Source organism: Dysosmobacter segnis (assembly GCF_014297285.1).
Taxonomy (GTDB): Bacteria; Bacillota; Clostridia; order Oscillospirales; family Oscillospiraceae; genus Oscillibacter; species Oscillibacter segnis.
Genome location: NZ_JACOQI010000014.1, coordinates 1 through 88,691, shown reverse-complemented (window position 1 = coordinate 88,691; position 88,691 = coordinate 1). Strand labels below are relative to the sequence as shown.

Genomic DNA, 88,691 nt, shown 5'->3' with positions numbered 1-88,691 from the left:
TGGCATCTCTGGTTGACTTCCGCTTGCGCTTTTTGAAGTCCTTCTCCGCAATCAACCCCTTGTGGAGTTTTTCGTGACAGCTCTCGCAAAGGGTAACTTGGTTGTCCGGGGCGTCGCCGCCTACCTTCCTGCTCTCCAGATGATGGACATGGAGCCGGACCTCTTTTTTCTTGGTTGCGTGTGCTCCGCAACACTGACAGGTGTACCCGTCTCTCCAAAGCACGTATTGCCGTACATTGTAGTGACCGTACATCTCACCCTGCTGGTAGTCCTCGCCCTGCGGGACAGGTTTGCCTTCCTCGATGGCTTTCAGCAGCTGCAGGTCGAACTCGGCGGTCTCTATGACCACTTTGCTCACGGGCAGGATGCGGCAAACCCTCTTGATTGAGGTGATGTGCTCTTGGATTTTGACCTCCACAGAAGGCGCCAACCATCCCTTGTGCTTGCTGCGGACTCGGTTATCGAAGCGCGGCTTGCGATACCGGGTCTTGCGGTTTCTCTGGGCTCTGCGGAACTCTCGACGGGTGGATAGTAAATCCACCACGTCATTTCGAGGTTTTACTTCTGCGGAGAGCAGCTCCTCTTTTGTAGTGGATGCCGACATCCCGATGGTCTTACTTCCAGCGTCTACGCCCAGAATGACTTCTTGGGTGTAGCCACTGCTTCCGTAGACCAGCTGGATGGTAAAGGGCGTCCTCTTCTTCACTTTGGCTTTCCCTTCATCCAGCAGATGACGGGCTTTTGCCGGGGAGCAGGGCATCAGCGGACGTCCGTGCTTGTTGATGACATACACTTTGTTTGGCATGATGCCTTCCTCCTTCTTCTTTGGTTGTGGCTAACGAAAAAGCCACGCAGCCTTTCGGTCGTCAGGTATCCGTACCCAATGTTATCTCAAGGTTTTCGTGTGCAACACCGCTCCTTACCCTCAGAGCTTTTAATCACACACCGCAGTGCGGCAGGTTCGGATTCACGCCCGCCGGTGCCTATTCTTACATTCTTGAGTAACGTAGTGCTCGAAACACTTAGGGTAGTCAATCAGGGCTTACGATTTCTCGCAAGCCCCCTCCAAATCGTTAGATTTGGTGGGGGTTATTGACGATCTGAGAGATGTTCATAAAGAAAGCCTCCTTAAAATTACAGGTTGAAGCGGCGGCGGGCCTCCTCCCGGAGAGAGGGCACCCGCCGGACGATCCGCAGGGGGATGATGAGTCCCACGCAGACCGCCAGCACGATCAGGGACCACCCTGGCTGCCACACACCACGGAAATACCGGTCGATGCAGAATTCAATGCCCATCGCCAGAAGCCCAGCCGCCCCGATGATCAGGGCAATGGCGGAGAGTGTGGAGCGCCGCCCGCCCCGGAGCAGAAAGCTCAAAAGAAAGACCAGCACCCCAGCCCAGCCGTTCATGGGCAGGGCCAGCCCCCGGAACCAGCGGCTGCCGCCCAGGTCGATGGAGATGAGCCAGACATAGATGCCAATGGCCGCCACATCGGCGGTGAGCCGGAAAAAGACCGGCAGCCGCCGCAGCACCATAGGCAGGGTGAACCAGACCCACAGCATCACCGCCGCCCCGATGACGTACAGGGACCAGGGACGGTCCGTGGGCAGAAACAGGTTCAAAAGCCCGCAGCACAGGGACACGGACACCAGCATAGCCGTCAGCAGAATGGCGGCCTCTCGCCTGGAGGCGGGCTGTACGGCGGCGGAGTTGGCGGGAAAGTAGGGCGGCGCATCCAGTTCCGGATGCCAGGCAGGCGTCCCGCACAGGGGACAGGTTTTGGCGCTGGGGTCCAGCTCCACGCCGCAGTTGACACAGTAAGACATAAAATACTCCTCTTATCGGTTGCTCTCGATCCGCACCGGGATGCCCTCCCGGACCAGAAAGCGGAAAAAGTCCCGCTCCGTGTCCGTTTCGGCCTGGGTGCCGGCAAAGGTGATTTCCATGATGTCTCCATAGCTGATGGAGGCACAGTGGCACCGGGGCACGGTGGCCTGGCCCAGCACCACCTCCATGCCCTGAATATGGGGAGCCATCTCCGGCGGCACGGTAAAGGCACCGGGATTGGTATAGGTGCAGGAGTAAGGCCGCACGCCGAAAAGGTAATAATTCAGGGCCATTACCGGATTTTTCAGAAACACCGGTACCGCCCGGAGAAAGAAATTTTTCGTAAAGCGGACATTGCCGGTAAAGGCGGCCTGTAATTCCTGGCGGTGGATATGGAGCTTCATATAATGCCGCACCTGGGAGACAATTTCCGGAAAAGTGTAATCCCCCAGGGCAGGGTCGATGCTGGGGCGGACGGTGGTAATGAAGTTCCGCACCGTTTCCGAGGGGAACCAGCTTCGCAGATTGATGGGCACCGCCAGGGCCACCGGGCGTTCCTTGTGGGGATGCTCCCGGCGCTGCTTTTCCAGCAGCACGTGGATCAGCACGGCGGAAAGGTACTCTGTGATGGAGGCGTCATAACTCCGTGCGGCCTCCCGGAGCTTCTCCAGGGGCACGAAGCCCATGGTGACATGGAAGGTGTAAAAAGGCTCCGGGGTGCCGGTGTTGGCATAGGCCTTAGGCATCCGCCGCAGACCCAGGGCGTGCCGCCCGGCATAGCGGGCGTAAGCGTCCTCCAGCTCATCCTTCCGGGGCGGTTCCTCCAGGTCCAGCACGCCGTTTCCGGCCGGAACGCTTATGCCGGTCTGCCGCAGATACTCCGCCAGCAGCGTCCGGAAAAAGATCAGGGCCCCGGCCCCGTCGGACAGGGCGTGGAACACCTCCAGGGAGATGCGGTTCCGGTAGTAGTAAAACCGCACCAGCCAGCCGTTATCCTCCCGGAAGCGCACCGGCTGGCAGGGATTGGCCACGTCGGCCTTCAAAAAGGGGCCCGGGGCGGTGTTTGGCTCCAGATAGTACCAGAATAAACCCCGGCGGATGCGGACGGCAAAGCTGGGGAACCGGGGCAGCACCCGGTCAATGGCGTTTTGCAGGGCGGCGGGCCGCACCGGCTCTGTCATCAGGGCGGAGAAGCGGTAGATGGCGGAATATTCCTCCCTTTGCAGGGCGGAATAGAGAATGCCGGCATTGTCCAGCCGGTACCACTGACTGTCCGGTTTTGCCATCCGCGTCACCTCCCTGAAAATAGTTACAGGTCATTGTAGCACATGGGGAATGGCGTAGCAAGAGTTGGCCCATTTTCCACTTCCCATTTTCCGCGATTTATGATATTCTGCAATTAACACGAAAGAGCGGAGGACCTATGGAAAAGCTGCAATTAGGCAGAAAACGGAAAACGGATGCCGAAAAACCCCGGATGGACCCGCTGATGCGGGCGTTGAAAGCCCTGCACAGCGCCGGTTCCCCGGAGGCCATGACCCCGGAGGAGCTGGAGCATCAGCGCCGGAACCAGGAAATTCTGGGCCGCCTTACCGCCCCTATGGCGGGGATGGAGTATGAAGAGCTTTCCATCGGGACCATGCCTGCTGCCTGGACCCGGCTGAAAGCGCCCCATGGGGACCGCCGGGTGATCCTCTACTGCCACGGCGGCGGCTATACCAGCGGCAACCTGGGTTATTCCCGGGTGCTGTCCTCCAAACTGGCCCACGTCACCGGCTACGATGTGCTGAGCTTTGAGTACCGGCTGGCGCCGGAGCATCCCTACCCGGCGGCAGTGGAGGATGCCATGCGGGCCTGGGACTATCTGATGTATCGGGGATACGGTGCGGAAAACGTAACGGTGACGGGAGATTCCGCCGGAGGCAACCTGGCCCTGGTGCTGTGCCGCCGCTTGAAGGCCGCTGGGCGCTGGATGCCCCGGGCCCTGCTGCTGATGTCCCCCTGGACGGATATGACCATGTCCGGGGCATCCTACCGGGAGCGGGTGGAGAGCGACCCCATGCTGACGCCGGAGTACATCGAGGCCGTCCGGAGGGCATACGCCGGGGACAGGGATCTCCATGACCCGGATTTGTCGCCCCTGCTGGGGGACCTGGGGAGCTTTCCGCCTACCCTGATCCAGGTGGGAGACCATGAGATCCTCTATTCCGATTCCGCGTCCCTGGCTGCGGCGCTGCGGGCGGCCCATGTGCCCTGCCGGCTGGAGGTCAGCGAGGGAATGTGGCACGTATTTCAGATGTTCCCCATCAAAAAAGCGGCGGCAGCCATGGAAAGTGCCGCCCGGTTTCTGCTGGAGCTATAAAAACGAAAAGGCCTGCTCGAAAGAGCGGGCCTTTTGCTTTTGTAGTCAGGTGCGTTCCAGGCGGCGGATGGGCCGGATGTATTTGAAAGCAGCGGTTCTTTGGCAGACCGGCACGGGCGGCTGAAGGCTGTGAAGCTCAATAGCGGCCGATGGGAGGCGTCACATAGTCCGGCAGTGGGCAGTGGTAGCTGCCGCCGCCGTTCTTCTGCTTCAGCTCCTCCCGGGCTTTGGCAATGACCGCCGGCTGGTCCATGGTGCGGATAGCGGCCAGGGTCATGATCTCCGCCGCCCGCAGCATGCCCTTCATACCGATGTCGGAGCAGGCGAAGGCGGTATTCTGCCAGGAGTGGCCCACGTTGCCAAGGCAGGCGGTGGCCACATGGAACATAACGGTGGGGGTGGCGTAGCCCACATCGCCCACGTCGGTAGAACCGGAGCTGTAGGCGGTCTCCTTGGGGTTAAAGGGATGGATAACTCGGTCCAGAGGCTTTTCCAGAGCGGCGTCCAGCTCCTCCGGCTCAAAGTAGTAGCCCAGCTTTTCCCGGATGCCCACCATGGTGGTGCGGGGATAGGTACGGAGGAACTCCGCCGCCAGCCGGCAGTCCGGCTCAGTCCACTCCGGAGCACCCAGCTCCCGCATGCACTGATCCACCACGGCCCCCAGAGTGCGGTTGGGAACATAATCGGAGAAGGCCATGGTGATCTCATACTTCATCTTGGTACCGGTCATCAACGCTGCACCCCTGGCCACGTCCACCACCCGGGTGAACAGCTCCTGGACCTGGCTGACCTTGGGGGCCCGGACCTCGTACTTGATGACGGCGTGGCTCTGGACCACGTTGGGGGCGGTGCCGCCGGGATCGGAATAGGCATAGTGGATGCGGGCGGCGTCGATCATGTGCTCCCGCAGGTAGTTGCAGCCCACGTTCATCAGCTCCACGGCGTCCAGGGCGCTGCGGCCCAAATGGGGCTCTCCGCCGGCGTGGGCGGCGATGCCGTCAAAGGTGAAGTTGGCACCCATGATAGCCACGCTGCCCCGGGAGCCCACCTCATTGACAGTCTCCGGGTGCCAGGTGTAGGCAAAATCCACATTGTCAAAGTACCCGGCCCGGGCAATGAACTGCTTGGAACCGGCGCCCTCCTCGGCAGGACAGCCGAAGAAGATCACGGTACCATCCTTCTTCTCCTTGATCAGGTAGTCCTTCAGGGCCACGGCGGCGGCATAGCACCCCGCACCCAGCAGATTGTGGCCGCAGCCGTGACCGGCACCGCCCTCCTGGACGGGCTCCTGTACCGGGCAGCCCGCCTTCTGGCTCAGGCCGGACAGGGCGTCATACTCCGCCAGAAAGCCCACCACCGGCTTGCCGCTGCCGCATTGATAGGTGGCGGTAAAGGCGGTGGGAATATCCGCGATGCCCTCCTCAATGGTGAAGCCCTCCTGCTTCAGGGCGGCGATGAGGGCGGCGGCGGACTTGGTTTCCTCGTAGGAAAGCTCGGCGTAGCCCCAGATCTCCTTGGCCAGGGCCACGGTGGTATCCGCCTTGGCGGAAACCAGATCTTTGATGGTCTGGATCATGATATCAATCTCCTTTACCGAATGAGTCATGGGGAGTGTCAAAGTACCATGCTCAGGAATTTAATGGTGCTGGGCTCGTGGGGGCAGGTGAAGATCTGCTCCGGGGTTCCCTCCTCCTTGATAACGCCGTCACAGATGAAGAGCACCCGGTCGGATATCTCCCGGGCGAAGCCCATCTCGTGGGTGACGATGAGAATGGTCATGCCGCTGCGGGTCAGCTCCCGGATGACGTTCAGGACCTCCTTGACCATTTCCGGGTCCAGAGCGGAGGTTGGCTCGTCAAAAAGCATGACCTCCGGCTTCATGGCCATGGCCCGGACGATGGCCAGCCGCTGCTTCTGGCCGCCGGAGAGCTTCCGGGGATACTCATCGGCCTTGTCCCCCAGACCCACCCGGCGCAGCAGGGCCATGGCCTCCTCTTTCGCCTGATCCTTGGGGACCTTCTTTTCCAGAACCGGGGCCAGTGTCACATTTTCCAGCACCGTCAGGTTGGGGAACACATTGAAATGCTGGAACACCATGCCGATGCTCTGGCGGTATTGTGAGATGTTCAGCTTTTTGTCGGTGATGTCCTGTCCCTTGAAGAGGACCTGGCCGCCGTCCGGCGTTTCCAGCAGGTTCAGACAGCGGAGAAACGTGGACTTGCCGCCGCCGGAGGGGCCGATGATGGACACCACCTCGCCCCGGCGGATTCCCGTGGAGATGCCCTTCAGCACCTCCAGCTTGCCAAAGCTCTTTTTCAGGTTCCGGGTTTCCAGAATCACGTCAGTCACTGACGGTCAGCCTCCTTTCAATGACCCGCAGGAGCCGGGAGAGGATAAAGTTCAACAGGAAATAAATGATGCCCACGATGGTCAGGGACTGGAGCGCCAGAAAGGTGGCGCTCTGGACGGTCTTGAAGCTGGTCATCAGCTCCCCCACGAAGAACACGGAGGCCAGGGAGGTGCCCTTCACGGTGGAGATGAACTCGTTGCACAGGGCCGGGAGAATGTTCTTCACCGCCTGCGGCAGGATGATGCGGGTCATCACATGGGTCTCGGAAAGGCCGATGCTCCGGGCGGCCTCCCACTGCCCCTTGTCCACCGCGCCGATGCCGGCCCGGATGATCTCGGAGATGAAGGCGGAGGCGTTTACCACCAGAGCCGCCACGATGCACTGGGTATCCGTCAGTTCAAAGGGCACCAGCTTGGGCAGGCCAATCCAGAAGAAATACAGCTGGAGAAGGATGGGGGTGCCCCGGAGGATCTCCACATATACATTGAAGACGGTCCGGAGGATCTTCAGGCGGCTCATCCGCATGAGGGCCACCACCATGCCCAGCAGGGCCCCCAGAAACACGGTGACTGCCGAGATCCAGAGGGTGCCCCACAGGCCTGAGAGGTACACCGGATAATATTTCAACCAAACCTTGATGACCTTTTCCATAGGATTCCGCTCCTAAAACCGATTTTGCCGCTTATTCGATGCCAAGAGCCGCGGCCTGCTCTTCATATTCACTGTACCAGATGTCCGTCTGGCCGTTTTCCTTCAGCTCGGCGATGCACTGGTTCACCAGCTCCGCCAGAGATTCCGTCCCCTCCATGGGCATGGCCACGCAGGTGCCGTTCATATTGGGGTCCACCTTAAAGCGGTAGTCGGGGATGGACATGCCGCCGTTGGCATCGGCATACAGCTGGGCGGAGGCAGTGGAGCAGATGCACACATCGGCCTTGCCTTCGGCCACGGCCAGATAGCCGTCAGTCATGTTGGCCACCAGCTTGAATTCCTTGCAGGCGCCGTTGATATACTGGTTATACAGCGCTTCCTGAACGGAGCCGCTCTGGGTGATGACCACGGCATCCTTCAAGGAATCCAGGTCGTTATATTTGTCAACGTCCTCCGTCCGGACGATGAAGCCATAGCCGGTATTGGAGGAGTAGTACACATCGCTGAGCCGCATGGCCTCCGCCCGGGAAGGGGCATAGGCGATGGCGGAGATGGCGAAATCATATTTGCCGTCCGCCACACCGGCCAGCACGGCGGTGAAATCCAGAGCGGTGATCTTCAGGTCCACGCCGATCTTGTCGGCGATGTACCTGGCCACCTCAATGTCCATGCCCTGATACTGGTCCTCCCCGCTCTTGTTGGGGTCTACATATTCATAGGGGGCGAAATAGGGCTCGGTACACAGCTCGATGTAGCCCTTTTCCTTGATCTGCGCCAGACGGTCCTTGGTCTCCCCGTTCTTGCTGCCGCCGCAGGCGGTGCAGGCCAGTGCCAGAACAGCCGCCAACAAAATTGCCATTGCCTTTTTCATATCCTTGCCCTCGTTTCTGTTGGTTTCGGGACGTTGGTGCCGCCCTTATGATGGCATTTATCATATCAGGGACGATTTCATTTGTCAACGCTTTAGCGTGGTAATTCGTTACCAAATTACTAAGCAAAAATTTCAACGTTTTTGTAGCCTTCATGCAAGGGGCCTTCGGATGCGGAAAACAGGGTCGGTCAAATCCGCCGAGGGCTGCAGATTAACCCACCCGTCAGGAATTGCAGCGCAGGCAGGTGACGATTGGACATAAGGCAGATGGTCATGCAGAACGGACCTTCGGTTGACACTCCCCACGGCTAAAGCCGGGGGATTCTCGGTTCAGCCACCACCGCCTGCACCAGCGAGGTCTTACACGGTGTCCCCGAGCGTATAGGTTTGGGCGTGTCCCGCCCTACCGTATGTTTCTGCTACGCCAACAGGCGCAAGCCCTCATTCAAAATGTTCTTTGCGGCGTTTACATCCCGGTCATGGATAGTGCCGCACTTGGGGCAAGCCCACTCCCGGACGGACAGGTCTTTCGTTCCTGGCCATTGAGCACCGCAAGTGGAGCAAAGCTGACTGGACGGAAAGAAGCGGTCGACCGTGACCACCTGTTTTCCGTACCACGCCGCTTTGTACTCCAGCTGCCGCCGAAACTCGCCCCAGCTTGCGTCAGAAATAGACCGGGCAAGTTTGTGGTTCTTGACCATATTGGACGGAGCTAAATCCTCAATCGCAATCAGGTCATAGGTTCTCACAAGGCTGGTGGACAGCTTATGGAGCATATCCTGCCGCTGGTTGGAAACGTGTTCGTGGAGACGGGCTACTTGTATCCTCGCCTTTTCCCGGCGGTTACTGCCCCTTGATTTTCGGGACAACTGCCGCTGGAGTTTGGCAAGTTTCTTCTGGTTCCGTGTCAGGTATTTATGGTTCGGATACTCTACGCCATCGGAGGTGATTGCAAATGCTTTCAGGCCCATGTCGATACCGGCTACCGCCCCGGTAGAGGTCAGCGGCACTATTTCTACATCGGTGCAACAGAGGGCAACGAAGTATTCTCCGCTTGGATTCTGGCTGACAGTAGCGGACAGGATACGCCCCTTGACATCTTTGGAGATACGGCACTTTACAAAGCCGAGTTTTGGGAGCTGCACCGCCTTGTCCAGCACCTTGATATTCGTCCCCACGCACTTGCTCTTATAGCTTTTCTTGCTATGGTGCTTGCTCTTGAATTTTGGATAGCCGGGTTTCTGGCCCTGTTTCACACGCCGGAAGAAGTTTTGATATGCCGTGTCTAAATCACGCAGAGAAGATTGCAGAGCGGTTGCATCTACTTCTCTCAGCCAGGGAAGGGTTTTCTTGAGCTGTGTCATATCCCCAGAGCAGGTACTATAGTTCATTGTCTTTCCATCTTGCTCATAGAAGTCTTTCCGCAACGCGAGATAGTGATTCCAGACGAACCGACAACAGCCAAACGTTCTTTGTATCTGCCGCGCTTGCGCCGCGGTGGGGTAGACGCGGAATTTATAGCTGTATTCCATCTCGATACCTCACACATTCTTCTGGTTCTCTATGTACTGCTTGATGACCGACAAAGGCGCTTCGCCAACGGTAGAAACAAAATATGAATTTGTCCACAAAGACGGAATCCTTGAGCGGAGCCATCCATACTCTTGCCTCAAAACACGGGACGTTCGCCCTTTTATTAGTTTTACCGCTTTATGTATGCCAAATTGCGGGTCTACCTCCATGAGCAAATGGATGTGGTCGGGCATGATTTCCATCTCTATGATGTCGATGTGGTATTCGCCGCAGATTTCCTCTATGAGTTTCTTCAAGCGTATATCGACACCGTTGACCAAGACCTTGCGGCGGTATTTTGGACACCAGACTACATGATACTTGCAGGAGTACACCACATTGTGATTGCTTTTATATTCCATGGATTTATTATACCACTCAACGGCATCTAACACAATCCTCGGAAGTCTTGTTACGAGGGAACAATGTGTGGCTTATATCCCCATGCCTAAAGGCAGGGGTATTACGCCACGCGTGATAAAAAAACGCTGCCGCAAAATTGCGGCAGTGCTCTTTGTAGAATTAGATATGCATTTGCTCAAATCAGCCAGGCTGGGACATACCAATTCTTCTGGTCGACCGGAATCAGATCTGGCGGCATGCAGATAACCGCGCCGATCCCAATTTTTGTTTTCAGATGCGCGGCTCCAGCTGAAATACTGTCCGCATCGGGCTCTTTTTCGATGGGATTCAGCACGCTGAAGTTCTTCGTGGCATCCTTTGGCGCGGAATTCTTTTTGATCTCTATCGGCGAAACAACGCCGTCCTGATAGATAATAAGGTCGATCTCTTTTTTGTTGCTGTCACGGTAGAAGTATAGCGGAGGCTGAGATTTCCCCTGATTGAGGTAACTCTTATAAATCTCGGATACAACCCATGTCTCAAAGAACGCGCCGTCCATGGCACCCCGCTCCAATGTCTCCGCGCTGGTCCATCTGGTGAGATGTGCGCAAAGTCCCGTGTCCAGAAAATACATTCTCGGGGCCTTGATCACCCGCTTCAAGGCATTGTTGGAATAGGGCTGGATCAATGCCACGATACCTGAGGATACCAAAATCGAAAGCCACTGCTTTGCGGTTGGCGCAGATACGCCGACCTCGGACGCAAGCGCTTCGTAGTTCACATTGGTGGCCGTCCGTGCCGCTACAACCGCCATGAAATTCAAAAATGTCGTTTCGTCTCCGACCTGTGAAAGATCCTTGATATCTCTGCTAATGTATGTCTCCAGATAGGACTCGTAGTATTGCGCTCGGTCCACCTGCTCATTTTCATAGAGGCGGGGCATGGAGCCCTTATAGATGCGGGTGAATATCTCAGAGATCGACATTTGCGGAGCGGCAGTCATCCGATCCATCAATGCAGGGATATCTACTGTGAACGCAGGAAAGTGGTTGCCGTTGATCTCACTGTTGGACAGCCCCTCCATCCGTACAATGCCGGCACGGCCGGCGAGAGATTCCGTTACCCGCTTCATCATGCGGAAGGTCTGTGAACCGGTCAGCCAGAAATCCCCACACTGTTTCTCGCGATCCACATAGACCTTGATGTAATCGAACAGTTCCGGCGCATACTGCACCTCATCAATCAGGACCGGCGGTGCATATCGTTGTAGGAACAATTCCGGATCACTCTTCGCAAACGCACGGATTGTGGGATTATCCAGAGATACGATTTTTCGTTCCCTTCCCGCCAGATGAGTCAGCAATGTGGTTTTGCCAACCTGTCGAGGGCCCGTGACGATCAGCACCGGAAAAGTCTCGTTGATTTTTTGAATAACCGGCGCAATTGATCTCTCGTAATACATGAAGCTCCCTCCTTCGCCGCAACTATTTATGCAAATCCAAAGTGACACTTTAGTTTATACCACATCCTGCCGTTTAATACAAGTGCAAAACCCAATTCTGAAAGACACATTATGGGCAAATGCGGCGTATGTATGCCTGTCCCGTGCGGCAGCGGCACATCGACCGGGAACTGCAAAAAAATCTTGCCATCCTTTTTTCAGTGTGTTAAAGTTGCCCTGTTCTTTTTCAGAACGCCTGTGCATATGCACGTCTTGACCATCCCTCCGACAAGGGATCGAGGCTACACGGACGGCCGGGTCAAATGCCGAAAACCCGTCGAAGATCCGGGGACCGCACCGCGGGTGCGGGTTGGCAACTTTGTTGCCTTATTGATCGAGCGGAAAAGCTCAAGTTTTTAAGTTGCTTATTACGTTCTGGCGCACACAACTTGTAAACGAGTGAACCTCACCACCCAAGCGTGAACGCTATGGATGGAGCTTCCGGGGGTTTAGGCCCCAGACTCATTTCCACCGTGGGGCCAAGACTCAGAAACTGAAACTGATTGACAGTTCAGCACCGCGTAGAGGCTAAAGAGGGTGGATAATGTGCAATTTGTTCTTCGCTCTAATTCTGGAACTTTTGCCACAATTAGAGACCATTCCGTTTCCGGGATGGGTTTTAAGTATTCTCGGATAAAGTAGCGTGCGCCGATGTTATAACTCGCATTCAGGTCGCAGTTATACTGCTTCCCGTTTCGGAACCGACACAGCGCCATGTTGGTACTATTCCGGGCTACTTCGCCAGAACCATCGAAAGCCAACCTGCTGGTGTTTCGTGCGTTGACGAAACGCACACGAATTCCATTGCGGTGGGCCTGATGCATGACGCTTTTCTGAATGTCGCGATTTCTCCACATGTGGAGCCGATGCTTTTTGTGCTTGGGTTTTTGCCCGATGAAGTCAAGATGTTCCATAACAATGATGTCGGCTCCGACAGAAACAGCATACCGAACGATTGCCGGAGCGATTTTCTTGGACAAGTCCTCGTTGATGCGAACAGCCTTCTTCATGTGGCGGTTGCCGCCTCGATGACCATTCTCTCGCTGACCTCTGCGTGCGCGGCCCAATTGCGTATTCAGCCGGTCTTTTTCACTCGGGAAGTCGATGAACTTCCGTGCGAGGACAGTTCCGTCTGGACGCATAACGCTGCACACAGCGTCGGTGTTAATGCCAAGGTCAACAGCAAGAATGGTCTGGTCTGTGAGTGGTTTCGTGCCGTAAGCAACCGTTTCTTCAAAGGCAAAGCATAAGGCATAACGGCGGTCCCGTTTCACGAGTTTAGGCGCGGAAGCATCGGCCTTATCCCAATGTTCCCGGATATAGTCAATGTCCTGCTTGCGAAGCCGGACCTTTACCCACACCCAGTCGTTCTTGTGATAAAGTTTCAGACGGGCAGTCCCATCACCGTTGTCTTCGTACATGTTGTCTTTGTAGAAAGTCGGCATAGCTGAACGAGAGGCCTGGAGTTTAGGTTCTTTCCCTTTTCTGCCTGCACTCTCCCAATGAGAAACAGCAGCACGGTACGAAGATACGGCGCCAAGCGCCTCGGAAATCGTTGACCGCCGCAGGTAACTGGGGTACTTATAGAACTGTTTGTCGAATTCAGGATACTTGGCAACACTCGTACGGCTTGCATGAACAAGCAATTCAACTGTCCTCTGTGCTTTGAGCGTGGACTTCGCATAGAGCTCTCCAAGACCGGTATCCCATTCAGACTCTACGATGCGGATAAGAAGAGAAAGCGCATCGCGATAAACCCGAATGGTATCTTTGAAGATTCTGTTTTCGCCAATGACCTTCGTGCAATAGCTTGAAACTATCTTTGCCATACGCTTTCACCCCCTGTTGCTAAATGCCTTTGGCTATGGTATTATTCTACCATAATAAGAATTGGTTGTAAAGTGACATGCGGAGGGCGTAAACATGAGCTATCGAACGAATAGACACAGTTGTTATGACTTGGAATATCATTTGGTTGTAGTAACAAAATACAGGCATCCGGTCATAGACGGAGCCTTTAAGGACCGGCTCACAGAACTGACGTATCGTATCTTTGAGGAGAACTTCCAGTGCTACGTGAATGAGATAAACACCGATAAGGACCACATCCATATCCTCTTCGAGGCACCGCCTCAAATGACTTTGTCCTCCTTGGTCTGTTCCTACAAGACGGTAACGGCAAGACTACTCAGAAAAGAATTCGCCGAATACCTTGCTCCGTTCTATTGGAAACCCTATCTCTGGAGTCGTTCGTATTTTGTTTGCACTGTGAGTGAACGCAGCCACGAACTTATTACCGAGTATATACGAAACCAGAGGAATAAGGAAAAAGGCTAACCTCTCCCAAACTGCTTTGGAAGAGGTGTGCGCCTTTTGTTAATCAATAAGAGTGATAAAATGGACTGCATGCACGGTGCTCCCCGGTCTATGCGGAAAAGGGTAATTCTCTCTGTTTGGATGTTTCAAGCCACGGGCGCAGGTGCGTCTGTGGCTTTTTTCGTTCTTCCGCCGGTCTATGACTGCAAAGGAGAGTAAAAACATGAAAAAGAGAATCGTGAATGCACTGCTGGCAGGATTCCTGCTGGTATCCGCGACTGCCTGCGGCAAGCAGCCCGCCGCGGACGCCGCACAGCCCCAGGCTGACCCCACACAAGCCTACCTCGACACGGTAGACGTGGATTACGCCTATGATCTGGCGCTGAAGCTGGAGGACATCCGCAGCAACGAAACGCTTGGCTACCGGACAGCAGGCTCCGACGCAGAGCTTGCCACCGGCGATATGCTCAAGGCGGAAATGGAGCGCATCGGACTGCAAAACGTCACGAAGGATGCGTTCACACTGGATACGCAGGATTCGCTGTTTGGCTTGAGCCGACGGTGTATCCCTTCTTGGGTTTCCCGCGCACACCCTTCCTTTCCGTTGCGGAGAATCTACCTCTTTATCGACAGCCTCCCCTCTTATCGTGTTGAAAAAGTCTTTTTGGCCCGCCGTGCCGCATAAAAAACGGCCAGCAGCGCTTTGGCTGCTGGCCGTTTTTTATATTCTTTCGCCGTCTTTTGGCGGGGAGCGGGTCCATTCGGAAAGGGTCCCTCCCCCCCTGCTGTTTGCCCTGTGTTACGCGTTGCCGGCCAGATAATCCACGGCAAACTGCGCCATCAGCGCAGTCCCCTTGGGAAGCAGAGACTCGTTGACCGTAAACTTTTCGTGGTGGTTGTTGTAGATCATGCCGTTGGCCTCGTCCCGGCAGCCGATGAAGCCGAACACGGCGGGAATTTCCGCAGCGTAGTTGGCGAAGTCCTCGCTGCCCATCATGGCGGGCATATGGCAGAGCGTCTCCTCGCCGAAGAGCTTGACCACGGCCTTCTGGGCGATCTCTGTGAGGTCATCGTCATCGTTGATCACGGGATGCACCACATGGGCATACTTGAGCACAGCCTTCATGCCCAGACCCTCCGCCGTGTTCTCCACGATCTGCCGCATGGCCTCCTCGTGCTTATCCAGGAAGTAGGCACGAGTGACGCCCTCCATGGTAACATGATTGGCGATCGCGTTGTAGCGATTGCCGCCGGAGATGGTTCCGATGGTGAGCACCACGGGGTCCAGGGGGTTGCTCATGCGGGAGACATACTGCTGGAGGTTATTGATGATCGCCGCTGCGCCGGTGATGGCGTCCCCGCCCAGATGGGGCGTGGCCGCATGGGATGAGGTACCAATCACATCCACCGTGAAGCGGCCGGAGTAGGCCATGCGGGGACCGGCGGTAACGTCGATGTAGGGAATATCCAGCGTGCCCCAGACGTGCTGGCCGAAGATGGCGTCCACCCCGTCCAGCGCGCCCTCTGCGATCATAGCCTTAGAGCCGATGACGTGCTCCTCCGCAGGCTGGAAAATGAGCCGCACATCGCCCCGCAGCTCCTCCCGGTGCTCCTGAAGGAGCTTGGCGGCGCCCAGCAGCATGGCAATGTGGGTATCGTGGCCGCAGGCGTGCATTTTCCCCGGTTCGCAGGAGGCGAAGGGCAGTCCCGTCTCCTCCTGGAAGGACAGCGCGTCTGTGTCTGCCCGCAGGCCCACGGTCTTGCCGGGCTTGCCGCCGTGGATGGTGGCGACCAGACCATAGCAATTGACCATATCCCGGATATCGGTGATGCCCAGTGCCTCCAGATCCCGATGGATGGAGTCCCGGGTGTTCTTCTCCTCCCCGGTCAGCTCCGGATGCTGATGGTAGTAGTGCCGACGCTCCACCACATAAGGGGCAGCGTCCTGTGCCAATGCTTTGATGTCCATGGTCCGCTCCTTCCTCAGCTGAATTACTGCTGTGCGGTCTCAGCGAGGTAGTCAGCGGCGAACTGCGCGGCCACCGCGGCACCGCGATGGAGGATTGTCTCGTCCACGTCGTACTTCTCGTGATGGTTGCCGTACATATAATCCCAGTCCTTATTGTGGCTGGCCACAAAGCCGTAGATATAGGGGATGCCGTCCTTGCCGAACCAGGAGAAGTCCTCGCTGCCCATCAGAGGAGCGGGGGTAATGAGGGATTCCTTGCCGTAAAGCTTGGTAACGGCGGTCTGGGCAATGCGGTTGAGCTGCTCGTCGCTGTTGATGACAGGCTCCGTCATGTACTGATAGCTCAGGGTCGCCTTGGCGCCGAAGGCTGCAGCGGTACACTCGGCCACCTTACGCAGCGCATCCTCCACCTGCGTGCCGGTGAGGAAGGTACGCACGGTGCCCTCCAGCGTGGCGTGGCCGGCCAGCACATTCCAGCGATTGCCGGCGGTGACCTTGCCCACGGTGATGACCAGCGGGTTGAGAGGATCGTTCATCCGGGAGACCAGCTGCTGGATGGACTGGAGAATGGAGCTTGCCACCATCACGGCGTCCACACCCTCGTGAGGGGCGGAAGCGTGGGCGGACTTGCCCTCCACCTCAATGGTGAAGCCGTGGCAGCAGGCCATGAGGTTGCCGGCGGGGAAAGCGATACCCGGAGCGTCATAGGTGCCCCAGACATGCACACCGTAAATGGCGTCCACACCGTCCAGCGCATGCTCCTTCATCATCTGCAGAGCGCCCACGGCGGTTTCCTCCGCAGGCTGGAACACCAGACGCACGTCGCCGGAAAGCTCGTCCTTCACCTCGTTGAGGATCTTGGCGGCACCCAGCAGCATGGCCATGTGATTGTCATGGCCGCAGGCGTGCATCTTGCCCTCGTTGTGGGAGGCGAAGGGCAGGCCGGTCTCCTCCTTGACGGGCAGAGCATCAATATCGGCGCGCAGCGCCACGGTCTTGCCGGGTTTGCCGCCGTGAATGGTGGCGGTCAGGCCGTAGCAGGTCTCCAGCTCGTGAATATCGGTGATGCCCAGTGCCTCCAGGTCTTCCTTCAGATGGGCACGGGTGTTCTTCTCCTCGCCGGAGAGTTCCGGGCAGGTGTGATAATACCGGCGGCGATCAATGATGTAATCATTGTACTGTTCCGCAAGAGTTTTGATATCCATAATACACAAGATCCTTTCTTCATATAATCTGTGGTAGCTTTATTGTATCGGTTTTTCCGGGATGTGCAAGAGTGATTTTGTGAACAAAGCTGTCCGGCGGAAAGAGCCGGACAGCTTTGCGGATGACTGGATCAGAACATTTCGGCAAAGATGCCGGCGATTACCACGGAGGTGATGGTCACAGTGGTGAAGCCACCCACGATCATGGGCGGGAACATCTTGCTCATCAGGAATTCCTTCTCCTCCGGGGTCTGCGCCAGAGCGGTGCAGGTGGCCTCGGTGATGATGGCATTGGGCGGGAAGCCGTAAAGCGCGGTCAAGGCCGTGGCGGTAGCCATCAGGAAGGAGACCTTCAGGATCTTGGACGCGATGAAGCACAGAATGACCATGCCGATAACGCCCACCACGATCAGGAGGATCATGGGGCCGATGATGCTGCTGAGCATCTCGGGGGTGCAGTCCTTCAGACCGTCGAACACATACATCATCAGAGCGAACATGATGATGCCATAGGAGTTGGCCTTATTGATGGCGTTTTCATCCAGGAAGCCGATGCTGGTGAAGATGACGCCCAGAATCAGAGCGTACACGGCGCCGCTGATCTTCATGTTGATGACGGGGATCACGATAGAGCCCAGCTGGGTTGCGAGCCAAGCCACGATACCCAGCTTCAGCAGGATGACCACAGGGCCGTTCCAGTTGGCGGGCAGAGGAGGAATCAGCTTCTTGTGCTCCTCAACAGTGCCGTTGTTGAGCTTGCCGTTGACGGCGTCCACATCGCTGACGGCGCCCTCCAGCTTGTACTCACCGGCGCGATAGCCCTTGAGCAGCTTCTTGCCCTCCAGCTGGAGGCAGACAGCGGTGAGGGGATAACCGGCAAAGCCCTGCACGCAGTACATAGCGATGGCGAAGATGGCGGCTTCAGCAAGGCCATTAGCCTCCGCAGCCTTCATCATGGTGGTGGCAGCAATGATGCCGCCAGTCAGCGGGGGCAGACCGGCAACCACCAGGTCACGGCCGATAATGCCGGGCAGAATGACCAGGCACAGCGCGCACATACCGGCAAGGCCGGCCAGGCACACAACGATGGTCTTCCACTGGGATACCAGCTGCTTGATGGAGATGACCGTGCCCATGTGGGTGATGAGCAGGTAAATGCCGATGGTGCTGCCAAAGGGGATCAGCATGGAGTCGCTTACAACGGTGGTGGGAATAACAGTCCAGAAGCCTACCAGAAGTACGGCGGCGGTGACGAAAACCGATGGGATCCAGGCCTTCGTCAGGTTTGAGACTGCTTCGCCGATGAAATACACGACGCCGCAGATCACAAACGCGAGTGCAAAATTGTACATAATGTCTCTCCTCTCGTCTCTCCTTACATGACGTGCGCTTTTTTGGATTAAAGAGTTAAATCCAAAAAAGTTGTTTTTATGGTACTCTGATCATGGTTAGATGTCAAGATAAATTTTGACAAAATTTAACACCGCCCATGCTTCGGATTTTTTTCCAAAGCACGGGCGGCGCTTTTGTGGAAAGCCTTACGATGCAAGGTCTTCCGCTTCTTTATGAAGCAAGGCGCATTGGGAACGCCAAAGCTGCGAGGATGATCCATTCATCAGCTTCGCAACGAACACACTTTTCTGATTTGTGTATACGCTAATAGCTTGTAAACGGTAAGTAACCTGTACCTTGTATAACCTTATACATTAGCTTTAGCGGTCACAAAGCAGCAGGAGCAGAGAACACTGCGGGGGCGCTCCTGACAGGAGCGCCCTCGCGGCACTTATGTCATATCCATTCAAGTCTCGGGAACGCAGCTCCCGGCGGCAAAATTGTAGATATCGAAATGGGCCTGCTTGTCCAGGCCGATATAGCCGCCGGTCTTGCCGTCGCCGATGTGGTTCATCTCCACCAGCTCCGGAATGTCCGCCGGATCGGCGCCGATCTCGGCAAAGGTCAGGGGCATCCCGATGGATCGCAGGAATGCCCGGAAGGCCTCGATACCCTCCAGCGCCGTGCGTTTGGGTTCGTCGAAGTCCATCTGACACCCAAAGACCCGGACAGCCATCTGGGCCAGGCGCTTTTCGCCGCCGTGCTCCGCGCAGTAGTGCATCCACGCCGGCATGATGACCGCCAGACCCGCGCCGTGGGCGCAGTCATACTTGGCGGAGAGCACGTGCTCCAAATGGTGGCTGTTCCAGTCCTGCTGACGGCCCACGCCCATAATGTCATTGTGGCACACCATACCGGCCCACATGATGTTTGCCCGCGCCTCGTAGTTGTGAGGATCATCCATGACCCGGCGGCCCTCGTGGAGCATGGCCAGCAGCACGCCCTCCAGCATCCGGTCTGTCACCTCCACGTCCGGCGTATTGGTGAAATAGCGCTCAAAGGTGTGGGCCATGATGTCCGTGATGCCGCAGGCGGTCTGGTAGGCGGGCAGGCTTTCCGTAAGGGCGGGGTCCAGCACGGAGAAGCAGGGCCGCAGGCAGTCGGCTTCCGCGCCGTTCTTCTCTAGGGTTTTCTCGTTGGTGATGATGGAATCCGGAGAGCCTTCGCTGCCGGAGGCGGCGATGGTCAGGACGGTGCCCACGGGCAGAGCCTGCTCCGGCACCTTCCCGGAGAAAAAGTCCCAGAAATCACCGTCATAAGGTACGCCGATGGCGATGGCCTTGGCGGTGTCGATGACGCTGCCGCCACCCACGGCCAGAATGAAGTCGATCTTCTCCCGGCGGCAGAGGTCAATGCCCTCGTACACAAGGCCGCTGCGGGGATTTGGCTTTACGCCCCCCAGCTCCACGGCGTACAGGTTTTCTTCCTTCAGGCAGGCCATGATCCGGTCCAGCAGGCCGGAGCGTTTGGCAGACTGCCCGCCGTAGACCACCAGCACCCGGCTGCCGCCGAAGCGCTTGACATACCTGCCGGTCTCCGCCTCCCGGTCCTTTCCGAACACGAAGTAGGTGGGGCTGTAAAAATCAAAGTTCCGCATCGTAACGCTCCCCTCAATATCCGGTCTTTTTCGCACCGGGCTGACCGTAGGACTGGAATTTCACCATGACCTCAGCCATCTGCTCCTCCGTCAAAACATTGGGCTTGCCAATGCTCATGGCGCGGCACTGGATCTCCGCGATGTATTCCAGATTGCAGGCGAGGCCGTAAGCACCCTTGATATCCTTGCCGCAGCATACGAGGCCGTGGTTGCCCAGTAGAACACCATCACTCTTGCCGCAGACCTCCATAGCCGCTTCCGCCAGCGCCTCTGTGCCAAACAGCTGATAGGGGGCACAGGGAACTTCCGCCGCGCCTGCGTCACCGATCACATAGTGTACCGCCCGGATGGGCTCACCCAGTACGGCCAGCGTCGTGCAGTAGACGGAGTGGGTGTGGACAACGGCTCTTGCATGGGGCTTATGCTTATAGAACGTTGTGTGCAGAGCCCACTCGCTGGAGGGCTTCCGCTTACCGTCCACCACCTTGCCGTCCAGATCCAGGATCACAACATCCTCCGGGGTGGTGGAAAAATAATCCATGCCGGAGGGGCTCAAAGCCACCAGGCCTTTTTCAGCGTTGTAAATACTGATATTGCCGCTGGTTCCGGTGCTCAGCCGGGCGGCGCTCATCTTTTTGCCATATTCAACAACCAGTTCTCTCTCTTCCTGCATCAGCATGGCGCGTCTCTCCTTCCGGTCTCAATAGAACTTTTTTACATCAGAATCAAAATAGTGATCCAGCAGATAGGGCACATAGACACCTTTATCCGTGACCACGCCGGAAATGAGGTGAGGCGGCACCACGTCGAAGGAGGGATAGATGGCCTTGACCTCCGGCACGGTGTTGGGGATGCCCCGATAGCTGAGGACCTGCTGGGGGTCCCGCATCTCGATAACGATGTCATCCTTACTGTGCTTGTCCTGATCGGGGATGCCGGTGACGTAATACGGAATGCCAAAATACTTGGCCAGAATCGCCATCTGGAAGGTGCCGATCTTGTTGGCGATGTGACCGTCCCGGGCGATGGTGTCCGCCGCGGAGGTGAACAGGTCGATGCCCTCCCGCTCCATGGCGTAGGCCACCATGTTGTCGGTGATGACCGTGGTATCAAAGTCCATCTGGGCGAAGCAGCCGGAGGTGAGCCGCGCCCCTTGCAGATAGGGCCGGGTCTCGGCGCAGAACACCTTGAAGTCCTTGTTCTGGCGGCGGGCGGCCCGGATCACGGTGCCGATGATGGTCTCCCCGAAGCACTGGGTCAGAATCGTGCCCCCCTGCGGGATCAGCTCTGCCAGATGGTCGCCCACGATCTGCATGGTGGAATACCGGCGGTTCAGGGACTCCACCGTATTCTCCACGATGGCCTGAACGGGGTCCTTCCCTGCCGCCAGTGCCTCCTTGGCTACCTCGGCGCAGCGGTAGGTGATCTGGCCGTAGCGGTTGGCGGTGGTGGGGCGGGCGTGGGCCAGATCATAGGCCGCCTGCTGCAAGAAGGCGTCCTGCTCCGCAGCGCCCTTGTCCCGAACCTGCCACGCAGCCAAGGCCATGCCCATGCCAACGGCGGTGTAGGGGCCGGCGCTCTGGGTCACCATGTCCGCGATGGCCTGCACCACCTCCTGATAGGTAGCGCACTCCACGAACCGGACCTCCGTGGGGTAGATCCGCCGGTCTAAAATGCGGACCTTGCCGTTTTCGTACCACGCAACATTTTCATATTGCAGCAGAAACGGCATATTTTCATCCATTCTGACCATGTGTTCCCCTCCCCTCTGCCAAGATCTTACGGAATTCCTCCGTCACAGCCGCCCCGTTGAGGCCGCCGGCACGATTTTTGATGAGATAGATGCCCAAATCAATGAGGGCGCGCTCCATGGGGAGCCGCTGGGCCGGGTCCGTGACGGAGGTGACCTCCATCACCTTGGAATCGCCCACCACCCGGCGGATGATCTCCGTACCGGCGTAGCCGTAGGAGTCCGCCATCACGCCGTCCAGATAGGCCTTGCGGAAGGCGGGGGCGCGGTACAGCGGGAAGGTCACTAGCTTGTCATATGCCGCCGCCAGCTTTTCCGCCGTTTTGTCACAGGTCTCCCGGATGGTTTGCTCCAGAGCGGTCTGCGTTTCGGCGCTGCCGCCGGTATAGGCCTTGTTGGCCCACGCGAAAAACAGGTTGCCGATGACGTTGCCGATGTCGTAGCCCATGGGGCCGTAGAAGGCGAACTCCGGGTCGATGACCTTGATGCCCTGCTCGTTGGCAAAAATAGAGCCGGAATGGAGGTCGCCGTGGATCAGGGCCTGGGCGTTGTTCATAAAGCCGTTGCGCAGGGCGGCGACTTCCCCGTGGAGGGCCTCGTCCTCATAGAGATGCTCCCGCACGAAGTCCTCGTTGCCGGGGGTGACGATATTCTTGTTCCGGGGGTTCATGGGCTGGGCCAGATACGGCTCCGTGAGCACCAGGTCCTCCGTGATGTCGCACAGTTCCGGATTGGTGAAGAATTTGACCTGCTTCTTCTTTTCCTGCCGGTCCATCACCAGATCCGTGGTGGGCAGCAGGGACTGGGCCAGAAAATCGGAGAGATTTTCGCTGAGATGGCCGTAGACCCGGCCCGCCGCCAGCTCCTTGCGGAGATTTTTGTAGGTGGAAATGTCCTCCATGGAGAGGGCGGCCATGGTCTCATCGTAATGATAGACCTCCGGGATGAATTGGGGGGCCAGCCGGGCCTCCAGCATCAGGGTCTCCGCCTCGATCTTGTTGCGGTAGAGATCCAGCGGACGACCGGAGGACCGCAGCAGCTTGTCCGCCTGCTTCACGATGACGGAGCGGCCGTCCTTCCGGGAGCGCACCTGAAACACATAGTTGATGTTGCCGTCGCCGATCTCAACGCAATCGGTTTCCTCATCCGGCTGGAAAAAATGGAGCACGTCCACGGCGTACCGCTTCACATCCTCCGGCTTCATTAAGAAAAAGGCGCTGTAATCTGACATAAGGTCCTCTCCTTCTGCAATAGGCGGTCAGTCCGCCATGATGGCCCGGACGGCGGTTTGCGTGTCGGTTTTGGGGAACAGCTCGTAGCCAATGAGGCCCCGGTAGCCCGCCTGCTCCAAGGCGGCGAACACCGCCGGGTAATAAATTTCCCCGGTGCCCGGCTCGTGGCGGCCCGGCGCGTCCGCCACATGGATGTGGCCGAACTGGTCGGCGTAGGCGCGGATATGGTCGCACAGGCTGCCCTCGTTGAGCTGCATGTGGTACACATCGTACAGCACCTTCAAGTTTGGGGAACCGATGAGCCGGGTCAGCTCCGCGGCCGTGCGGGTATGACGGAGGAAATTGCCGGGATGGTCCGTGGTGACGTTCAGCGGCTCCAGATTGATCTGGACGCCGCAGTTTTCCGCCCATTCCGCCGCGATTTTCAGCGTGTCGAACATGGTGCAGAGCTTCACGGCGTCGCTGAGGTCGTCATAGGGACAAAGGACCCTTCCTCCCTCCCCCAGACCGTTTGAGTGGACCGTGACGGACCTTGCCCCTATTCTCCTAGCGGCGTCCAGAGAACGCCGCAGAAAGGCCTTGTAGGCCGTTTTCTGGGCAGGGTCGATGAGGGACAGCTCCGCGTCCCCGTTGAAACCGGAAATGCCGACGCCCGCGGCGTCCGCGGCGGCCTTTACGGCGGCGAGATCCTTGTCGGTCCAGCTCCAGAATTCTACAAAATCGAAGCCGTCGGCTTTGGCGGCGCGAAACCGCTCTAAAAAGGGCAGCTCCGTGTACAGTGTCTCAATGCAGGCGGATTTCTGAAAAATCATAGGCCCCTCCCGGTGTTGTTCTCAGGGTCATGATAACAGGTCTCCGGATGGCCGTCAAGGGGGCCGCCAGAGGCCTGTGCAACACTTTTTCAAGTCGATTTTTTAAAACCTTTGCCGAAGAAAAAGTACTCCTGACGAAAGTTCGCAATGCCAGTTTTTGATCGATGTTGTATGTATAACGTAATTTTGTTATGCAACAATAACATTCAATTCTGGGAGGTAATTTTATGGCAAGTCAACAGACACCCAACTACAAGCTCTCCCGCTGGGCGGGGACGGACCGCATCATGATGGAGGACTTCAATCGCGACAACGCCGCCATCGACGCGGCGCTGAAAGGCAATGCCGAGGCCGTGGCGGCGGAGACAGCCGCGCGGGAGGCGGCGGACACGGCGCTGGGCAAAAAAGCGGGTTTGCAGCTGATCCAGACGCTGACGCTGGCCACGGGCAGCGATTACGCCAGCGCGGAGATCAATATCGACTGGTCGCAGTGGGCGGAGGTCTATGTGGTTTTTCAACTGGAATACAAAGGTTCCATGAAAAGCTACAATCTGTATTTCTTGCCCAATGACGATTATCTGGTGCGAACGGCCTACAGCACACATGTAGGGGCCGTATTCCATCCGCTGTTCAACGAAAATCTCTATATTGAGGGCACGACCTTCTCCGGCTCCGCCATTACCGCCGGGACGCTTTATAAAGACATCACAGGGATCGGCCTATCCCTGACTGCTTCCAGCGGAAAAACGGCGGTTATCTCCAGCGGCACCACTGTGAAATTCTATGGGCGCAAATAAATACAAGACCCCCCGCGCCTTACGGCGCGGGGGGTCTTGTTATCTCAACTCAGATGAGTTTTGATTTTGGCTACTAATCTAATCAGGGAGTAGTAGTCTTGACGGTGAACTTCACGGTAGCGGAGCCGTTAGCCACGAAGGTAACATACTGCTCAGCAGCGCTGACCAGAGTGTAGCCATCGGGAGCGGTACCGTGAACGGTGACGTAATCTTCGCCCTTGTCCGCAGTCATCTTGGCGGGCTTTTCGCTCTTGACCACAGTGCCCGCATTGTCATCCAGAACATACTGGACAGAGATAGTCATGGTAGCGTCAGCAACCTTTTCGGTTTCAACCTCGAGCTTATACAGACCCTTGATCTTGGAGATGGTGTACTGGCCATTCTTGTCCAGCTCAACCTCTTCACCATCAATCTTAACGGTCTTGATGGTGTAGTCCTTGTCGGCAGTCACGGTGATGACAACATCCTCATCGTTCTTGTCATACTCGGCAGTCTTGCCAGCAGCATACTTGCTGCCGTCCACCTTCACGGTGGCGTTGCCGGTGGAGACAACCTTCACGCCGTAGACATCATCCTCGCTCTCAACTTCCTGAATGATCAGGGTCTTGACCAGGTAATCCTGAACGATAGCATAAACGTTATCGTTGTCATCCTTGGCGATGGACTTGTAGCTGGACTCGGTGATGTTGCCGTCCTTGTCCACATAGTAGACTTTCATGGCATCATCACAGGAGATAGTCTCGTTCGTGTAGGTAGAAGCAGAGGTACCGTCCTCCAGCTTGCCGCCGGTGGTGTTCAGGATGACTGTGTACTCCTTGGAGACCTTGTCGATACCAACACCAGCCAGATACTCCTTGGCATCGCCGGGCTGGGTCTTGGGATTGGCCTTCAGGCCAGCGCCGTAAGCGTTGTACTCCTTAACGCCAGACACAACACCGTACTTATCAGTGGTAAAGGACTTGAACAGGCCGTTAGCTCCGCTGGCGGTCAGGCCAGTGGCGTTCTCGTCAACCTTCACGGTCTTGATTTCACCATTGACAATGGCATTGTACTCGAAGTAGTTGCTGTCCTTATCGTGCTCCAAATCAGAGCCGGACTCCTTGGCGAAGAAGATCATCTTGTTGTTGTCATCCTCGATAGTAACCTTGGACTGAGGCAGGACAAACATGACAGTGACCATCTTGCCGTTTTTGCAGTAGAAGAATACGTCGGTCTTGTAACCGTCGGTCTTACCAGCTGCAATGGTGGGAGCGTTCTTGATGCCGGTGTAAGCGGTAAAGTCCTCGTTGCTGCCGGCATCGGCAACCACGAACTGTGTAGCGCTGTTGGCAGTGACATAGGTGGTATCCTTAACATCGTTGACGGTGCACTTGTCAACAGAGATGCTGGCCTTGTCGTTCTTCAGGTTCAGAGCGGTAGAAGCAACCTTGTAGGAGGACTTAGCGGTATCAACAGCCTTCAGAGTGTAGACGCCATCGTTGTCAACCTTATAGGTAACAATGACGGGCTCCTTCTGACCATCAGCAACACCAGCAGTGGTGCTCCAAGCAGTGTTATCGGCCTCGGTGAACTTGCCATCCTTATTGACGTCATATTTCAGGTTATCGGCCTTGGAATAATCTTTTTCGGTGGTGACAACCTTGCTGGTGCCGTCGGTAAAGACCAGCTCAGCCTTCTTGCCGACAAAGGTGCCCTTGTCAGCCACGTTGATCAGCAGAGCGTAATTGCCGATCTCCTCAATCTCCTCAACGTAGATGACATAGCCATACTGGTCGAGGTAAGCGGTGTAGTCGTTCTTCACGGACACTTCGCCAAGAGGCTCACCGGTAGTGGCGGCGGACATCTTGTAAGCGGTATCAGCAATGGTAATGCCCTTGTTCTCGTCCTCATCCTTGGTGCTGTTGGTGGTCTTGGAAACATAGCCCTCAACCTTCTCGGCAGCGGCCACAGACTTCACCTCATCAGCAGTCTGAGAATAGGTGTACAGGACATAATCGTCATCCTCGAACTTGTCATCGGTCTCAAACTCCAGAGACTTGCTGACAGTCTTGCCGGTCAGGTCAGAGGGAACAGCCATCACGTTCTGCGTAGAGGACAGAGTGTCGATCACAACATAGGCATCCTTCTTGGAGGTAGCAGCCACAGACTTGTTGATCTGGCCAACATAGGTCACGACCTGGGTGATGATAACAGAATCATCGTCCTTGTCATAGAAGACCTCGGTCAGAACGCCGTTCTTGGCAGTGCTGTACTTCTTGCCGTTCTTCTCCAGATAATCCTTACCGATCTTGGCGTCATTGCTCTTCTTCAGAACCACAGCGGCATCCTCGGCCTCTTCGCCGTTGATGTAGACGGTGACGTCCTTCTTATCAATGGTGGAGCCCAAAGCCAGATCCTTGTAGATATCGCTGGCCTTGACAGCCTTGGTGTAGGTCAGGTCGGGCGTGTCGGTGTACTTGCCGACTTCCTCAGCCTTGATCTTCCACTGAGTGGCGGGACGAGAGAAGTCGTCAGTAGCGCCGAACTTCTTCAGATCCTCAAAGTACTTCTCAGCGAACTGCATCTTGCCGTCCTTGTCGATGTTGCCATCGGTCTTGCCGGTGTTGGCCATGTCCTTAGCGTCGGACTGCTCCTTGATGGTGATGTTGCCGACGGTGACGGTGGAGTTCTTGTCATACTCGACCATGGTAGCCTTCAGGGTGTTGAAGGCATACAGGCAAGCCTCTTCACGAGTGACAGCCTTGACACCGTTGAAGTCGCCCACCAGATCATCAGCCAGGCCGATGTTCAGAGCGCGCTTGGCAACCTGGATGGACCAGTTAGCGCCGGTGTAGCCTTCCTGCTCAGCCTTGTAGCCCAGAGCGCCCAGCAGCATCTTCATGAAGGCATAGCCGGTCAGGGAGTTGGCAGGCTTGAAGCTGCCGTCAGCATAACCGGAGATGATGCCGGTCTTCTGGCAGTAGGCAATGTAGCCAGCGAAGGTGTGGTTGGTAGGAACGTCCTTGTAAGGAGCAGCATCAGCCACCAGGGCGGATGCAGTGGTGGGGCCAAGGATCAGGTTGCAGATGATCTTGGCAGCAGCGCCACGGGTCAGAGTGGTGCTGGGACGGAAGTCACCTTCGGCATAGCCGTCGATGACCTTCACGGCGGACATCACGTCGACAGCTTCAGCGTACTGAATCTTGGTGCTGTCGGTGAAGTCCTTGGCACCAGCGCTGACAGTGACCAGAGACATGGTCATCACCAGAGCCAGTACCAGAGAAAGGAACTTCTTCATGGGGTTTCCTCCTTTTAGATTCTCCCGTTCGGGAGTTTGTTTTACAAAACAAAGTTTTCTTAACCGCCCCGATTTACATATCGTGGCTAGCCTACCCAATATCTGAACCGGGGGTAAGTTTCGATCACATTGTTTTGTAATGCTAAGATAACATTCGACTTTTTGAAATGCAAGTGGTTACACCGATTTGTTACACGGTTGTAACATTAAGGAGGTCTGTGTAACTGAGGCCGGGGCATTCTTTTTTATATAGTGGTTTGCGGGGGAGGACAAAAAACGGACAGAACTTACCAAGTTCTGTCCGAATATAACGGTTTTCGCGGGGGATCAGGGGATGTAGCGCCACGGGTCCTCCGGTTCCGGCGCGGTTTCCGGCTTTTGGGGCGGCGCGTCCTTTTCCAGAACGTCCGCCATGGTGAACAGGCCGTTTTTCCGCCAGCTTTCCAGAATTCCGTGACAATATTTCCAGTTCAGGCGGCCGCAGTTCAGCACGGTGCGGTCGAAGGCCAGCTCGATGAGCGCCGGGGAGAAGCCCCAGTCCAGCCACGCGGCGATGTAGGCGTCATCCGACGAAATTCGCGCGTCCGGGTCCAGCCGCAGCCGACGGCGGACCTCCGCCACCGTCTGTTCCCGCCGGACCATCCGCCGGATCGCGGCCACGGCGTCCGCCCGGGAGCGCACGCCCAGACGGACCCATTCCAGGCCCAGTTTTTCGATGTGACGAGCCGTGGGGCGCTCCTCGCCCCGGAGGATGGCTTCGTCGCAGCACTGTGCCGTCAGCAGCTCCAGTGCCTCCGGAGACAGGCCATGAAAGTCGAACAGCTCCGTCAGGGCGCTGAGATCCACCGTGGGCAGGCGGCGGCCTGCGGCGTGTTCCACGGCGTGTACCACCCGGGCAAAGGCCGGAAAGTCCGCCAAAATGGCCTGAATTTCCGGGAAATCGTAGGTTTTCCGCTGTTTCAGCGGCTTTGGCAGGACGGCGGCTGCTGGGTCTATGATCCCAGCGGCCACCAGCTCCTCCATGGCCCGGGCGATGCGGCGGTGCTCCCAGCCCAGTTCTTTTCCGCAGAAGAACGGGGAGACCTCGCCGCCGTGGCGCAGGATAGCCTGATGCAGCGCTGCTGCGTCGGCGGTCAGCTGTTCGGTAAGCATGGCGCTCCCCTCCTTCCCTGCTGGTTTTCTGTATAGTATACAACAAAGTGGCTACGGTTTCCATGATTTGTTTCCGAGGGGAAACAGGCGTGTGCGGGGCAGCGGGATCGACCTTACCTTCACTCGTTAATTTTTTAACGCATTGTTCTGAGACCTCCCCTCCCTTTTGAGTCCTCAGCTGTCAGTCTCCGACAAAAAATACCGGGCGGCAGGTGGTATGATGAGGCTGTCCCCCACTCCGCTGCGGGATCAGGCGGATTTACAGGGACCGTCTCATTTGGGCTTTCTGCTCTTGACTATTATTTATAGGGTCCGTCTCATTTAGGTTCTACACTCCTTGCCGCTATTTATAGGGTCCGTGTCAAGTGGGTTTGTTCTGCTGTCGGTTCATTTACAGGGTCCGTGTCATTTGAGTTTCTTTTGGGAAAAGTCCGAGAAATGTGCAGTATTATATTGACAGTTCTATGAAAGGCAAGCTATAATGAGAACGCAAAAAATACAGCAAAACCGGGGGTAAATCTCCCGAAATACGCAAAACGGAGGGGTTTTATGTCTCTGATCCTGACAACTGCCATCGAAAAGGGCGGTACCGGCAAAACAACCACAGTAGTCAATCTGGCGGCTCTGATGGCCGCCGAGGGAAAACGTGTCCTGGTGGTGGATATGGACCAGCAGGCCAACACCACCTACATGCTGACCCAGCACAAGAAGGCCGAGAACTTCTACAAGGGTCACGGTCTGGTGAATATGTTCATGAACTTCGATCTGGGCGGGATGGATCTGGCTCCCTACATCCACCCTACCAACGTGGAGGGCGTTCATATCATTCCCAGCACCGCTCAGACTCCCAGAGCCGTTCATCAGTTGGATCTGCTGGCGGACGAGTACAAGATGAAGAACTACACCTTCCTGATCCACTGTCTGGCCAATATCAACGATGATTATGATTATATCGTCATTGACACCCCTCCCGCCCGGGACAACCTCACCATCAGCGCCCTGTTCTGCGCCGACGAGGTTCTGATCCCTGTCCGGTGTGATAACTTCTCTTTGGAGGGTTTTGAGACCACTTTGGCCATGATTTTGGATCTGGAGACCCGGGAAGATGTCAAAATCGACATTTTAGGCGTGGTTCTGACCCAGGTGGAGCGGACGGCTGCCGTCAATCTGGTGCGGCAAATGTTCGAGGAAAACCCGGAATACGCCTCTGTTCTCTTCAAAACCGGCATCCGCAAGGGCAGCGCCGTGCCAGAAAGCACCATTGCCGCCGTACCGGTGGTGCGCTACGCCAAAAAATCCAATCCCTCCGTTGACTACATGCAGCTCTGGAATGAGATCAAACAGCGTCTAGCAAAAAAGGAGGCTGACGAATAATGGGTAAGCTTGATAAGCTGAAAAGCCAAATTCCCCAAGGTTCCCAGGAATTATCTACCAAAAACCATCTGGCAAAAACGGAGATCGCCATGTCCTTCCAGAACGAAGGCACGGAATTGACCCGGATCCTCCTGCGAAACATTGAATTTAACCCCCATAACCTCTGGTCCTGCAACGATGATGACGAGAGTATCCAGCAGCTTGCGGATGCCATCGAACGCAACGGCCTGCTGCACAACATCGTGGTCAGTCAGCGGGAGGACGGCACATTTATGCTGCTTTCCGGTGAACGCCGAGTAAAAGCCCTGCGTTTGCTGCAAAAGCGGGAGCAGGAAAGCGATCCCACCGGCCAGAAGGCCCATAAATGGGATCGGGTGCAGGCCCAGACCTACACCGGTCTGGATGAACTGTCCGAACTCATCATTTTGGATGAGGCAAATATCATGGTTCGGGGCCTTTCCGGTGACGCAAAGACCATTCAAGCCTGCATTTCCCGGTATTTGGACAATTTGCAGGCGAAATTTCAGGTAGATCGCCGGGCTGCCGAGGCATATTTCAAGTCCCGTACCCAGATGACGGACTCCACGGTCCAGCGTTACACCCAGTTTGACAAGTCCTTGATCGACGATGTGAAGGAATTCTTCCAAAATGGCACCATTTCTCACGCACAGGCCCTGTCGCTCTGCCCGCTGGAACCCAGCGAGCAGATTCTCTATGTAAATGCCATCAATAAGGCCATTCAGATGTCCAATGGGGACAAGGCTCTGGAGCATACCTATGTCACCCGGATCACGGACCGTGCCGCTCAGGCCGCCCGCATGACCAACGGCCGGGAAGCGGAGCTGGCCCGGCTGGAAGAAGCCATTATTCCGCCGGTTCACGCCAAGCCCGCCGGAGATGTGGCGGTCCGCACCCAAAAGGCCACGCTGATCCGAAAGTATGAGAAGGTCACGTTTGACCTCTCTAAAATCACCTCCAGCAAGCGGCGGCTGAATTCTCTGCGGAAAATGGACGCTGCCGATGGGGACGGTTCCATTGTCGAAAGTCTGGATAAGCTGGCCAAGGAGGCCGCGGAGCTGGCCGATCTCCTGCGGAACGGACAGTAATGGCCCGTCCAAAAGGCCCGGAGCAGCGTGTCCCCGTGAAAATGCGGGTAAATATCGGTCTGATGGACCGATTGCGGCAGTTGGCTGCGGAAAACCGGTATTCCGTCCCGAAAATGCTGACGGTGATCATGGAAGAAACGCTGGAAGACCTGCCAGCGGACTATGAACTTCATGAAATGGCTGAGATCTACACGCTGACCAAAAATCACGCCGTCAATCTCAGCTCCAATCGAATGAATGTGTATCTGCTGCCGGGGACTCAGGAGGCCATGCTGGAGCTGGCCCATCGGTTGAATGCGAGTATTGGTGCCGTCCGCACCAGCTTTCTGCTGGATTATCTGGATCTGCGGGGGCTGTTGTGAAGTGAATCATGGATCTGAACTACCCGGGGAGCACCTGAACAGGGCGCTCTCCGGGGTTCTTTTGGTTCCAATTCCGCTTTATCCTTTCATCCTCCCTCTAATCTTCACGGAAGCACGAGGGGAGGATCCCAGCAAATGCGAGATTGAGCAGCCTGCATTTTATTCCAGTTCCTTTTTGATTTTGTCCCAGTTCGACTTTGTTTTTAAAAAGGTTCTAAAGTCTTGTAATTTCAAGGGCTCAGGAGAGCACAGGAACACAAAAGGGAATTGGGAATTGATTTTTGGGAGATCTTGCATATATTTTGAGCGCCGAACCATCGGAAATAAAAAATTGGCTTGGCCTTGATATTTCCTTTTTCGACATGATATTTGCTTTTTGTCGATCAGCAGCTTTTGTGGAAGCGCAAGCCAGTCATTCGACTGTCATTCCTTGCGGGAAGGGGAGAGGCCGCGGGCAATGGCCTGTATTTACAGGGACCGTCTCATTTGGGTATACTGTTTTAGGCAACGCCGACTCCGATGTACGCAAGGAAATTCTTCTTGTAAGACCTCTTATGAGTATATGGCATTGGCCTAATTTTTTAACGTAATCGTTTACTTGTGGCGATCTATCATTTCCTCCCGGTTCATTTTTGATCTTATGTCTGTTTGCTTTTGTGTTTCCAAAGGCTCCAAAGCCTTGAGTGTCAAGGACTAGAGCATGGGAACACAAAGACGAACTTGGCATAATTTTCTGCCGGTCCAGGGGTCCGTTTGCTTCTGCGCCAAGTTTTATGTAAACTTATTCCCGCATAGCGGAATTCAAATCGCTCCCGAATGCTCCGCAGCCAAAGAACAGGTCCTATCATCAGCTTAACCGATCTGTCACCGTTCTAAACCGGGTTTTGCAGATTTTCTGCGGACCCATGACTCAAATGTCGCCAAAAAGAGGGTAAAACAACCGAGAGACTCTAAAAGAGCAAGGCAGTATCGTTATCTTGGCTCTGTGTTCTTTTGCCTGTGAGCCCATTTTTCGGTCAGCGCTCCCATGCATTTTCCTGTTCCAGCACGTTTGTGTCGGCAGAATAGCTGGTTCTGAAGATTTTAGGCTCGGAATCCGAGTAGACGAACGTATAGAAAGCGTAATTGAAGCGCTGCTCTTCCAGCTTCTTGCTCCGGAGAGTCTGTTTCTCCGCTGTGATCGAAGGAAATGGAGTTGTTTTCCTGACTGGAAGTCGGAGGAGCGTATTTCCCTGTAAATATCAGAAAGCTTCTTCTTCGAAAAGCAGGATCGACTGAGTCCCCGTAGGGGACCTCAGTCGGTTTTTCCTACTTTTATAGAACTTTTTCTATTTTATCATTTTTATTTAATAAGTATCGCCCCTCCCGGTACGAGGTTTGTATCTCGTTTCTGCGAGGTTTGTATCGTATATAGACGAGGGTTTTATCTCTGAAGTACGAGGGATGTATCTTTTGATACGAGGTTTTGATCTCTCTTTTCATACCGAAATCAGCTGATTTACGAGGCCAATGTCTCAATTTTGCCCTCAAAAAATGACGAAAAAACCGGGAACAAAATTTAGGAGATCCACAGGCGATTTCTCGAAAAGCTTCTAATTTAAGAACATTTTAACCACGAAAAAATGGGCGGTGCCCGCGTATATACGAGGTTTTGATTCTTTTAAGCCGCCTATGAGCCGATTCTGCTTATGGAAGGCTGCATTATTCACGAGGTTTTGATCTCTCCACTTGCCGTTTCTGGCATGATTTAAGAGGTTTTGATCTCGCATTTTCACCCAGGGAGACTTGATTTAAGAGGTTTTGATCTCAGGAAAGACAATATATATACTATATATAATGTATATACGAGGTTTTGATCTCGCCTCCGACACTCAGACGGGCTGCTATATACGAGGTTTTGATCTTCAGCACACAAGTTCCGGAGGCTTTATGCACGAGGTTTTGATCTCTCTGCTGGCGTGGCGCAGGGAGCTGATTCACGAGGTTTGTATCTCTCTCCGACGTGCGGAATCCCCAAAACGAGATCAAAACCTCGTAAATGGGGTGACGCTGGGAGAGGCCGGAGGTGGACACCAAATGTGATTCACTTTCATAAAAAAGCAACAAGATATTGAGAGTCAGATTGGGCGGTTTCTACGAAAAACGTTGATTTTTGCCGGAAAAGAGGCGGGAAAAACAGGGCTGCTCCGCATAAGAGGGGTTGAAATTCACAAAAAGCAGTGAAAAGTAATAATGCTTTACAGAGCTTACCGATAAACAGCAATTTCGAACGATCATACCGAAAATGGTACAATAGACGAGATCAAAACCTCGTAAATAGGCTGCCGGAGTGACATTGCCCTCGTAAATGCCCTTCGGCGGGAGAGGGGAGAGATCAAAACCTCGTAAATCCCCAAAACGAGATCAAAACCTCGTGAATAATGCAGCATTCCATAAGCAGAATCGGCTCATAGGCGGCTTAGAAGAATCAAAACCTCGTGAATAGCAGAAGGGCTGCCGCAGCAGGGCAGGGCGGCTGCCCGGGCAGACAGCAGGCCAGTCAAAGGGGCAGGAAGGAAAAACCACAAACTTCGAAAAATTGGGTTGACTCTTTTTCGTAAATGGAATATGATAATAAATGAATTTGCAAAAAGCCGCACAGAGGAGAAGAACATGGAAGAAAAACAGATCCAGATCCCGGATGTAAATGCAGACGCTGAGGAGCGTGACAATTATACGCTGATCCAGGAGACACCGGAGGACAATCTGTCCGGGGAAAGCGGCATCGCCATCCGTTACAGCAAGGACTTCAATATCGTGCAGGCCAACGAGCTGCTGCGGAGCAAGCAGTCCGATCTGACGCTGATGGAATCCAAGCTGATCCGCCTGGCGGTCTCCCAGATCATGAAGGGGGACAAGGACCTGCGGACCTACAAGGTCAATGTCTCGCAGCTGGCGGAATTTCTGGAGGTGCCTAAGACCAATGTCTACCGCTCCATGCAGGACATCAACATCAGCCTCATGCAGCGGGTCATCTTCATTCGGGACAAGGAAGTGCCTGATAAGAAAGGCAAGCCCAACTACAAGATTCTCCACTGGCTCAGCAGCGTGGAGTATAAGGACGGCACTTTGACCTACCGCCTCAGCGACGAGCTGAAGCCGTACCTCATCGGCCTGAGCGAAATGTTCACCCTCTATTCCTACGACAGCATCATCAAACTGCCCACCAACTATTCCATCCGCCTCTTTGAGCTGCTGACCAGCTGGGTGAATATCATCATCAAGGGGGAGAACACCCCGGCCTTCCCAGATATTTCCACCGACCCGGACGAGATCGTGCTGGCCATCGACTACCTGCGGGATTTCTTCGACTGCAACGATAAGTACAAGAGCGCCGGTGACTTTGTGCGCAACGTCATTGAGGTCAATCTGGGCTTTATCAACCAGTATACGAACCTGAAGGTCTCCTTCCGCAAGCATAAGAAGGGCCGCTCCATCTCCCATGTGATCTTCAAGTACGAGAACACCTGGAACAACGACCCCAAGGCGGAGGAGCACAACAATCAGATGCTGGATACCATCCGCAGCATCAAAAACGGCGAGCCTGCCCAGTTTGAAACGGACAAAGAGGTCATCACCTTTTAAAATCAGCGCAAAAGCCTACATAGACAAAGCCCAGGAACGTTACGTTTCTGGGCTTTTTTTGGCGGGAACTTTCGGAAAACAGGGGATAGCGGCGGAAAATGCCGGTCAGACCCGGGCGGCAGCGGCCGAAGGAGAGACCGGAGAGGAGTTTTGGCGATTTAACCAACAGGAAACGCCCATTTCCTACATTTTGAAAAAAATTTTCCTTGAAACGAAAAAACTCTTGTACCGTACATCGATGTACGGTATATAATAAAAGCAGGGAAAATCGGGAAAAGGCAAGCGAACGGTTGAACGGCAGGGAAACCTGACGATTCCATAAAAGCACCTGCTTCCATGCGCAAGTGCTTTTATATCTTGATTTGACTGGGACGCAAGGTCTGAAGCCGTGGTCCCGCTTACGGCGCAGAAGTCTGTGTGGCACGGACGCCTTCATATTTTGGATCAGCCAGAGCCTTTACATAGGCATCGTAGGCTTCAGTCAAAGAAGAGTATTGCGCTTCAGCTTTCAAAAACTTTTTATAGTCTTTTTTCTCTGTGATCTGTTCGGATACTGCAATGTATGTTTTTTTCTGAGTTCCATTTCCCTTTGTTCGCTCCCCGGTCGTAGTTTCGGAAACATAGTATTTCCCGTCACCGGTCTGGATGAGCACGGGGATCTTCACTCCGGCGCCGACCTTGTTCGTGTCAAGAGAGGTCCAGAAAAGGTAGCGGTCCGCCGTATATCCATCACGCCCGTCCCCTAAAAAAGCCCAGGTGCAGTTCTCCTGCTGCAGAAGGCTGTTGGTCATGTTTCCTTTGAGTGCTTCTTTGATCTGCGGGATGTAGCTTGAGTCCGGACAGCGGGAGTCAAACTCAAAATTATACTGTTTTACCTCACCGTTCTTCCAAAAGTCGGTTTTATACAGCACATTATCAAAAAACTGCGTGTGCGTGGTATCGAACGGATGGCTGGGCTCGCCCGGCGCTGCCGTTCCGCTCCATGTGAGCACCACACCGTGGATCTCATCATAGGAGACCACGCAGTTTCCCTCCGGCGCCGCATCGCCCTTCCAGTTATCTGTTTCACCTTCATTTTTGGAATGGACGATGCCGCCGATGTTCACGGGGTCCACCGACTGCCACCCGGCCTGCTTCTGCTTCAGATTGACCGTGACGGTGACATCGGTCTTTCCAAGCAGGGCCTCTGTGGAGACCTGCGCATAGGCGGCGCGCACGTTGGCCAGATCCACCGCCTCCCGGCTCCTTTCCAACTGCGAGGAAAGCACCGGGACCGCGACGGAGATCAGCACGGCAACGATCGCGATGACGATCAGCATCTCCATCAATGTAAAACCTTTGCGATTTAGCTTCATATCGTTCTCAGTTCCTGTCCCACCGAGGGACGCCCGCCAGAATCCGGCCGCGGTTATTCCGGCGGATTTTGGCTGTTTAAAGTCGAAATAATTATGCGGGGCAATTATAATATAAAAATTCCGAAAAATAAAGTAGTTTCACCGAAAAAAATCATTTTTTCAGCAGAATGAAACAAGACAAGACAGGAACGAAACTATCGATAAAGTAGTGAATTCTCCGCAACGGTAAGGAAGGGGGTGCGCGGGAAACCCAAGAAGGGTGTCCTGCGCCATTGAAATCCTCAGTTTTCAGAACTTTTATAAAGTTCTGAAAACTTGCTCAGCGGGGCGAAAAGACTTTTTCGACACGCTGAGACTAAGCATCAGCTTAGCCTGTAATTTACCCTAAAAAATGGGATTTTCCTTGATTTTTCAAGGGTTTCCGTATAATATGTACTGTACATAAATAGCGTCGATTTTTGAGAAAACCTGCCGCTTTCGGGAGAAAGACCGGCGGCCCCGCCGACAAGGCGCCGGCTGCCGCGAAAAAAAACGGGGCGGCGCGTATTTTGGAGTGATAGATATGGCATATATGCGGCTGGGCGATCTGCTGATCGCCTCCGGCGTCATCACGCAGGAACAACTGGATAAAGCCCTGGCCGTCCAAAAGGAGACCCACCAGCGTCTGGGCGACGTGCTGATGCAGAACGGCTTCATTACAGAGCGGAACCTCATCGACGCGCTGCAGATCCAGCTGGGCGTCGAGTTCGTGGATCTGACGGCGGTCTCCATCCCGGTGGAGCTGGCCCGGTATGTGCCTCGCAATATCGCACGGAAATTCTGCGTGGTGCCGGTGAAGCTGGTGCAGGACACCCTGTATCTGGCCATGAGCGACCCTCTGGACTTCGTGGCCCAGGAGCAGGTCAAGGCGGCGTCCCGGAAAAAGGTGATCCCCATGATCGCCACCCGTCAGGCCACCGAGCAGGCCATCGCCCGCCTGTACGGCAACGAGGGCACCGCCCGCGTCATCGAGGAGATGAAGCGGGAGGCCGGTACCGCCGCGCCGGACATCGTCCCGGCGCAGATGACCGGGGAGACCGCGGATTCCGCCCCTACCATCCGCTTTGTCAACAGCCTCATCGAGCGGGCGTTCCACGAGCGGGCCAGCGATATCCATCTGGAGCCGCAGGAGAGCGAAATGGTGGTGCGGATGCGGATCGACGGTCTGCTGCAGCGCCTGTTCACCGTCCCCACGGAGCTGCAAAGCACCGTGATCTCCCGCCTGAAGATCATGGGCGGCATGAACATCGCCGAGCACAAGATCCCGCAGGACGGTCAGGCGGTGGTGCAGCTCAAGGGCCACGAGGTCGATCTGCGTATCTCGTCTCTGCCCACGGTTTACGGCGAGAAGATCGTGCTCCGTCTGCTGGATAAGTCCAACCGGAACCTGGACAAGGAGAGCCTTGGCATCGAGGGCCGGGATCTGGAGCTGTACAACGCCCTTCTGAAAAACACCGGCGGCGTGATTTTGCTGGTTGGCCCCACCGGCTCCGGTAAATCCACCACCCTGTACGCCATGATCCGGGATCTGGCCCGGGACGAGGTCAATATCGTCACGCTGGAGGACCCCGTGGAATACCACATCCCCGGCGTCAGCCAGTGCCAGATCAACGAAAAGACCGGCATGACCTTTGCCAACGGCCTCCGGGCCATCCTCCGTCAGGACCCGGACATCATCTCCGTGGGCGAGATCCGGGACGGCGAGACCGCCGGCATCGCCATGCGCTCTGCTATCACGGGCCATCTGGTCATGTCCACCTTACATACCAACGACGCCGTCTCCGCCGTCTACCGTCTGCGGGACATCGGCGTGGAGCCGTGGCTCATCGCCAGCGCCCTCCGGGGCGTCATTTCCCAGCGTCTGGTGCGCAAGATCTGCCCCCACTGCAAAACCGCCTATCAGCCCAGCGAGGAAGAGTTGGCCCTGCTGGGTATGCCGGAGGACAGCCAGACCACCTTTTATAAAGGTGTCGGCTGCCCGGAGTGCCGCCACACCGGCTACGTCGGCCGCCGGGCGGCCTTTGAGATCCTCATGGTCAACAGGGAGGTGCGCCGTCTGGTGAACGATGACGCGGCCTACGATGAGCTGTTGGCCGCCGCGAAGAAAAACGGCTACCGCACCATGCGGGACAGCTGCCGGGATCTGGTCCTCCGGGGCATTACCACGGCGGAGGAAGCCGCCCGGACCATCAACTCCACATTGGACGAATGAACAAAGCAGGTGAAACAGCGTGACGACCTATCGTTATAAGGGACAGACGCCGGAGGGCTCCAAGGTTTCCGGTGTGATCCGCGCCTATGATGAATATGATGCAGTCTCCAAGCTGAGGGATACCTGCGCGTTTGTGATCAAGCTGGAGGAGGTGCGGGAGAAAAAGGACAGTGTTCTTACCCGCCCCATCCGGACCCGGATCAAGGAAAAGGATCTGGCTCTGATCTGCTCCCAGTTTTCCATCATTCTGGGTACGGGGCTTCCGGTGATGCGCTGCGTGGAAATGGTCGCGGGCCAGAACCGGAACAAGCACCTGGCGCGGATGCTTCACAAGGTCGCCGAGGACATCGGCGCGGGCTATTCCATGGCCCAGAGCTTTGAGACCAACATCCCCGGCCTGCCCAAGACCTTTGTAGAGACCGTCCGGGCCGGCGAGCAGTCCGGCGCGCTGGAAGCGTGCTTCAAGCGTCTCTACAAGTATTACGACAAATCCGCCAAGACCCGGGCCAAGATCGTCAGCACCATGACCTACCCCGTCATGGTCATCGTCACGGCCATCATCGTGTTCGCCATCATCATGGTGGTGGCGGTCCCCGCCTTTACCTCCGCCTTTGCGGACCTGGGTACGGACCTGCCCGCGGTGACCCGGTGGCTGATGAGCACCAGCGCCTTTCTGACGAAATGGTGGTGGCTGATCCTGTTTATTCTGGCTTTGCTGACCATCGGCTACCTGTCCTTCAAGCGGACGGAGCGGGGCAAGCTGGCCATCGCCAACTACGCGCTGCGGCGGGCGCCCCTGCGGCGGCTCCACACCCTGCACCTGTCGGGGCAGTTCGCCTCCACCATGTCCACTATGCTGGCCGCCGGTCTTCCGGTGCAGACGGTGCTGGGCATCGTCAGCCAGATCTCGGACAATTATGTGTTCTCTCTGGGCGTCCGGAAGGTGAAGGAGGGCGTGGAGCGGGGCCGCGGCATTGCCGACAGCATGGAGGGCGTGGAGTGCTTCCCCAAAATGCTGACGGAAATGGTCGCCGTAGGCGAGCGCTCCGGTTCTCTGGAGGAAACGCTGGACGTGATCGGAGACTACTTCGACCACGAGGCCGCCACCATGACGGAGCGGCTGCTGGCGGTCCTGGAGCCGGTCATCATCATCGTGCTGGCGGTCATCACCGTCATTTTGCTGCTGGCAGTGTACCTGCCCATGTTCTCCATGTACGGCAGTATCTGAATTTGGTATCTCCCCGGGCGTCCACCCCGCTCCGGGCGATATAAATAGAACTTTAAAAAAGGAGGAACTTCACTATGCTCAAGAAGTTCACCAATAAAAAGGGCTTCACCCTGATGGAAATGCTGATCGTTGTTGCCATCATTGCCATTCTGGTTGCCATTGCGATCCCCACCTTCTCTGGCACCCTCAAGAAGGCCAACGCCGCAACGGACCTTGCCAACATTCGCTCCGGTTATGCCAGTGCCCAGATTACTGCTATGACCGAGAATCATAGTGCTGATACTACTTACTATCTCCAAAAAGACGGTACGGTAAAGTCCGATGCAACAGGTCGTGATGACTATGTCTGCAAAGCAGATAGTACAGATGCTGGTATGATTGACAAGATTGGCGGGAGACTTACTGCCGAATGGGCAAAGGGTGACAAGATTACTTATAAAATCGTAAAGGGCACGAATACGGTTGAATCGATTGATTCTCCTGAAAAGTAATTTAAGCAAGTTCATCTCTTTCGAGCCCTCGCCGGAGCGGTCGCTCCGGCGGGGGAACGCCCCCTTCCTTCTTGGATGAGCCGTTTCTGCAGAGGGCTCATCCTTCACCGGATAAGATAGCGAAAGGGGGTGGCCGAGGGTTGGCGGCCATCCCCCACGAAGGAACATTACGCCAAGGAGGAAGCAATCATGCTGCGCCTGTCTCCGTTCATCACCGTTTACTGCTGCGCGGTGGCGGCCCTGCTGGGCGCCTGTACGGGCAGCTTTTTGGCCTGTCTGGCGTGGCGCACCGTCCACGGGGAGTCCGTTCTCCGGGGGCGCTCCCACTGCGACGTCTGCGGCCATGTGCTGGGCGTCCGGGATCTGGTGCCGGTGTTCAGCTATCTGCTCTCCGGGGGCAAGTGCCGCTACTGCGGCGCAAAGCTCTCCGCCCGCCATGTGTGGGGGGAGCTGATCTCTGCGGCGGTGTTCGTGAGCCTGCTGCTCCAAAATGATATTTCGCTCCAAACCCTCGAAGGGTGGCTGCTGGCCTGTGTGCTGCTGGCCTGCGCCTTCGCGGATCTGGAGGGGTACATCATTCCCGACCGCTTTGTGGCGGTTGGTGCTGTGCTGTTCGTCGCCACCTTATTTTGGGAGCCGGAACCGCTCCGCCGGGCGCTGGACGGCGCGCTGGGCGGTGTGACCGTAGCCGGCGGATTGCTGCTGCTGTCCCTTTATATGGACAAGCGCATGAAGCGGGAGACGCTGGGCGGCGGCGACATCAAGCTGCTGTTTCTGACGGGGCTCTTTTTCGGCTGGAAAGGGAACCTGCTGTGTCTGGTCCTGGCCTGCGTGGTGGGGATCGTATGGGGCCTCGCCGGAAAACGGCGGGGCGAGGCCATCCCGTGGGGACCCTCCATCGCCGTCGGCGCATGGATCACCGCTCTGGCGGGACAGCCGTTTATCAACTGGTATCTGGGTTTTTTTGCCTGAGTCTTTTTATCGAGAAAGCGAGGACATGACATGGGGAAGATCGTAGGCTTTGAAATTGGCGATCACAGTGTCAAGCTGGTATATTTTGCCGGTAATGAATTGAAAAAGTCGGTGTGCGCGGAACTGCCGGACGCCATGGTGTCCCACGGGCGCATCCTGTCCATGGACGCTATGGCGGATTTCCTGCGGGATACCGCCCGGGCCAACGGCATTCCGCGGGCAGGGGCGGCGGTGTCCCTGTCCTTGGCGGATGCCTATACCCGGGACGTGACCATGCCCGCCATGACGGAGCAGCAGCTGGCCTACAATCTGCCCTTTGAATTCCATGATTTCCTGACGGAGGAGAAGAGCAAGTATTTCTTCGACTATTCCGTGCGGGAGGTTCGCAGAGATCCGGACGGCTATCCCTTGGAGATGGATCTGTTCGCCTGTGCCATGCTGAAGGAGCGGGTGGAGGCCTACCGGGCCATGTTCCGCCGGGCTGGCTTTAAGCTGAAGGTGCTGACACCTCTGGAATGCGCCTACGGCGCGCTGATGGCGGAGCACATCCGCCGCACCGGCGCGCCGGAGATCGGCCGCTGCGTGGTGAATCTGGGCCATCGGGTGACCCGGATGCACTTCCTGCAGGGCGGCGAGTGCGTGGGCGTCCGGGAGATCGACATGGGTCTGGCGGATCTGGACCGGATCATCGCCGACAAGCTGGACGTGGAGATCCATGTGGCCCATGAGTATAAGCAGAGCAATTTCAACGGTGTACTGGAAACGGAGTATTCCAAGGAATTTTACAGCCGTCTGGCGGTGGAGATCATGAAGGCCGTCAATTTCTACCACTACAACAACCGGGACCGGGAATTGAAGGAGCTGTATCTCTGCGGCGGCGGCGCGGCCATCATGCCGCTGCGGGAGACCGTGGCCGACACGGTGAACCTGACGGTCCGGGGCGGCGAGGAGCTGTTGGACGAGGGGATGCGCCCGGCCGAGGAGCCGTGGCTGTATCTGCGGGCCATCGGCAGCGTCTGTGAGGGAGGATTGAAATGATTCTGGAAAAAGAGCGGGAGGAGGTCTCCATTCCGGCGCAGCAGCCGGCGGAAGCCATCCCCTATGAGCCTGCCCCCAGCGGGGCTGCCCCCCGGAAAATGATCAAATGCCCCAGCAAGACGGGCATCAATATGAACAAGCGGGAAAAGCGCACCGGAGAAATGCTGACCTTGGTGATCGGTCTGGCGGTGATCCTGCTGATGGCGGGTCTGGTGGCCCGGTTCGGCGTGATGGAGCAGTACCGGCGTCTGTCCGAGGCCCAGAGCGCCTACGGAAAGGTCCACAGCCAGCTCACCGCCTGTCAGGAGCAGCTGACGGACTACGAGCAGGTGCTGGCGGAGTACCGGAGCAGCTCTCTGGACGGCATGGCGGACAGCGAGGGCAAGCTGGTCACCGTCCCCCGGCGGGATGTGCTGGATCTGGTGGAGGACCTGATGATGCCCCGCGGCAAGGTGCTCTCCGTCGAGATCCTGGATGACGCTGCCGAGGTGGAGATGTCCGATATGCGGCTGGACCAGATCTCCGAGATGTTCGCCGTGATGGAGGAGCAGCCCATCGTGCAGAGCGTGGAGCTGAATGTGGCTTCCACGGAGGAAAACAAGGCGGCTTCCGTTTTGAGCTTCTCCGTGAAGATCTATCTGCAGCCGGAAACGGAGGTGGCGGAATGAATCGGGAACTGACAAGACGGGAAACGGTCCTGCTGCTGATCCTGGTGGTTCTGGTCATCTGTTTGGGCTACTTCAAGCTGATCTTTGAGCCGATTCAGGATCAGGTGGCTCAGTATCAGGACACGACCTCTCAGGAGCAGAGCGAGCTGGAGCAGGATCTGATCCTGCTGACGCGGAAACAGGAAATGCAGCGCAAGATCGAGGAGGTCCGGGCCTCCGGCGAGGAGCGGACGATCCCTCAGTATGACAACAGCAGAAGGCTCATGCTGGACCTTCACCGCATTCTGGATTCTGCGGTGGACTACTCTCTGGACTTTTCCCAGAGCACCACGCAGGACAGCTACATCGTTCTGCGGCCGGTGACCATGAGCTTCCAGACCCATACCTACGCCCAGGCGCGGGCCATTGTGGACGCCCTGAGCGAAAGCGAGAATATGAACCAGATCTCCGATCTGAGTATCCGGACCAATCAGGGCCGGGACCGGGATCTGGTGCAGACGGATCTGGTGATCACGTATTTTGAGGTGGCCTCCTGACGGAAGGACGGAGGAGAAAGGGACCCCCATGAAGAACAAGGCGACACGGAACAATATGCGCGGCTTTTCGCTGATGGAGATGCTGGTGACGGTATTGATCCTGGTGATTTTGTTTGCCTTGGCCATGATCCCGATCTCCAAAATTCAGAAAAACCTTCGGCAGACGGAGCTGGACAGCCGGGCGGAGATGATCTTCTCCGCCGTGCAGAACCGGATGACCCGGCTTCAGGCTGTCGGTCAGGACAGCTATTATCAACCTACCGGCATGGTAGGCGCTGCCGAGCTGATGAACATGATCCCCAAGGACGCAGAGAAGGATAAATACAAGAAAACCACGCTGGCCTATGTGACCTCTGCCGACAAGAACAACAAGGATTCCGCCGCTTCCTGGATCTATCCGGAGACGGAGGCCGAGGCGGACCTGTGGAACGGCAACTGGGTAGTGGAGTTCGATCCTTCCAGCGGCAGCGTTTACGCGGTGTTTTTCAGCCGGGAGGACATGAAGTACACGCCGGATGGATTCAATGATTTGCGTTACCGCGACAAGCGTCTGGAGAATGGCGCTAAGGTCGGCTACTACGGCGGCGACTCCGTGGGCGCGGCGGCGACCGAAAGCCTGGACCTTACGGTGGATGTCATCAATAAGGACCAGCTGCTGGTGGTGGCCTCCTGCAAGGTCAGCGCCAGAAATAACCTGCAATTTTATGCCGTCATCAAGGATGAGTCCGACAACACTGTTCAGGAATTTGAAATTAAAACCGATACCAATACGGGGGACACCGTAAAAACGGAAAAAGGCATCCGCACGGCAACGCTGGTGCTGGATAATCTCAGTGCGGGAAAAAATCTGCGCTTCGGACAGCAGGACCGCTTTAAAGATGCTAAGACAAGCAAGCATCTAATCCCCGGCGAAAACCTGACGGTGACGATCCGGGTAAAGGATGCAAATAACAACCAAATCCAGGGAACCTCCAAGACCGTTACCACCAACAGCCTGTTTGCGGAGGTCCGGGATGATGCCAGCGGGTTCGGCGGAACCGGCCGGACGGCGGTGATCAAGTACGGACGGCATCTGCAAAATCTGGAGGAGAACTCCGGCTTAAACCGAGGAACCGACAGCAAGACGCCCGCAATCACCGCCGCGATGCAGGAGCGGGATATCCAATTCAAGAGTGATGAAAACGATAGCTGGGGTGTTCTCTATCCGACCCAGAACTTTGTGCCTCTCGTGAATCCTAAAATCAACAGCTATCACAGTGAGATCGGAAGCTATTGCCCGGTGATCTATGACCTGACGGTCGACACGACCGACACGACCGGCGATGCGGGCCTGTTCGAGACCTTTGCCGGTGAATTGAAAAATATCCGTTTGGCCGACGCCCAGATTAAGGGCAGCGGAAATGTCGGCGGTTTGGTTGGAAAGCTGAACGGCACGACAACGATCGACGGCTGTCAGGTGTACCTGAAAAATGTCAAGGACAAAAACATTCCCGGAGACGAGATCTTCACGAAGCACACGCGGATCGACGGCAAGGTGGCCGGTGGTCTGGTGGGCAGCACAGAGGAAAAACCGCTAACGATCCAAAACAGTCTGGCTGCCACGGTCATCCGGGGCAAAACCGCTGCCGGCGGTCTGGTGGGCATAGGGCATGGAGGGATTTCTCTTGACCACTCCTATGCAGATTGCTACCTTTACAGTGATCCGGATACCACTGAAACGGATGCAGGTTATGCCAGCGGTTTGATTGGCTGGCGAGTTGTTGCTACGGCAACGTTAAAAATCACAGATTGTTATGCCGCCGGTTTCTTGGTGGGCAAAACTACTGCGGGCCTTGTAGCGTGCGACCTGACCGGCAATGAACTGGAAAATGTATACAGCGCCTGCGCGACGCTGACGGGAGAAAGCCTGACATACGGAACGGCAGCCAATACCAGCGGCGGGGGAAGCGGTACTTCCCCAAAGAATGTGTACTATCTCGGCGGATCGGCGAAACCTACCATCGGCGAAGAGAAATACTATCATGAGCTGAACGCCGCGGATGCGGAAAAGCTGTTCGCTTCTGACTCTTCTAATAATGCCTTCACCAGAAAGAACAGCGATACCTATGCCTACAACCTGATGAAAGGTCTGGGCCTGACGCTGTACTCCTATCCCAAGCTGAAGAACCTGCCCCATTACGGTGACTGGAAGGCGGAGTTTGAAAACGGCGCACTGGTGTACTACGAGTGGTACGGCGGGGACGACTACGGCTTCTTCGGCGCGAACGTTGAGGCGCTGTCCGCGACGGAAACGGTGAAGGGCGACGGCTACGGCGTAGTCTATGAGAAAAACTTGCCTGCTGACAAGGTAACCGTGACAGTTAATGACCAGCCCTATGAATTGAATTCGGCCACCGCAATCACCATCACGGTCACCGACAAGGACGGCACAAAAAAGACCTACTGTCTGCTTCCCCTGCCTGCGGATCTGGTGCAGGAGGTCGATGGGGTGCCGCAGGTCGATGGGCAGCCGAACTTCTACACGAAGCTGACGGTAGGCAGCGCGGCGGGCAAGGCATACTACTACAACCCCCATTTTGCCAAGACTGCGCTGACGGCCGAAGCCGGAAAGCCGGAATTCGTCAGCATCCGCACGGCGCGGCAGCTCAATAACCTGAGCGCATATTACGACAAATACGCCGACGAGAAGGTTCTGCCCAAAAACGCCGCCTTCCAGCAGGAGCGGGACATTGATTACAGCACCTATGTCTGGACAAAGTACGGCAAGGGCGGGAAACCGGTCACGGAGCAGGCTCCCATCGGACAGACAGAAGCCACTCCCTTTAAGCACCGCTATGACGGCGGCAGTCATATCATCACCGGCGTTTCCTTTGCCAGCGGGAAGGACGGCCTTGCCGTCGGCCTGTTCGGCTTTACGGAGGGAACGCTGGAGAACATCGTCGTGACAACGGAGGAACCGCTGGAAAAAGCCCCCACCTCCAAATTGGGCGGCAATGTCCAGTGGAAAACGGTGTATACAGGCGTATTGGCCGGTAAAAACAGCGGCACGATCAAAAACTGCGCCGTTTCCGGCTACCGGCTGTCCGGCAGCGCCTACAGCGGCAGCACCTACTACCTCGGCGGTCTGGTGGGCTGCAACGAGGGCCTGATCCAGGCATGCAGCGCCGATATTCCCAGCATCACCGGCACCAGCACCTATGCCCGGAGCTATTGTGCCGGCGGTCTGGTGGGTATGAACGACGGCAGCGGCTACATCCGCCAAAGCTACGCCCTCGGCAGCATCGAACTGACGGAGATACGCGGCAGTGCCATGATCTCCGGCTTTGTGGGCGACAATCAGGGCACCATCCGCAACAGCTACTGCGCCACGGCCCTGAGCGCCGTGACGGGCGCGGAGGTCAACGGCTTCACGTCGGATCATGGCAGCGTTTCCGACTGCTATTACCTCAGCGGCGGCACCTATACCTTCGCGGGGACGGTGCGCCTGTACGATTACGAGCCGGGAGCTTCCGGCGCGGAGAAGAAGACCCACGAGGAAATGAAGGAGTTGAAGCTGTCCGGCTTTAGCAAGGTGGCTGAGACCAAAAACCATCCCAATACCGAGGGGACTGAGACCGCGTACCCCTATCCCAGCAGCGTCACCGCCACGGACAAGAAGCACGTCCACTACGGCGACTGGCCGACCTCGGCGGACATGGGAACCATCGGCATGGTCTATTGGGAAAAGGAGGAGGGCGGCGCCAACAGCGGCTATCACTTCTCCTACATCGGCTTTGACGCAAAGGGTGTCCGCAAGGAGGGCAGCAGCCTTTGCACCGCCCACGATGACGGCGGCAAGATCACCGATTTCGGCTACGGCTACTACTGCAAGGACAAAACAAGTGGGAAGCTGACGCCGAGCGGCAACTTTGTCCTTGGAGCAGAAAACGCCGAAGCGAAAAAAGAGCTTGCCAAGCAGGTGTCCGGCTACAACTTCACCTGCTATCGGACCGACGGCAAAGACGGCCTGCGGCTGTTGGCAGAGACCGACATCATCAGTGGCAAATTTACACTTGCCGCCAACGGCACATGGACCTTGAAGCAGGGGACGCAGACATATGAGTATGCGGTGTGCCCCTTCTTCGGAGATTCCTACTGCCCGGTCGAGGATGTGGGAAACAACGAGCAGAACCTCGGCAAGACAACGACCACCACCACGAAAAAGCCGTACCAGATCCGCTCCGTGAAGCAGCTCCAATTCATCAACTGGAGCTGTGAAGTTACATCAGAATATAATTACAGGACGAGGAAATATTCTTTCAGATTTAATACCGGAACGGACCGCCCGGTGACCTCAGAAACCTATCCGCAGTTCCCCTATCTGCAATACAAAACGATGGATAGTAAGCAATCACGGGCCAGTGCGGAGAATGCTCGTCCCCAGCGGAGCTGGACACAGACCCATGACGTCAACGGCGTGGACATGGAAAACCCGACGAACGGCGAAAAGAACACTCCGTTCCACCCCATCGCCGGAGCGATAGGTGTGAATGAGAACAATTACAGTGTTACGCTCTACGCGTGGTTCGGCGGGAAGTACGACGGCGGGAACTACTACATCAAAAACATCGCCATCAATTCCAACTGCTACAATGTGGGCGTATTCGGCACCACGGCAGGCGCGACGATCGAAAACATCGTGCTTTACAGCGACAACGGCGGCATCATCCAGCGCAGCTCGATTGTAACGGACAATCAGTGTGCCTACGCACTGGGCGGGTTGGCCGGTATCGCCTATGAGTATGCGGATGAACGCGAAACGAGCGAAGCGGTGATCCAGAACTGTGCCATCGCGGGCTATAAGATCCAGGACAACAGCCAAAACAAACTGGGGCTCGGCGAGGCGGTGGTAGGCGGTCTGATCGGCGTTTCCAGCCTTGAGCTGGACCGATGCTCCGCTGTGGTGGACATTCAGATCAACTGCACGCACCTGGATAAAGATAGTAAACTGGTCGCGCCGAAATGGGGCAACTTTGTCCGCGTGGGCGGCTTGGTAGGCGGCGTGCGGGGCAAGGTGAGCAACTGCTATACCGGCGGCAAAATTGAGGTCAGTGAGAATACGCTCAAGGAGCGTGTTGTGTCCAAAAAACTCACGGATCTTGTGGGCCTCAAAGGAACTCCGGCAAAGGTTGTACAGGGTGATAATTCTTGGGATAAAAACCCTGCTACCTTCGTTTACCTGGGAGGCATCGGCGGCAGCGGCTTCTCGTCTACCTTTAAGAATTTCGGCGAATCGCAGGACGGCAACCCGAACTTTGAGAACTGTTACACCTACATGACTTTCCCGGCGATGCGAGGTACCATCACCGCTATTTCCCTCATCGGCAGCGTGGCGGACCGGTACGGTCAGGCGGATAGCATGACGATCACCAACTGCTATTATCTTGACAGCAGCGCGAAGATTGATTTCACTCAACTGCCGAAATTCTATGCCAGCGGGAAAAGATCACTCACTGACCTGCTGGGCGAAGATTCGGATCTGGCCAAGACGAACCGGGATAATATGCTGAAGGGCAAGCTGGACTATTTGGGGCAGTACACTTGGGACAGCGCAAAGACAAATATCTACCACATCAACGGCCTGACTCCGCTGACCTACGAGCAGATGTCCAACCAGATCGGCAAGGATAAGTTTATCCAGACTCAAAACGAAAGCCCGGCGGCGTACTACAAAACCTTCTTGGACGCGCTGAATCGGAACGGCGGCAAGGCTTTCGGCTGGGTCACCAACGAGGAAAGCGGTTCCTCGATCCACGGTAAGTACAGCTTCCCCGGCAGCGACGCGGCTCTGCAAGGGCAGGATTATCCCTTCCCCACCGTGCTGCGGGGAACGGACAGCACCGGGGCAAAGGAGGTCAACCTCCACTACGGCGCGTGGCCCAAGGTGGGTATGCTCTGGAGCGAGGGCATTGTCTCTCTGGACCTGATCGCGGACTATGTGCCGTCCTCCGGGGCCACGAAGGAACTGAAACTGAATCTGTTCAATGTACCCGAGGGGACAGGGGCGGAACCGCCGACCTTTACTTACAGCCCCGAGGGCGTGGTCAAGGCAAAGGCTGTCCCAATCACAGTCGAGCCCAACAAGGGCGACTTTGCGGTCACGCTGACGGGCGTAGGGACCGGCGCGACCGAGGTGATTGCGAAGTACGGCAGCTACATCGCCCGCCTGATGGTCACGGTCACGGCTGATCTGAAGGTGGACTTGGAAAAGGACAGCGTTGAACTGAACCCAGAAGGCACAGAGATCATCCAGCTCAAGGCTGTTGACAAGAAGGGCAAACTCTGTACGGCTGTTTGGAAAGTCACCAGCGATAATCAGGAGGTGGCGACGGTCACCGAGCAGCCTGCTGACGGCAAGATCACGGTCACGGGCGTTGCCACGGGAGAAACGGAGCTCCGCATCACAGCGACCTGCACAGTGGGCGGCAAGAACTACACCGCCACGGCGATCCTGCCGGTAACGGTCAAGGGAACAAGCGGCGGAGGCTGAACAAACACAATGGGACGGCGTTTGCCGTCGGAATTTCCGGAAAAATGAGAGGAAAGGAGGGCGATCCGGATGAAAAAGTTGAAAAACAACAGCGGCGCTACGATCCTGATGGCCCTCCTGCTCATTTTGCTGGCCATGGCGGTGGGCGCGGCGATCCTGACGGCTGCCGTCAGCGCCGCCCACCACATGAAAAGCGACCGGGAAGCCCAGCAGAACTACCTGACGGTCAGCTCCGCGGCGGAGCTGATCCGGGACAGCATTGCGGGGGATTCGTATGAACGGATCATGACGGAGACCCATACCGCGCTGAAAGATGCAGAGGGGAATATCACAGGGTATACGGTCTCACGCAAAGCCAAGGTAACAGACCCCCCCAAGGGGATCATGGGCGAATGGCTGTCCGCCTGCATTGAGAATGGCAACGATAATAACGAATATGCCAGTCTCAAGGCTTTCAACGATACCATCGAAGTGAATCTGAAGATCAACGATGACACCAGCCTGCGGACGGTGAAAGCTGCCTTTTCCGCACAGAAGGACGGCAAAATTCAGGTGCAGCTGTATTTGAAGCCGGAAGAGGGTAAGACGGATGACTGCCGCATGACCCTGACCATGCAGGGAACGCTGACAAAAGCGGAGGAGTCGGAATCCTACTCCAGCGAAGATGTCGACTCGTATATTTACAAGACCACGGTCAAGTGGGAGCCGCAGAGGATCACCAAAGGGATCGAGGTGACAGGCCCATGAACAAGCTGAGAAATAACCGGGGCGAAACGCTGGTGGAGTCTCTGGTCTCCATCTTGATCGCCGTGCTGGCCTTTGGCATTCTGGCCACGTCTGTGGTCACAGCGGAAAAGATCAACGCCAAGACCCGGAACACGAATGTTATGTTCCAGTATGCAACAACATCGAAAAATTCTCCGACAGTCACGCTGACCGGAGAGGAAGCGAACGGCAAAAAAACCGGCTCCGGCCCGGTGTCGCTCTACGAAAACAACGGCTATTACTATTACAGCTACGATAAAACGGGGGCCGGGTCATGAAAAAACTGCGGAATCAAAACGGCCTGACCCTGACGGAGATGCTCTGCACGGTGATCATCGTGCTGCTGTTCAGCAGCCTTGTGGCGGTGGGAGCCAATGCTGCGGTGCGGAGTTTCCGCATTTCCATGGCGGACTCTCAGGCCCAGGAGCTTTGCTCCACGCTGACCACCGCCATCAGCGACAAGCTGCGCTACTGCACGGTGGAGACCGACAACACGGTGTTTATTCAGGGCGTGGGCTATGTGGAAGGTGCGGCTAACGAGATTTTTACCCTGAATTCTGACAGCGGTCAGGTGTATCTGGGAGAAAATAAATTCCTGGGTGCATACGCCTATCCGGAGGGCTTGAAGGTCAAAGATTTTTCCGTAGAATATAATGGTACGGAAAGAGTTTTTACCGTTAAATTCCAAATCAAGGACCGGCGGGACACCAAGCTGGCCGAGGCCGATTTTCAAGTGAAGCAGATCAATCAGGAGACGAATTAGACAGCATTGTAACCACCGGTTATGCCGGTGGTTACAATGCTGCATTCATAAAAATGCTGACAGCAGATATGGGGGCACAAAAATGACGATCAAGCAGTGTTATCAGGCGATGGGCGCGGATTTTGAGGAGATTTTCCAGCGAATTCCCAGCGAAGCCATGATCCGGAAGTTCGCCGTGAAATTCCCGGAGGACAAGAGCTTTGCGGAACTGACGAAAGCACTGGAACAGGGCGACGTGGAAACGGCGTTCCGGGCGGCGCATACCATTAAGGGTCTGTGCCTGACGTTGGGCTTTTCCCATCTGACCGCCCCGGCCAGCGAGCTGACAGAGCTGCTGCGGGCCGGACGGCTGGACGGCAGCGAAGCACTTTACGACCAGCTGGCGCAGGCGTACAACAGAACGGTGGAGCTTCTCCGGGCAGTGGACTGACCGGGGGAGGGAAGCAGGCCGTCGCCGCGGTACATCGCGGCGAAGACCTGCGGTGCATGAATATACGAAAACAAAAAGCGGACATTGACACGCTTTTTTGCAAGCGGAAGCAGGAGGGGATGGCTGTATGGAACGACAGACGGTCTTGATCGTTGACGATTCGGAACTGAATCGCATGATGCTGATGGAGATCCTGGGAGAGCAGTATCACTATATTGAGGCTCAAAATGGGCGGGAGGCTGTCCGGCTGATGGAAAAGAAGCTGACGGTGGATCTGATGCTGCTGGACATCAATATGCCGGAGATGAACGGCTTTCAGGTGCTGGAGCAGATGAACCGCTTCCGGTGGATCGATGAGATCCCGGTCATCATGATCTCCACCGATGAGACCAATCAGGCCATTCAGCAGGCATACGCCATGGGCGTTACGGACTATATCCGCCGCCCCTTCGACACCTTTATCGTGCGCCACCGCGTGGAAAATACCCTGAAGCTCTATGCCAACCAGAAGCGGCTGATGTATCTGGTTTCCGACCAGATCCGGGAAAAAGAGGAAAACAGCAACCTGATGGTGGGAATTCTCAGTCATGTGGTGGAGTTCCGCAACCATGAGGGCGGCGACCATATCCGCAACATCCGCAGCATAACGGAGCTGCTGCTCCGCCGGCTGGTAGAGAAGACGAAGGCCTACCACCTTTCCGAGGAGGACATCGCCCTGATCAAAACGGCTTCCGCCCTCCATGATATCGGCAAGATCACCATTCCGGAGGAGATTTTGAATAAGCCGGGGAAGCTGACCTCGGAGGAATTCGCTGTGATGAAGACCCACGCGGCAGCCGGCGCGGTGATCCTGGAGCAGATGACCTTCGGACAGGAAAAGCCGCTGTTCCGTTACGCTTTGGAGATCTGCCGCTGGCACCATGAGCGGTGGGACGGCCACGGCTACCCGGACGGGCTGCGGGGAGAACGGATCCCCATCGCCGCGCAGGTGGTGGCACTGGCAGATGTCTACAACGCGCTGACCAGCGAGCGGTGCTACAAAAAAGCCTTTGACCACGATACGGCCATCGCCATGATCCTGGGCGGAGAGTGCGGCGCCTTCAATCCGCTGCTGCTGGAATGTCTGGCGGACGTATCGCCCCGGCTCCGCATTACGTCCCATGTCCCGCTGGACGGAGATCCCTACCGGCTGGAGGTGAACCGGCTGTCCGATGAGCTTCTGGCCCGGGCCGATCTGCCGCGGAATGACCGGGTGCAGCGGATACTGGAGTCCTTGCAGGAGCGCATCGACTTCTTCGCGTCCTGCAGCGGCGGGATCCAGTTTGAGTTCGATGCGCTTTCCGGTCTGGCGGACATCACCAATTGGGATGAACCGCCCCAGTACCGCCATACGGTGAAGAACGCTGCTCACCCGGAGTGCTTCTGCCGCCTGAGTCAGAAGGATTTCCACCGGCTGCAGGAGGCGATGGCTGCCACGACCAAGGAAACACCGGAATTTTCCGTGAGCCTGCTGCTGCCCTGCGGCACGGAGCATCACTGGTGCGACCTGCGGGTGCGGACGCTGTGGTCCGACCGGCAGCCGGAGCACTATGTGGGCGCCGTGGGTCAACTGGTGGACCCGCAGCTCTCCGTCAAAAAGCCGCTGCTGCTGTCGGCTGCGGACGTGAATACGGAGGACGGCACGCTGGCCCTCGCGGCGGAGATGCGCCGTCTGAGAATGGTATTCGATGTTGTTCGCCTCGTAGACCCCACTACCAATTCCGTGTTGGAATTGGACGAGCAGGGCGTTCTCCATCCCAACGGCAGCCACTGCGCGGCCTTCTGGGACAACGGCCGCAGCTGCGCCAACTGCATTTCCTCCCGGGCACTCGCCCAGAAAACGACCCTGAACAAGCTGGAATTTACCAATACGGATATGTACTTCGTCATTTCCAAATACCTGTGCCTGAATGGGATGCCCTGTGTGCTGGAAATGCTGTCCAAGCTGAGTGAGGGCCGCTGGATCGACGCCAACGGCACCCGGCTCCTGCTGGATCACAGCCGGGCCGAGAACATGGAGCTGTTCATGGACCCGCTCACGAACACCTATGCCCGGCGGTATTTTGAGTCCTACCGCTCCCATCTGGAGGGCATGGAGCATGTGGCGATCATCGACGTGGACAGCTTCAAGCAGGTAAATGACGCCTACGGCCACCAAACCGGAGACACCGTCCTGCGGGACATTGTCGCCGCGATCCACTCCTGCATCCGCAGTACGGATACGCTGATCCGCTACGGCGGCGACGAATTTTTACTGCTGTTTCCCAAAATGGACGAGCATATTTTTGTGCGGAAGCAGAACGAGATCCGGGAGGCGGTCCGCCGGATCGTCATTCCGGAGTATCCGGAGCTGCACCTGTCCGTCAGCATCGGCGGCGTCAGCGGCGTGCATCCCCTTGCGGAGGCCATCCGTCAGGCGGACTACCTGATGTATGAAAATAAAGAGAAATATTATACAGAAGGGGAACATGTCACCCCCCCCCCGAAAATGGAAGAAAATATAAAAATCCGCGATAAATAAGCATGAATATTCAATCGAAACAGGAAGGTGGAGACTGCGGTGCAGAATTGCGGAAAAGAAGCCCTAATCACCATGTTCAAAGACAGCTCCCTGCCTTTTGGCATTGTTCGCGTGGAACTGGATGAGACCGGCCGCCCGGCAGACTGGAGCTTTCTCTGCTGCAATCAGGCGTTGGAAACGCTGACGGGGCGGACCCGGGCGGAGCTGGTGAGCAACAGCTTCCTGACGCTGCGCCCGGATGGCGCAAGCGAGTGGATGGGACCGTTTTATACGGCGGCCTTTGAAAAGAGCCCCGCAAGGCTGGAGGCACAGGACGAGGCGCGGAAATTTCATCTGTATATCGACTGCCTGCCCATCGACGAGGCAGGCGAGTGCGCCCTGCTTCTGCGGAACTCCTGGAAGGAGGACACCTATCGGAAAAAGCTGGAGGAGCAGATCGTCTCCTTTCGGAATATCCACAAGTCCATGTCCTCCGGCGCCTGGCACCTGACGTTCAATGACCGGTGGGAGCGGGTCTCCGTGGAATGGTCCGACACGCTGCGGCAGATGCTGGGCTTCCACTCGGAAAAGGAGTTTCCCAATGCCTTTGAAGCGTGGACCAGACAGCTCCACCCGGAGGATGAGGCGCGGGTCCTGAGCGCTTACGAAGCGGTGGTGGAGGATACCACGGGGGAGCAGCCCTTTGACGTGGAATACCGCCTGCGCCACAAGGACGGCACCTACCACTGGTTCCACACCACCGGCGGCCTGTCCCGCCGTGCGGACGGGTCCCCGGAGTTCTTTGACGGGATCTTCGTCAACACCGATGAAAAGCATGAGACGCGGGAGCGCTTCCAGCGGGCTCTGCGGGAGGCGCAGACCGCCCGGCAGGAGGCGGAGCTGGATCACGAGATCATCTCCTCTGTGAGCCGGCTGTATTTCTCCATTTTCCGGATCGACCTGAAAAAGAACTTCTATGAGGAGATCTCCAGCGACAACTCCGTACATCGCCTGACGGGACACCGGGGCATGGCCCAGCAGAAGCTGAACGAGCTGTGCAGCACCTTTGTGGACCCGGAGTACCGGCTGGCGGTCCGGCAGTTCTTTGACCTGTCCACGGTGCCGGACCGGCTGGCGGATACCGATACGGTGGGGATGGATTATTTAGCCACCAACGGCAACTGGTACATGGCCCGGTTTATCGAAAAGCGGCGGGATGAAGCCGGACGGGTCACCCACATCCTCTATGTGACCAGAAACGTCACCAAGGAAAAGCGGCAGGAATTGGAACGCCAGAAGCTGAAGATCGCCTATCAGGCGACGGAAAAAGCCAACGAGGCCAAGACCGCCTTTCTGCTGAATATGTCCCATGACATCCGCACGCCCATGAATGCCATTCTGGGCTACGCGCACCTGATGCGGAAGGAACTGACGGACCCCAAGCTGCTCCACTATCAGGAGATGATCGAGGAGTCCGGCAGCCTGCTGCTGTCCATCATCAACAACGTGCTGGACATGACGAAGATCGAGAGCGGGCGGCTGGAACTGAATGAAGACTACAACCGCGTGGGAGATGTCGTCGGCAAGATCGTCGCCGTTTTCCAGGGGGAGGCCCGGAAAAAGAATCTGACACTGACCAGAGTGCAGAAGGCGACGAATCTGGATATTCTATGCGACGTTACAAAGCTGCAGGAGCTCTTTACAAACCTGATCAGCAACGCCGTCAAGTACACCCCACCCGGTGGGACCGTCACGGTCACCACCGAGGAGTTGCCCTGCGCTCAGCCGGGACACGTGACGCTGCGTACCGAGGTGGCCGATACCGGCATCGGCATCAGCCGGGAGTTTCTGCCTCATCTGTTTGAGCCCTTCTCCAGAGAGCGGAACACCACTGCGGGCAAAGTGCTGGGAACCGGACTGGGTATGCCCATCGTCCGGAGCCTTGTGGAGCTGATGGGCGGCACGATCACCGTGGAAAGCGAGCAGGGGAAGGGGTCGAAATTCACTGTGACGCTGACCCATAAGCTGGCGGACCAGGCGCACTGTGAGAAGACGCCCGCCGGGACGGAGGAGCAGTCTGACCACTGCCTCACCGGGAAGCGGCTGCTGCTGGCGAAGGACAATGACCTAAACGCGGAGATCGCCACCGCATTTTTGCAGGATATGGGCTTTACGGTGGATCGGGCCGTAGACGGCGCCGACTGCGTGGACCGGTATCAGCATGAGGCGGCTGGGACCTACGGCCTGATCCTGATGGACATTCAGATGCCCAATATGGACGGCTATCAGGCGACGCTGGCGATCCGCGGCCTGCCGGATAAGGAAAAAGCCGGGATCCCCATTGTGGCCATGACGGCCAACGCCTTTGCCGAGGACCGGCAGAAGGCCTTCAACGTGGGAATGAACGGCCATATTGCCAAGCCCATCAATACGGAGATCCTGCGGGAAACGCTGCGGGAATTGCTTTGAAACTGAGGAAAACGAGATACATGAAACGCATCACAGCACTTATTTTGACCTGTCTGCTGTCCGTGGGGCTGCTCTGCGGCTGCGGCGCACAGCAGCCGGAACCCGCACTCCCCGAGATCATCATCGGCAGCGATACCTACCCGCCCTACGTCTATCTGGACGATAACGGCGACCCCACCGGCATCGATGTGGAGATCGCTACGGAGGCCTTCCGGCGGATGGGGTATCAGGCGGTGTTCACCACCATCGACTGGGAACAGAAGAAAACACTGGTGGACAGCGGCGAGATCGACTGCATCTGGGGCTGCTTTTCCATGAGCGGCCGGGAGTATGACTACCAGTGGGCCGGGCCCTACGCGATCAGCCGCCAGGTGATCGCCGTGGACGCGGGCAGCGATATTTACACCATGGGCGATCTGGCCGGAAAGACCATTGCCGTGCAGTCCACCGGAAAGCCGGAGGATCTGTTCCTCCACCACCGGATCGCCGATATCCCGGAGTTCGGGGCCATCATCAGCCTGGAGGACCGTGGCGTGCAGTACGCCGCGCTGGACTGCGGCTATGTGGACGCTGTTGCCGCCCATGAGATGGCCATTCTGCAATATATGGAGGACTACGGGGCGGAGTTCCGTATTCTGGACAAGCCCCTGCTGGTCACCGGGATCGGCGTCGCCTTTTCCAACAATGATAACCGTGGGCTGGCCCAAAGGCTGACGGAGACCTTTGCCCAGATGCGGCAGGACGGCACTCTGCAGGAGATCCTCGGCAGATATCTGGAGCACCCCGAAACCTATCTGGAGGTAGAGAGCCTTGGGCAGTGAAAAAACACAGAGCATGTTCAGCGCAAGGTTCTGGTATGCCTGTCTTGCGGTGGGGATCATTGCTTTGAGCGTGGTGTACACCTTCTCCCACAAGGTGGATATCCGCCGGTGCGAGGAACGGCTGACGACCACAGTCGAATTTATCAAGGATCAGACGGACAGCTATGTGAACTACAACAATATTGCCGTCGCCAAAAGCCTGATGCGGGGCAGTACCGTCATTCGGACGCTGGAGGAGATCTCTCTGGACTGCAGCGAGGCGGAGCTGGAGGTGTATGCCGACAAGCTGTGGCTTACAGGAATTTCCGTACTGGATCAGCAGGGGAACGTGGTGTGCGAGTACACGGAGCACGGCATCGGCTACGCCCGGCTCCGGACCGACCTGGAACGGGCGTCGGTCCTTGACGTCATCGGCTATCCCCAGAAGACCTATGTGAAGCGGGTATATCTGGAGGACGGCTCCTATGCCGATATCGCTGTACATAGCTGCGCCAATAACACCGGCGCGGTGCTGGCCTACCGCCATACGCTGGCGTCCTTTTCCCAGAAGTCCGTTCTGTCCGTCCAAACTCTGCTGAACGGCTATGACGCCGACACCGTGGCGACCTTCCTTGTGGTAAAGGGGAGCCGGGTGGAGGCGTCCAATGACCCGGAGCTCATCGGAAAGGACGTTTCCGACGACCGGCTGATCCAGTCGATCCGAAAGAGTAATCAGTCGGAAAAGCTGACATTTGTGAACGTCGGAAACGGTATGGGGCAGTACTATGGCATGTATAGCCACGGGCGGAATTACTATCTTTATGCATACGTTCCCGCCAGGCAGATCGACAGCGCCACCTCGCCGAACCTGACGATGGCTCTGGCTGCGTATATCCTGATCCTGGTGCTGGTCCTGGGGCTCCGCTGGAGCACCGCCCGGAAATTCCAGCTCCGGCAGGAGAAGTCCGAGCAGGCTTATAAGGAATCTCTGGAGCAGAAGAATGCCGAGCTGGAGCTTGCCGTCCGCCATGAGGCGGCGGCGAACCGCGCCAAGCGGGAGTTCCTGTTCAATATGTCCCACGATATCCGCACACCGATGAACGCCATCATCGGCTTCACCTCTTTGGCGGCCACCCATATTGACAACCGGGATCAGGTCATTGATTACCTGAAAAAGATCTCCACCGCCAGCCAGCATCTGCTGTCCCTCATCAACGATGTGCTGGATATGAGCCGCATCGAAAGCGGTCGGGTCACCCTGGAGACAAAGCCGGTGTATCTGCCGGATCTGGTGCATGACATCCGGGACATCGTTCAGTCGAACATCGTTGCCAAGCGGCTGTCCCTGTTCATCGATACCATCGATGTTGTGGATGAGCAGGTCATTGCCGACCCCATGCGGCTCAACCAGATCCTGCTGAACATCCTGTCCAACGCCGTGAAATTCACGCCCACCGGCGGTATGGTCAGCCTGCGGATCGTGGAGGAGCCCACCGCGCCGAAGGGGTATGCGGACTATGAATTCCACATCCGGGACAACGGCATCGGCATCAGTGAGGAGTTCCGGAAGCATATCTTTGAGCAGTTCTCCCGGGAGGAGACCTCCACCGTCAGCAAGACCCAGGGCACCGGTCTGGGAATGTCCATCACCAAGAGCCTTGTGGATATGATGGGGGGGACCATCACCGTGGAGAGCGAGCCCGGGAAGGGCTCGGAATTCGTGGTGGCACTGCGGTTCCCCGTCAGCGGAGAGAAGCAGGAGCCGAAGCAGATCGCCCAGCTGGAGGGCCTCCGTGCCCTGGTGGCGGATGACGATACCGGCACCTGTCTGAACGTCAGCAAGATGCTGCAGTCCATCGGGATGCGGCCGGATTGGACCATCTCCGGCAAGGAGGCGGTCATCCGGGCCAAGGACGCCATGGAGCAGGGGGACGCCTTCAGCGTCTATATCATCGACTGGCTGATTCCGGATATGAACGGCATCGAGGTGGTGCGTCAGGTCCGCAAAATCATCGGGGATGCGACGCCCATCATCATTCTCACCGCCTATGACTGGACGGATATCGAGACGGAAGCGAAGGAGGCCGGTGTGACGGCCTTCTGTGCGAAACCGCTCTTTATGTCCGAGCTGCGCAGCGTGTTGGCGAAGCCCTTCGGCGCGGAGGATGCGTCGGCCGCGGCAGAAAAAGGACCGGATTTCTCCGGAAAGAAGCTGCTGGTGGTGGAGGACAACGAGCTGAATCTGGAGATCGCCTCCACCATTTTGCAGGAGGCCGGCTTCGAGGTGGACACGGCGGAAAACGGGCAGATCGCTCTGGAAAAAGTGGAGAATGCCCCTGCGGACCGGTACGATCTGATCCTGATGGATATACAGATGCCGGTGATGGACGGCTATGAGGCCACCCGCCGTATCCGCGCCCTTTCGGACAAGGAGAAGGCCAGCGTTCCCATCGTGGCCATGACGGCCAACGCCTTTGAGGATGACCGGAAAAACGCGCTGAATGCCGGGATGAACGGCCATATTGCCAAGCCGCTGGACCTGCCGAAGCTGTTCCGCGTTCTGTCGGAGCTGATGCGGTAACGCCGCCGAGCCGCACGTCCGGAGCAGAAAGCGCAAAAAAGAGTTCCGCTTTTGCCATAATCGGCAAAAACGGAACTCTTTTTCTGCCGGCACCGGGCAAAACCCCGAAGGGGATCTGCGTTTTCAGGGTCTGCCTTGGGCTTAGACCCTTCAATTACGGTTCAAAGCCCCGGGATCACGCCCGATAGGTTGCGAAAAGCTTAAAATTCTTTAGATATTTCTTAACGAACTCTTGTCAACCGCGCAAGGCTGTGTTATTATTTTCTATAAGTGAATCGCAGGCAAACCCGGCGCAAGCCGGTGACGCAAAGCTAAAGGGACCCACCGGGTCAGCCAGCTGCCGACGACGGGCCGCCGTCATTTTTTGCTGGACCCGGCTGCTTTGCGGATTTTTGAAACGCGGGAGCTGGCAGGCATGGAGCTATTTGGCGGCAGGATCGATCAAAGCTGCGCAGAGACTTCTCTGTGTGCTTGCGGTGTCCAAAACCTGATATTCTGAGAACGAAACACTTTCGGATGTGGTGTTCCACGTCCTGAAGGTGTTTTTTTGAGGGCAGAAGCAAGCGGGATGGAACGGATTTTTTTGGAGGGACGATAGCCTATGAAAGAGAGAGTATGGGGATGTATGGCTGCGCTGCTGCTGACGCTGGCGATGAGCGTTTCCCTCCTGGCAGGCTGCGCCGGGAGGACTGCGGAGGATGAGGAAGAACCCATCCAGGTGTATTTGTGGACGGCGAACCTGTATGAAAAGTACGCCCCCTACGTCCAGGCCCAGCTTCCGGATGTGGACGTGGAATTTGTGGTGGGAAACAACGATCTGAATTTCTATAAATTCCTCAACGAAAACGGCGAGCTGCCGGATGTGATCACCTGCTGCCGGTTTTCTCTCCATGACGCACAGCCGCTGAAGGACAGCCTGATGGATCTTTCCACCAGCAACGAGGCGGGCACCGTTTATAATACCTACCTCAACAGCTTCATGAATGAGGACGGCAGCATCAACTGGCTGCCGGTGTGCGCGGACGCCCACGGCTTTGTGGTGAACCGCGGATTGTTTGAGCAGTATGAGATCCCGCTGCCTACGGACTATGACAGCTTCATTTCCGCCTGCCGCGCCTTTGAGGCCGTGGGGCTCCGGGGCTTTACCGCCGACTACTCCTATGACTACACCTGTATGGAGACCTTACAGGGGCTGTCTGCCACGGCGCTTTCCTCCTCGGCGGGACGCAAGTGGCGCACCGCTTACAGCGACCCCGCCAATACGGAGCGTGTGGGCCTGGATGATACGGTGTGGCCGGGGGCCTTTGAGCGCATGGAGCAATTCATCCGGGACGTACATCTGACTGCAGAGGACCTGAATAACAACTATGACACGGTTACCGAGCTGTTTCAAAACGGCCAGCTTGCCATGTATTTCGGCTCCTCCGCAGGGGTGAGCCTGTTCCGGGAGGCGGGCATCGACACGGTGTTCCTGCCGTTTTTCGGCGAGAATGGCGAAAAGTGGCTTATGACGACGCCGTATTTTCAGGTGGCGCTGAACCGGGATCTGGAACAGGATGAGGCGCGCCGGGAAAAGGCCATGAGGGTGCTGAAGGTGATGCTGTCGGCGGAGGCCCAGAACATCGTCTGCAATGGGCAGGACACGCTGAGCTACAGTCAGAATGTGCCCCTTCGCTTTACGGACGCACTGCAGGAGGTGCGGCCGGTGGTGGAGGAGAACCACATGTATATCCGCATCGCCTCCAACGATTTCTTTTCCGTTTCGCAGGACGTGGTCTCCAAGATGATCGCGGGGAAGTACAGCGCGGCGCAGGCGTATAAGGCGTTTGACAGCCAGCTCCGTGAGCCAAGAGACGTCTCTGAGGAGACTGTCCTGACAGTGGAGCGGACCTATTCCAATACCTTCCGCCCCGAGGGCGGCAATGAGGCCGCTTCCGTGATGGCCAACACGCTGCGGAGCATCTATGGGACCGATGTGCTGATCGCGGAAGGAAGCAGCTTCACCGGCTCGGTGCTTCAGGCGGACTACACCGAGAAGATGGCCGGGTACATGATCATGCCCAATGGGCTGCTGGCCTACCAGCAGGAAATGAGCGGCGCCGAGCTGAAGGAGACCGTCAAAGCCTTTGTGGAGGGCTGTGAGGGTGGCTTTACGCCGTTTAACCGGGGCTCTCTGCCGGTGGTCAGCGGCATTGCCATGGAAGTGCAGGAGGAGCATGGGACGTTTACTTTGACGAAGGTCACACGGGACGGGGAGGCGGTCCGGGACGAGGACACCTTTACCGTGACCTGTCTGGCCGCAGCAAAGCACATGGCGCCCCTCCTTGCGGATGAAAGCCGCATGTTTGAAGGCGGAGACGTTCATGTGCGGAATACTTGGACCGAATACGCCGCACAGGATGACGCCGTTCTTGCGGAGCCTGAGACCTATATCAGCTTGAGGTAAGGATAGATGGAAGAAACGCATTACCACGCAAAAAGGATGAGACCGTTGGGGAAGCGGCGGGTGGCTGCTTTGGCGGCGGTGCTTGTCCTGTTATTGGGGATCGCCGCTGCCGGCGTCCGATATTTCGACTTCGTGTCCCGGACCGTCTACGAGGAGAGCACCGCCCATCTGGCGGAGGTGCTCCACCAGTCCAACAATATGCTGAACGAGGTGGTGGAGAAGAATCTGACCTACCTGCACCTGTGGGAAACCACCATGCGGCATATTTCCGACGAGGACGAGATCCGGCAGCTCATCGAGGCTGTTCAGCAGGAGACGGGCTTTTCCGACTTTTACTTCCTCTCCGCCGATGGCAACTATATGACGGCTGCGGGGGAGACGGGGTACCTGGGCATACAGGATGATCTGGAGGACCGGATCACCCAGGGCGGCGACATCGTCATGACTGCCGTGCTGCCCGGAAAGCCGGAGATGCTGGTGTTTGCCTGTCCGGAAAATCAGGGGACCTATCGGGGCTTCGCGTATGACGCCGTGGCGGTTTCCTATTACAATGACGATATTGTGAAGGTGCTGGATATCTCCGCCTTTGACGGGACTGCCAGCAGATATGTGCTCCATCCCGACGGCCGCATCATCATCAACTGCGCGGCGCAGATGGAAGAGGACGTCTACAACCTGCTGGCCGCCATGCAGGAGCGCTCTCCTCTCACCAGTGAGGATATTCAGACCCTGTCCGATGATTTCTCGCAGGGCCGCAGCGGCTCCCGGCTGGTAACGCTGGACGGCACGCGGTACTACATGACGTATCAGAGCGCCCACATTCTGGATTGGACGATCGTGGGCCTTGTTCCGGCGGCGGTTGTCAACGCCGGCATGAACGCGCTGCAATCCAGCACCATCGTGATGGTGAGCATGATCGTCCTTGGCATTTCCGCGCTGGCCCTTGCGCTCGTGCACCGAAAGAGCAGCGTCAAGCTGAGACGGAAGGACATGGAGATCCTGTACCGGGATGAGCTGTTCATGAAGCTCTCCATGAACGTGGACGATGTGTTCCTGATGCTGGACGCCCAAACGAATCGGGCGGATTATGTCAGCCCGAACGCGGAAAAGCTGCTGGGGATCACGGCGGAACAGATCCAGGAGGACGTTCATGTTCTGGGAAAGCTGCATCCCCAGGAGTCCGCAGAGCAGACGATGAACTATCTCACAGGGCTTGCGGTCAACGAGCAGCGTGAATGGGACTTTGAATATATCCACCAGAAGACCAGCGAGCACCGCTGGTTCCACGTTATCGCCATGGGCAGCAATGTGGAGGGCAGAACGAAGTACATTCTGGTCATGTCGGACCGGACTGCCGACAAGAAGATCAATCAGGCTCTTTCGGAGGCTGTCCGCGCCGCGGAGACCGCCAACCGGGCCAAGAGCACGTTCCTTTCCAATATGTCCCATGATATCCGCACGCCTATGAACGCCATCATCGGCTTCACCACGCTGGCGGTGAGCAATATGGATGACAAGGAGCGGGTTCAGGACTACCTGAGCAAGATCCTGGCCTCCGGCAACCATCTGCTCTCCCTCATCAATGACATTCTGGATATGAGCCGCATCGAAAGCGGCAAGATCCATCTGGAGGAGACGGAGACCAACCTGTCCGATGTGCTGCATGACTTAAAGACCATCGTCAGCGGGCAGATCCACGCAAAGCAGCTGGAGCTTTATATGGACGCAATGGACGTCACCGATGAGGATGTCTATTGCGACAAGACGCGGCTGAATCAGGTGCTGTTGAATCTGCTGTCCAACGCCATCAAGTTCACCCCGGCAGGCGGAACGGTCTCCGTCCGGCTCAGACAGCTTCCGGGGACCCGGAAGGACCGGGAGCAGTATGAGATCCGGGTCAAGGACAACGGCATCGGCATGAGCCCGGAATTTGCGAAAAAGATCTTCGATCCCTTTGAGCGGGAGCGAAGCTCCACCGTGAGCCGGATCCAGGGCACCGGCCTGGGCATGGCCATCACCAAGAACATCGTGGATATGATGGGCGGCACCATCGAGATCCGGACAGAGCCGGGCAAGGGCACCGAGTTTATCATCCGTGTGGCGCTGCGCGTCCAGCCGGAGCACCACCGTGCGGAGCGGATCGCGGAGCTGGAAGGCCTGAAGGCTCTGGTGGTGGATGACGATTTCAACACCTGCGACAGCGTGACCAAAATGCTGGTCCGGGTGGGGATGCGCTCGGAGTGGACGCTCTCCGGCAAGGAGGCCGTCCTCCGGGCCCGGCAGTCCATGGAGCTGGGGGATGCGTTCCACGCCTATATCATCGACTGGCGTCTGCCGGATATGAACGGCATTGAGGTGACCCGTCAGATCCGCAGTCTGGGGGACGGGACCCCCATCATTATCCTGACGGCCTATGACTGGACGGATATCGAGGTGGAGGCCAAGGCCGCCGGCGTCACGGCGTTCTGCTCCAAGCCAATGTTCATGTCCGACCTGCGGGAGACCCTGCTGGCGGCTCTGGGCCAGAGCCAGACGGAGACCGATGACAGCGTCCTCCCCGGCGGCAGTCCGGATTTCCGCGGCAAGCACATCCTGCTGGCGGAGGACAACGAACTGAACCGGGAAATCGCCGTGGAGATCCTCAGCAAATACGGCTTCGTGGTGGATACGGCGGAAAACGGCGTGGAAGCCGTGGAAAAAATCAAGGAGTCCAAACCCGGAGACTACGATCTGGTGCTGATGGACGTGCAGATGCCCCTTATGGACGGCGGCGAGGCCACCAGACAGATCCGGGCGCTGCCTGACCCTGCACTGGTGAAAATTCCGATCCTCGCCATGACGGCTAACGCCTTCGAGGAGGACCGGAAGAGTGCGCTGGAATGCGGCATGAACGGCTTCCTGTCCAAGCCCATCAACATCGAGGAACTGATCGCCGCGCTCAGCAGCCTCCTTGCCGGGTAAGCGCGGTTCCTCCCATCGTTCCGCCTGGCTATGACAAGCGCAGAACAAGCAGCATGGCCGAAACTATCAATAAAAGTGGTAGATTCTCCGCGACGGTAAGGAAGGGTGTGCGCGGGAAACCCAAGAGGGGTGTCCTGCGCCATTGAAATCCTGAGTTTTCAGAACTTTTATGAGGTTCTGAAAACTTGCTCAGCGGGGAGAAAAGACTTTTTCGACACGATGAGCATGGCCGAAGCGCGAGATCGCGCTTCGGCCATGCTCATTTTTACCGCAGAACCGGCTGCCTGCCCGGTGGATCGGGATGGCGGCCCTTTGCTGATCGGCCACGGATTCATCTGGCGCAGGCGGACGATGTGCGCTTGCGCTCCAGCAGCGCCATGATCCGCTGGCGGTTATACCGCTGCATCATCACAAACAGCAGGTCATATCCGGCGGACAAAACGGAGGTCACGATGAATACCGGGTATGCGCCAAAACGGAGCCCCGCCGCAATGGGCAGAAAGCTGAGCAGCGCGATCGTTTCATGGACCAGCTCCGCCTGACACATGGCCTGGGCGACCTCGTTCCATGTATGCAGACGCAGATCAAACAGCGCGTTGTCATAGGTGGGCATTCTGCGCTTCCACCGTTTTACCTTCAGCGCTTCATAGACCGCCATTTCCCGCCTGCCGACCCGGTACCACCGCTTGTAGAGATCCGCACGATTCTGCATCACTGCCTGAAATGCGCCTCCCACCAGCAGCCGCATGACGAGGTGGTAGGAAACCGTACCGAAGGTAATGGCAAGTGAAAGCGCCGGCCCGTAAGTGGCCTTTTTGTAGAAAGCGGTCAAAATGACCGTCCCAATCATGAAAAACAGCGCGGCCCGCGTCATTTTCTTTGCCATATCCGGTCACCTCATTCAGAGAACGTGCATTGTGTTTTCGCCGCTGCCGAGACACACGGCGATCCTTCAAAAAACGCAGACAGCTTGTCTTTGCTGGAGCTGCTCGGATGCGCATGTGAAATAGACGCTGTTTTTCTTGTCTGCGCCGCTCAGCTCTCTATGAGAAATGATACCACAGGACTGTGCAAAAAGCCAGTGCTTCCAATGCTTCTCTGCATGTCCTACAGCCGAAGCCGCAGTGCGAAGAGCATATATTTGATCTTCCGTCCCGAAAGTCTGGCCGTCCCGGTTTTGTCCCGGTTTGCAAAATGGCCTTGCAATCCACTTGCCGCCGTGCTATACTTTCACCGTAATTGAATAGAAAATCTTCAGGGCAGGGTGCGATTCCCTACCGGTGGTACAGCCCACGAGCCGCAAGGCATGATTCGGTGAAACTCCGAAGCCGACAGTACAGTCTGGATGAAAGAAGATGACAACGCAACGCAGGGGACTGCTTTGCGTCTATGGAAGTTGCTCTGGGATGTGTTTACATTCCGGAGCTTTGCTTTTACACAAGGATACTTGTGTTTTTCTGTCTTGCCCTGAACGATTCGTTCAGGGCTTTTTCTTTTGGAGGTAACAGTATGAACGATGCGGAATCTATGCGTCTGGCCTTGGCGCTGGCGGAACGGGGCCGGGGCTGGACGGCGCCCAATCCCATGGTGGGTGCCGTGATCGTAAAGGACGGCGCGGTCATCGGACAGGGCTGGCATGAGCGGTACGGGAAACCCCACGCGGAGCGCAACGCTCTGGAAGCCTGTACCGCCGACCCCGCCGGAGCCATCATGTATGTGACGCTGGAGCCCTGCTGCCACCACGGAAAGCAGCCGCCCTGCGTGGAGGCGATTTTGGCATCCGGCATCCGCCGGGTGGTGATCGGCTCCGCCGACCCAAATCCGCTGGTGGCGGGAAAGGGCGTGGCGATCCTGCGGTCTCACGGCGTGGAGGTGACGGAAAACGTTCTACGGGAAGAATGTGACGCGCTGAACAGGATCTTCTTCCACTACATCACCACCGGGCGGCCCTTCGTTTCTATGAAATACGCCATGACGATGGACGGCAAGATCGCGGCCTATACGGGTGCATCCAAATGGGTCACGGGCGAGACGGCCCGGCGCCATGTCCAGCAGCAGCGCCACCGGTTCCGGGGCATCATGGTAGGCGTGGGCACGGTATTGGCGGACGATCCCCTCCTGACCTGCCGTATGGAGAACGGGCGAAACCCCGTTCGCATCATCTGCGACACCCATCTGCGGACGCCGCCGCAGGCGCAGGTGGTCGCCACCGCAGACCAAATTCCGACCATCCTCGCCACCTGCTGCGCCGACCCGGAAAGACAGGTGGTTTACCAGCGGGCCGGGTGCCAAGTGCTCTGTCTGAATGAGGAAAACGGCCATGTGGATCTTCGGCAACTCATGGAGCGGCTGGGGCAGGAACAGATCGACAGCATTTTGCTGGAGGGCGGCGGAACGCTGAACTGGGCCGCGCTGGAGTGCGGCATCGTGCAGCAGGTGCAGGCGTATATCGCCCCAAAGCTGTTGGGCGGAAGGGACGCGAAAACCCCTGTGGAGGGCGTGGGCGTCCCCACCCCGGACGACGCTTTCCGATTGAAAAACAGCCGGATGGAACGGCTGGGCGAGGATCTTCTGATAGAAAGTGAGGTGGAATATCCGTGTTCACAGGAATCGTAGAAGAAGTCGGAGCCATCAAGAACATCAAGCGCGGGCAGCACTCCGCCGTCCTGACGATCCAGGCGAAAACCGTTTTAGAGGGGACCCGGATCGGAGACAGCATTGCCGTGAACGGCATCTGCCTGACGGTGACCCGACTTTTTCCCGATGGCTTTTCGGCGGACGTGATGCACGAGACGCTGAACCGCTCGTCCCTTGCGGGACTCACGGCGGGGAGTGTGGTCAATCTGGAACGGGCCATGGCCGCCAACGGCCGCTTCGGCGGGCATATCGTAGCAGGCCATGTGGACGGTGTCGGACACATTTCCGACATCCGCCGGGACGATACCGCCGTCTGGTACACCGTCCACGCGGGGCCGGAGATATTGCGCTATGTGGTGGAGAAGGGCTCCATCACCATCGACGGCATCAGCCTGACGGTGGCCGCCGTGGACGGCGAGGGCTTTTCCGTGTCCACCATCCCCCATACGGTGGCCCAGACCAATCTGAGCCAGCGGCGCCAGGGCGACCCGGTGAATTTGGAGACCGACGTGGTGGGCAAGTACATAGAAAAGCTGCTGCGTCCGGAAGAAACGAAACCGCATACCCCCGCAAACGAAAGCACCCTCACAAAAGAAATGCTGCTGCGCTGCGGCTTTTAACAAGGAGTTTTTACTATGAATTTCAATACCATTCCCGAGGCACTGGAAGATCTGAGACAGGGGAAGATCATTCTGGTGACGGACGATCCGGACCGTGAAAACGAGGGCGATTTCATCTGCGCCGCCGAGTTTGCCACCACGGAGAACATCAACTTCATGGCCACCCACGGCAAGGGCCTGATCTGTATGCCCATGTCGGAGGCCTTTGTCCGCAAGCTGCAATTCCCCCAGATGGTGCAGAACAACACCGATAACCACGAAACGGCCTTCACGGTGTCCATCGACCACATTTCCACCTCCACCGGCATCTCCGCCGCCGAGCGCTCCGTGACGGCGATGGCCTGCGTGGAGGAGGGCGCGAGGGCGGAGGATTTCCGCAGACCGGGCCACATGTTCCCGCTGCTGTCGAAGAAAAACGGCGTGTTGGAGCGGGAGGGCCATACGGAGGCCACCGTTGACCTGTGCCGTCTGGCGGGGCTGAAGGAATGCGGCCTGTGCTGCGAGATCATGCGGGAGGACGGCACCATGATGCGCACCGCCGAACTGCTGGCGCTGGCGGAGCGGTTCGGTATCAAGTTCATCACCATCCGGGACTTGCAGGCGTACCGCAAGTGCCACGAAAAGCTGGTGGATCAGGTCACGGCGGTGAATATGCCCACGAAATACGGTGATTTCAAAGCCTACGGCTTTGTGAGCCGTCTGAACGGCGAGCACCATGTCGCGCTGGTGAAGGGCGACATCGGCGACGGGAAGGACGTTCTCTGCCGGGTCCATTCCGAGTGCCTGACCGGAGACACCTTCGGCTCTCTCCGCTGTGACTGCGGACAGCAGCTGGCCGCCGCCATGACCCAGATTGAAAATGAGGGCCGGGGCATCCTGCTCTATATGCGGCAGGAGGGCCGGGGCATCGGCCTCATCAACAAGCTGCGGGCCTACGAATTGCAGGAGCAGGGCATGGACACGCTGGAGGCCAATCTGGCTCTGGGCTTCCACGGGGACGAGCGGGAGTATTTCCTCGGCGCGCAGATCCTGCGGGAGCTTGGCGTCAAAAGCCTGCGCCTGCTGACCAACAACCCGGACAAGGTGTATCAGCTCTCCGAGTTTGGGCTGGAAATCTCCGAACGGGTTCCGATCCAGATGGCGGCAACAGCGCATGATTTGTTCTACCTGAAAACCAAGCAGGCACGAATGGGACACATTTTGAAATATTAACAAAGAAAGAGGTACTTAATTATGAAAACTTTCGAGGGAAAGCTGGTCTCCAAAAGCATCAAGGTGGGCATCGTAGCCGCCCGGTTCAACGAATTCATCACCTCCAAGCTCCTCAGCGGCGCACTGGACGGCCTGCTGCGGCACGAGGTTCGGGAGAACGATGTTCATGTGGCGTGGGTTCCCGGAGCCTTTGAGATCCCGCTGGTGGCGTCCAAGATGGCAAAGAGCGGCAGGTATGACGCCGTCATCTGCCTCGGCGCGGTGATCCGCGGTTCCACCAGCCACTATGACTACGTCTGCAACGAGGTCTCCAAGGGGATCGCCGCCGTGTCTCTGGAAAGCGGCGTACCCGTTCTCTTTGGCGTTCTGACCACGGAGAATATCGAGCAGGCCATCGAACGGGCTGGCACCAAGGCAGGCAACAAAGGCTATGATTGTGCGGTCAGCGCTATCGAGATGGTCAACCTGCTCCACGAGCTGGACGCGGAGTAACACACAGACACACTATGATCATCATTCAAGCAAACGGGGCCGAGGGGGATCTGGAGGAAAAGATCCTGGCCCTTCTGCGGCGGGAGGACATCGCCGCAGAGCGGGTCTCCCTCAGCTCCCGGCACACGCTTACCTTCCCGGAGCTGACCATTGACGGACGTTCCCAGCAGGCGTTTCAAAACGGAACCGCGCTGGCGCTGACCCGGATCGAGTTCAATATGCTGCTGTTTCTCGCCAGCAATCCGGGGGTCACGCTTTCCAAGGAGGATCTGTTTTTCGCCGTGTGGGGCCGGGACAGCGCGGACACCCTGAAGGTCGTGGCGAATACCGTCTCCAATCTCCGTCGGAAGATGGGCGGCAGCCACACCTATATCCGCACGGTCCGGGGCGGGTACGTGTTCTCGGCGGTCTCCGCCACCGCCTGAAGTGTCCCCTTGAAAACAAATCGAAGTAACGGCGGCAGCGTTACGCAGCCCGGTGGGAAAAAGACTTTTTCAACACGCTGACCGCGGGGGTGTTCTCTGTTCCTGCTGCTTTGCAACTGCCAAAGCTAATGCAAAAGGTTATAAGGTATATGGAGAAAAAGAACTGGCGATGGCTGCGCAAAGAGAACTAGCTCGTATCAGACACATGAAGAACAAGCCCAAAGACAAGCTCCCTGATGAACGATTTTTCTCCATTTTCTCTTCAAAAACCGCGATGAACAATGCTCCATTTTTTCTAAAAACACCGTCACTGTACTGCTGTATTAAGTATGATTCCCAATGGGTGCCAGAGATTTTCTTTGTTGACCCCGTGCAAATCCGTGGGATGAGAGATAAGAACGGCGGGAGCAAGCAATGATTGAAAAGCTCCCATGCCATGACGAAATTGTCTATGAAATTCAGCGGGCCATTCAAACATTTGGCCCGCCGACCGCTCAATCTTTGATGAAAAGGCGTGCTCAAGTTACGGCATCAAATGAATGCGAATTCTCGGAAGAGTACTTCAATTTCACCTGCGCCGAGATGCAGAAACGCAGGCTTTTGACCCGTTCAAAATCCGGTGCGATCGTTAGTCTCGATGGCGAATTGCAAAAGAAAAGAGACAAGCAAGGAAGGAATTGAAGGGTGAAATTCTTGTTGCGCAAGTAGCCTATGGCACCGATTTTATTCTGCAATTGTTCTTAGAGAAACCGTAAATGGTGGCAGAAATGAACCTTGATTACGAAGCAATCGAGCATTTAAAACTGGCACTTAGTCGGCTTTCTAAAGCAAAGAGATTATTGCAGAACGAACTGATGAAAGTTGAATCATGCAATAATAATCGGTTAAGTAGAAGCGTCATTGAGGAATCATATGTCGCAGCTATCGATACCTTGAACAGCATTTCGTTTGCTCTGGAAGATATCAAATCGGTCGGACAAAACGATTTGTCTGACGTAAGTTTTGATAAAACGCTCTTCGATTTTGAATCATCATACGATGAAAATTTTGGTCTTCAATTCAAGTTTTCAAGATTACCAAACCTTAAAACATCGCGTGGAATTTCAAGATTGGCAGAGTGTTTTATCATCGAAATTGGAGAAAAAATCCTTACAATTATCCCTCGGGGATATCAAAAAATGGACGATATTGATACTATTTTTGTATCGCATTTTTTGAAAAACGGTCATCACCAATCACACTATTTTAACAATGATAATCTCGCAATTAAATCCATTCTCGATGCCATTGTTCCGCTCGTTTGTGTCGATGATGCGACCAGATATTGCGACAACTTTTATCTTTCACAGCATGATATGAACAAGTTTTCGGAACTCTACATCGTAAGAAAAGGCTGTACTAAAGCATGGGCTGCGGCACATAAAGAACTCGATTTTGCTCGTGCAATCATCTGATACGAGGCGACAGCAGAAGCAAAATCAATCTCCTAAAATGTAGCCCAAAAGATACAATTTTTAGCACGAAATTCATGCTAAAAAATCCCGATTTTTGCTCGATGATTTTTTAGCATGGTTGCAGCAGTAAAAAAGTGAGTAATTTCAACGGTTTCCAGCGATTTTTGTGGGCCGTTTTACGAAGGGGTGTAGAAAGCGTGCCGGAGAATCTCGAAAAAAAGCAAATTTTGCGGCATGGCCGCAGGGACATGGAACGGACATAATTAGCAACTTGGCCACATCTATTAGGACTTCCAATATCTGCTGTTGGATAACTGCTTGCTCAACAGAATGAAGCCATCCGGTTCCCACAGCAGCGCTTTCAGTTGGCTCCGGCTTTTACCGCAAAACAGGGACAAGCTGCTGTCTGTGGGATCCATCTGATAGTTCTGCTGCACAAGAGTCGCAAGCCCCGATCCCTTTGCGCATATCTGTGCGTCCACAAACGATGTATTCAGCCCCCAACTGTGACCGAGGAAGGGGAGCCCCCTTGCTGCGGGGCGGAATGGTCACAGCACATGGTAATACAGGAAAATATTCTGGTAGGAGCTGTCCTTCATAAGAAATCCGTTTGGGATCATTCCTACCTGCACAAAGCCAAGACGTTTATATAAGTGTCGGGCGTGGGTATTGTTTTCAACCACGGCATTGAACTGCATTAGCTTGAAGCCGTTGTTTCTGGCCTGTACAAGGCAATCGGAAACCAGCTGTTCTCCGATATGCTTTCCCCGGCAGGCGGAGTCGACCGCATAGCTTGCATTGGCAATGTGTCCGCACCGGCCGACATTGTTCGGGTGGAGAATATAAAGCCCGACGACCGTTCCGTTGTCATCTGCCACACCACAGTACGTCTGTGCGGCAAAGAATGCCCTGCCGCTTTCCTCGTCGAGAAGCTCCAGCTGCGGAAAGGCAACGCCCTCTTCGACAACTTCATTCCAAATATGTACCATGGCGGGTACATCATTTTCACTGTACTTTCTGATTTTCATAACGCGTCCCTCAATCGCTTCAAATTAGTTGCTTGAAATTTTCTGTTTCGGTTTCACTTCGACATTCGTCCATTTTGCACATGATAGCACGTCTGAACTTGAATGTATAGTGATAAAAGCCGGGGATGCGCGTTGTCACAGGGAAAGTGCTTGCTCAACTGTCGCCATGACCGGGCGGCTTCGCCGCTGCCGGAAGTCTGCGACTTCAGTTGTGGGTAGTTCAAAAGGATTGACAAGACAGAACACTTATAGTATGATAACAAATCATTTGTATATTTGATGAGCAATGACGTTCATTTTTTGGCAAGAGGCGTGACCCTCTGCTGAAAAATGGACGTCTTTTTTCGTAACGGAAAAAACGCCGTTTTGAGGAAGGTGAACATCATGAAAAGAGAAGGGCAGGTCCGCATCCCGTCCGGATGCGCGATCTCCGCTGTGATCTCCCGGGAGGGACGCCGGATGACGGGAGAGAAGATCGTGGAGAGCATGATCCCCATGCATGACCGCTCCAACGGTCTGGGCGGCGGCTTCGCCGCATACGGCATTTATCCGGAGTACCGGGACTACTATGCCTTCCACATTTTCTTTGACAGCCGGGACACCCGCAAGACCTGTGAGGCGCTGCTGAAGGAGGGCTTTGAGATCGTCAAGGCGGAGCACATTCCCATCCGGCAGATCCCGGAGATCACCGATGTGCCCTTGATCTGGCGGTATTTTCTGGCGCCTATGCAGTCCGTTCTGAACCGGCTGCAGCTGGACGCAGAGGAATACGTGGCCCGCATCGTAACGAAGATCAACGCAGAGCTTCGGGGCGCATACGTGTTTTCCAGCGGCAAAAACATGGGGACCTTCAAGGCGGTTGGCTATCCGGAGGACGTGGGCCGGTTCTATCGCCTTGAGGAGTACGGGGCGTACTGCTGGACGGCCCACGGCCGCTATCCCACCAACACCCCCGGCTGGTGGGGCGGCGCACACCCGTTCTCCCTGCTGGAGTGGTCTGTGGTGCACAACGGCGAGATCTCCTCTTACGACGCCAACCGCCGCTGCGTGGAGATGTTCGGCTATCAGTGCACGCTGCAAACGGATACGGAGGTCATGGCGTACATCGCGGATTACCTGCTGCGGCGGCAGGGACTGACGCTGGAGGAGACGGCCTCCGTGATGGCGGCTCCCTTCTGGAGCACCATCGAGCACATGGAGCCGCAGGAGGCGGAACGGCTGACATATCTTCGCAAGGTGTTTCCCAGCCTGCTGCTGACGGGGCCGTTCTCCATCATCCTCGGCTTTTCCGGCGGGCTGATGGCACTGAACGACCGGTTGAAGCTGCGGAGCATGGTGGTAGGCGAAAAGGATGACCGCGTGTTCATTTCCAGCGAGGAGGCGGCCATCCGGGTCATGGAGCCTGACGCGGAGAATATATGGGCGCCCATGGGCGGTGAGCCGGTCATCGTCCGGTTGAAAGAAGGGACTTACTGATGAAAAATTTCTATGTGCCGCCGCAATTTGAGGTGGTGCGGGACCCGCAGCGCTGCGTTAACTGCAAGGTCTGCGTGGAGCAATGTCCCAACGGCGTTCACCGCTTTGACGAGACCCATAACCGGATGCTGGCGGATGAGAGCAAATGCGTGGACTGCCAGCGGTGCGTGGCGTACTGTCCCACCCACGCTTTGAAGATCGAGAAAAACCGCTGCGCCCTGCGGGAGAGCGCCAACTGGTCCTCCGATGCCGTGGAGGAGATCTGGAAGCAGGCCGCCACCGGCGGCGTGCTGCTGTCCTCCATGGGCAGCCCCAAGGAGCTGCCGGTCTACTGGGACCGTCTGCTGCTCAACGCCTCCCAGGTCACGAACCCGCCCATCGACCCGCTGCGGGAGCCGATGGAGACCCGGGTGTTTCTGGGCAAGAAGCCGGAGCGCATCCGGCGCGACGCCCAGGGGCGGCTGATCACGGAGCTGACGCCGCAGCTGGAGCTGTCCATGCCGGTGTTGTTCTCCGCCATGAGCTACGGCTCCATCAGCTTCAACGCTCACGAGAGTCTGGCAAGAGCGGCGGAGGCGCTGGGGATCTGCTATAACACCGGCGAGGGCGGACTCCACGAGGACCTTTACCGCTATGGGCGCAACACCATCACCCAGGTGGCCTCCGGGCGGTTCGGCGTTCACGAGGACTACCTGATGGCCGGCGCGGCCATTGAGATCAAAATGGGGCAGGGGGCCAAGCCGGGCATCGGCGGACACCTGCCGGGGGCGAAGATCGTAGGCGATGTTTCCCGTACCCGCATGATCCCGGAGGGATCCGACGCGATTTCCCCGGCGCCCCACCACGATATTTATTCCATCGAGGATCTCCGGCAGCTGATCTGCTCCTTAAAGGAAGCAACGCAGTACCGGAAACCGGTGATCGTCAAGGTAGCCGCGGTCCACAACATCGCGGCCATCGCCAGCGGCATTGCGCGGGGCGGCGCGGACATCATTGCCATCGACGGCTTCCGGGGCGGCACCGGCGCCGCGCCCACCCGGATCCGCGACAATGTGGGTATCCCCATTGAACTGGCGCTGGCGGCCGTGGACCAGCGGCTGCGGGAGGAGGGCATCCGCAATCAGGTGTCCCTGATCGCAGGCGGCAGCATCCGTTCCTCTGCCGACGTGGTCAAGGCCGTGGCTCTGGGGGCGGACGCCTGCTATATCGGCACGGCGGCGTTGATCGCCATGGGCTGCCACCTCTGCCGCACCTGTCAGAGCGGCAGATGCGCGTGGGGCATCGCCACGCAGCGCCCGGAGCTGGTCAAGCGGCTGGACCCCGACGAGGGCACGGAACGCCTCATCAATCTGATGACGGCGTGGAAGCACGAGATCATGGAAATCATGGGCGGCATGGGGATCAATTCCATCGAGGCTTTGCGGGGCAACCGGCTGATGCTGCGGGCCGTGGGGCTGACGGAAAAGGAGCTGTCCATTCTGGGCGTGGCCCACGCCGGAGAGTAAGCGGCAAAAAATGATTCCGATCCACCGGAAAAACAGCGGAGGTGTGATAGTTCATGGATATTCAAGCAAAGGGTCTGGATTACCGGGCCTTAAATGAGGCGATCCGGGCTGCCGGGCCGTCATGCCGCATCACCGGCTGCCTTGGGCAGCGGTTTATCGGCGCGGGCATGAGCGGACGCCGGGTGGAGATCGACGGCATCCCCGGCAACGCCCTGGGCGCGTATCTGGGGGGCGGTTTCCTTACCGTCAACGGCAACGCACAGGACGCCGTAGGCGATACGATGAACGGCGGTTCCATCGTGGTCCGCGGCAGCGTGGGCGACACGGCGGGCTATGCCATGCGGGGCGGCGAGATCTATGTCCAAGGCAACGCGGGCTATCGGGCAGGCATCCACATGAAGGCCTATCAGGACCAGCAGCCGGTGATCGTCATTGGCGGCCGGGCGGGGAGCTTTCTGGGGGAATATCAGGCAGGCGGCACGATCCTTGTGCTGGGACTGCATACGGACGGAAAGCCCGCCGCCGGTTATTTCCCCTGCACGGGACAGCACGGCGGGCGCGTGATTTTCAGAGGCGATGTTTCCGCCATCCGCTTCCCGGATCAGGTGACGCCCCATCCCCCCACGGAGGAGGAGACCGCCCTTCTGCGGCCGCTGGTGGAGCGCTGGTGCGCCCTGTTCGGCGGCGACGCGGAAGCATTGATGGACGGGCCCTTCACCGTGGTGACGCCGGACAGCAAAAACCCGTACCGGCAGATGTACGCGGCCAATTGACATTTTTGATCATTTTTATGCGCAGATGCGCAGGAGGAGCAGAACATGCAGAAGTTAGAACAGATCTACGAGGGCAAAGCAAAAAAAGTATTCAAAACCGATGATCCCGAGCTGCTCATCGTGGATTACAAGGATGATGCCACCGCGTTCAACGGTCTGAAAAAGGGCACCATCCTCGGCAAGGGCGTCATCAACAACCAGATGAGCAACCGCCTGATGGCCAAAATGGAAAAGGCCGGCATCCCCACCCATTTTGTCAGGGAGCTGAGCCAGCGGGAAACGCTGGTGAAGCGGGTTGCCATCGTCCCTCTGGAGGTCATTGTCCGCAATATCTCCGCCGGTTCCTTCGCCAAGCGCTACGGCGTGGAGGAGGGCATCGTGTTCGATCAGCCCACCATCGAGTTTTCCTATAAGAATGACGCGCTGGGCGATCCTCTGCTGAACACCTATCACGCGCTGGCATTGAAATTGGCCACGGCAGAGGAGATCGAGACCATCAAGAACTATGCCTTCGCTGTCAACGAGGTGCTGAAAGCGTTCTGGGCCGAGTGCGGTGTGACGCTGGTGGACTTCAAGCTGGAATTCGGCAAGGTGGCTGACGGGTCCATCGTGCTGGCTGACGAGATCAGCCCCGACACCTGCCGCCTGTGGGACGCCAAGACCCATGAAAAGCTGGATAAGGACCGTTTCCGCCGGGATCTGGGCGGCGTGGAGGACGCCTACGCCGAGATCATGAAGCGCCTGCTGGATCACGATGCCCAGTAAATCTATGGCGTGCACGGATCTTGATAAGGCGGCTCCGGCTGCCGGCGATGACCGCCACCTCCACGAGGAATGCGGCGTATTCGGCATTTACTCCAATGTCACCGCCGATGTGGCCTCGTTAGCCTATTACGCTCTGTACGCCCTTCAGCACCGCGGGCAGGAAAGCGCCGGTATCGTTGTCAACGATGACGGCCTGTTCCGCTCCTGGCGGGATGTGGGGCTGGTCAGCGATGTGTTTCCCAAGGAGCGGCTCCGCTCTCTGGGGCTTGGCAACATCGCCGTCGGCCATGTGCGCTATGGCACCACCGGTTCGGACAACAAGCGCAACGTCCAGCCCATTCTGGTCAACCACTATAAGGGCCGCATGGCGCTGGCCCACAACGGCAACCTGACCAACTCTCAGGAGCTGCGCCTCCAGCTGGAGAGTCAGGGGTCGATCTTCCATACCACCACCGATTCCGAGGTCATCGCCTACATCATTGTGCAGGAGCGGCTGAAGCACAGCTCCATCGAGGAGGCGGTTTCCGCCGCCATGGACCGTCTGGTGGGGGCGTATTCTCTGGTCATTTCGTCCCCCAGCAAGCTGATCGCCGTCCGGGACCCTCACGGCTTCCGTCCCCTGTGCATGGGGAGGCTGAAGGACGGCAGCGTGGTGTTTGCCTCTGAAAGCTGCGGACTGGACGCCGTGGGCGCCAGCTTTGAGCGGGATATTCTGCCCGGAGAGATCGTGGTGGCGGACAAAAACGGCGTCAAGTCCGACAGATCCCACTGCGGCATCGCGCCCCGGAGACTGTGCGTTTTTGAGTTCATCTACTTTGCCCGCCCTGACTCCGTGATCGACGGCAGCAGCGTTCATGTGGCCCGTCAGCGGGCCGGCGCGTTCCTCGCGCTGGAGCATCCCGTGCAGGCGGACATCGTCATCGGCGTGCCGGACTCCGGTCTGGACGCCGCCATGGGCTACGCCCGGCAGTCCGGAATCCCCTACGGCATGGGCTTTATCAAGAACAAATACATCGGCCGCACCTTTATTTCTCCCACGCAGGATATGCGGGAAAATGAGGTCAATATCAAGCTGAACCCCATCCGCTCCGTGGTGGAGGGCAAGCGCGTGGTGCTGATCGATGACTCCATCGTCCGCGGCACCACCTGCCGCCGCACCATCGACCTGCTGCGCAAGGCCGGCGCGAAGGAGATCCACATGCGGGTCAGCGCGCCGCCCTTTGTGTCCGAATGCTACTACGGCACGGATATTGACGACAAAAACAAGCTCATCGCCAACCACCACACGATTGCGGAGATCGCTGAAATCATCGGTGTGGATTCTCTCGGCTATCTCAGCCTCAGCGATGTGGTGAAGCTGGCCGACCATACGGAAAGCGGCTTTTGCACCGCCTGCTTCGGCGGCGGCTATCCCACCTCCATCCCGCAGGATTCCAACAAGGACCGCTTTGAATGTAAAATCAGCGAGCGGGAGAAGCAGGAATCTGTGTGATTGCGCCGGACGGGGCTTTTTCTCGTGGCGGGCAGGGGGGATCTCCCATGCCGCTTCCCTCAGTCTGCTGTTTCTCTCCCCAAATGAAAGGATGACCCCTGGAGCAACAGGTCGATCAAGACCGTTTGCTCCGGGGGTTTTTCTGACTTTTTCTGACGGAAACGGTTCGCCTTGCCGGGTCAGCCGACCTGCTCCAGCTCCATCACCGCGTCGATCAGCATTTGCTGGGCGACGGGGTAGGGCCAGACCCGAACGTCGATGCCCGCCAGCGCCTTTTCCGTCACGGCGGGCAGGTCCTCCGGTCTGGCGTGGATGTCCGCCAGATGGGTGGGCAGGCCGATGGAGCGGTTGAAGGCCAGCAGCCGGTCCCGCTCCGCGTACTGCTTGTCGGCGGTGAGCATGACCAGGATGCCGTAGGAGACCACCTCGCCGTGGAGATGGTGGTATTCCTCTGTGGAGGGCAGGATGGTAAAGCCGTTGTACATGGCGTGGGCCATGCCGGTGGTGTAGTCCACCTGAACGAAGTTGGAGACATAGCCGGTGGAAATGATGATGGCCTCGATGATCTCCGTCAGCTCCGGGGTGACCCTGTGGGCCTCGCAGTCCGCCATGGCCTGCTTGCCCCAGCGGAGGATGGGGGCGGCGCACATGGAGCTGAGGGCGATGCCCATAGCGTCGGAGTGGGCGGGCACATCGTTGCGGGAGGAAATGGTACACTCATAGTGCTTGGCCATGGTATCCCCCATGCCGGCCCACAGGTAGCGGGCCGGGGCGTTGGCGATGATCTCCGTGTTGATGAAAATGTGGTTGGGCGGGATCTTGGAGAAGGAGTATTCCCGCAGGCTGCCATCGGGATGGTACACGATGCCCAAACTGGTGCAGGAGGCGCAGGTGGAGGCGATGGTGGGGAAGGTGAAGAAGGGCCGGTTGGTCTCGTGAGCCAGCACCTTGCAGGTGTCGATGGCCTTGCCGCCGCCCACCGCGAAGATCATGTCGGCGTCCGCCACCTGAGGCCGGAGCATATCCATGTTTTCGCGGGAGGCCTCGCCGCCGTACCAGAAGGTGCCGGTGATCTCAATGCCGGAGCCTTCCACCGCCTTGCGGATCTGAGGCTCCGCAGCGGCCAGCGCCTTCCTGCCGCCGATGATGGCGGCCTTTTTGCCATAGGCGGAGCAGATATTGACAATATCCTCATAGGCGTCAGGGCCTACGGTATATCCCGGAAAAAGAGCTTTTTGCATAATAAACACCTCTTAAAAAACGCTTGGTTGATGAGACGGGCTCAGTCTGCGGTCACCGGATTGGCACGGACGCTGCTGCGAACGGCGGGAGTGGCTTCCTCCTCGGCGTTGGCATTGGCGAAGGCGTGCTCCTTGCAGTATTTACGGTTCTTGTATACGCCAACGGTCAGGAAGGGGACCACCACAACGGCGATGCCCAGATAGCCGCAGTAGCCGTAGCCGTACTTGATGATGTTGGTGAGGCCGGCCATGGAGATGGTCATGGAGAGGACGATGATGAACGCGGAAACGATGGCGCTGCGGACCGGGGCGGACTGGATGCCGCTGAACACGGGAAGCTTTTCAAACCGGGCCACAAATCCGAAGATGGTGGTCACGCCGGTGGAGATGAGGCAGAGGAGCAGGCAGGTGCCGTAAACGGCCACCATAGCGGGGATGCCGATGATCTTGCAGACAGTGAGGGTGGGGATGGTGGAGCCGCCCTCCACGGCAGTGTAAACGCTCTGCCAGCTCATGAGCATGAACACGGAGAGGACCAGGGCGACGGCGTTCATCACGAAGGAGATCCACATGGCCTTAGCGCAGCCCGGCTTGTTCTTCATGGTGGTGCCGCAGGCGATCATGGTGGGGAGGGTCACGCACTGGAAACCGGCGTAGGTAAAGGCGTTGAGGATGGCCTTGGGCATATTCATGAAGCCGGTAGTCTCAAAGTCGGCGGCGAGGACGGAGAAGATGCTGCTGTCGCTCTTGAAGATGCCGATGACATAGATGCTGATGGCGGTGACCAGAATGGCCATGCCCATGTAGGTGGAGGCGGCCCGGACGATGCCTGCGCCGAAGATGGTGAGCATCAGGACGACGACGCCGACAATGGCAACGCCAATGTAATAGTTGATGGTGAAGTAGTTGTTCAGGGCGGAGGCTGCGCCGGAGATGGCGGCGGCGACGGCCATCAGCACCATGATGTAGAAGAATACCTCGAAGGCCCATTCGATCTTGTCAAAGGGATGATACAGCGTTTCAAAAAGCTGCTTGTAGCTCGTCAGGCCACGGGAGTTGTACATGATCATGGCCTCCCGCATGGTAAGGGTCAAAAGCAGCATGGCTGCGATGGCGGAGATGATGCCGGTCCAGCCCAGACCCACGTAATAGGTGTTGGCCTGGTTGCCGGTGGCGAAGCCGCCGCCTGCGTGGGCGGAGAACAGGACCGCACCGACGGAAAAAGCGGCAAAGAAGGGCGTCTTGGGGACTTTGGTGTTGGTTTTCATGATTTCTTCCTCCTGCAAATGTTGTCCGATGGTTGGCAGGAAAAACAAAAAACCTTTCGTCGCTCCTGCCGGTTGGCAGAAGAGACGAAAGGTAGAAAACCCTCCGCGGTACCACTCTTCTTTGTTTCCTGTATTGGAAACACACTCAACGGGATACCATCATATCCCTGCTACTGTAACGGGAGCTCCCGTCTGCATCTACTTTCAATTCGACGCAGCCGCTGTACAGCCAGTTCGGCAGCTTGATCGCGCTGTGCCTCGCACCAACCGGCACTTCTCTGAGAGGATCGCCCTGCTTACTACTCTGTGTCATCGCGTTTTTGTTGGTTGCATCATAGCAAGGTGAAAACCAAATGTCAACAGCTTTTTTGCCCGCATTTCATCTTTTGTAAGAGTTGCAGCAGAAAAAAGAGCGGGAGGTTTTTCAATTTCGTGCAAAATAAATACGCGGGAAATGCGCCGTCCTGCCTCGGCCGGATTGGGCGTTCGGATATGCAGAGATGCGGGATCACAGCCAGCGGGAGCCGCGCTTTTTTGCGCAGATCCGATACAAGGGCCGGCGGTTCAAAACCGCCGGCCCTTGCGGAAGCCTGATTTTACGGTGCCCGCCGGAGACAACTCTGGCGGGTATGGAGATAGGCGCTGTGCGAAATACCATTACACGATTGGCAGGATGACCTGAGTGATGAACTTTGCGGGGTCCTTATGCTGGGGCGGCCCCTCCAGATAGGTATGGCGCAGGATGCCCTGCGGCGTCAGGCCGTGCTCCTTGGCGTAGTCCAGAAGCTGGCGGCCCACGGCGGGGAGCTCCTCATACGCACCGTGGTGATAGATGCAGATGGCCCGCATAGGCGCTGCGGTCTCCACATATTCTCCCTCACTGCCCGGGGGAACGGCCACGCAGAAGGACACCTCGGCCGGGCGGTCGATAGGGAATTGGATGAAGTACATCCGCCGGGTGATATCCGTACCGTGGGCCCGCATGGCCTCCAAAGCCGTGTTGCGGAGCAGAACGGTCTTGTCCGCCACGTTATCGCTGCGGTAGGTGCGGCGGTATATGAGCTGCTGCGGCAGCTCCAGCTCCTTGACCTGAGCGGAGGATACCTTGGCCCGCTCGTACAGCTTTTCGATGTTGAGATTCAGCTGGTCCCGCATTTCCTCCATCCGGCGAATGAGCGGCATCAGATCCGTGGAATCGTTGTAGTAATCCCGGATCTCATCCAGCGTCAGTCCCAGATTCTGCAGACTGCGGATGCTCCGCAGCTTGGTAAAGGTATCAATGGTATAGTAGCGGTTGTTGGTGGCGTCATCCCGCTTATCCGGTTCGATCAGCCCCCGTTCCTCATAGTGAAGGATGATGCGGCGGGTCACGCCCAATGCCTTGGCAATCTCGCCAATGGAAAACAGCTTGTCATCGCGTTTCATAAAAAACCTCGGAGTCAAAAAGAGTTCTCCTGCTGTATATCGGTGGGTGGCGTACGATTTAATATTACAAAAAATGAGCAAAAATGCAAGGGAAAAGTTTGGCTGCCGTGGGAAACTGCCGCAATTTTCTCCACTCGCACCGGAGGCGGCAGTGCGCGAAAAAGCGAGATCAAAACCTCTTAAATATAGCCTCTTCGTTCCAACAAAAACTATGCGCAGGGCGGCTGCCCTGCACATAGTCTGCAATTGCGTGTCCAGAAGCCCCTCACAGCGCTTCAAAGTGATACCGGGGCTTGCCAAGGCTCTTTTTTCCGTACTCGATGGCCTCCGCGGGGCAGTAGCAGATGCAGGCCATGCAGTGGGTGCAGTTCTGCCCCCAGACGGGCTTCCCGGTTTGCAGGGTGATGTTGTTGGTGGGGCAGCGCCAGACGCACTGGCCGCAGCCGGTGCAGGTGTCCCCAACGGTGAAGGCGGCTGCCTTCACGAAGCAGGAATAGAAGATGGGATTCACCGGCCCGCTCATGAAGCGGTCATAGAGCTTCCTCCGGGACGGGGGAAAGGCCCGGTTTTCCCGGACGGCGGCGATCGCATTGTCAATGTCCGGCTCCGCTCTGGCCACGATCTGCCGGGCTTCCTCCACCTGAGGGGCGTTGAACATGGCAATGTAGTTCTCCGGCATGACGAGCTGCGCCGTGCCCATGCAGGTAAGGCCCTTCGCCTGACAGAGACGGCGGTTGTACCGGTCGGCATCGCCGATCTCGCTGCCGCAGGTCATGACGAACCACGCCTGCTTTGCCTCGGCCAGCTCCGTGTGCAGCAGCCAGTCCTCCACGATGCGGGGGATCCGCCAGGCGTAGGTGGGCGTGACGATCACCAGCCGCTCCCCAGTCTCCACCGGGGCGGTGTCCCCGGCCTTGATGCGGTCGTTCAGGCACAGCAGCGGCTCGCCCAGCCCGTCGGCAATGCGCCGGGCCGCGTAGCCGCTGTTCCCGGTGCCGGAAAAGTAAAGAATCATATCAAAATCCCCTCGCAGTGGTCGATCTCGTGCTGGATGATCTCCGCCGTCCAGCCGGTGAAGGTTTTCAGCCGGGTCTGGAATTTTTCATTTTGCCACTGGACCTTGATGGTCTGGAACCGCTTCGTTTTCCGGACGCCGGCGAGGGAGAGGCAGCCCTCCTCGGCCTCATACGGCCCGGACTGCCGGACGATGACGGGATTGAACATCACCATGTACGTCCCCTCGTTGTCAAAGGCGATGATGCGCTTATTCACGCCGATCATGTTGGCCGCCATGCCCACGCAGCCGTCCTTGTGGGCGGTCAGGGTGTCCAGCAGGTCCTGGGCTGTGGCCAGATCATCCGCCGTGGCGGGGGCGGCCTTCTGGGAGAGAAACGTCTCATCCCTGCAGATCTCACGAATCATACTGTGTTCCTCCCGGAAGCTTTTTTCTGTATTGTATCAGCCAAAGGAAAAACGCGCAAGTGCGTTCACTTGCGCGTTTTTTGCGTGGGAATCAGTCACACATGCCGTTGTGGATCACCTTGCCGATGTTCCACAGGTAGGCAGCCTGACGGGCGGCCTCCAGCCGCTCCTCCGGCGTCTTGTAGCTGACGTGGGCGGTCTCCGTGCCGCAGTTCAGGCAGCACGCATACATGCACCAGCCCTGCTCGTCCTCAATATAACCGGCGCCGCGGCATACGGGGCAGTCCTCCAGTTCGATCTCGTTGATGGGATCCATGGTCATCTCTCCTTCGTTTTGTTTTTTCAACGGGAATAGTATACCACGGTTCCATCGGTATGGCAATGAAAATCGACGGGACTTTGCCGCGGAGGTGACTTCCGGTCAGCACTCCCGCTGTTTTTCTGCTTTTTCGGACAGCTTCACAGGAATTTTCCTATATTTACCCGGTAGGGTACTTGCATATTCCGGGCGGGGGGAGTATGCTATAGGTATCTATCAGCCCTGCAGCGGTAGCGGGGCACATATTTTATACTCATGGGAGGATACAGTATGAAACGAAAATTTCTATCAATTTTGCTGACGCTGGCAATGGCCTTGACGCTGCTGCCGACAGCGGCAATGGCGGACGAGACGCCGAGCGAGGGCGGCGGATCTGCGCCGGTGGAAGCACCTGTGGAGACCAAGGTTGCTCAGATCGGCGATAAACAGTATGCGACGCTGGCTGAGGCTGTTGACGCGGTTCCGACGAACAAGACTGAAACTGAGATTGTTTTGTTGAAAGACTATACTGGAAGTGGTATTAAAGTAGTTGCGGACAAGAATATCGTATTCAATTTAAATGGCAATACTTATACCGTCAATAAGCCGACTGTTGGGTCTCCCAACACTGAAACGAATGGTTTTCAGTTATTGAAAGGTTCCAAGGTCACATTTAAGAACGGCACTCTTAACAGTGTAACCGGAGCGGATAGCCTGCCAAATGGCGGTATTTTGATTCAGAATTATTGTAACCTTACGCTGGAGAATGTGACGCTGGATACCAGTGCGAACAGCAATATTAGCTATGTTATCAGCAATAACTTTGGTTCTTTGACCGCTAAGGGTAATACTGTCATCAAGGCTGCTGGTGGAAAAGTCGCATTCGACCTGTGGTATGGAATGGATAAGAACGGACTCTATGATGACGGTGTGTCCGTGACCTTTGGAGACGATTTTACCGGTTCTGTGACCGGAAAGATTGAGTATGGTGCACATAGTCGAGTTCCTTCTGATTCTAATTGGAAGGACAAGGCAAGACTCACTATTGCCAACGGTAACTTTGACACTACATTTGTAGACAGCAATAACAATGATGGTGTTGCGCCGGAGGATTTCAATATTTCCATCTCCGGCGGCTATTTCATCTCCGACCCGACTGCATATCTGGCAAAGGATTGTAAGATTGAAATGGTTGGCAACGCCTATGGTGTAGTGCCCGATTCCGATGCAGTTGCACAGAATGGTGAAAAGACATTCGTTTCCTTGCAGAATGCTATTAACGATGCTAAGGACAACGATACGATCAAGCTGCTGAAGGATGTTGACCTTGGTAATACGGTTACTGTTGCGAACAAGACTGTAACGTTGGACATGGCAGGCAAAACTATCTACAACACAAAGGATTTGTGGGATAGCAAGTCGAATGCTTGGTCGCTGATTTCTGTTCGGGAGAACGGCAATCTGACCATTACCGGTGATGGTACACTCAAGGCAAGAGTAGATGATTGCTATGCACTGGATACACAGGAAAAAACTGCAAAACTGACCGTTGAAAACGGTACAGTTATTGGCAATGTTACTGCGGTATACATTTATCAGGGCGAAGTTAATATTCAAGGCGGTAATTATTCGATTCAGCAGCTGAATAGTAACGGTGTACAGGGTCCTTATGATGTAACGATTAACTGCTATGATGGCAATTATAAGAATAAAACGGCTAAGGTTACTGTTACTGGCGGCTATTTCGCATACTTTAACCCTGCTAATACTAAGGCTGAGGGTGCAGGCACAAACTTTGTTGCAGACGGCTATATTTCTGTAACCAGTGATAAGTCCGGCTACGATTACATGGTGACCGAGAAAACGGACACTGGCAACATCACAGTTAAGCCTGATGTTGCAGACCCGGAAGTTACGGTAAGTGACTCCATTTCCAAGGAAGATAAGCAGAAGGTTGAAAATGCAGCTAAGACTGTTTCCGCACCGACTCTCGGCGCAGCAGCAAACGCTCAATCTCAGCAGATTAATGCCGAAAAGGCAGCTGCCTTGATTGCAAATGCGACGGAAGTAGATCGCACTAACGCTAAACTGTACGTTCAGGTCTCCTTGAAGGTAACTCCGACTGCTTACACTGATACTACCGGAAATAAAGAACTGGCGTTGGAAATCACTCCGCAGTATCGCATTGTAGCATCTACTGCTGATAAAGCAGATGACATCGAACTGTCTGGTAGCTCTAAAAATGCACAGGTTGTGCAGAATTATCAAAATCTGACGATTACTGCCCCGACTGTTGTTACGATGGAATTGCCGACGGGATTTGCTAATGCCAATGACAAACTGAGTATTAAGCACATCAAAGACAATGGAACCGTGGAATATTACACCGGTAAAGTTACTGCGGACGGTGGTAAACTGTATTTGACCTTTACTACCAATGGTTTTAGCCCCTTTGTGATTTCCTCCGCTGTTGCATCTATCGATGGTGTGATGTATCCTACCTTGGCTGAGGCTGTGGCTAATGTTGACAGCGGTAAGACCATCAAGCTGGAAACAGATTGTGCGGAGGCTGTGACCGTATCCCGCACCGTAGCATTTACTTTGGATGCTAACGACCATACCCATACCGGAAAGATTGTCTCCGGCAGTTACACCGTGGAAGCCAATGCAGCGGTCACCTCTGTGGCTGGTTATACCGGTGCATTCGCATTTGCTTATACGGCCCCCTCTCATTCCTCCTCCGGCGGTTCCAGCTCTTCCTCCAGACGCTATGACGTCTCCGCGCCCTCTGTCAAGCACGGCGATGTGACCGTCAGCCCCAAGAGCGCCTCCAAGGGCGATACCGTGACCATCACCGTCAAGCCCGACAGCGGCTATGAGCTGGACACCCTGAC

The 88,691-nt window shown here is 56.7% G+C and carries 72 protein-coding genes, 2 riboswitches and 1 other annotated feature; of the genes, 41 read left to right on the top strand and 31 right to left on the bottom strand.

Annotated features, from left to right (window positions below):
• From iscB to H8Z83_RS13265, 3 genes are all read right to left on the bottom strand, one after another.
• On the bottom strand, nt 1–805 hold an 805-nt coding region (gene iscB / locus H8Z83_RS13275; protein WP_187015491.1), incomplete at its 3' end, for an RNA-guided endonuclease IscB.
• Nucleotides 806–1,134: 329 nt separating this feature from the next.
• The gene (locus H8Z83_RS13270; RefSeq protein ID WP_187015490.1) at nt 1,135–1,827 is read right to left on the bottom strand and encodes a DUF6320 domain-containing protein; all 693 of its coding nucleotides are present in this window, start codon (nt 1,825–1,827) and stop codon (nt 1,135–1,137) included.
• A 12-nt stretch (nt 1,828–1,839) separates the two neighbouring features.
• A complete protein-coding gene (locus H8Z83_RS13265) occupies nt 1,840–3,114 on the bottom strand; it encodes a hypothetical protein (protein ID WP_187015489.1) in 1,275 nt (424 codons plus the stop codon).
• Nucleotides 3,115–3,251: 137 nt separating this feature from the next.
• Here H8Z83_RS13265 and H8Z83_RS13260 point away from each other — a divergent pair, with 137 nt between their 5' ends.
• A complete protein-coding gene (locus tag H8Z83_RS13260; RefSeq protein WP_187015488.1) occupies nt 3,252–4,190 on the top strand; it encodes an alpha/beta hydrolase in 939 nt (312 codons plus the stop codon).
• Nucleotides 4,191–4,326: 136 nt separating this feature from the next.
• Here the strand turns inward: H8Z83_RS13260 and H8Z83_RS13255 are convergent, their stop codons facing one another.
• From H8Z83_RS13255 to H8Z83_RS13220, 8 genes are all read right to left on the bottom strand, one after another.
• The gene (locus H8Z83_RS13255) at nt 4,327–5,766 is read right to left on the bottom strand and encodes an amidohydrolase (protein WP_187015487.1); all 1,440 of its coding nucleotides are present in this window, start codon (nt 5,764–5,766) and stop codon (nt 4,327–4,329) included.
• A gap of 38 nt (nt 5,767–5,804) precedes the next feature.
• Nucleotides 5,805–6,527: an amino acid ABC transporter ATP-binding protein gene (locus H8Z83_RS13250; protein ID WP_187015495.1), complete on the bottom strand. Its 723-nt coding sequence runs from the start codon at nt 6,525–6,527 to the stop codon at nt 5,805–5,807.
• Nucleotides 6,528–6,531: 4 nt separating this feature from the next.
• A complete protein-coding gene (locus H8Z83_RS13245) occupies nt 6,532–7,191 on the bottom strand; it encodes an amino acid ABC transporter permease (protein WP_187015486.1) in 660 nt (219 codons plus the stop codon).
• A gap of 31 nt (nt 7,192–7,222) precedes the next feature.
• Nucleotides 7,223–8,062: a transporter substrate-binding domain-containing protein gene (locus tag H8Z83_RS13240; protein WP_187015485.1), complete on the bottom strand. Its 840-nt coding sequence runs from the start codon at nt 8,060–8,062 to the stop codon at nt 7,223–7,225.
• A 419-nt stretch (nt 8,063–8,481) separates the two neighbouring features.
• Entirely contained in the window at nt 8,482–9,594 is a 1,113-nt protein-coding gene (gene tnpB / locus H8Z83_RS13235; protein WP_187015484.1) for an IS200/IS605 family element RNA-guided endonuclease TnpB, read from the bottom strand.
• 9 nt (nt 9,595–9,603) lie between these two features.
• Nucleotides 9,604–9,996 (bottom strand): IS200/IS605 family transposase, encoded by a 393-nt coding sequence (tnpA, locus tag H8Z83_RS13230; protein ID WP_187015483.1) that lies wholly within the window; start codon nt 9,994–9,996, stop codon nt 9,604–9,606.
• 176 nt (nt 9,997–10,172) lie between these two features.
• The gene (locus tag H8Z83_RS13225; protein ID WP_366464286.1) at nt 10,173–11,486 is read right to left on the bottom strand and encodes an ATP-binding protein; all 1,314 of its coding nucleotides are present in this window, start codon (nt 11,484–11,486) and stop codon (nt 10,173–10,175) included.
• A gap of 440 nt (nt 11,487–11,926) precedes the next feature.
• Nucleotides 11,927–13,306, bottom strand: a complete 1,380-nt coding sequence (locus H8Z83_RS13220; RefSeq protein ID WP_243185006.1) for an IS200/IS605 family accessory protein TnpB-related protein — start codon at nt 13,304–13,306, stop codon at nt 11,927–11,929.
• A 94-nt stretch (nt 13,307–13,400) separates the two neighbouring features.
• On the opposite strand from H8Z83_RS13220, the gene tnpA (H8Z83_RS20210) reads away from it, so the two are divergent.
• Nucleotides 13,401–13,814: an IS200/IS605 family transposase gene (tnpA, locus tag H8Z83_RS20210; RefSeq protein ID WP_187015482.1), complete on the top strand. Its 414-nt coding sequence runs from the start codon at nt 13,401–13,403 to the stop codon at nt 13,812–13,814.
• 202 nt (nt 13,815–14,016) lie between these two features.
• Nucleotides 14,017–14,478, top strand: a complete 462-nt coding sequence (locus H8Z83_RS13210) for a hypothetical protein (protein WP_187015481.1) — start codon at nt 14,017–14,019, stop codon at nt 14,476–14,478.
• Between the two features lie 114 nt (nt 14,479–14,592).
• Here the strand turns inward: H8Z83_RS13210 and H8Z83_RS13205 are convergent, their stop codons facing one another.
• The 8 genes from H8Z83_RS13205 to H8Z83_RS13170 all read right to left on the bottom strand — a co-directional run bounded on the left by H8Z83_RS13205 (nt 14,593) and on the right by H8Z83_RS13170 (nt 23,750).
• Complete coding sequence (locus tag H8Z83_RS13205; protein WP_187015480.1) at nt 14,593–15,762, bottom strand: amidohydrolase; 1,170 nt, start codon at nt 15,760–15,762, stop codon at nt 14,593–14,595.
• Between the two features lie 23 nt (nt 15,763–15,785).
• A complete protein-coding gene (locus tag H8Z83_RS13200) occupies nt 15,786–16,967 on the bottom strand; it encodes an amidohydrolase (RefSeq protein WP_187015479.1) in 1,182 nt (393 codons plus the stop codon).
• Between the two features lie 131 nt (nt 16,968–17,098).
• Entirely contained in the window at nt 17,099–18,319 is a 1,221-nt protein-coding gene (locus tag H8Z83_RS13195; protein WP_187015478.1) for a hypothetical protein, read from the bottom strand.
• 446 nt (nt 18,320–18,765) lie between these two features.
• The gene (locus H8Z83_RS13190) at nt 18,766–19,956 is read right to left on the bottom strand and encodes an iron-containing alcohol dehydrogenase (protein ID WP_187015477.1); all 1,191 of its coding nucleotides are present in this window, start codon (nt 19,954–19,956) and stop codon (nt 18,766–18,768) included.
• Between the two features lie 13 nt (nt 19,957–19,969).
• Complete coding sequence (locus tag H8Z83_RS13185; protein WP_187015476.1) at nt 19,970–20,635, bottom strand: class II aldolase/adducin family protein; 666 nt, start codon at nt 20,633–20,635, stop codon at nt 19,970–19,972.
• Between the two features lie 21 nt (nt 20,636–20,656).
• Complete coding sequence (locus H8Z83_RS13180) at nt 20,657–21,709, bottom strand: S-methyl-5-thioribose-1-phosphate isomerase (RefSeq protein ID WP_187015475.1); 1,053 nt, start codon at nt 21,707–21,709, stop codon at nt 20,657–20,659.
• Nucleotides 21,693–22,937, bottom strand: coding sequence for an S-methyl-5-thioribose kinase (mtnK, locus tag H8Z83_RS13175; protein WP_187015474.1), 1,245 nt, complete (start codon nt 22,935–22,937; stop codon nt 21,693–21,695). Before mtnK ends, H8Z83_RS13180 begins: the two co-directional genes overlap by 17 nt.
• A gap of 27 nt (nt 22,938–22,964) precedes the next feature.
• Nucleotides 22,965–23,750 (bottom strand): hydroxypyruvate isomerase family protein, encoded by a 786-nt coding sequence (locus H8Z83_RS13170; protein ID WP_187015473.1) that lies wholly within the window; start codon nt 23,748–23,750, stop codon nt 22,965–22,967.
• 227 nt (nt 23,751–23,977) lie between these two features.
• On the opposite strand from H8Z83_RS13170, the gene H8Z83_RS13165 reads away from it, so the two are divergent.
• On the top strand, nt 23,978–24,547 hold the full coding sequence (locus tag H8Z83_RS13165; RefSeq protein WP_187015472.1) for a hypothetical protein: 570 nt from the start codon (nt 23,978–23,980) through the stop codon (nt 24,545–24,547).
• An 82-nt stretch (nt 24,548–24,629) separates the two neighbouring features.
• Here the strand turns inward: H8Z83_RS13165 and H8Z83_RS13160 are convergent, their stop codons facing one another.
• Nucleotides 24,630–27,824, bottom strand: a complete 3,195-nt coding sequence (locus tag H8Z83_RS13160; RefSeq protein ID WP_187015471.1) for an S-layer homology domain-containing protein — start codon at nt 27,822–27,824, stop codon at nt 24,630–24,632.
• 327 nt (nt 27,825–28,151) lie between these two features.
• Complete coding sequence (locus H8Z83_RS13155; protein ID WP_187015470.1) at nt 28,152–28,976, bottom strand: DnaD domain protein; 825 nt, start codon at nt 28,974–28,976, stop codon at nt 28,152–28,154.
• A 549-nt stretch (nt 28,977–29,525) separates the two neighbouring features.
• Between H8Z83_RS13155 and H8Z83_RS13150 the strand changes: the two genes are divergently transcribed.
• The 5 genes from H8Z83_RS13150 (at nt 29,526) to H8Z83_RS13130 (ending at nt 35,695) form a co-directional block, all read left to right on the top strand.
• Entirely contained in the window at nt 29,526–30,350 is an 825-nt protein-coding gene (locus H8Z83_RS13150) for a ParA family protein (protein WP_187015469.1), read from the top strand.
• Nucleotides 30,350–31,456 carry a ParB/RepB/Spo0J family partition protein gene (locus H8Z83_RS13145; RefSeq protein ID WP_187015468.1) on the top strand — a complete coding sequence of 369 codons (1,107 nt, stop codon included), beginning with the start codon at nt 30,350–30,352 and terminating at the stop codon, nt 31,454–31,456. Before H8Z83_RS13150 ends, H8Z83_RS13145 begins: the two co-directional genes overlap by 1 nt.
• Nucleotides 31,456–31,818: a hypothetical protein gene (locus H8Z83_RS13140; RefSeq protein WP_187015467.1), complete on the top strand. Its 363-nt coding sequence runs from the start codon at nt 31,456–31,458 to the stop codon at nt 31,816–31,818. The genes H8Z83_RS13145 and H8Z83_RS13140 overlap by 1 nt, the downstream gene beginning before the upstream one ends.
• A 2,652-nt stretch (nt 31,819–34,470) precedes the next feature.
• Complete coding sequence (locus H8Z83_RS13135; RefSeq protein ID WP_187015466.1) at nt 34,471–35,442, top strand: replication initiation protein; 972 nt, start codon at nt 34,471–34,473, stop codon at nt 35,440–35,442.
• On the top strand, nt 35,411–35,695 hold the full coding sequence (locus H8Z83_RS13130) for a hypothetical protein (RefSeq protein WP_187015465.1): 285 nt from the start codon (nt 35,411–35,413) through the stop codon (nt 35,693–35,695). Before H8Z83_RS13135 ends, H8Z83_RS13130 begins: the two co-directional genes overlap by 32 nt.
• A gap of 145 nt (nt 35,696–35,840) precedes the next feature.
• On the opposite strand, the gene H8Z83_RS13125 is transcribed toward H8Z83_RS13130, so the two are convergent.
• On the bottom strand, nt 35,841–36,797 hold the full coding sequence (locus H8Z83_RS13125; protein WP_187015464.1) for a pilus assembly FimT family protein: 957 nt from the start codon (nt 36,795–36,797) through the stop codon (nt 35,841–35,843).
• Nucleotides 36,798–37,359: 562 nt separating this feature from the next.
• On the opposite strand from H8Z83_RS13125, the gene H8Z83_RS13120 reads away from it, so the two are divergent.
• The 18 genes from H8Z83_RS13120 to H8Z83_RS13035 all read left to right on the top strand — a co-directional run bounded on the left by H8Z83_RS13120 (nt 37,360) and on the right by H8Z83_RS13035 (nt 66,264).
• Nucleotides 37,360–39,048 carry a GspE/PulE family protein gene (locus H8Z83_RS13120; protein WP_187015463.1) on the top strand — a complete coding sequence of 563 codons (1,689 nt, stop codon included), beginning with the start codon at nt 37,360–37,362 and terminating at the stop codon, nt 39,046–39,048.
• Nucleotides 39,049–39,067: 19 nt separating this feature from the next.
• Entirely contained in the window at nt 39,068–40,276 is a 1,209-nt protein-coding gene (locus H8Z83_RS13115) for a type II secretion system F family protein (protein WP_187015462.1), read from the top strand.
• A gap of 74 nt (nt 40,277–40,350) precedes the next feature.
• Nucleotides 40,351–40,767, top strand: a complete 417-nt coding sequence (locus tag H8Z83_RS13110; RefSeq protein WP_187015461.1) for a prepilin-type N-terminal cleavage/methylation domain-containing protein — start codon at nt 40,351–40,353, stop codon at nt 40,765–40,767.
• A gap of 189 nt (nt 40,768–40,956) precedes the next feature.
• Nucleotides 40,957–41,739, top strand: coding sequence for a prepilin peptidase (locus tag H8Z83_RS13105; protein WP_187015460.1), 783 nt, complete (start codon nt 40,957–40,959; stop codon nt 41,737–41,739).
• 30 nt (nt 41,740–41,769) lie between these two features.
• Entirely contained in the window at nt 41,770–42,777 is a 1,008-nt protein-coding gene (gene pilM, locus H8Z83_RS13100) for a pilus assembly protein PilM (protein ID WP_187015459.1), read from the top strand.
• On the top strand, nt 42,774–43,445 hold the full coding sequence (locus tag H8Z83_RS13095; RefSeq protein ID WP_187015458.1) for a hypothetical protein: 672 nt from the start codon (nt 42,774–42,776) through the stop codon (nt 43,443–43,445). Before pilM ends, H8Z83_RS13095 begins: the two co-directional genes overlap by 4 nt.
• On the top strand, nt 43,442–43,981 hold the full coding sequence (locus tag H8Z83_RS13090; protein WP_187015457.1) for a hypothetical protein: 540 nt from the start codon (nt 43,442–43,444) through the stop codon (nt 43,979–43,981). The genes H8Z83_RS13095 and H8Z83_RS13090 overlap by 4 nt, the downstream gene beginning before the upstream one ends.
• 28 nt (nt 43,982–44,009) lie before the next feature.
• Nucleotides 44,010–50,510 carry a type II secretion system protein gene (locus tag H8Z83_RS13085; protein WP_187015456.1) on the top strand — a complete coding sequence of 2,167 codons (6,501 nt, stop codon included), beginning with the start codon at nt 44,010–44,012 and terminating at the stop codon, nt 50,508–50,510.
• Nucleotides 50,511–50,579: 69 nt separating this feature from the next.
• The gene (locus H8Z83_RS13080; RefSeq protein ID WP_187015455.1) at nt 50,580–51,257 is read left to right on the top strand and encodes a hypothetical protein; all 678 of its coding nucleotides are present in this window, start codon (nt 50,580–50,582) and stop codon (nt 51,255–51,257) included.
• Nucleotides 51,254–51,553, top strand: coding sequence for a type II secretion system protein (locus tag H8Z83_RS13075; protein WP_187015454.1), 300 nt, complete (start codon nt 51,254–51,256; stop codon nt 51,551–51,553). The genes H8Z83_RS13080 and H8Z83_RS13075 overlap by 4 nt, the downstream gene beginning before the upstream one ends.
• Nucleotides 51,550–52,038, top strand: a complete 489-nt coding sequence (locus H8Z83_RS13070) for a pilus assembly FimT family protein (protein ID WP_187015453.1) — start codon at nt 51,550–51,552, stop codon at nt 52,036–52,038. Before H8Z83_RS13075 ends, H8Z83_RS13070 begins: the two co-directional genes overlap by 4 nt.
• Before the next feature lie 82 nt (nt 52,039–52,120).
• On the top strand, nt 52,121–52,468 hold the full coding sequence (locus tag H8Z83_RS13065; protein WP_187015452.1) for an Hpt domain-containing protein: 348 nt from the start codon (nt 52,121–52,123) through the stop codon (nt 52,466–52,468).
• Between the two features lie 127 nt (nt 52,469–52,595).
• Nucleotides 52,596–55,028, top strand: coding sequence for a diguanylate cyclase domain-containing protein (locus H8Z83_RS13060; RefSeq protein WP_187015451.1), 2,433 nt, complete (start codon nt 52,596–52,598; stop codon nt 55,026–55,028).
• A gap of 39 nt (nt 55,029–55,067) precedes the next feature.
• Nucleotides 55,068–57,476, top strand: coding sequence for an ATP-binding protein (locus H8Z83_RS13055; protein WP_187015450.1), 2,409 nt, complete (start codon nt 55,068–55,070; stop codon nt 57,474–57,476).
• A 20-nt stretch (nt 57,477–57,496) separates the two neighbouring features.
• Nucleotides 57,497–58,297, top strand: a complete 801-nt coding sequence (locus tag H8Z83_RS13050; RefSeq protein WP_187015449.1) for a substrate-binding periplasmic protein — start codon at nt 57,497–57,499, stop codon at nt 58,295–58,297.
• The gene (locus H8Z83_RS13045) at nt 58,287–60,857 is read left to right on the top strand and encodes a response regulator (protein WP_243185004.1); all 2,571 of its coding nucleotides are present in this window, start codon (nt 58,287–58,289) and stop codon (nt 60,855–60,857) included. The genes H8Z83_RS13050 and H8Z83_RS13045 overlap by 11 nt, the downstream gene beginning before the upstream one ends.
• Nucleotides 60,858–61,127: 270 nt before the next feature.
• Nucleotides 61,128–61,202: riboswitch (cyclic di-GMP riboswitch) on the top strand.
• Nucleotides 61,203–61,458: 256 nt separating this feature from the next.
• Nucleotides 61,459–63,303 carry an ABC transporter substrate-binding protein gene (locus H8Z83_RS13040; RefSeq protein ID WP_187015448.1) on the top strand — a complete coding sequence of 615 codons (1,845 nt, stop codon included), beginning with the start codon at nt 61,459–61,461 and terminating at the stop codon, nt 63,301–63,303.
• Nucleotides 63,304–63,339: 36 nt separating this feature from the next.
• Nucleotides 63,340–66,264: a response regulator gene (locus H8Z83_RS13035; protein WP_366464293.1), complete on the top strand. Its 2,925-nt coding sequence runs from the start codon at nt 63,340–63,342 to the stop codon at nt 66,262–66,264.
• 331 nt (nt 66,265–66,595) lie between these two features.
• Here the strand turns inward: H8Z83_RS13035 and H8Z83_RS13030 are convergent, their stop codons facing one another.
• Entirely contained in the window at nt 66,596–67,150 is a 555-nt protein-coding gene (locus H8Z83_RS13030) for a glycosyl-4,4'-diaponeurosporenoate acyltransferase CrtO family protein (RefSeq protein WP_187015446.1), read from the bottom strand.
• A gap of 360 nt (nt 67,151–67,510) precedes the next feature.
• Nucleotides 67,511–67,625, top strand: a riboswitch (FMN riboswitch).
• Between the two features lie 148 nt (nt 67,626–67,773).
• On the opposite strand from H8Z83_RS13030, the gene ribD reads away from it, so the two are divergent.
• From ribD to H8Z83_RS12990, 8 genes are all read left to right on the top strand, one after another.
• Complete coding sequence (gene ribD, locus H8Z83_RS13025; RefSeq protein ID WP_187015445.1) at nt 67,774–68,880, top strand: bifunctional diaminohydroxyphosphoribosylaminopyrimidine deaminase/5-amino-6-(5-phosphoribosylamino)uracil reductase RibD; 1,107 nt, start codon at nt 67,774–67,776, stop codon at nt 68,878–68,880.
• Entirely contained in the window at nt 68,862–69,521 is a 660-nt protein-coding gene (locus tag H8Z83_RS13020) for a riboflavin synthase (protein ID WP_187015444.1), read from the top strand. The genes ribD and H8Z83_RS13020 overlap by 19 nt, the downstream gene beginning before the upstream one ends.
• 15 nt (nt 69,522–69,536) lie before the next feature.
• Entirely contained in the window at nt 69,537–70,733 is a 1,197-nt protein-coding gene (locus H8Z83_RS13015; protein ID WP_187015443.1) for a bifunctional 3,4-dihydroxy-2-butanone-4-phosphate synthase/GTP cyclohydrolase II, read from the top strand.
• 21 nt (nt 70,734–70,754) lie between these two features.
• Nucleotides 70,755–71,225 (top strand): 6,7-dimethyl-8-ribityllumazine synthase, encoded by a 471-nt coding sequence (ribH, locus tag H8Z83_RS13010; protein WP_187015442.1) that lies wholly within the window; start codon nt 70,755–70,757, stop codon nt 71,223–71,225.
• 14 nt (nt 71,226–71,239) lie between these two features.
• Nucleotides 71,240–71,650, top strand: coding sequence for a winged helix-turn-helix domain-containing protein (locus tag H8Z83_RS13005; protein ID WP_187015441.1), 411 nt, complete (start codon nt 71,240–71,242; stop codon nt 71,648–71,650).
• A 52-nt stretch (nt 71,651–71,702) separates the two neighbouring features.
• On the top strand, nt 71,703–72,068 hold the full coding sequence (locus H8Z83_RS13000) for a hypothetical protein (protein WP_187015440.1): 366 nt from the start codon (nt 71,703–71,705) through the stop codon (nt 72,066–72,068).
• The gene (locus H8Z83_RS12995) at nt 72,065–72,331 is read left to right on the top strand and encodes a hypothetical protein (RefSeq protein ID WP_187015439.1); all 267 of its coding nucleotides are present in this window, start codon (nt 72,065–72,067) and stop codon (nt 72,329–72,331) included. Before H8Z83_RS13000 ends, H8Z83_RS12995 begins: the two co-directional genes overlap by 4 nt.
• An 86-nt stretch (nt 72,332–72,417) precedes the next feature.
• Nucleotides 72,418–73,104 carry a DUF6100 family protein gene (locus H8Z83_RS12990; protein ID WP_187015438.1) on the top strand — a complete coding sequence of 229 codons (687 nt, stop codon included), beginning with the start codon at nt 72,418–72,420 and terminating at the stop codon, nt 73,102–73,104.
• A gap of 284 nt (nt 73,105–73,388) precedes the next feature.
• Here the strand turns inward: H8Z83_RS12990 and tnpB (H8Z83_RS20205) are convergent, their stop codons facing one another.
• Nucleotides 73,389–73,586 carry an IS66 family insertion sequence element accessory protein TnpB gene (tnpB, locus tag H8Z83_RS20205; RefSeq protein ID WP_366464270.1) on the bottom strand — a complete coding sequence of 66 codons (198 nt, stop codon included), beginning with the start codon at nt 73,584–73,586 and terminating at the stop codon, nt 73,389–73,391.
• A 66-nt stretch (nt 73,587–73,652) separates the two neighbouring features.
• On the bottom strand, nt 73,653–74,132 hold the full coding sequence (locus H8Z83_RS12980; protein ID WP_187015436.1) for a GNAT family N-acetyltransferase: 480 nt from the start codon (nt 74,130–74,132) through the stop codon (nt 73,653–73,655).
• A gap of 384 nt (nt 74,133–74,516) precedes the next feature.
• Between H8Z83_RS12980 and H8Z83_RS12975 the strand changes: the two genes are divergently transcribed.
• Genes H8Z83_RS12975 through purF form a run of 5 tightly spaced genes read left to right on the top strand, consistent with a single transcriptional unit; the run spans nt 74,517 to nt 80,143 of the window.
• On the top strand, nt 74,517–75,608 hold the full coding sequence (locus tag H8Z83_RS12975) for a class II glutamine amidotransferase (RefSeq protein ID WP_187015435.1): 1,092 nt from the start codon (nt 74,517–74,519) through the stop codon (nt 75,606–75,608).
• Complete coding sequence (locus H8Z83_RS12970; protein WP_187015434.1) at nt 75,608–77,113, top strand: glutamate synthase-related protein; 1,506 nt, start codon at nt 75,608–75,610, stop codon at nt 77,111–77,113. Before H8Z83_RS12975 ends, H8Z83_RS12970 begins: the two co-directional genes overlap by 1 nt.
• 53 nt (nt 77,114–77,166) lie before the next feature.
• A complete protein-coding gene (locus H8Z83_RS12965; protein ID WP_187015433.1) occupies nt 77,167–77,886 on the top strand; it encodes a GltB/FmdC/FwdC-like GXGXG domain-containing protein in 720 nt (239 codons plus the stop codon).
• A 45-nt stretch (nt 77,887–77,931) separates the two neighbouring features.
• Nucleotides 77,932–78,651 carry a phosphoribosylaminoimidazolesuccinocarboxamide synthase gene (purC, locus tag H8Z83_RS12960; RefSeq protein ID WP_187015432.1) on the top strand — a complete coding sequence of 240 codons (720 nt, stop codon included), beginning with the start codon at nt 77,932–77,934 and terminating at the stop codon, nt 78,649–78,651.
• Between the two features lie 4 nt (nt 78,652–78,655).
• Nucleotides 78,656–80,143 (top strand): amidophosphoribosyltransferase, encoded by a 1,488-nt coding sequence (gene purF / locus H8Z83_RS12955; RefSeq protein ID WP_187015492.1) that lies wholly within the window; start codon nt 78,656–78,658, stop codon nt 80,141–80,143.
• A 179-nt stretch (nt 80,144–80,322) separates the two neighbouring features.
• On the opposite strand, the gene H8Z83_RS12950 is transcribed toward purF, so the two are convergent.
• The 6 genes from H8Z83_RS12950 to H8Z83_RS12925 form a co-directional block, all read right to left on the bottom strand.
• A complete protein-coding gene (locus H8Z83_RS12950) occupies nt 80,323–81,384 on the bottom strand; it encodes an iron-containing alcohol dehydrogenase family protein (protein WP_187015431.1) in 1,062 nt (353 codons plus the stop codon).
• Nucleotides 81,385–81,425: 41 nt separating this feature from the next.
• Entirely contained in the window at nt 81,426–82,652 is a 1,227-nt protein-coding gene (locus tag H8Z83_RS12945) for a hypothetical protein (RefSeq protein WP_207732059.1), read from the bottom strand.
• Between the two features lie 77 nt (nt 82,653–82,729).
• Nucleotides 82,730–82,974: a binding site (T-box leader), on the bottom strand.
• A 335-nt stretch (nt 82,975–83,309) separates the two neighbouring features.
• Nucleotides 83,310–84,077: a MerR family transcriptional regulator gene (locus tag H8Z83_RS12940; RefSeq protein ID WP_187015430.1), complete on the bottom strand. Its 768-nt coding sequence runs from the start codon at nt 84,075–84,077 to the stop codon at nt 83,310–83,312.
• Nucleotides 84,078–84,342: 265 nt separating this feature from the next.
• Nucleotides 84,343–85,092, bottom strand: coding sequence for an EFR1 family ferrodoxin (locus H8Z83_RS12935; protein WP_187015429.1), 750 nt, complete (start codon nt 85,090–85,092; stop codon nt 84,343–84,345).
• Entirely contained in the window at nt 85,089–85,499 is a 411-nt protein-coding gene (locus tag H8Z83_RS12930) for a peptide deformylase (RefSeq protein ID WP_187015428.1), read from the bottom strand. The genes H8Z83_RS12935 and H8Z83_RS12930 overlap by 4 nt, the downstream gene beginning before the upstream one ends.
• A 91-nt stretch (nt 85,500–85,590) precedes the next feature.
• Nucleotides 85,591–85,815, bottom strand: a complete 225-nt coding sequence (locus tag H8Z83_RS12925) for a Lar family restriction alleviation protein (RefSeq protein WP_187015427.1) — start codon at nt 85,813–85,815, stop codon at nt 85,591–85,593.
• A 273-nt stretch (nt 85,816–86,088) separates the two neighbouring features.
• Between H8Z83_RS12925 and H8Z83_RS19655 the strand changes: the two genes are divergently transcribed.
• Nucleotides 86,089–88,691: InlB B-repeat-containing protein (locus H8Z83_RS19655; protein WP_436231647.1), on the top strand; the 2,603-nt coding region annotated here is incomplete at its 3' end.

Coding starts and splice junctions, on each gene's coding strand:
- H8Z83_RS12940 (WP_187015430.1), bottom strand. CDS start 84,077: ATGAAACGCGATGACAAGCTGTTTTCCATTGGCGAGATTGCCAAGGCA.
- H8Z83_RS13220 (WP_243185006.1), bottom strand. CDS start 13,306: ATGGCAAAGATAGTTTCAAGCTATTGCACGAAGGTCATTGGCGAAAAC.
- H8Z83_RS13135 (WP_187015466.1), top strand. CDS start 34,471: ATGGAAGAAAAACAGATCCAGATCCCGGATGTAAATGCAGACGCTGAG.
- H8Z83_RS13165 (WP_187015472.1), top strand. CDS start 23,978: ATGGCAAGTCAACAGACACCCAACTACAAGCTCTCCCGCTGGGCGGGG.
- H8Z83_RS13185 (WP_187015476.1), bottom strand. CDS start 20,635: ATGCTGATGCAGGAAGAGAGAGAACTGGTTGTTGAATATGGCAAAAAG.
- H8Z83_RS12970 (WP_187015434.1), top strand. CDS start 75,608: ATGAAAAATTTCTATGTGCCGCCGCAATTTGAGGTGGTGCGGGACCCG.
- mtnK (WP_187015474.1), bottom strand. CDS start 22,937: ATGTCAGATTACAGCGCCTTTTTCTTAATGAAGCCGGAGGATGTGAAG.
- H8Z83_RS13245 (WP_187015486.1), bottom strand. CDS start 7,191: ATGGAAAAGGTCATCAAGGTTTGGTTGAAATATTATCCGGTGTACCTC.
- H8Z83_RS12935 (WP_187015429.1), bottom strand. CDS start 85,092: ATGATTCTTTACTTTTCCGGCACCGGGAACAGCGGCTACGCGGCCCGG.
- H8Z83_RS13070 (WP_187015453.1), top strand. CDS start 51,550: ATGAAAAAACTGCGGAATCAAAACGGCCTGACCCTGACGGAGATGCTC.
- H8Z83_RS13120 (WP_187015463.1), top strand. CDS start 37,360: ATGGCATATATGCGGCTGGGCGATCTGCTGATCGCCTCCGGCGTCATC.
- purC (WP_187015432.1), top strand. CDS start 77,932: ATGCAGAAGTTAGAACAGATCTACGAGGGCAAAGCAAAAAAAGTATTC.
- H8Z83_RS13205 (WP_187015480.1), bottom strand. CDS start 15,762: ATGGACATCAAAGCATTGGCACAGGACGCTGCCCCTTATGTGGTGGAG.
- H8Z83_RS12950 (WP_187015431.1), bottom strand. CDS start 81,384: ATGCAAAAAGCTCTTTTTCCGGGATATACCGTAGGCCCTGACGCCTAT.
- H8Z83_RS13155 (WP_187015470.1), bottom strand. CDS start 28,976: ATGCTTACCGAACAGCTGACCGCCGACGCAGCAGCGCTGCATCAGGCT.
- H8Z83_RS13140 (WP_187015467.1), top strand. CDS start 31,456: ATGGCCCGTCCAAAAGGCCCGGAGCAGCGTGTCCCCGTGAAAATGCGG.
- H8Z83_RS12925 (WP_187015427.1), bottom strand. CDS start 85,815: ATGGATCCCATCAACGAGATCGAACTGGAGGACTGCCCCGTATGCCGC.
- H8Z83_RS13040 (WP_187015448.1), top strand. CDS start 61,459: ATGAAAGAGAGAGTATGGGGATGTATGGCTGCGCTGCTGCTGACGCTG.
- H8Z83_RS13260 (WP_187015488.1), top strand. CDS start 3,252: ATGGAAAAGCTGCAATTAGGCAGAAAACGGAAAACGGATGCCGAAAAA.
- H8Z83_RS13085 (WP_187015456.1), top strand. CDS start 44,010: ATGAAGAACAAGGCGACACGGAACAATATGCGCGGCTTTTCGCTGATG.
- H8Z83_RS13145 (WP_187015468.1), top strand. CDS start 30,350: ATGGGTAAGCTTGATAAGCTGAAAAGCCAAATTCCCCAAGGTTCCCAG.
- pilM (WP_187015459.1), top strand. CDS start 41,770: ATGGGGAAGATCGTAGGCTTTGAAATTGGCGATCACAGTGTCAAGCTG.
- H8Z83_RS13005 (WP_187015441.1), top strand. CDS start 71,240: ATGATCATCATTCAAGCAAACGGGGCCGAGGGGGATCTGGAGGAAAAG.
- H8Z83_RS13015 (WP_187015443.1), top strand. CDS start 69,537: ATGAATTTCAATACCATTCCCGAGGCACTGGAAGATCTGAGACAGGGG.
- H8Z83_RS13035 (WP_366464293.1), top strand. CDS start 63,340: ATGAGACCGTTGGGGAAGCGGCGGGTGGCTGCTTTGGCGGCGGTGCTT.
- H8Z83_RS13195 (WP_187015478.1), bottom strand. CDS start 18,319: ATGTACAATTTTGCACTCGCGTTTGTGATCTGCGGCGTCGTGTATTTC.
- H8Z83_RS13105 (WP_187015460.1), top strand. CDS start 40,957: ATGCTGCGCCTGTCTCCGTTCATCACCGTTTACTGCTGCGCGGTGGCG.
- ribD (WP_187015445.1), top strand. CDS start 67,774: ATGAACGATGCGGAATCTATGCGTCTGGCCTTGGCGCTGGCGGAACGG.
- purF (WP_187015492.1), top strand. CDS start 78,656: ATGGCGTGCACGGATCTTGATAAGGCGGCTCCGGCTGCCGGCGATGAC.
- H8Z83_RS13265 (WP_187015489.1), bottom strand. CDS start 3,114: ATGGCAAAACCGGACAGTCAGTGGTACCGGCTGGACAATGCCGGCATT.
- H8Z83_RS12990 (WP_187015438.1), top strand. CDS start 72,418: ATGAACCTTGATTACGAAGCAATCGAGCATTTAAAACTGGCACTTAGT.
- H8Z83_RS12945 (WP_207732059.1), bottom strand. CDS start 82,652: ATGAAAACCAACACCAAAGTCCCCAAGACGCCCTTCTTTGCCGCTTTT.
- H8Z83_RS13160 (WP_187015471.1), bottom strand. CDS start 27,824: ATGAAGAAGTTCCTTTCTCTGGTACTGGCTCTGGTGATGACCATGTCT.
- H8Z83_RS13090 (WP_187015457.1), top strand. CDS start 43,442: ATGAATCGGGAACTGACAAGACGGGAAACGGTCCTGCTGCTGATCCTG.
- H8Z83_RS12930 (WP_187015428.1), bottom strand. CDS start 85,499: ATGATTCGTGAGATCTGCAGGGATGAGACGTTTCTCTCCCAGAAGGCC.
- H8Z83_RS13255 (WP_187015487.1), bottom strand. CDS start 5,766: ATGATCCAGACCATCAAAGATCTGGTTTCCGCCAAGGCGGATACCACC.
- tnpA (WP_187015482.1), top strand. CDS start 13,401: ATGAGCTATCGAACGAATAGACACAGTTGTTATGACTTGGAATATCAT.
- H8Z83_RS13190 (WP_187015477.1), bottom strand. CDS start 19,956: ATGCGGAACTTTGATTTTTACAGCCCCACCTACTTCGTGTTCGGAAAG.
- H8Z83_RS12975 (WP_187015435.1), top strand. CDS start 74,517: ATGAAAAGAGAAGGGCAGGTCCGCATCCCGTCCGGATGCGCGATCTCC.
- H8Z83_RS13095 (WP_187015458.1), top strand. CDS start 42,774: ATGATTCTGGAAAAAGAGCGGGAGGAGGTCTCCATTCCGGCGCAGCAG.
- H8Z83_RS13170 (WP_187015473.1), bottom strand. CDS start 23,750: ATGATTTTTCAGAAATCCGCCTGCATTGAGACACTGTACACGGAGCTG.
- H8Z83_RS12980 (WP_187015436.1), bottom strand. CDS start 74,132: ATGAAAATCAGAAAGTACAGTGAAAATGATGTACCCGCCATGGTACAT.
- H8Z83_RS13200 (WP_187015479.1), bottom strand. CDS start 16,967: ATGGATATCAAAACTCTTGCGGAACAGTACAATGATTACATCATTGAT.
- H8Z83_RS12995 (WP_187015439.1), top strand. CDS start 72,065: ATGATTGAAAAGCTCCCATGCCATGACGAAATTGTCTATGAAATTCAG.
- H8Z83_RS13150 (WP_187015469.1), top strand. CDS start 29,526: ATGTCTCTGATCCTGACAACTGCCATCGAAAAGGGCGGTACCGGCAAA.
- tnpB (WP_187015484.1), bottom strand. CDS start 9,594: ATGGAATACAGCTATAAATTCCGCGTCTACCCCACCGCGGCGCAAGCG.
- H8Z83_RS12965 (WP_187015433.1), top strand. CDS start 77,167: ATGGATATTCAAGCAAAGGGTCTGGATTACCGGGCCTTAAATGAGGCG.
- H8Z83_RS13080 (WP_187015455.1), top strand. CDS start 50,580: ATGAAAAAGTTGAAAAACAACAGCGGCGCTACGATCCTGATGGCCCTC.
- H8Z83_RS13110 (WP_187015461.1), top strand. CDS start 40,351: ATGCTCAAGAAGTTCACCAATAAAAAGGGCTTCACCCTGATGGAAATG.
- tnpA (WP_187015483.1), bottom strand. CDS start 9,996: ATGGAATATAAAAGCAATCACAATGTGGTGTACTCCTGCAAGTATCAT.
- H8Z83_RS13180 (WP_187015475.1), bottom strand. CDS start 21,709: ATGGTCAGAATGGATGAAAATATGCCGTTTCTGCTGCAATATGAAAAT.
- H8Z83_RS13060 (WP_187015451.1), top strand. CDS start 52,596: ATGGAACGACAGACGGTCTTGATCGTTGACGATTCGGAACTGAATCGC.
- H8Z83_RS13065 (WP_187015452.1), top strand. CDS start 52,121: ATGACGATCAAGCAGTGTTATCAGGCGATGGGCGCGGATTTTGAGGAG.
- H8Z83_RS13075 (WP_187015454.1), top strand. CDS start 51,254: ATGAACAAGCTGAGAAATAACCGGGGCGAAACGCTGGTGGAGTCTCTG.
- ribH (WP_187015442.1), top strand. CDS start 70,755: ATGAAAACTTTCGAGGGAAAGCTGGTCTCCAAAAGCATCAAGGTGGGC.
- H8Z83_RS13270 (WP_187015490.1), bottom strand. CDS start 1,827: ATGTCTTACTGTGTCAACTGCGGCGTGGAGCTGGACCCCAGCGCCAAA.
- H8Z83_RS13125 (WP_187015464.1), bottom strand. CDS start 36,797: ATGAAGCTAAATCGCAAAGGTTTTACATTGATGGAGATGCTGATCGTC.
- H8Z83_RS13050 (WP_187015449.1), top strand. CDS start 57,497: ATGAAACGCATCACAGCACTTATTTTGACCTGTCTGCTGTCCGTGGGG.
- H8Z83_RS13210 (WP_187015481.1), top strand. CDS start 14,017: ATGAAAAAGAGAATCGTGAATGCACTGCTGGCAGGATTCCTGCTGGTA.
- H8Z83_RS13240 (WP_187015485.1), bottom strand. CDS start 8,062: ATGAAAAAGGCAATGGCAATTTTGTTGGCGGCTGTTCTGGCACTGGCC.
- H8Z83_RS13030 (WP_187015446.1), bottom strand. CDS start 67,150: ATGGCAAAGAAAATGACGCGGGCCGCGCTGTTTTTCATGATTGGGACG.